At 61.1% G+C, this 98,119-nt stretch carries 75 protein-coding genes, 1 pseudogene and 1 riboswitch; of the genes and pseudogenes, 32 read left to right on the top strand and 44 right to left on the bottom strand.

Translation table 11 applies throughout. The features are described 5' to 3' along the window. Window positions 1–366, bottom strand: a pseudogene (locus KVT38_RS09625) (hypothetical protein); the annotation flags it as partial. Between the two features lie 283 nt (window positions 367–649). On the opposite strand from KVT38_RS09625, the gene KVT38_RS09620 reads away from it, so the two are divergent. Then, complete coding sequence (locus KVT38_RS09620) at window positions 650–1,285, top strand: hypothetical protein (RefSeq protein WP_217593484.1); 636 nt, start codon at window positions 650–652, stop codon at window positions 1,283–1,285. A gap of 46 nt (window positions 1,286–1,331) precedes the next feature. Here the strand turns inward: KVT38_RS09620 and KVT38_RS09615 are convergent, their stop codons facing one another. The 6 genes from KVT38_RS09615 to KVT38_RS09590 form a co-directional block, all read right to left on the bottom strand. Further along, window positions 1,332–3,806 (bottom strand): ATP-dependent DNA helicase, encoded by a 2,475-nt coding sequence (locus KVT38_RS09615; protein WP_217593483.1) that lies wholly within the window; start codon window positions 3,804–3,806, stop codon window positions 1,332–1,334. Window positions 3,807–3,966: 160 nt separating this feature from the next. Then, window positions 3,967–4,251, bottom strand: coding sequence for an alpha/beta-type small acid-soluble spore protein (locus KVT38_RS09610; protein ID WP_217593482.1), 285 nt, complete (start codon window positions 4,249–4,251; stop codon window positions 3,967–3,969). A 109-nt stretch (window positions 4,252–4,360) separates the two neighbouring features. Next, complete coding sequence (locus KVT38_RS09605; RefSeq protein ID WP_217593481.1) at window positions 4,361–5,374, bottom strand: ABC transporter substrate-binding protein; 1,014 nt, start codon at window positions 5,372–5,374, stop codon at window positions 4,361–4,363. 499 nt (window positions 5,375–5,873) lie between these two features. Further along, window positions 5,874–7,055, bottom strand: a complete 1,182-nt coding sequence (locus KVT38_RS09600) for an NAD(P)/FAD-dependent oxidoreductase (RefSeq protein ID WP_217593480.1) — start codon at window positions 7,053–7,055, stop codon at window positions 5,874–5,876. A 36-nt stretch (window positions 7,056–7,091) separates the two neighbouring features. After that, on the bottom strand, window positions 7,092–7,523 hold the full coding sequence (locus KVT38_RS09595) for a DUF1641 domain-containing protein (RefSeq protein WP_217593479.1): 432 nt from the start codon (window positions 7,521–7,523) through the stop codon (window positions 7,092–7,094). Window positions 7,524–7,756: 233 nt separating this feature from the next. Beyond that, complete coding sequence (locus KVT38_RS09590; protein ID WP_217593478.1) at window positions 7,757–9,109, bottom strand: CynX/NimT family MFS transporter; 1,353 nt, start codon at window positions 9,107–9,109, stop codon at window positions 7,757–7,759. Between the two features lie 213 nt (window positions 9,110–9,322). On the opposite strand from KVT38_RS09590, the gene KVT38_RS09585 reads away from it, so the two are divergent. Together KVT38_RS09585 and KVT38_RS09580 are read left to right on the top strand one after the other, a co-directional pair. Then, entirely contained in the window at window positions 9,323–9,481 is a 159-nt protein-coding gene (locus KVT38_RS09585) for a hypothetical protein (protein WP_217593477.1), read from the top strand. Window positions 9,482–9,495: 14 nt separating this feature from the next. Next, window positions 9,496–9,627 (top strand): DUF4023 family protein, encoded by a 132-nt coding sequence (locus KVT38_RS09580; protein ID WP_217593476.1) that lies wholly within the window; start codon window positions 9,496–9,498, stop codon window positions 9,625–9,627. Window positions 9,628–9,691: 64 nt separating this feature from the next. Here KVT38_RS09580 and KVT38_RS09575 read toward each other — a convergent pair whose 3' ends face one another. From KVT38_RS09575 to KVT38_RS09560, 4 genes are all read right to left on the bottom strand, one after another. Further along, complete coding sequence (locus KVT38_RS09575) at window positions 9,692–10,609, bottom strand: polysaccharide deacetylase family protein (RefSeq protein WP_217593475.1); 918 nt, start codon at window positions 10,607–10,609, stop codon at window positions 9,692–9,694. Continuing rightward, complete coding sequence (locus KVT38_RS09570; protein ID WP_217593474.1) at window positions 10,609–11,916, bottom strand: MFS transporter; 1,308 nt, start codon at window positions 11,914–11,916, stop codon at window positions 10,609–10,611. The genes KVT38_RS09575 and KVT38_RS09570 overlap by 1 nt, the downstream gene beginning before the upstream one ends. Window positions 11,917–12,078: 162 nt before the next feature. After that, window positions 12,079–12,546 (bottom strand): MarR family winged helix-turn-helix transcriptional regulator, encoded by a 468-nt coding sequence (locus KVT38_RS09565; RefSeq protein WP_217593473.1) that lies wholly within the window; start codon window positions 12,544–12,546, stop codon window positions 12,079–12,081. 203 nt (window positions 12,547–12,749) lie between these two features. Further along, window positions 12,750–13,253 carry an ester cyclase gene (locus KVT38_RS09560; RefSeq protein ID WP_217593472.1) on the bottom strand — a complete coding sequence of 168 codons (504 nt, stop codon included), beginning with the start codon at window positions 13,251–13,253 and terminating at the stop codon, window positions 12,750–12,752. Between the two features lie 190 nt (window positions 13,254–13,443). Between KVT38_RS09560 and KVT38_RS09555 the strand changes: the two genes are divergently transcribed. Continuing rightward, a complete protein-coding gene (locus KVT38_RS09555; RefSeq protein WP_217593471.1) occupies window positions 13,444–13,869 on the top strand; it encodes a DUF1284 domain-containing protein in 426 nt (141 codons plus the stop codon). A gap of 5 nt (window positions 13,870–13,874) precedes the next feature. Here KVT38_RS09555 and KVT38_RS09550 read toward each other — a convergent pair whose 3' ends face one another. Genes KVT38_RS09550 through KVT38_RS09540 form a run of 3 tightly spaced genes read right to left on the bottom strand, consistent with a single transcriptional unit; the run spans window position 13,875 to window position 15,834 of the window. Continuing rightward, on the bottom strand, window positions 13,875–14,573 hold the full coding sequence (locus tag KVT38_RS09550; protein ID WP_217593470.1) for a hypothetical protein: 699 nt from the start codon (window positions 14,571–14,573) through the stop codon (window positions 13,875–13,877). Further along, window positions 14,570–15,466 (bottom strand): ABC transporter ATP-binding protein, encoded by an 897-nt coding sequence (locus KVT38_RS09545; protein ID WP_217593469.1) that lies wholly within the window; start codon window positions 15,464–15,466, stop codon window positions 14,570–14,572. The genes KVT38_RS09550 and KVT38_RS09545 overlap by 4 nt, the downstream gene beginning before the upstream one ends. Next, on the bottom strand, window positions 15,463–15,834 hold the full coding sequence (locus KVT38_RS09540) for a GntR family transcriptional regulator (protein WP_217593468.1): 372 nt from the start codon (window positions 15,832–15,834) through the stop codon (window positions 15,463–15,465). Before KVT38_RS09540 ends, KVT38_RS09545 begins: the two co-directional genes overlap by 4 nt. A gap of 227 nt (window positions 15,835–16,061) precedes the next feature. Between KVT38_RS09540 and KVT38_RS09535 the strand changes: the two genes are divergently transcribed. The 3 genes from KVT38_RS09535 to KVT38_RS09525 all read left to right on the top strand — a co-directional run bounded on the left by KVT38_RS09535 (window position 16,062) and on the right by KVT38_RS09525 (window position 18,926). After that, window positions 16,062–16,478 carry a VOC family protein gene (locus KVT38_RS09535; protein ID WP_217593467.1) on the top strand — a complete coding sequence of 139 codons (417 nt, stop codon included), beginning with the start codon at window positions 16,062–16,064 and terminating at the stop codon, window positions 16,476–16,478. A gap of 176 nt (window positions 16,479–16,654) precedes the next feature. Beyond that, entirely contained in the window at window positions 16,655–17,893 is a 1,239-nt protein-coding gene (pepT, locus tag KVT38_RS09530; protein ID WP_217593466.1) for a peptidase T, read from the top strand. A gap of 175 nt (window positions 17,894–18,068) precedes the next feature. Next, the gene (locus KVT38_RS09525; protein WP_217593494.1) at window positions 18,069–18,926 is read left to right on the top strand and encodes a lipoate--protein ligase family protein; all 858 of its coding nucleotides are present in this window, start codon (window positions 18,069–18,071) and stop codon (window positions 18,924–18,926) included. 319 nt (window positions 18,927–19,245) lie between these two features. Here the strand turns inward: KVT38_RS09525 and KVT38_RS09520 are convergent, their stop codons facing one another. Together KVT38_RS09520 and KVT38_RS09515 are read right to left on the bottom strand one after the other, a co-directional pair. After that, a complete protein-coding gene (locus KVT38_RS09520; protein WP_217593465.1) occupies window positions 19,246–20,148 on the bottom strand; it encodes an NAD(P)/FAD-dependent oxidoreductase in 903 nt (300 codons plus the stop codon). Between the two features lie 141 nt (window positions 20,149–20,289). Then, window positions 20,290–21,330, bottom strand: coding sequence for an HD domain-containing phosphohydrolase (locus KVT38_RS09515; protein WP_217593464.1), 1,041 nt, complete (start codon window positions 21,328–21,330; stop codon window positions 20,290–20,292). Window positions 21,331–21,568: 238 nt separating this feature from the next. On the opposite strand from KVT38_RS09515, the gene KVT38_RS09510 reads away from it, so the two are divergent. Then, a complete protein-coding gene (locus KVT38_RS09510; RefSeq protein WP_217593463.1) occupies window positions 21,569–22,261 on the top strand; it encodes a class I SAM-dependent methyltransferase in 693 nt (230 codons plus the stop codon). 12 nt (window positions 22,262–22,273) lie between these two features. On the opposite strand, the gene KVT38_RS09505 is transcribed toward KVT38_RS09510, so the two are convergent. The 9 genes from KVT38_RS09505 to KVT38_RS09465 form a co-directional block, all read right to left on the bottom strand. Further along, on the bottom strand, window positions 22,274–22,693 hold the full coding sequence (locus tag KVT38_RS09505) for a GNAT family N-acetyltransferase (protein WP_368859074.1): 420 nt from the start codon (window positions 22,691–22,693) through the stop codon (window positions 22,274–22,276). Next, a complete protein-coding gene (locus tag KVT38_RS09500; RefSeq protein ID WP_217593462.1) occupies window positions 22,690–23,175 on the bottom strand; it encodes a 2-thiouracil desulfurase family protein in 486 nt (161 codons plus the stop codon). Before KVT38_RS09500 ends, KVT38_RS09505 begins: the two co-directional genes overlap by 4 nt. A 3-nt stretch (window positions 23,176–23,178) precedes the next feature. After that, window positions 23,179–23,505 (bottom strand): MGMT family protein, encoded by a 327-nt coding sequence (locus KVT38_RS09495; protein ID WP_217593461.1) that lies wholly within the window; start codon window positions 23,503–23,505, stop codon window positions 23,179–23,181. Between the two features lie 119 nt (window positions 23,506–23,624). Continuing rightward, window positions 23,625–28,472 carry a bifunctional 2',3'-cyclic-nucleotide 2'-phosphodiesterase/3'-nucleotidase gene (locus tag KVT38_RS09490; RefSeq protein WP_217593460.1) on the bottom strand — a complete coding sequence of 1,616 codons (4,848 nt, stop codon included), beginning with the start codon at window positions 28,470–28,472 and terminating at the stop codon, window positions 23,625–23,627. A gap of 445 nt (window positions 28,473–28,917) precedes the next feature. Further along, a complete protein-coding gene (locus KVT38_RS09485; RefSeq protein WP_217593459.1) occupies window positions 28,918–29,409 on the bottom strand; it encodes a hypothetical protein in 492 nt (163 codons plus the stop codon). 276 nt (window positions 29,410–29,685) lie between these two features. Next, the gene (locus KVT38_RS09480) at window positions 29,686–31,455 is read right to left on the bottom strand and encodes an O-antigen ligase family protein (protein WP_217593458.1); all 1,770 of its coding nucleotides are present in this window, start codon (window positions 31,453–31,455) and stop codon (window positions 29,686–29,688) included. Window positions 31,456–31,523: 68 nt separating this feature from the next. After that, a complete protein-coding gene (locus KVT38_RS09475) occupies window positions 31,524–36,428 on the bottom strand; it encodes an S-layer homology domain-containing protein (protein ID WP_217593457.1) in 4,905 nt (1,634 codons plus the stop codon). Between the two features lie 187 nt (window positions 36,429–36,615). Beyond that, complete coding sequence (locus KVT38_RS09470) at window positions 36,616–38,745, bottom strand: alpha-galactosidase (RefSeq protein WP_217593456.1); 2,130 nt, start codon at window positions 38,743–38,745, stop codon at window positions 36,616–36,618. A gap of 101 nt (window positions 38,746–38,846) precedes the next feature. Further along, entirely contained in the window at window positions 38,847–40,193 is a 1,347-nt protein-coding gene (locus KVT38_RS09465) for an extracellular solute-binding protein (protein WP_217593455.1), read from the bottom strand. Window positions 40,194–40,461: 268 nt separating this feature from the next. Here KVT38_RS09465 and KVT38_RS09460 point away from each other — a divergent pair, with 268 nt between their 5' ends. From KVT38_RS09460 to KVT38_RS09445, 4 genes are all read left to right on the top strand, one after another. Beyond that, entirely contained in the window at window positions 40,462–41,208 is a 747-nt protein-coding gene (locus KVT38_RS09460; RefSeq protein WP_306795307.1) for a response regulator transcription factor, read from the top strand. Beyond that, a complete protein-coding gene (locus tag KVT38_RS09455; protein WP_217593454.1) occupies window positions 41,209–42,186 on the top strand; it encodes a sensor histidine kinase in 978 nt (325 codons plus the stop codon). A gap of 86 nt (window positions 42,187–42,272) precedes the next feature. Further along, window positions 42,273–43,217, top strand: coding sequence for an ABC transporter ATP-binding protein (locus KVT38_RS09450; protein WP_217593453.1), 945 nt, complete (start codon window positions 42,273–42,275; stop codon window positions 43,215–43,217). Continuing rightward, window positions 43,189–43,884 carry an ABC transporter permease gene (locus tag KVT38_RS09445; RefSeq protein ID WP_217593452.1) on the top strand — a complete coding sequence of 232 codons (696 nt, stop codon included), beginning with the start codon at window positions 43,189–43,191 and terminating at the stop codon, window positions 43,882–43,884. Before KVT38_RS09450 ends, KVT38_RS09445 begins: the two co-directional genes overlap by 29 nt. Before the next feature lie 12 nt (window positions 43,885–43,896). Here the strand turns inward: KVT38_RS09445 and KVT38_RS09440 are convergent, their stop codons facing one another. Both KVT38_RS09440 and KVT38_RS09435 read right to left on the bottom strand, forming a co-directional pair. Beyond that, entirely contained in the window at window positions 43,897–45,588 is a 1,692-nt protein-coding gene (locus KVT38_RS09440) for a response regulator transcription factor (RefSeq protein ID WP_217593451.1), read from the bottom strand. After that, window positions 45,581–47,428, bottom strand: coding sequence for a sensor histidine kinase (locus KVT38_RS09435; RefSeq protein ID WP_217593450.1), 1,848 nt, complete (start codon window positions 47,426–47,428; stop codon window positions 45,581–45,583). The genes KVT38_RS09440 and KVT38_RS09435 overlap by 8 nt, the downstream gene beginning before the upstream one ends. A gap of 132 nt (window positions 47,429–47,560) precedes the next feature. On the opposite strand from KVT38_RS09435, the gene KVT38_RS09430 reads away from it, so the two are divergent. Then, complete coding sequence (locus KVT38_RS09430) at window positions 47,561–48,448, top strand: carbohydrate ABC transporter permease (RefSeq protein WP_217593449.1); 888 nt, start codon at window positions 47,561–47,563, stop codon at window positions 48,446–48,448. Further along, window positions 48,448–49,281: a carbohydrate ABC transporter permease gene (locus KVT38_RS09425; protein ID WP_217593448.1), complete on the top strand. Its 834-nt coding sequence runs from the start codon at window positions 48,448–48,450 to the stop codon at window positions 49,279–49,281. The genes KVT38_RS09430 and KVT38_RS09425 overlap by 1 nt, the downstream gene beginning before the upstream one ends. A 58-nt stretch (window positions 49,282–49,339) precedes the next feature. Here KVT38_RS09425 and KVT38_RS09420 read toward each other — a convergent pair whose 3' ends face one another. From KVT38_RS09420 to KVT38_RS09395, 6 genes are all read right to left on the bottom strand, one after another. Beyond that, the gene (locus tag KVT38_RS09420) at window positions 49,340–50,854 is read right to left on the bottom strand and encodes an ABC transporter substrate-binding protein (RefSeq protein WP_254639107.1); all 1,515 of its coding nucleotides are present in this window, start codon (window positions 50,852–50,854) and stop codon (window positions 49,340–49,342) included. 7 nt (window positions 50,855–50,861) lie between these two features. Next, window positions 50,862–51,623, bottom strand: coding sequence for a response regulator transcription factor (locus KVT38_RS09415; RefSeq protein WP_217593447.1), 762 nt, complete (start codon window positions 51,621–51,623; stop codon window positions 50,862–50,864). Window positions 51,624–51,626: 3 nt separating this feature from the next. Then, entirely contained in the window at window positions 51,627–53,357 is a 1,731-nt protein-coding gene (locus tag KVT38_RS09410; RefSeq protein WP_217593446.1) for a sensor histidine kinase, read from the bottom strand. A 152-nt stretch (window positions 53,358–53,509) separates the two neighbouring features. Beyond that, window positions 53,510–55,036, bottom strand: coding sequence for an ABC transporter substrate-binding protein (locus KVT38_RS09405; RefSeq protein ID WP_217593445.1), 1,527 nt, complete (start codon window positions 55,034–55,036; stop codon window positions 53,510–53,512). A gap of 80 nt (window positions 55,037–55,116) precedes the next feature. Then, complete coding sequence (locus tag KVT38_RS09400; protein ID WP_217593444.1) at window positions 55,117–56,046, bottom strand: carbohydrate ABC transporter permease; 930 nt, start codon at window positions 56,044–56,046, stop codon at window positions 55,117–55,119. Window positions 56,047–56,060: 14 nt separating this feature from the next. Next, window positions 56,061–57,005 (bottom strand): ABC transporter permease, encoded by a 945-nt coding sequence (locus KVT38_RS09395; protein WP_217593443.1) that lies wholly within the window; start codon window positions 57,003–57,005, stop codon window positions 56,061–56,063. 236 nt (window positions 57,006–57,241) lie between these two features. On the opposite strand from KVT38_RS09395, the gene KVT38_RS09390 reads away from it, so the two are divergent. The 4 genes from KVT38_RS09390 to KVT38_RS09375 are packed head-to-tail and all read left to right on the top strand — an operon-like array spanning window position 57,242 to window position 62,806. After that, complete coding sequence (locus KVT38_RS09390; RefSeq protein ID WP_483298169.1) at window positions 57,242–57,949, top strand: ABC transporter ATP-binding protein; 708 nt, start codon at window positions 57,242–57,244, stop codon at window positions 57,947–57,949. Beyond that, window positions 57,933–58,991, top strand: a complete 1,059-nt coding sequence (locus KVT38_RS09385) for an efflux RND transporter periplasmic adaptor subunit (protein ID WP_217593442.1) — start codon at window positions 57,933–57,935, stop codon at window positions 58,989–58,991. Before KVT38_RS09390 ends, KVT38_RS09385 begins: the two co-directional genes overlap by 17 nt. Before the next feature lie 26 nt (window positions 58,992–59,017). After that, window positions 59,018–61,921, top strand: coding sequence for an ABC transporter permease (locus KVT38_RS09380; RefSeq protein WP_217593441.1), 2,904 nt, complete (start codon window positions 59,018–59,020; stop codon window positions 61,919–61,921). Window positions 61,922–61,924: 3 nt separating this feature from the next. Then, on the top strand, window positions 61,925–62,806 hold the full coding sequence (locus KVT38_RS09375) for an ABC transporter ATP-binding protein (protein ID WP_217593440.1): 882 nt from the start codon (window positions 61,925–61,927) through the stop codon (window positions 62,804–62,806). A gap of 69 nt (window positions 62,807–62,875) precedes the next feature. Here the strand turns inward: KVT38_RS09375 and KVT38_RS09370 are convergent, their stop codons facing one another. The 3 genes from KVT38_RS09370 to KVT38_RS09360 all read right to left on the bottom strand — a co-directional run bounded on the left by KVT38_RS09370 (window position 62,876) and on the right by KVT38_RS09360 (window position 66,276). After that, window positions 62,876–63,778 carry a DMT family transporter gene (locus KVT38_RS09370; RefSeq protein WP_217593439.1) on the bottom strand — a complete coding sequence of 301 codons (903 nt, stop codon included), beginning with the start codon at window positions 63,776–63,778 and terminating at the stop codon, window positions 62,876–62,878. Between the two features lie 9 nt (window positions 63,779–63,787). Continuing rightward, the gene (locus KVT38_RS09365) at window positions 63,788–64,909 is read right to left on the bottom strand and encodes an MBL fold metallo-hydrolase (RefSeq protein ID WP_217593438.1); all 1,122 of its coding nucleotides are present in this window, start codon (window positions 64,907–64,909) and stop codon (window positions 63,788–63,790) included. A 101-nt stretch (window positions 64,910–65,010) separates the two neighbouring features. After that, a complete protein-coding gene (locus KVT38_RS09360) occupies window positions 65,011–66,276 on the bottom strand; it encodes a branched-chain amino acid aminotransferase (RefSeq protein ID WP_254639105.1) in 1,266 nt (421 codons plus the stop codon). Between the two features lie 130 nt (window positions 66,277–66,406). Here KVT38_RS09360 and KVT38_RS09355 point away from each other — a divergent pair, with 130 nt between their 5' ends. From KVT38_RS09355 to KVT38_RS09330, 6 genes are all read left to right on the top strand, one after another. Next, window positions 66,407–67,402, top strand: coding sequence for a LysR family transcriptional regulator (locus KVT38_RS09355; RefSeq protein ID WP_217593437.1), 996 nt, complete (start codon window positions 66,407–66,409; stop codon window positions 67,400–67,402). A 12-nt stretch (window positions 67,403–67,414) separates the two neighbouring features. Continuing rightward, window positions 67,415–67,609: riboswitch (cobalamin riboswitch) on the top strand. 756 nt (window positions 67,610–68,365) lie between these two features. Next, on the top strand, window positions 68,366–70,330 hold the full coding sequence (locus KVT38_RS09350) for an S-layer homology domain-containing protein (protein WP_217593436.1): 1,965 nt from the start codon (window positions 68,366–68,368) through the stop codon (window positions 70,328–70,330). Between the two features lie 38 nt (window positions 70,331–70,368). After that, window positions 70,369–71,268, top strand: a complete 900-nt coding sequence (locus tag KVT38_RS35165; RefSeq protein ID WP_217593435.1) for a DUF4430 domain-containing protein — start codon at window positions 70,369–70,371, stop codon at window positions 71,266–71,268. Beyond that, on the top strand, window positions 71,265–72,155 hold the full coding sequence (locus tag KVT38_RS09340) for an energy-coupling factor transporter transmembrane component T (RefSeq protein ID WP_217593434.1): 891 nt from the start codon (window positions 71,265–71,267) through the stop codon (window positions 72,153–72,155). Before KVT38_RS35165 ends, KVT38_RS09340 begins: the two co-directional genes overlap by 4 nt. Then, window positions 72,128–73,942 (top strand): ABC transporter ATP-binding protein, encoded by a 1,815-nt coding sequence (locus KVT38_RS09335; protein ID WP_217593433.1) that lies wholly within the window; start codon window positions 72,128–72,130, stop codon window positions 73,940–73,942. Before KVT38_RS09340 ends, KVT38_RS09335 begins: the two co-directional genes overlap by 28 nt. Beyond that, window positions 73,915–74,616, top strand: coding sequence for an ECF transporter S component (locus KVT38_RS09330; protein ID WP_217593432.1), 702 nt, complete (start codon window positions 73,915–73,917; stop codon window positions 74,614–74,616). Before KVT38_RS09335 ends, KVT38_RS09330 begins: the two co-directional genes overlap by 28 nt. Window positions 74,617–75,576: 960 nt before the next feature. Here KVT38_RS09330 and KVT38_RS09325 read toward each other — a convergent pair. The 3 genes from KVT38_RS09325 to KVT38_RS09315 all read right to left on the bottom strand — a co-directional run bounded on the left by KVT38_RS09325 (window position 75,577) and on the right by KVT38_RS09315 (window position 77,956). Beyond that, window positions 75,577–76,926 carry a hemolysin family protein gene (locus KVT38_RS09325; RefSeq protein WP_217593431.1) on the bottom strand — a complete coding sequence of 450 codons (1,350 nt, stop codon included), beginning with the start codon at window positions 76,924–76,926 and terminating at the stop codon, window positions 75,577–75,579. A gap of 129 nt (window positions 76,927–77,055) precedes the next feature. Beyond that, window positions 77,056–77,520, bottom strand: coding sequence for a MarR family winged helix-turn-helix transcriptional regulator (locus KVT38_RS09320; RefSeq protein WP_217593430.1), 465 nt, complete (start codon window positions 77,518–77,520; stop codon window positions 77,056–77,058). Then, on the bottom strand, window positions 77,504–77,956 hold the full coding sequence (locus KVT38_RS09315) for an EVE domain-containing protein (RefSeq protein ID WP_254639109.1): 453 nt from the start codon (window positions 77,954–77,956) through the stop codon (window positions 77,504–77,506). Before KVT38_RS09315 ends, KVT38_RS09320 begins: the two co-directional genes overlap by 17 nt. Before the next feature lie 325 nt (window positions 77,957–78,281). On the opposite strand from KVT38_RS09315, the gene KVT38_RS09310 reads away from it, so the two are divergent. From KVT38_RS09310 to KVT38_RS09295, 4 genes are all read left to right on the top strand, one after another. Continuing rightward, the gene (locus KVT38_RS09310) at window positions 78,282–79,049 is read left to right on the top strand and encodes an MBL fold metallo-hydrolase (protein ID WP_217593429.1); all 768 of its coding nucleotides are present in this window, start codon (window positions 78,282–78,284) and stop codon (window positions 79,047–79,049) included. A gap of 917 nt (window positions 79,050–79,966) precedes the next feature. Then, the gene (locus tag KVT38_RS09305; RefSeq protein WP_217593428.1) at window positions 79,967–80,920 is read left to right on the top strand and encodes an ABC transporter permease; all 954 of its coding nucleotides are present in this window, start codon (window positions 79,967–79,969) and stop codon (window positions 80,918–80,920) included. A gap of 24 nt (window positions 80,921–80,944) precedes the next feature. Next, window positions 80,945–81,820 carry a carbohydrate ABC transporter permease gene (locus KVT38_RS09300; protein ID WP_217593427.1) on the top strand — a complete coding sequence of 292 codons (876 nt, stop codon included), beginning with the start codon at window positions 80,945–80,947 and terminating at the stop codon, window positions 81,818–81,820. A 27-nt stretch (window positions 81,821–81,847) separates the two neighbouring features. Next, window positions 81,848–83,884, top strand: a complete 2,037-nt coding sequence (locus KVT38_RS09295; protein ID WP_217593426.1) for an alpha-amylase family protein — start codon at window positions 81,848–81,850, stop codon at window positions 83,882–83,884. A 132-nt stretch (window positions 83,885–84,016) separates the two neighbouring features. Here the strand turns inward: KVT38_RS09295 and KVT38_RS09290 are convergent, their stop codons facing one another. The 3 genes from KVT38_RS09290 to KVT38_RS09280 form a co-directional block, all read right to left on the bottom strand. Then, complete coding sequence (locus KVT38_RS09290; RefSeq protein WP_217593425.1) at window positions 84,017–86,347, bottom strand: helix-turn-helix domain-containing protein; 2,331 nt, start codon at window positions 86,345–86,347, stop codon at window positions 84,017–84,019. A gap of 101 nt (window positions 86,348–86,448) precedes the next feature. Next, entirely contained in the window at window positions 86,449–88,017 is a 1,569-nt protein-coding gene (locus KVT38_RS09285; protein ID WP_254639104.1) for a type 2 periplasmic-binding domain-containing protein, read from the bottom strand. Between the two features lie 221 nt (window positions 88,018–88,238). Then, window positions 88,239–89,153, bottom strand: coding sequence for a helix-turn-helix transcriptional regulator (locus KVT38_RS09280; protein ID WP_217593424.1), 915 nt, complete (start codon window positions 89,151–89,153; stop codon window positions 88,239–88,241). Between the two features lie 161 nt (window positions 89,154–89,314). Here KVT38_RS09280 and KVT38_RS09275 point away from each other — a divergent pair, with 161 nt between their 5' ends. The 4 genes from KVT38_RS09275 to KVT38_RS09260 are packed head-to-tail and all read left to right on the top strand — an operon-like array spanning window position 89,315 to window position 93,615. Continuing rightward, window positions 89,315–90,052 carry a ThuA domain-containing protein gene (locus KVT38_RS09275; protein WP_217593423.1) on the top strand — a complete coding sequence of 246 codons (738 nt, stop codon included), beginning with the start codon at window positions 89,315–89,317 and terminating at the stop codon, window positions 90,050–90,052. A 4-nt stretch (window positions 90,053–90,056) separates the two neighbouring features. Next, window positions 90,057–91,220 (top strand): Gfo/Idh/MocA family protein, encoded by a 1,164-nt coding sequence (locus KVT38_RS09270; RefSeq protein ID WP_306795305.1) that lies wholly within the window; start codon window positions 90,057–90,059, stop codon window positions 91,218–91,220. Between the two features lie 38 nt (window positions 91,221–91,258). Then, window positions 91,259–92,437: a glycerate kinase family protein gene (locus KVT38_RS09265; RefSeq protein WP_217593422.1), complete on the top strand. Its 1,179-nt coding sequence runs from the start codon at window positions 91,259–91,261 to the stop codon at window positions 92,435–92,437. Between the two features lie 20 nt (window positions 92,438–92,457). Next, a complete protein-coding gene (locus KVT38_RS09260; RefSeq protein ID WP_254639103.1) occupies window positions 92,458–93,615 on the top strand; it encodes an NAD(P)-binding domain-containing protein in 1,158 nt (385 codons plus the stop codon). 114 nt (window positions 93,616–93,729) lie between these two features. On the opposite strand, the gene KVT38_RS09255 is transcribed toward KVT38_RS09260, so the two are convergent. Both KVT38_RS09255 and KVT38_RS09250 read right to left on the bottom strand, forming a co-directional pair. After that, window positions 93,730–94,998 (bottom strand): family 43 glycosylhydrolase, encoded by a 1,269-nt coding sequence (locus tag KVT38_RS09255; protein WP_217593420.1) that lies wholly within the window; start codon window positions 94,996–94,998, stop codon window positions 93,730–93,732. 179 nt (window positions 94,999–95,177) lie between these two features. Beyond that, entirely contained in the window at window positions 95,178–97,268 is a 2,091-nt protein-coding gene (locus tag KVT38_RS09250; RefSeq protein WP_217593419.1) for a carbohydrate-binding protein, read from the bottom strand. Window positions 97,269–98,119 lie beyond the last annotated feature (851 nt).

The raw sequence follows: 98,119 nt of genomic DNA, 5'->3' as shown, positions 1-98,119 counted from the left end.
GGGCGCGACCCCGAGCGCAGCCGCTTCGTCGTGCGCCGCCTCGGGCGCCGCTGCAGGCAATCCGCGCCGCCGCCGGCCGCGCTTGCCGCCAGGCGCCGGGCCCTCGGCGAAGCCGCTGGCCGGCACGGCAACCTCGGACGCCGCGGCCTGGGCGACCGTCTCGCCTGACGCGCGATCCGCGTCAGATGCCGCCGCGGGCAGAGACGCCCTGCATTGCTTGCAGATGCCCCTGCGCGCATTCGCCCCCGCCCGCCTACCCGATCTGCGGCGGAACTCCGATATCGGTTTGAGCTCGAAGCAGCTCACGCATTGCTTCAATTCCGCGGATGCCGCCTGGCCCTCCGGTGTCGTCGTCGGCTTGCTCAACGCTGTCAGCTCCGTATCTCGTTCGTAGTGTTAGGTCCATTATACTTGATTTCCCAACGTTTGGCTCGGCCGCAGCCAAGCCTCCGCCAAGCCGCGCTCTTCCGCACGCCCCCTCCAGCCTCCCTTGGATCGCCGCTGCTCGCAGCTCCGCGTCATTTATCCGCATTACATTTCACATGACTGCGGTAACTTACCAATTACTGCGCCTCCGTGCCACAATATGCCATAGTCGAGCCCGCTCGCGCGGCGTTCGAAACGGAACGAACGAAGGAGAGATCGAATCATGAAGTTGAACAAAAACGCGCTGCGCCTGACCACGGCGGCGGCGCTGGCCGTCGCGCTCATCGCGCCCGGCGCGGCCCAGGCGGCCAGCACGGTCGTCAAAACCGACAGCGAAAAGGGGTTCGCCGCCCTGCAGGTCGGCAACCGCGTGTTCGTGCACGACAGCGAGAAGCAGCTGTTCCAGACGAACGGCAAATTCCACGACGGCAAGCTGATCGACCTGTTCACGCTGCCGTACGGTCCGGCGACGATCCCGTTGATCCTCGTCTACAATGACAAGGCTGGCTTGACGGTGTTCAGCGACCTGTGGCCCGAGTTCGCCAAAGGCAAGGAAAAGAACACGACCGAGGAATACATGAGCGGCCATATCTCCTTCAAGCCGATGAAGAAGGCGGCCAACCGGACGAACCACAATTACGCCGAGCAGGTCGGAGACACCGTACACGTATATACGGCCAACGACTTCGACGATCTGAAAAAAGGCTATCATGAATCCTACGCAGTCAAAGGCACGCTGCGCGGCCTGATCCTGTACGATTGCTGCCCGTACGCGGTGCTCGAAAGCCCCGACGGGGGTCTCGACGTCTATCATGCCGGCAAGGAAGGTCCGATGAAGGCGGGCCATATCAATCTCTAAAAATATGGATCCGCAGACCTGCGCGCCCGCGCTCCGCTGCGGATTTTTATCGTCCGTCGCGGCCGTCCGCCCCCCACTCCTCGGGCAGCAACTGCCGGTAAGGCGCGCGTCTGTAGCGGTCGTCGATCAGCACCAGCACGCCGCTGTCCGTCTCGGTCCGGATGAGCCGCCCGCCCGCCTGGAGCACCTTGTTCATCCCGGGATACACGTAGGCATAGTCGAATCCGGACAATCCGGCGGCGTCGTAATGCGACCGCATCAGGTCCCGCTCGAAGCTCGGCTGCGGCATGCCCACGCCGACGATGACGACGCCCTGCAGCCTGTCGCCTGCCAGATCGATGCCCTCCGAGAAGACGCCGCCCAGCACCGCGAAGCCGACGAGCGCCTCGCCGCCGTCCGCCTCGAACGCGGACAGATAGCCGGCCCGCTCTTCCTCGGTCATCTCCGGCCGCTGCAGGAGGGTGCGCAAGGCCTCTCCCCCCTGCTCTATGAAAGCTTCGTACACCGCGTTCATATACGCATACGACGGGAAAAAGAACAAATAACGCCCGGGACGCCCGCTTGCCAGCGCCACCATGGCGGCGGCGATTCGCTCGCGGCTCGTCTCCCGGTCCGCATACCGCGTGGACAACGGAACGATCTTCGTCTCCCATTGTTCGGCGCGGAAGGGGGAAGGCACCGACACGGAATAGTCGGTCTCCTCGGCGCCCAGCAGCTCCATATAGTAGCTCAGCGGGAACAGCGTCGCGGAAAAGCAGATTTGCGAGCGGTAGCCCTTGCGCATCTGTCGCAGCAGGCGAGACGGGTCCATGCAGAAAATCTTGATCCTCACGTCCGTGCGTTGACGCTCGGCATATACGATATGGCGCTCCGGGTCGAACAGCTTGACGGTCCGCATCCAATTGAGCGCCGCGAAATAAGCCTCGAGCAGCAGCTCGTTCGGGTTGGCCGGCACCTCGGCACCTTCATTGGACGCAGCGGGTCCGGCGCTAGACGTATTCTGACCGCCGCCACCATGAGGCGAGGACTCATCCTTCCATTCGATCGGCAAGACGTCGCGCTCGGCCGCTCGCCCGCCTTCTTCAAAGCCCCCGCCTCGCTCCGCCATCGCAAGCGCGCCCTCTGCCGCTGCCGCGAACGCCTCGACCGCTTCGGACAACGCCTCGGGCACCCCTTCGGACAGCACAAACGCGTCCTGCCCCTCCTCCCGCTTGCGCACGGCGAGCAGCGCGGCGTCGACCGCCTTGGCGGCCGTGTGCACGGCGGCGTCTTTACCCTTGAAGGCGCGGACCAGGTTCAGAAAGTCCCGCTTGAACAGCTCCGCCGAGTACATCTCCCTAGCCCGGTCCGGCAGGTTGTGCGCTTCATCGACGAGCAGCGCGCAGGCGGCCTTCCACTCCGCCGCGACGCGCTTCAGCGAGATGCGCGGATCGAATATGTAATTGTAGTCGCAAATGACGGCATCCGCGATGTAAGCGACCTCGAGCGACATCTCAAACGGACATACGCGGTGCTTGCCGGCATAACGAAGCAGCTCGTCCTTGCCCATCAGCGTCTCGTGCGATAGCAGGTCGAGCACGGCGCTGTTGATGCGGTCGTAAAAGCCCTCCGCGTACATGCAAACGCCTCCCGCACATCCCGGGCCGCCGGACTGCGCTGCCGCGGCTGCGCAAAGCTTGTCCTTGGCCGTGATCGTCACCGCGTGCAGCCGCAGCCCGCCGTCCTCCATGCGACGCAGCGCGTCCTCGGCCGAAGCCCGCGTCGTCGTGCGCGCCGTCAGGTAGAACAGCCGCGCCAGCTTCCCTTCGCCGATCGACTTCACGGCGGGATACAGCGTCGACATCGTCTTGCCGATGCCGGTCGGCGCGCGCGCGAACAGCTGGTGGCCCGCCTCGATGCTCCGGTACACCGCGCCCGCCAGCTTGCGCTGGCCCGCGCGGTACGCCGGATACGGGAAGGCGAGGCCGGCGATGCTCTCGTCCCGGGCTGCGCGATGCCGCAGCTGAAGTTCCGCGAACGGCGCATAGCGCTCGACGCAGTCCATGACGCGCCGCTCCAGCTCCGCGTAGTCGGCCGTCCGCTCGAACGACCTCCTGGCTCCTCCGTTCCCCCGCGTCTCCACGTAGGTCATTCTCACCCGGATCCGTTCGATGCCCTCCGCTTTGGCGTGCATGTAGGCATAGCAATAAGCCTGCGCCCAGTGCACCTCCGGCGTCTCCGCCTCGGAAGCCGGCAGGTCCCCGCCAGTCGACTTGATCTCCTCGATCGTCACGCTGCCGTCTTCGCCCGCCAGCAACCCGTCGCAGCGACCCTCGATGACGAACAACAGATTCCCGTGCTCGACCTCGGTGCGCAGCTGAACCTCCTTGCGATCCTGCTCCCCGTAAGCCTCCTGCACCTGCTGGTGCGCCTTGACCCCGTCGGCCAGCGCGGATGCCTGACGGAAGCCGCTCGCCAGATCGCCGCTTCGCAGCGCGTATTCGACCAGCGGCCTGACCGCGATCGTGACCGTTCCCCGCATATCGTCCGTCCCCCAAGCCGTACCGCCTTTTCCGCCGGAACATTTGTTCTCTCATTGTATCACGAAGCGGCCAGCATAGGAAAAGCACGGCAAAACAAAAACCCGTCCGGAACGCTTGCGCGCGCCGGCGGGCTTCGTTTATTTGCGGACGGCGGCCCGGTCAGGGCTGTCTTTGCGACAGCTTTTCCTGCGCCATTCTAATCATCTCACGCACCATGGAGCCGCCGATCTTGCCGCCCACATGGCCGGCGTCCTCGGTCGTCAGGTGCCCGTTGTCTCCCGGCGTCAACGGCACGCCAAGCGACTTGGCGACTTCGTATTTTACGTCGTCGGGATGCGCCGGATCTACCGTATAGCCTTCCTTGCGCATAACCTCCGCCTTGAACGCATTAACTCCCTGCTCGGCGCCGGGAACGGCGAGCCGCCTCGATCTTCTTCTGGACATGCCTTGCACCGCCTTTTTATCGGATGATGCTAGCTTGCGCGATCGAAGCTTCATTATTCCGAAAAAGAAAAGGAGCGGACAGCAGATGCTGCCAGCTCCTTGCTACGCATTATTTGCTTAACAGCTTGACGACATCGCGCAGCTGCCATTGCAGCGCCGCGGCGCTGAAGTCGTTCCAGTGGCCGCTGTTGACCAGGTACACCTGGTTTTTCTGAACCGCCGGGATGTTCTTCCAAGCCGATTCCTTCAGGGAATTGTAGGTGTCGATATCGGTTTGGCCGTCAACCATGATGAACAGGCGGTCGGCGTCGGCCACATTCGCCGGCACGGCCTCTTGCGTAACCTCGGTCGTAGCGGTAAGCGTCTTGACGTGCTCTGTCGGCAGGAAGCCGATATCCTCATAGAGCGGCGTGAACACCTTGGTCGGGTGCTCGTAGATCTTCTTGCTCCAGAATTGGAGAATGCCGACCTTCTCGCCTTCGCCGATCTTGCCCTTCAGCTTCTCCTTGGCGTCCGCCGCATCGGCCTTAAAGCTGTCCAGGAACGCCTGCTTCTGGTCTTCGACGTTTAGGAGCGCGGCCAGATCGTCAAGCTGCTCGTACGGCGTCTTGCCGAACGTCGTCGCATACGTCGGGGCGATCTTCTGCAGCGCGTCGACGACTTCGGGCTTGAAGTAGTTGCTCACGATGATCAGGTCGGGCGTCGCGCCCAGTACCTTCTCGTTGTCGGCTTCCTGGTCGCCTACGCTCTCGATGCCGGCGACGGCTTCCGGCTCGTCCTTGTACTTGTCGAGGTAGTAGTTGATCGTGCCGACCGGCTTGACGCCCAGCGCCAGCAGATCGCCGAAGTTGTTGAGCGCGACGACGCGCTGCGCCTTCACGGGCACTTCGATCTCGCGGCCCATGCCGTCAGTGACCTTTTTCGTCGTCGCGCCGGCGTCGGACGATGCGGGTGCGGATGATGATGCTGTTGGGCTCGCGCTGGCGGAAGCCGACGCGCTCTCGCTCGCGGACGGGGATGCACCCGACGATGCATTGTTGTTTTTGCTGCCGCAAGCGGTGACGACGCTGACCAGCAGCAGAATGAAGGTGAGGAGCAAGCTTGATTTGCGAAGCTTAGACATGTAGGTATTCTCTCCTTGGAGGGGTTAGTTTGTGCTAGGCGATATCAATATACTAGCTAACGATAACGATTCTCAATCTCACTTGGACTATATTACCGGATATCGGGCGAAATGGCAATGGGAAATTGTGCGGCAAGACGCGGTTTGTGAAAGGGGTCCTTTGTCAGCGAGCGGGAATAGCGATGTGCCGCATCCTTATTTAGCCTCTGGCTGGCTGCTCAAACCAAATAGCGATGTGCCACATCCTTATCTTGCCCCCGACTAGCCGCCCAAGCCAAATAGCGATGTGCCACATCCTTATCTAGCCCCCGACTGGCCGCCCAAGCCAAATAGCGATGTGCGACATTCTTATCTCGCTCCCGCTAGTTCACACGGACCAAATAGCTTTACTCCGCATTCTTAATATTGCAGCCATCGACGATTCGATCGAATCTAAGCAAAACAAAATAAGCTCCGCCCCGGCCAAAGCCGAAGCGGAGCTGCTAAAATTACGCTATTCCTACTCAAGCACCGCGAACAGACCCTTGATATGCGTCAGGTAGCGGATGTTGCTCATTTCCTTCATCAGCGTCGCAGGGAAGCCCTTGAAGCGCGTGTTGCTCGCGCCGACGGTGCCGACCGCGTCCTTGCGGCCGAGGCTGCCCAGCGTACCGGAGAATACCGGCTGGAACGTGTCCTGCACGCCGCCCTTGATCACGGCAGCCAGGTTGTGGCCGATGAGCTCGCCCATTTGCCAAGCCAGCTGTGCCGTCGGCGGGTACGGACGCGCGCCTTCGCCCGGGATGACGACTGCGCAGTCGCCTGCGAGATAGACGTCAGGATGCGAAGTCGATTGGAGCGTATCGGTGACCGATGCGCGGCCGCGGTTGACTTCGATGCCGCAGTTCGCGACGATCTCGTGGCCCTGGACGCCGCCGGTCCAGATGATCGTGTTGGACTTGAGCGTGCGGCCGTCCTTCAGGGAGACGGTGTCCTTGGACGCTTCGGTAATCGCTACGCCGACGATGAACTCGACGCCGCGCTTCTCGAGGCTCTCTTGGGCGCGGGCGATGAGCTCCGGCGGGAAGATCGGCAGTATCGCCGGGCCGGCTTCGACGACGTACAGCTTGATGTCGGCCGGGTTGATGCCCTTGGCGCGCGCAACTTCGGGCAGCTTGTCGGCGAATTCGCCGACGAGCTCGATGCCCGTCAGGCCGCCGCCGCCGACGACGATCGTCGCGTCGGCCGGATCCTTGGACGCTTTGTATGCGTCAAGACGCGCATGGACGTGCTCGCGAATCTTGTTGGCGTCGCTCACGGACTTCAGCACGAAGCTGTTTTCCTGCAGTCCCGGGATGCCGAAGTAAGCCGTCTCGGAGCCGAGGGCGATGACGAGGTTGTCGTATGTGTACGTGCCGCCGCCTGCGGTCGTTACCTTCTTGTCGTCAGGCTTGATCTCCTTGACCGTATCGATGATCAGGTTGATGCCTTGGTTCTTCAGCAGCTTGGCGAGCGGCAGCGCGACCGCCGGTTCGCTGATCGTGCCTGCAGCCAGACGGTGCAGCTCGGTGATGATCTGGTGGGTCGGATAACGGTTGATGACCGTAATCGCCGCTTCGTGGACGCTCAGGTGCTGACGAGCCGTCAGCGCGCTCAGCAATCCGCCGTAACCGCCGCCCAGGATCAAGATTTGTTTAGCCATGGTCCATCCTCCGTTCGTGAGTCAGTGGTTTGGGGATTAGCGTTGCTGCTGGCGCTCCGCCAGTACGTTCAGGAATGCTTGGGTGTAGCGCAGCGTCTTCTGCACTTGCGGATCCTTCAGCATCTTGAGCAGACCGAACAGGCCGACAGCCTGCGTGTCGGCTTCGGCGCGGTCGCCCGCTTCGATCGCCGCGGATGCGAGACCCTTGGCCTTGTCGACGACCGGCGTGAAGAACTCTACGAGCCCCGCCTTCGTGTCGTTGATGAAAACTTGGTCCTTCGCGAGGCCGGATGCAAAGTCGTACGCCGCGGTCAGCGTCGTCACCATCTCGGTCAGCTTGGGCAGGTTGTCCACCAGCGTGGTGAGCGATTGTTGAACTTCCGGCTTCATCAGTTGATCCAGCACATCCTGGGCCTTTTGCGCGTCGACGGCTTGATCGGCGCCTTGCGATTGCGGTGTGGTAGTCATGAGACAAAGTCCTCCTTTACAGTAAGGTCATGCGGTCTCTTGCGATTCTCCGTCTCGGCGGACGAAGGGGCTGGGGGAGGCGGGCGACATTTGTACCATTTTTCACATAAAAAGGCGTGCCGCTATTCCTTTGGCTTCTTCGTATCGATCCGGAAGGTCGAAATGAACCCTTGTTCCCCATTTTACACCCGTTTGCGTCCCAGATGTAAAAAAATTAAAAAGGTTAATTGTGTCTATTTTGTGTCGGCGCCTGTCGAATCCGGGGAGACTCGCTCGGATGCAGACGAGACGAAGGCGGCGCGGCTCGAACCCAGTCCGAACAGCGCGGCCAGCGCCACGACGACGACCATGACGACGAGCGGCGTCTGCCAACCGCCGGAGCTGTCATGCACGAAACCGATAAAAGCGGGACCGATAGCCGCCACTAGATAGCCTACGAACTGGGCCATGCCGGACAGCTCCGTCGCCTCGGTCGCGGTTCGGGCGCGCAGCGAAAAAAACACGAGGCAAAGGCTGAAGCTTGCGCCCGCGCCGACGCCAATAAGAAGTACCCATGCAACGGTCAAAGGCCCCGCGCCGGAATCGAAAAGCAAGCCGGCGTAGCCGACGAGCAGCATCGCCATGACGACCGCCATGATGCCCCGCTGGCTCGGCCGCCGAGCGGCGAGCACCGGCGCGAGGAAGTTCGCGGGCAGGCCGACGATCTGCATGAGCGACAGCATCCAGCCGGCGGTCCCCGGACTCATCCCCCTGTCCTGCAGAAGCTCCGGCAGCCAGGTGACGTTAACGTAAAAAATAATCGATTGAAAGCCCATGAAGAGCGATACCTGCCACGCCAGCGGCGACCGCCACGGGCGCGCGGACGCCAAAGCCGAGCTGCGGACGACGCGCTCCCGCCGGCCGCGGCTCACCTGCGGCAGCCAGGCGACCATCGCCAGCGCGGAGGCGAGTCCCCATACGCCTAGCGCACCGCGCCAGCCGAAGCCCGGCGCATCCGCGATCGGGATGCTGACGCCGGATGCGATGCCGGCGACGAGCGTCAGCGCGACCGAGTAGATGCCGGTCATAAGTCCGGCGCGGCTCGCGAAGTCCCGCTTGATGAGCGCAGGCACAAGCACGTTGCCCAAGCCGATGCCGACGCCGATCAGGACGGTGCCGGCGAACAGCAGCGCCGCGTTAGGCGCGGCCCGAACGATGTCGCCAACCGTGATCAAGGCCATGCCGGCGAGCAGCGTGTTCTCCGCGCCGAAGCGGCGCGACAGCTTGGGCGCGACGGGCGAGATCACCGCGAAGGCGAGCAAGCCGAGCGTCGTCAGCATGCCTGCGCCTGCGCCCGACAGGCTCAGGTCGTCCTTGATCCGGCCGACGACCGGACCGACCGCAGTCAGGGCGCCGCGCAGGTTGGCCGCGATGAGCACGATGCCGACGGCCAGCCAGATCAGCCGCCCGCGCTTCGCTTTTTCCGCGCGCTCGCGCTCCTGGGCTTGTTCGAGAGCAAGCTCCCGTTCGAATTCGGCGCGCGCATCCGGACGTTTTTCCTGCAGCCCGCCTGCCCTATCATTATGTTGATTCGTTTTGTTCTTCATGCTCATCCATCCTCCGGACATCACCTACAGCATACGCCAAACCCGCCGCGCAAATGCCGAGCCGGCGCTGTAACTTATCTCCGGCAATGCCCGAATTGTAACATACGGTGTCAAGTTCATCACAGGCGAACGCTCGCAATAACCGCATAATCCGGCCTGTCTTCAGGGAAACTACAGAGGCACTTGTATCGATGCCGAGGAGGAGATAATGAGATGTCCGGACGTAACAACAGACCCGAAAACGGCGGACCTGCGGGTCATCCCGGCAGGCTGGACCAGTTTGGCGACAAGTTGGGCTCGCGTAACGAGGAAGAGTTTCGCTCCGCGGCTGAGTCGGCCTGCAGTACCGGCGCAAAGGGCAAGAATAAATAAGGGGGGTCGCGGACATGAGCGATACGCATGCGTTCGTGGAGCAGGTGCATGACCGCCAGCGCAAGGACCAACGCAACAAGGCGCACCAGGGTCAAGGCACGCAAGGACAGAAGGTATCTTCACGCCAGCACAGCACTAATAAATAAAAAAGAGGCGCGTCTTTCGAACGGCAATCCGTTCGAAGGCGCGCTTTTTGCATCGGAACCGCCGTTAACCCCTGCCGAGCGCGAGCTTGGCCAGTCTCAGCGCGGACCCGAGCCGCGGCCGCCGCAGCTTTTCCGCTACATACCGGTAATCCGTCAGCTGCACCCCCGCCTCCTTCATCGCCGCCGCGAAGTCCGGATCGAGCATCAGCTTGTATTCCCACACCCGCTTCTCCCAGTTCGGAATGCGCGCGCCCAGATCGGCGTTCGGTACCGCCGGATGGATGTACGTCTCCACGACGCCTTCGGGCAGCGTATACAGCTTGGCGATCAGCATCGCCTTGAACGATTCGTACGTCTCCCCCGGCTCGATGCCGTAGGGATGGCTCAGCAGGTAGTCCGGCACCGCCACGCCGAGCGTGTCGCACAGCGCGACGGCTTTGGCCAGCGTGGCCTCGACGCCCGGCGCGTTCGCGGTCAACGCTTCCGCCGGATCGATGTGGCGGAACAGCCGGAAGGGAAGATCTCGGCGCGAGCACTGCCAAAAAACCTGAGGCAAATAGCTGCGCCCCGTCGCGATGCCGTACAGGCTGCCCATATGGTTGTCCGCATGCGTCACGGCGATGCCGGCGCGCTTGGCGGCGTCGAACTGCGCGTTCATCTCAGCGACGACGTCCGCCTTGACGGAGCCGCGCTCGAACGCTTCGACCGTCTTGTACATATAGCCGTCCCCGTCGTGAAGCGACGGGCGGCCCGTCAGGCTCGCGAAGCGCACGGCGTCGTACTCGCTCGTGAACGTCAGATGCAGGCCGACGCTCGCTTCGGGATGGCGCCTGCACCAGTCGGCGGCCTGCCCGAAGCCGGGAGCGGGGGTCATGATCGTGGCGGACGAGACGCGGCGCTCCTCGAGCAGATGCATGATGGCTTCGTTCGCGGGCGCGCTCTGGCCGAAGTCGTCGCAATTCAAAATCAACAGCTTGGCCATCAGGCGTCGATCCCTCCTTGCGCATGCGGGACGGAAGGGGCTGGCTGCGGCTTAAGGAACAACGAGATGACGAAAGAGACAACAAGCAGGGCGAGCGGTACGATACAGATCAAATAACGGAACGTCTGCTCCGGATGCGGCCCCGGCTCGTCGCCGCTCACGTAGCCGAACATCTGTCCGACGACAAAAAAGGCTAGCGCCGAGATCAGACCGCTCGAGCGCGTGAGAAAGCCGCCGACCGCGGTGTACATCCCTTCTCTGCGGCGGCCTGTCCGCAAAGCGTCCCTATCTATGATCTCGCTGCTGAGCAGCGCCGGGGAGACGAGGAAGCCCGCCAGGCCGAAGCCGAAGCAAATGCCGGCCGCGATGCCGGTGCCGAGATCATTCGCGTACCAGAGTGGGATGACGGACAGCCCGTAGACGACGAAGGCCAGGCGCCAGCTGCGGTAGCCGCCGAGCTTTTTCACAATATAAAACCACACCGCGACAAGCGGTATGACGGACACGAAGACGGACGCCATCAGCAGCGTAACGTCGCCCTCCCCGACCCCGAGCGCATACTTGGCATAGAAAGGAATCATTGAGCTCACGAGACCGTTCACCGTCTGCGCGAAGGAGCCGGCCACGTAGAACAGCCACAGCTCTTTGTTCTTCAGCGTCTCGCGGAACGCCTGGACGAGCGGCAGCGGCTCTTCTCTGGCGAACGATTCGTTCTCGCGCACGTTTAAGACGAATAGGGTCATAAACAGGCCGAACACGGCCGCGTATACGACGGACATCGTGCCGAAGCCAAGCGCCTCGTAAAGAATCGGCGTAAGCGCCGTACCGATGAGAATAGCGACGATCTGGTAGGCCTGCTGGACGGCGGAAGCCTTGGCTCTTAAGCCGACGCCCGTGAAGAGTTCGGGGAACAGCGCGCCGTAGTTCACCCACAAAATCGTGGCGATCGCCTCGAAGAGGATGAGCGCGATAAGGAACCAGGTAAATAAAGCGCTGTCATGAAGGCCTGGAGGAACGGCGAAAACCATGACGAAGGCCAGCATGAACAGCGGGATGGACGCGAAAATCCACGGTCTGCGGCGGCCGTGCCGCGAGCGCGTGCGGTCCGACAAGTAGCCGGCCATCGGCTGGTTGACGGCGTCCCAGATGAGATAGATCGTCCGCGCGAGCGTGGCCAGCCCGACGGCCAGCCCCAGCTTTTCGACGTAAAAATACGTGTAAAACGAACTGAAGGCCTGGCTGGGCACCATCATCGCGAACATCCCGAGTGCATAAGCGGTCGGGGAGTTCAGGAACTTCCTGCTCATCGGCATTCTCCCGTCGCATGTAGTCTCGCGCTGCCCGCTCCCTCGGCGGAGACGCCGTTCGGCGGCTTCCTGCGCGGCATCGCGTGCTACTACACCATTCTACGAGCGAGCGACAATTTCCTCCAATCCTGCAAATCGCCGGCATCCGGATCGCGCGACGGCTTACCAGACCGGTCTGAACTTCGCGGTTCCCTCGCCAAAAGACTGGACGATATCCCGCATGCTCCGCGTCAGCCGCTCCGCCTCCTGCTCCCCCAGCCGCTCTCGCCATCTTCGCTCCATGGCGACGAACTGCGCCTCGGTCGCCCGAATGCAGGCCCAGCCCCGCTCCGTAAGCACGACCAGCTTGCCGCGCCCGTCGCTCGGATGCGGACGCCGCTCGACATAACCCCGCCCCTCAAGGTAATCGATCATCTGCGTAGCCGCCTGCTTCGTAATGTCCAGATGCTCGGCCAACTCGATGCCCGTCGCCCCGCCGAACGAGAGCTTCTGGAACGCGTAGCCGTGCGACGGACGCACGTCGTCGAAGCCCTGCGCGGCCAGCTCCCGGTGAAGCTCGTCTACCGCCCCGCGAAAAGCCGTCGCGAACAAAAAAGTCAACTCGTAACCCCATGCGCCCGCCTCGTACATGGCATTTCCCTCCCGATCCCTGTGCTGCTTGTCGCTGTCCATTGTAACAGAAGGGCCCGGGGGCGGGGTAGCCGCGAGAGGGGGCGCGTCGCCAGTTCGGATGATGCACTTTTACAGGATCGCACTACCGAGGACAAACCGACTCACTCCAGATTTTCAAGCCTCCTCGTGTGCCCTTCATCTCCTCAGCTACTCGGCCTCGGCTACTTCTGCGCCGGCGCTCCATCGATGCGGCAGGCAGGCTGCTCGTTAAGCTCCGCGCCGATCTGCCGCAACAGCGTAGCGGTGTCGAACAGCGCCCAATGCTCGGCGATTCGGCCGTCGGCTACCCGGTACTCCCGGTACAGCTTGGCGTCGATCGGCAGTCCCGTAGCCGCCTTCCCCCGGAAGGTACCCAGGTGCGTGCCCTTCATCCGAAGACGAACGACGACGCGGTCCCCCTCCGTCGTGACGCTCTCGACCGTCGACCGCTGATCGGGAAATGCCGTCCGCAGCCTCTCCGCCATCGCAAGCAAGCCTTCCATATGACCCGGCTCGTACGCGTGGTCGACATAATCGTCCGTCAAATATAGCGAGATACTGGCGGTATCCCCTTCGTTCCAAAATCGCTCGATGAAATCCAACGCCACCTCCGCCGAATTCGCGGAACCTTGCCGGGTACTCTCATTTTCGCCGAACGAACTTAAAGCTTGCGATTGCTGTTTCATGAAAATTGCCTCCTCGAGATTATAGTCAATTTAATTGACTATTTTAGAGTAGCACAAAATAAACATTTTAGTAAAGTCAATTGACTAAATGGGCAAATTAGCTTGATTGAGACTAAGCTGCTAGCATGCATATTCGTTAACCAGATGCTATAATCTTGGTTAACGATCAAAACACAAGGAATGATGACGGATGACGATCAGATTGCGCGGGCATCATCTGCTCTGCCTGTTGGGCTACCGGGGAAAAGGGTACTCGGAAGGGTTTTGTGCGAACATGACGCGCGTATACGAGCGTCTCCGGACGGAACCGGGGACGGAGATCGAGCTGATCCTCGGGCCGGATGACATTTGCGCCGCGTTTCCCGAGGACCAGGAGCCGCATTGCGAAAATGCGAGCGTGTACCGCAAGGACGAGGAGATCGCGCGGCAGATCGGTATATCCGTAGGGGAGCGGCGCGCATGGGCGGATGTCGTGGCTGCCGTCGCCGAACGGGTGCGGCCGAACGACATCGGCTCCCTCTGCAGCGATTGCAGATGGGAGCCGTATGGGCTGTGCCGGGAAGGCGTGGCGCATATTCATTTGTCGCCCAGTCTGCGGAAGCTGCCTCCCGCCTGACGGCCTCAGACGGATGTGCGGCGCAGCAGCGCGTAGGAGATCGCCATGAACAGAAGCGTCAGCGGCGCGGTGCCGCCGGCGAGCTCGAGCATCGTGCGGCCCGCCAGCCAATGGCCGAAGTCGATCCACCACCCGCGCTCGGTCATGACGTAGCTCAAGACGGTGCCGATCGCGAGCACGGCGATGGAGAAGAGGAACATGCCGTTCTTGCCGAAGCGCTTCGCGAGACAGGCGATCGCGAAGCCGAGATAGAACAGGAACACGATGACCAGGAAGTAGTTCAGGAACTGAACAGGCGCGGAGCCCTCGCTATAATAGGGCAGATGGAAGAAGTAGAGTCCGACTCCCCAACCGTCGATCCACTCGCTCTCGACGTATGATAGGAAGGTCAGGCCGGCCGCACAGATCGCGCCCACCAGGCCGATCGCGCCTCCCGTGCCCCAGAAGTAGTCGGACCTGCGGACGCTGAAGCCGATCATGAAGGGCAGCGTGTTAGATACCGACATGATGCCGGCCGTGAGTATATAGATGTATAGCGACGCTACGCCGCCTGTCGTAATGACATCCTTGGCAAAGATACTTACGATCAGGTTGACGGCGAAGCTTGAGCCTGCGATGATCCAGGGCAGCAGGTACCAGCTGAATTTATCCTTCAGAATTGTAGACGTGACCGCTTTCGTTCTACCGCGTTGGGCGACATTCATGACGAGACCGCCTCCCTCTCCTCTTTTTGCCTGCCGGTCAGATGCACGATCAGCTGCTGCAATGATACCGGAGAGAACTCCAAGCCGCGTTCTGCGGCCTCTCTGCGTTCCTGCGGACTCGCCTCGCCCATGACCGTCGCCGAAGCGATCGCGCCCATGGCGTCCCGCGACAGCACTTTTTTCCCAGACACGAACGAATCGATCCTGGCGGCCGAACCCACGACGGTATAGGCCATCCCGGACAGACGCTCCACGTCCTGATCGAGCAGCAGCCTGCCTTGATCGATCAGCAGCACGTGCTCCAGCAAACGGCTTACTTCATCAATTAAGTGCGTCGACAGGATGACCGTGCGCGGATGTTCGGCATAGTCCTCCAGCAGCCGGTCGTAGAACAAGGCACGCGCGACCGCATCCAGCCCGAGATACGGCTCATCGAAGATCGTGAGCGGCGCCCGGCTCGCCAGCCCGACGACGACGCCGACGGCGGACAGCATGCCGCGCGACAGCTTATGCACCTTGCGCTTCGTCGGCAGCCCGAACGCCTCGGCCAGCTCGGCAGCATACGCCGCGTCCCAGTTCGGATGCAGCAAGGCGGATACGTCCAGCACGTCCTTCACGGTGAACATCTGCGGGTACTTCTGGCTCTCCTTGATGAAGCAGACCCGGCGGAGGACGGACTCATTCTCGTACGGCTCTTCGCCGAACACCTCGATATTCCCGCCCGACGCAAACTGCTGCGCCGTCAGCATGTGCATGATCGTCGTCTTGCCCGCGCCGTTGCGACCGAGCAGACCGTAGATTTTGTTTTCCTCCAGCTCGAAGCTCACGCCGCTCACCGCCGCCGTATCCCCGTAGGATTTGGTCAGGTTCGTTACCTTTACGACCGCGCTCATGACTTGTTCCCTCCCTTGCGGACCATGTCCGCGAGCTGATCCTGCGTAATGCCGAGCTTCTCCGCTTCCCGCATCATGGCCACGACATATTGCTCGTAGAACTGCTCTCTGCGTTTCTCGACCAGGCTCGCCTTCGCCCCTGCCGCCACGAACATGCCGATCCCTCTCTTCTTGTAAAGGATGCCTTGCTCCGTCAACAGGTTGACGCCTTTGGCCGCCGTGGCCGGATTGATCTGGTAAAACGCCGCGAACTGATTGGTCGACGGCACCTGGGATTCCTCGGGCAGCGCGCCCTCGATAATGTCGTTCTCGATGCGTTCGGCGATTTGCACGAATATCGGACGGCTGTCGTCGATCAGGAAGCTCATCGTTAACCTCACCACCACACTGGTTAATTACTCATGTAACTAACCATACAACCATATTGTTGTTGCGTCAAGCAGGCGGAAGCCTTTTTTTGAAATAAGGAACCGGATTTGAGCAATCGACGAGAAATCCTTGCGGAGGCGGCGTGCTACAATGGAGATCGAAACGAGGCTTCGGGTACGTAGACGAGCTTTGAGCGAACCGGCCAAGCGCCATGGAGGAGACAGCCATGACCAAGGAATTGTGGATCAACCTGCCCAGCAAGGATCTGGCCCGTACCAGACAGTTCTACCGCGATATCGGTTTTACGTTTAATTCGAATTTCCCCGGCGGCGATTCGGCCGTCAGCCTGCTCGTCGGCAACCCGGCGGTCGTCGTGATGCTGTTCCCCGAGGAGACGTTCGCGGGCTTCGCTTCGAGCGGCGCCTCGGATGCTCGCGCGGCGGCTGAAGTGCTGCTGTCGATCGGGGCGGACAGCCGCGAGGAAGTGGACACGCTGGCCGCCAAGGCTGCCGCCGCGGGCGGCGAGGTGTACGGTAAGCCCGGGGAGAGCCAGGGCTGGATGTACGGCTGCGGCTTCGCCGACCCGGACGGGCACCGTTGGAATGTGCTGTATATGGACACGGAGAAAATGCCGGGGAGATAACCGGCGGCTTAACGACAGACACCGTCCGGGGCGAACGCCCGGGCGGTCTTTGTCGTTTCCATTTGGGGGCCGGCGCCTGCCTTGCGCTTTGTTTTCCCATGCCCGCCATTTGGGTTATGATGAGAACATATGCAGTCGAGCGCCATCGCGAGCGCCAACTTGAGGAGGTGCCTGCCGTGAAGCAGGAATTAATCGATCGGTTCGTCAAGTACGTGCAAGTGGACACCCAGTCGGACGACAACAGCCCGTCGTGCCCGTCGACGCTGGGTCAATGGACCTTGCTCCGCATGCTGGAGGAGGAATTGAGGGGCATCGGCATGGAGGAAGTGTCGATCGACGACAATGGCTACCTGATGGCGACGCTGCCTTCGAATACCGATGCGGACGTGCCGACGATCGGCTTTCTGGCGCATGTCGACACCGCCACCGACTTCACCGGCGCGAACGTCAAGCCCCAGCTTGTATACAATTATGCGGGCGGAGACATCGTGCTGAATTCGGCGCTCAAGATCGTGCTGTCGCCGAATATGTTTCCCGATCTCGCAGGCTATGTCGGCCATACGCTCGTGACGACCGACGGCACGACGCTGCTCGGCGCGGACGACAAGGCCGGCATTGCCGAGATCGTGACCGCGATGGCCTATCTGATCCGCCACCCGGAGATCAAGCACGGCCGCATCCGCGTCGCGTTCACGCCCGACGAGGAGATCGGACGCGGCCCGCACAAGTTCGACGTCGCGGCGTTCGGCGCGAAGTACGCTTATACGATGGACGGCGGGCCGCTCGGCGAGCTGGAATACGAAAGCTTTAATGCCGCGGGAGCCGTCGTGACCGTCAAAGGAAACAACGTGCATCCCGGCACCGCGAAGGGCAAGATGGTCAATTCGGCCAAGATCGCGATGGCCTTTCACGCCCGGCTGCCGGAGGCGGAGGCGCCGGAGTTCACGGAGGGCTACGAGGGCTTCTACCACTTGCAGTCGATCGAAGGCGACGTGGAGCGGACGACGCTGCGCTACCTGGTGCGCGACCATGACAGGAACCTGTTCGAGCGGCGCAAGCACGTGCTGGAGAATATCGCGGAGGAGTTCCGCCAGACCTACGGCGAACACAGCATCGAGCTGACGATGAAGGATTCGTACTACAACATGCGGGAAAAGATCGAGCCCGTCATGCATATCGTCGACATCGCCCGAGAGGCGATGGAGAGCCTCGGCATCGCGCCGATCATCAAGCCGATCCGCGGCGGGACGGACGGGTCGCAGCTGTCGTATATGGGACTGCCGACGCCGAACATCTTCACGGGCGGCGAGAATTACCACGGTAAATACGAGTTTGCGTCGGTCGACAACATGACGCAGGCCGTGAAGGTCATCGTCGATATCGTCCAGCGCTATGAACAGCGGGCGCGTGGATAACGGGAGCGGCGGACGGGCGGAGTGGGAGGATTACGGAGACGGCGCGAGCGCGGATCATGCGGGTAGTGAGGTCGTTGAAAAAACAGCATGGGCAAGTAACAGGGCTGGCACAGGGCCGATAGATGCGGGTAACAATGACGCGCAGGACGGCGGCCCGGCTTCCGACCGCGCCTGGATGTCCGGATTGCTGATCCTCGACCGGACCGATTGGCTGCAAGCGGACGACCCGCTGTATGCATTCGCGCTGGACGAGCTGCTCTGCCGCGCCGCCGGTGCCGGCGGGCCGGCGATCTGCCATTTGTGGCGGCATCCCCGGGCATTCGTCATGGGCCTGCGGGACAGCCGGCTCCCGCGCGCGAAGGAAGCGGCCGGGCGACTCGCCGGTCTCGGCTACGGCGTAGCGGTCCGCAATTCCGGCGGCGCCGCCGTGCCGCTCGATCCGGGCGTCGTCAATCTGTCGCTTATCCTTCCGAAGGATCGGGCCGAGGACTTGGCGTTCCACGGCGACTTCGAACGGATGTACGATCTGATCCGGCTCGCCGTCAGGCAGCTCGGCGGCGAAGCCTCCAAGGGCGAGGTCATCGGCTCCTACTGCCCCGGAGACTTCGACCTGTCCATCGCAGGCCGCAAGTTCTGCGGCATCGCCCAGCGCAGGCAGGTGAAGTCCTATATCGTGCAGGCCTTCGTTAATGCCGAAGGCGAAGGCGCGAGACGGGCAGAGGTCGTGCGCGAGTTCTATAAGCTGGCGGCCGAAGGCGCCGATCCGTCCTCATATCCGGACGTCGGCACCGACCGGATGGCGAGCCTTGAGGAGCTGACTGGCGCGGGTGGCGGGATAGGCGGCGGCGCGAGCGATTCGGCGGAGAGGACCGGGCAGGGTCTTGCCGCGCGCTTCGCCGCCGCGGTGAAGGACGTGATCCGCGCGCATCAGACGCCGGCCGGCATCGCGAGCGCCGAAGCGAGGCTGCACTTGCCCGAGCCGGACGAGATCGAGGAGATGGCCGCTTCGCTGCGGACGCGCTACGGATTGTAGAGCGTGACCGGCGATTCGTCGGCTTTCAAAACAGCGGTTGCCATCCGCCCATCATGGGTGCGGATGGCAGCCGCTATTTCTCGCTTACAATTGCCGCGCTCTCACGCAACCGCGCTTTTCTCGCTTGCAGATCGACTAACCAGCTTTCTTTCCGCTGCAGCCGCGCTTTCCTCGCTTGCAACTGCCACGCTCCCACGCAGCCGCACTTTTCTCGCTTGCAGACCGACTAACCAGCTTTCTTTCCGCTGCAGCCGCGCTTTTCTCGCTTACAACGGGGTCCCTCTGCCCCTCTCATTGCATAGACCAGCAAAGCCTCTCATCAAGCGAACGCCTCGTCCGTCATATCCTCGTTGATGCCGATCGCGGCGCGCGAGCCTTCGGCGGCGGCTACGACGAGCTGCGCCGGCATGATGCACGCGGCGTCCCCCGCCGCGTACACGCCCGGCACGCTCGTCCGGCCGGCGCCGTCAATCTCGATGCCGCCGTACGGCGTCATCGCGCACCCGAGCCGCTCCGCAAAAGGCGCGGCCTGTCGCAGCCGCTCGGCGACGATGCCTCCCGCGCGCGCGATCTCCTCCCCGTCCGCGAATCGCACCGCGGACAGCTGCCCATCCTCGCCGACGAGACGCTCGATCGGGCGATGGTCGATGCGGATGCCGCGCTCCCGCAGCGCACGTTCTTGCTCCGGCTCGAGCGAATCGTAGCCGTTCGTGCAGATGAGCAGATCCTTGCTCCAATTGAACACCGTCTTGGCCAAATGGAACGTGTGATCGTTGCCCGCGACGAGCGCGAGCGGGCGGTCCCGCATCTCCCAGCCGTCGCAGTAGGCGCAGCAGAACAGGCTTCTGCCATAAAGCTCGCGCAGCCCCGGAATTTCCGGCAGCAGTTCTTTTAACCCCGTCGCCAGCAGCAGCCTGGCCGCCCGCCAGCTTTCTCCCGCCGCGTCCGTCAACCGGAAGCTGCCGTCAGCCTCCCGCACGACTTCCTCGACCCGGCTCTCCCGCACGCTGACGCTCGGATAGGCGGCCAGCTCGTCGTGCGCGATTTTGCGTATCTCAGCCGGCGAAGCCCCGTCCCGCGTCAAAAAGCCGTGCGAGGCCAGCGCCACCCGGTTCCGCGGCTTCCCTTCGTCGAACAGCGCGACCGATCGCCTCGCCCTGCCGAGCACGAGCGCGGCGCTGAGTCCGGCAGGGCCGCCGCCTATAATTGCGCAATCGAACAAGTTCGCATCCCCTCCGTCATCCGTCCTTTTCAAAACGCCCCCTGTACCTAATCAAGGTATTATACCCAAAGACGCCAAAAACCCCGCCGTACAGGCAGGGCAGCAGCAAATATTGTTAACGGGCAAGGCAGCCGCCCCGCTTCAGGACGAGACGGGCAACTGCAAAATGCCGAGAAAAGCGTCCACGACGACCGGATCGAAATGAACCCCGCGCTGCGCGCGGATCTCCTCGATTGCCTCCTCGTGCGTCCACGCCTTTTTGTAGGGCCGCTCGTGCGTGAGCGCATCGTAAAAGTCGGCGATCGCGACGATGCGTCCCGACAACGGAATTTCCGGTCCGCTAAGTCCTCTGGGGTAACCGCCGCCGTTCCATTTCTCATGATGCGTCAGCGCAATCTCTCCCGCGATCCGCAGCACCGGGAACGAGCTCGTCTCCAGAATCCACGCGCCGATCAGCGTATGCCGCTTCATCTGCTCAAACTCCTCGGCCGTAAAACGGCCCGGCTTCAGCAGAATCTCATCCGCGATGCCGATCTTGCCGATGTCGTGCAGCGGCGTCGCCTGCTCGATCAGCTCGACCTCTTGCTGCGGCAGTCCCAGCGCGACGGCGACGTCGCGCGCCATGCGCCCCACGCGCTGCGTATGCTGGCCGGTCTCGTCGTCACGATACTCCGCTGTGCGCGCGAGCAGATGCAAAATCTCAAGTTTGGCCTGCTCCAGCTCGGCCGTACGTTCCTGAACCCGCCGTTCGAGCGAGTGATTCTGCTCCTGCATCTGCAAATAAAAGTACCGCGTCTTCAGCAAGTTGTCGATGCGAAGCACGACCTCGGACGCGTCGAGCGGCTTCGTGATAAAGTCGTTGGCGCCCAGATGAAGCGCCTCTTTGCGCGCGCTTGGGGAGTCGTCGGCGGTAAGCACCACGACGGGCAGAAAGCTGCTCTCACCGATCAGCGGACGCAGTTGCCTCAACACCGCGAACCCGTCGACGACAGGCATGTGAAGATCGAGCAGCACCATATCGGGCGCCAGCTCGCAGAAGAGCCGTTCGACCTCCGCAGGGTCGGTCGTACTGTGCAGGTTCGCGAAGCCGGCCCTTCGCAGCACATGCTCCAGCAGCATGATATTCGTGGGCTGATCGTCTGCGATCAGAATTTTGGCATTTTGCGTCCACGCACGATTCATGGCCATCTCTCCTCGGCAAAAGTACCGTCACAGCCGTTTTTGAAAGTCTTCTTCAATTATAGGCGATCCGCGCCGCGAAAGGCAGGCAGGATTCGCCAATTTTCGCAGCATTCGTCGAATGTTAACTCCATTTTTTACCCCATAGTTTTCAACTATAAACACCGTATATTTTATATATTTCCTATCCTGAATAGACGGGACTATGATAAGAGCAGTCATCAAACGAGGAGGTCCAGCGATGAATCCGAACGTAAAAAAGCAATTCGACGCCGCTGCAAGCCGGTACGACGAGCAGAGAAAAGGGCTCATCCCGTGCTTTGACGATTTTTACGGCATGGCCGTCTCGCTCGCCGAAACCGCGGAGGCTTCGCCCCGCGTGCTTGATTTGGGCGCAGGCACCGGCCTGCTGGCCGCGATGGTGCGAAGCAAGCTGCCCGAGGCCCGGCTCTCCTTGATTGATCTGAGCGAGAGTATGCTGGACGTCGCCCGCGAGCGGTTCGACGGCGATCCCAACGCCGAATTCATCGTCGCCGACTACTCCGACTATGCGTTTGCGCCAGGCAGCTACGACCTCATCGTCTCGTCGCTCTCGATCCACCATCTGACCCACGCATCCAAACGGGATTTGTTCAAAAAGCTGTATGAAGCGTTGGCGCCCGGCGGCGCATTTGTCAACGCGGACCAGGTCGCCGGCACGACGCCCGCCGCGGACGCCTACTATCGGAAAAGATGGCTGGCCGAGATCGCTGCCAGCGGCTTGCCCCAATCGGCCATCGATGCCTCCGTGGAGCGGAGAGGCGTCGATATCAACGCCAAGCTCGGCGACCAGATCGCTTGGATGGCGGAGGCGGGGTTCCAGGACGCGGAATGCATGTACAAATATCTCGACTTTGCCGTGTTCTACGGCTCCAAGCCTGCCTCTGCGTCTTAATCGACGAGCTTGCTATACGTCCCGGGAGTACACGTAAAACCCGCTCCGGCGCTGCCAGCCGGTCGCAGCCCAAAAGGCGGCGCCCGCGTCGTTGTCCTCCAGCACGAAAAGGTGGCACTTGCCGATGCCGGCCTCTCGCAGCTTGTCCAGGCTAAAAGAGGCCAGTTGCCGGGCAATCCCCCGGCCGCGATAGGCCGGACCTACGGCGGCGTGATATACGTAACCGCGCCGTCCGTCATGACCGCACAAGATCGTGCCCGCCAGTTCGCCGTCCGCTTCGCATACGAAGCTCATCCCTTCGTTGCGGCGCAAATAGGCTGCGATCGCCTCTTTCTCGTCCGACTCGCTCAACGCCAAACCATCGATGCGCCGCCACAACGCGATCATCCGGTCATAATCGGCGATCTCCATCGTCCTGTACGCGACGTTCACCGTTCAGGCACCGTCCCTTCCAGCTCCAGCCGGGCCAGCTCGCGCTCGGCCTCCTCCAGCTGGTCCTCTCCGAAAACCTTGAAGCCGTGCTTGCGCAGCAGCGCAGCCGTCCTGCCTTCGCCCTGGCGTTTCGCGCCGCTGAACGTGCCGTCGTAGACGAACAGGCTGCCGCAGGAAGGGCTGCTCTGCTTCAGAATCGCCAGCGCTACGCCATGCGCTCGTGCCGCTTGCAGCGCGATCTCCGCGCCTCGGTCGAACGCCTCCGTAAAGTCCTCCCCCTGCTCGGTCACGACCCGGTCGCCCCGAATCTGCGCGGGTGGCCGCGGCGTCGGCAGCCCGCCGGCGACTTCGGGACATACCGGCACAAACCGGCCTTCGGCCTGCCAGCGCGCGAACCTCGGATCCTCGCACAGCTTGCCGCCCCCGTCGTAGCGTACCTGCTGCCCGAGCAGGCAAGAGCTGACCAATATTTTCGCCGTCATCCGCTATCCCTCCACTTCCGGGTTTGCCCCGTCCCATCTGCACTGCGCGAGGTCTACGCGGTAGTCCCCGTCGAACAGCACGCCCTCATCCTCGAGCAGCGCGCGCTGCGTATACCGCGCCTCGTCGCCCGGCAGGGCGATCTCGCCTTTGGCGTTGACGACCCGGTGCCACGGAAGACCATGCGCTTCGCTCAGCGAATGCAGCACCCAGACGACGCGCCTCGCGCCTCGCGGACTGCCCGCCGCGGCCGCCACTTGCCCGTACGTCATCACCGTACCTGGCGGTATTGCCTTAATGACTTCAACCACTCGCGCCGTATATGGCTGCATGCCGTCTCACCTCTACGTTACAGCTTATAATAGTTCGCATAAAGACGCCAAGCCCCCGGGGCCGAAGCGCCCGGGAGCTCGATGGTCCAGCTGTATTCAGTTCCCGTGAAGGACCGGCGTCAGAAGCCGCCGCCCGACTCCGCCGTGGCCAGCAGGCCGTGAACGACCTTCGCCGCTTCGGCGCGCGTTGTGAAGCCTTGCGGTGCGAAGACGCCGTTGCCGCGTCCTTGCATCAGACCTTCGTCCAAAATCCGGCCGACCGCCCCTTGCGCCCAGCCGCTGATCTTGCCGCCGTCCTTGAAGCCGGCGGTACCGGTCGTGCCGCCCGACTTCAGCGCCGGGATGCGCGCGAGCATGACCGCCATCTCCTCGCGGGTGATCGGCGCGTTCGGCGCGAAGCTGCCGTCGCCCTTGCCCGTGATGAGACCGTTCGCGGATGCGATGCTCACGACTTCGGCATACCAGCTGCCGGAAGCGACATCCGTAAACGAGGCGCCGGCGCCTCGCGTTTGCAGCCCGAACTCCTGTACCAGCAGCTTGGCGAATTCGGCGCGGGTGATCTGCCGCTGCGGCGCGAAGTTCGCCGCGTCCGTGCCGTCGATCAGCTGCTTGGCCGCGAGTTCGGCGATGACGTCCTTCGCCCAGTAGGACGCAGGCACGTCCGCGAAGCTGCGGTCGTACGTCAGCGCCGCATAGGTGCCGGGCTGCGTCACTTCAGCCGTCAGTACGCTGCCCTGCAGCTTCGCCTTCACATAGACCGGCTTGCCGCCGTCGATCCGGTACAGGTTCGTCAGCTTCGCGTTCGCGCTGCCGTCTACCTGGATTCCGATCGAGACCGGCTGGACGAAGCTGCTCAGCGTACCGGCCGTTGTGCCATCCTTCGCAACGGCCGAGAGACCCAGCTTCGTAACCGCACCCGCAGGCTTGATGCTCAAGTTGGCGTTCTGTGAACCGGCGAGCAGCGCGTTCGTCGCATCGGACGTCAACCGGCTGTAATTCAGCGACAACGTCGCGTCCTTCGCCGCATCGCCCGTGACGAGCTTTGCCGCGTCCTCCAGCACTTTGGCCGGAAGCGACAAGGTTACGCCGTTCAAAGCAAGCTTGACTTGGTTGCCCGCGCCCGCCAGCTCCGCGATGTTCAGCGGGAGCAAGATGCTCACGTCGGCTGCGCCGTCCGGAATCGTCACCGGCAAGGTCACGACGCCGTTCTCGGCCTTTGGCACGTCCTTCGCTTCGACGCTGACCTTCACCGGCGCGCCCGGCGTCGGGGTCGGCGTAGGCGTCGGCGCGGGGTTGCCTGGCGTCGTCACAGGCGGTACGTTCGAGTTGTTAATACGTCCCTCGATCTTTGCCGTGATGGCTCCGCCTTTGAACGTATCCACGATATACTTGTAGAAAATGTCCAGATCGTTCGGTCCGACGACCGACTCCTTCGCTTCCGTAAGCACTTTGTAGTTGTCGCCGCCCGCAGCCATGAAGTTGTTGACGACAGCCGTATATTCCTTGTTGTCCTCGATCGGCGTACCGTCCGTCTTCGTCAAGCTCGTGACGCGCTGCGGGATCGGAAGCGCCAGGTTGGCCGAATACTTCAGACCCGAGATTTGCAGCGTCTTCGTATCCGCGGTGCCGTCCGCCTTGACGCCCCACTGCTGCTGGAGCAGCGTGCGGATCTGGGCGCCTGTCAGCGTCAGTTTCACGAGCGTGTTGCCGAACGGCTGCACCTTGGCCAGGTCGCCGAACTTCACTTCGCCCTTCGGCAGGTCCGCGCGGATGCCGCCCGGATTCATGAACGCGAAGTCCGAGCCCGGGAACGCGCTGCGCATGGCGTCGGCGATCAGGTTGCCGAGCGGCGCCTCATTATTGTACGCATCGGTCCGGACGATCGATCCGTCTGTCGTGCCGACCGGATTTTTAAGCTCAGGGTGCTTGTCGAGATATTTGTTCACCAGCTTCTCGGTGTCCGCGTCCGGCGTCACGCCGTCCTGGAACGTCGTCGTGACCGTCGCCGACTTGCTCGTGATATCGCCCGTCGCCGGATCGATGACGAGCTTGACGTCCTCGAAAGCCGTGCCGTAAGAGTAGGCTTGAACGATCAGCTTGCCGTCTACGAGACCGTTAGCCAGCGCGTGGTTGTCGCCAGCCATAATAACGTCGACTTCGTCGTCGACACTGTTCGCCAGATCTGCGGCCTCGCCCGTCGTCACACCCGTCGTCGCATTCGTGGTCGCGGGATCGTGCGCCAGAATGACGATGCTCTTAATGCCTTGTTTTTTCAGCTCGTCTACCGCTTTATTGACAACGGGCGCCTGATCGACCAGCTTGACGCCCCTCAGCCCCTCGGGCGACACCTTGGTGACGGTCGCCATCGTGACGACGCCGATGAAGCCGATCTTGACCCCGCCGATCTCCTTCACCACATAAGGGGCAATGATCGGTTCGCCCGTCTTTTCGTCCACGACGTTGGCGTTGATATAGTCGAAGTTTACGCCTTTGTGCACGATCTTGCCGCCTACGGGATCGGTGCCCCCGTCCAGTTGCGCTTTTAATGCCGCCACGCCTTGGTCGAACTCGTGGTTGCCCAGCGTGCCGATATCGAACTGCATCAGGTTCATCCACTCCAGCGTCGGCTCGTCGCGCTCCAGCGAAGAGACCGGCGCGGTCGCGCCGACGGAATCGCCGTTGTGAACGAGCAGGCTATGCTCGTACTTGGCGCGCGCTTGCTTGATATACGTCGCCAGCGTCGCCGCCGTGCCCACCGGCTTGTTGCTCACGACAGAGGTCGTGTCAAGCTGGCCGTGCAGGTCGTTGATGCCGATCAGATGCACTTCGACCGGCTTGGTGGGCGTCGGCGCCTTCTCGCTCAACTGCAGATTGTAGATCTCAAAGTCTTTGTCGTTCGTCTTGCCGCTGTCCGTAATCTTGCCGTTCGTCTCCGCCGCGTACTTCACGGCCGCAGGCGAGCTCGTAAAAGTGACGTTCACCTTGCTCTTGATCGGCGCGATCGACCAGTTGCCGTCCGCGCTCGGACTGACCGTGCCCTTTTCCGAGATATAATCCATCAGCACCTGACGGTTCTCGTCCTGGGAATCGACGGCCAGCGGCGAGCCCTTGAGCCCCGGGAAGTTGCCGCCGCCGCTCGCGCGGTAATTGTTCGTGACGACGATAAATTCCTGCTCCGGATCGATCGGCTCGCCGTTATATTCGAGGTTCACGATCCGACTGGAAGATGCATCGTTGATGGTGCCGTCCGGCTTGTACTTGGCCGGCTTCGTCACGTCGATCTGATAAGTGACGCCGTCGATGACGTCAAAGTTATAGACCGCGAAGGACGGATTCAGCAGCGGCTGAGGCAGCGACTTCGTCGAATAGATCCGATTGAAGGCGCCCGCAGACATCTCCAGCCATTCCTTGACCGTCGCGCCCTTGATGACGACCGCCTTCAGCGTATTGTCGTACAAATACAGATCGCTCGCGCTGCGGATCGTCAGCGGACCCGTATCGATGTCCGTGTACTCCGACGGCCCGTTGCGTCCCGCCTTGAACGGCGCGCCTGCGCTCAGGATCGGCAGGTTCTCGTACACCGTGCCCGCCACCGACTTCTTCGCATACCACTTTTGCGCGTCCGTCACGATCTGGATCGACGGATCGTCCTGCACCATCGCGAAGTAGCTGTTGATCGGCGCGTCCGTCTGCCCGAGCTCCTGGCCGGTATAGGCGATGGTCGCTTTATGCTCGGCATCTACCGCCGCTGCGACCTTCGCATCAGGGTCCACATCGGCGTAATTAACTTTGTCTACCGTGTGGTAGATCGAACGCGTGGAAGACCGGGAGCCCTGCTTGTCCACCGTCCATTTGCCGCCCGCGTCCTTAACGAGCTTCAGGTCGATGAGGCCGAGATTCGCGCCGCCGAAGCCCGCTTGCACGGCGAACACGCCGTTGATCGTACCGCCGCCGGGGCCGTATACGTTGTTCACGACGCTGCTCGGCGAATTGTACGGGAGGTTCGTGGCCGGGTCCTTGAACAGGGCGTCCAGCGAAGCGTTGCTCGCCGTCGGGAAGATTTTATGCGTATGGGAAAACGTAATCGCGTCGATGCCCGGCACCTTGCTCAGCGCATTGACGTCGTTTTCCGAAAAATCGCCTTCGGTTGCGTTCGCGTCGAAGCCCGTGTGCGCGAGCGCTACGACGATATCCGCGCCTGCCGCCTTCATGAGCGGCACGAAGTGTCTGGCGGTCTCGGCGATGTCCCGCGTCACGACTTTGCCGAACAGATTGGCTTTGTCCCAATCCATAATCTGCGGCGCCACGAGGCCGATGACCCCGATCTTGACGGTCTGGTCGACGCCTTCGTCGTCCTTGAACGTGCGGGTCAGAATCTCGAAAGGCTTGTATTTGTTGGTGGTCTCGTTGTCGTCGGCAATGCCGTCCTGATCATCATCCTTGTAAATATTGGCGTTTACGTACGGCAGCGGATCGCCGGAGCCGTCCTTGGCGCCGGTGATGGCCTTGTCCAGAAAGTCCAAACCATAATTGAATTCATGATTGCCGAAAGTCGCTGCGTCGTACCCGAGCAGATTCATCGCCTTGTACATCGGATGGATGCTGCCCGGGCTCGACAGCTTGTCCACTTTAGCCATATAGGTGCCGAGCGGCGTGCCCTGGATCAAGTCGCCGTTGTCGAACAACAGCGCATTCGGCTGCTCGGCGCGCGCCTGCCTGATCAGTGTCGCGGTCCGGTCCAGTCCCACCGCTACCGTCTCTGCATTTTTAAAATAATCGAAGCCTCGAACGTTGGTATGCAGGTCCGTCGTCTCCATGATGCGCACGTGAAGCGGCGCGTCCGACGGCGCTGCAGCAGCCTTGTCCGCTCCCGACAGGCCGAATCCTCCGAGCACCTGAGAGACCAATACCGCCGCGGCCGTCACCGTCGACGATCTTTTGCTCCAGCCAGCCATCCTGTTCAACATGCTCGCTCTCCCTTCGGTTCGCATTCCCTGCAAGTATATTAAATGATATCGCTAAATGATAGCTTAATTTGTAAAAGATATGTAAAAGATCAATAACACGGTACTAGAGAAGGAGGTCATGTAACGCTGCAGTAGAAGGGAGCGTTATCCAAAGGATGCACGTGTGTGCACGTAGGTCGATAGTTGGCGCGTTCGTGAGGGGTTCGGTGCTCGATGTGTGCACGTAGATTGATAGTTGGCGCGTTCGCGAGGGGGCGGCGCTTGATGTGTGCACGGAGGTCGATAGTTGGCACGTTCGCGAGGGGGCGGTGCTCGATGTATGCACGTAGATCGATAGTTGGCACGTTGGCGGATGGTTGAAACGAAAAGGGCCATCTCCCAGGCCATAGAGAGACCTTGGAGATAGCCCGCGCCACGCAGCTCGAAACACGAGCCCATGACACTCCTACATATACTGAATACTCGACTGCGTCCCGAGCGGCAGCAGCTCGTAAAGATACAAACCGATCAGTTCCCGCTCGATCGGCGAGATCGGCATTGTCGAGCGGATCGTCAGATAAACGACGGCGTTCGCCCGATCGTAGCGCTCGAACGTGATGCGTCCGCCGGCCAGCATGCGGTCCACGACATCGATGATGTCGTGCAGGTCCGAACCGCGGTTCATCGCGGCTTCCCTCACTTCGTCCGGCACCTCCGGCGCGGCAGGCACATGCTCCTCTCTCGTCAGCCCGTACGGCTTGACTTTGAAGCAGACGAACGGCGTCAGGTAGGCGGAGGCGAACTTCAGCAGATTCGCCCGGTCTTCCTCGCGCAGCTCGAGCTGGTCGTCCCAGGCGTAGATCGTCGCCGTCTGCTTGCCGCTCGTATGGATCCTCACGTATCTTAAATGAGGAAACCGCTGCCGGACGATCGACTCGGACAACAATCGCGTACTCATCGTGGGCCGCCTCCTTCCAATCGTTTTTACTCCTTTGGCTTGGGTGCGCTTTCACTAAAAAATAATCCTATGCTTCCCGCATGGTCCCGCTTCCCCCGCGCTTCCCGCAGGCCGAATCAATCGAGACGGGAGATATTCCTTATTGTATTCCGCTTGTCGCGCGATGTATGTTCGCGAGCCTAAAGAGAAAGGAGTCAGGATACGAAAAGGCCGTCGCCCGCAAAGGGGGACGGCGATGCAATTTTGAAAGTGTAGCCTACCCGCTGATGCGACCCGTTAATCAGCTTCTCTGGCCTTTAACTCCTCGCGCCAGCGAGCCATAAACCGATTGTTGACTACCAGTTCCCCAAGGATCTCGTTTGATTGTTGTCGATCTCCCTGCTCCCAGAGGATGTCGCTCTTTAATTTTTCATACCAAATTTGCTCGGGGTGGAGTGCGAGTGCCCTTTCGTTCTCTGCTCGGGCGACTTCGAGATATCGGCCATCGCCTCCGCTCTCAAATTCGCTCAGGTAAAGTCTGGCTTTCCGATCGTGAATGCGGTCCGCAAAAATAGCCATCCTAGCGCTTCTATCGAGCAAGTTAACTGCATCCGCCTTTCTTTGCTCCGCGACAGCTCGCACGGCCGACTGCTGTAGTCGGTCCGAAATGAAAAGCATCGTCGCGACCGTCAGCATGCACGCCGCCGCAAGTGCTGCAATGGACTTGGTGGAGATGGACGCGGCTGAAAATGTTTTTGTCTCGTTTGTCTCCATAGCCGAAGCTTGAGCCGGTACTGTGCCGATAATGAACAGCAATCCTAACAAGTAGGGAAAAGACAATGTGAAATCCACTAAGCTATGCGCCAGCAGCATACAACAGGCTATTACTCGAATCAAGTCAAACTGGGCATCGGCCCGCTCTTTGCGCCTGGCTGAGTTCAGGCAGCGTCCGATTAGAGAAGCACATGCCGCTATGAAGAGCACCAGACCTAATCCTCCGGTTTCTGTCATCACCTGCAATGGTTGGCTATGAATGAACGCGGAGAAGTAAGCTGCCGACTGGTAATGGTATTGCATGTAAGTCCAAGCGCCCGCGCCAAATCCCCAGAGCGGCGAGTCCATGATCATCGTCCAGGCATCCCGGTAATAAACGAGCCGGGTAGCCCCTTCTCCCGTGCGGGAAGCGATCGTGCTCCACCGATCGGCCGTGCCGGAACCGAACCAAATGGCCCCGATAGCCAGGAAAGGCGATACCGTGAGCACAGATATCCGTACAGCCTTCTTAGATGCTGCCAAATCCAGTAACCAGTATAAAATCGTAAAAATCGCGACGACAGCGAATACAAGCCATGGCAACCAGCCGTACACTGCTCCGGCAATGAGTCCGAGCGCTACGCTTGAGCAGGAGCGTACCCACAGCAATCGATGTAAGCGGCCCGCAAGGACGTACAGGATGACAAAGGAGGCAAGAAGCAGGACCAATACGGTACGGGATTCCGTTAGATATGCCCCTGCCGCGCTAAGAAAGATCGGAATTTGCAGCAGACTTCTTCTGCTAGCGGGGAGCCCCGAGGCCGCTAAACCGTATGCGATCAAAAGGCCGACTAGCAGGAGGATGGCATAGCCGTTCGCATAATCGATAAAGCCCGCGAGTCTTCCGTCCACAAATCTATCGGCCGCGATCGAGATCGGCACGGATAGAGCTAGAAGCCATGTCCAAGCTTCCCAAATACGCGATATAGCGGTCCTCGAGGCAGAGCGAGCGAATATGTAGAGAGGCGCAAGCAGCGAGAATTTTAACAAACTCAACAGCGACTCGTACCGATCTGCGCTATATCCGACGCTCACCGCATATAGCACTGTCAGCGCCAGCAGCAGATACAGGACGATATCGCCCCTCAACTTCCTCCGCAGCAGGAACACGAGGAAACCAAGCAGAACGACGAACGCCGCTCCGGTGAGCTCGGATTCGAACATAAATCCATGGGCAAAAGAGCCCGTACATAAAAATAAAAACAATATAATCGTGCCCGAATCGATAGCTAGGGCGTTTGTCGGCTTAGACATCGCAGTTTCATCCGTTTCTGATCGAGAATAACGGAAGGGACCCGATCGCTCGGGTCCCCCTCGCTTCCTTATTGTGAAGTACGATTCAGCAAATTGACAAGCATTTGCGCGGCTTCGGCTCTAGTGGCCTTTCCTTTTGGGTTAAATCCGCCAGTGCCGTCGCCCTTGATCAGGCCATTGGCCGATGCGAGACTTACGGCTTCCTTCGCCCAACTGCTGATCTTGGCCGCATCCTTGAACGCCGGCGCCTGCGCCGAGGTAGAGGAAGGATCTACATACTTGAGCGCGTTAGCCATGATAACAGCCATCTCTTCGCGCGTAATCGAGCGGCCCGGCGCGAACGTATCCGCGCTGTTGCCCTTCACGAGCCCGCTCTCATAGGCGGCAGCTACAGCAGATGCGTACCAGGCCGTGCCCGGCACGTCCTTGAAGGCAGATGTCGTGTCCATCTTCAAGGCGAGTGCGTGGGCGAGCATCGAAGTAAACTCGGCGCGAGTTACCGTCCGATTCGGCTCGAACGTATCGGCGGTCGTGCCGCCAACGATCAGCTTCGCAGCCAACTCCCGAATCGCGGCATATGCCCAACTCGAGGAACTAACGTCCGTGAAGTCTTTTTTGATTTCAAGTACGCCGTATTTGCTGAAGTGAGTAACCTTGGCAACAAGCGAACCATTGACCCATTTGCCAGGTACAAACGTCAGGCTGCCGTCTTCTGCGATGTAGAATACGTTTGATAAGCTTTCTACAGCGTCCGCATTGGCCTCGAAGGTAAGCGTAATCGGCTCCGCGAAGGACGACAGCACGTTCGCTTGACCATCCTTAGCCTGGATCGACAGTTTGAAGTCAAAGACAGAGCCTGCAGCCTTCGCACTTGCGCCAGCTGGTGTCTTAACTCCTGCCAACGCCTCGCTTGCGCTAATAGGTACGATCGATAGTGAGACTTTCGCGTCTGTCAGTGCATCTTTTCCTATAAGTGCGACCAACTGTTGAAGCACAGCCGGCGGGATAGATATTTTACCGTGGCTGCCCACGAACTCCAATGCGTTTTTGGCGCCTTCGCCGCTTAAAATGTTTGCGGGCACCGTCACCGTGTGGCTTTCCTTGATCTGCAGCGTGACGACACCGTTGACGGCTGCCGGAATATCTTCAGCCTTGAATGTTACGGTCTTTGACGACTCGGTGTCTTCAGGAACATTAGCACCACCACTGCCGCCTCCACCACCGCCGGGTCCTCCGCTGCCTCCACCACCGCCGGATCCTCCACCGCCTCCGCCACCGTTAGCTGTGCTAGTTACAGTGAAGCTCTTGTTCAACACGGTCGACATCCCCGGTCCCGTCGGCATTTGATAAGTTAAGGTATAGTCGCCGGGATCGAGCTTCGTAGCCAGGGTGAGGTCATAATCGGCGCCATAAGCGACGCCTGCGTATACTTTTTTATTGCTGCTATCCCGGATGGTTATGATGCCCGGCGCATAATAAAGGTAGCTTCCCCATGTTACCGCTGCGTTCCTTAGCACCAATTCCCCGCTGACCAGCTCCGGTCTAACACTAAGGATCGAATTGCCAGCGCTTGAGATCTGAGCCACCGTCATCGACGACTTAGAGTCTTCTACCTTCCCCGTAAAGGAGAGTGTTTTTTTGCTGTCGATCGACACTTCACTCTGCGTTCTCCAGTCCAAGTACCAAGCCCTTTCGTCCTTACTGAAAACCGGCGTTGAGATTTGAAAGTCTTGACGTCCGGCAGGAACATAAACTTTATCAAGGACCGAAAAGACATTATCGTAACTCATCCTATATACAAATGAGCCTTTCGAAAAAGCCTGGACGCCATAAAACGGTTGTCCCTGCTCCAATTGAAGCTCATATGTCGGGTCGTTTGCGGCAGTCCATTTGCCATCCGGATTGACATGCACGGATTTTCTTAAGTCGTAACCGATAGAGCCGCCATTAACGCCATACAGGTTTACCTTGAAATCGGTTTGGGCAGTAATAAGCGTCGATAGCGACATGCTCGTTCCGTACCCTCCCGACCTGCGGTAAGGAATGTTAAACGTATTTTTCCCATCGGCGGTAGAAAAGGTTACGGTCGCGTTCGCATTGCGCAGATACGTAGGCAAATCATTAAATTGCAGTTCAAGCTTCTTGGGTTGGGCCGGAAAAGCGATCTGCTTCTTTTGGAGCAGTTCTGCACCTGTAATCTTTAACTGATGGTAATAGATCACATTGTTTCTAAAATAAGATTCGTAATTCGATAAGATCATGTGAAGTACATAGGTTTTATTCGCTTGCAGCTCCACATCTTTCGGAATCGACAATTTTCTATTCATAATCCCTAATGTAGATGGAATCTCAGCTCCGCCAGCCTCTTGAAGTACGGCATATCCTTGAGAGTAATCATCAAAGCCATAAACGTCCGGGTACTGAACCGGCACCTCAAGGGCATCTTCGTAATAATTGCCGCCTTCGACCGAGATCTTCTCTTCACCCGCTAATTTAACGATACTATCGGGGAAGTTTTGACGCATGAGACGCAGGGTGTACGCTCCTTTTGGAAGCGGCGCATCGAGCCAGAAGCTATCCACCCTCGCTGCGGATATCGGGTCTCCAACCGGCTGGTTGGCTGAATTATACAACTTATATTCCACCAAACCGCCTGACGTAAAGCCTGCAATCGATGCATCATTATATCCAATAGCAGTATACCCGTAACCTTCGGACGCAGGCTCGAGCGCGATCGTTCGAAGGGCGCCCCCGTCATTCAACTTAAAGGTGATATTGTCGCTCGTCAGTCCGGCCACGATATCGGCTGTCTCGATCGGAGATACCCCTGTAAGGAGGTTATCCTCAGAATCCCAATAGTCGGTATACACCTTCTGATTCACGGCGCCCGCCCAGTATACCTGTTGTTCGGGCGTTCGGTTCGTAAAGGAAGATCCGAAAGTCAGCGTCCGCTTCTCGTTGACGGGACCGAGATACTTGGCGAGCGAGTATCGGTAGCCTTCCTTATCAATATCGAAGTATGCGACGGCATCCAGACCTTTGGTTACGTAATAATGCTGCGCAGCAAATCGGTCTTCATACCAACTGTAATTAATATCCAGTTGACCGACGTAGCCGGAGGGAAGTGCAACTTCTACAAGATCGCCGTTCAGATCTATCTCGTTTTCGGCATTTTGCAGCTTGATCTGTTTATTCAGGAAGTATCCGTTGTCTCCGTCGATGAGCTTCGTAAAAAAGTCCACCGTATGCGACGATTGAATCCATGCCTCTGCAGTTTGGTCGATAAAAGGAATGGACCACGGATAACTCGATTCCGCGCCTTGCTCATCAAGCAGCCCCACAAGCAAGGGATCGCCGCTCTGGGCTTGGCTCGCATGCAATTTGACATGCTTCAACCCTGCCGCAGTAAGACGCAAGCGCTGATCGTCACGCGTAACGTTGACCGTATACAACACACCGGCTGTGCCGGCAGACGTATTTCCAGAGACAACAAGCTCGTAGTCGAGACCCTTCATGAGATCGCTATAAGGAATGATCACCGAACCGTCTTCAAGTCTCCAGCTGTCGACCTTGTAGGTTTTGTTGGCTTTAATTCCTTCATTAGCCTTGTCGACATAAGGAGGCTGTGTTCTGTACAACGTTGCGGTGCCTTCGGTAAGAGGCATGCCTTTTTCGTTTTCAGCAGTAACATAAAGTCCCTTGTCTGCATAGTCGTCCACATTTTCCACGCGATACGTATTCGACTCCGTAAGCGGCTGAGCAAGCCCGGGGTATGTGGCGAAAAACTCGACTTTGTAGATTCCAGATTTAAGTTTCTGACTAAAATTGCTGCTGATTAGATTTTCAGCAGGGTCATGAGGCGGTGTGCCTTCGTATACGATTTGATTCTTACTATTCGTAATTTTGAAGCTATATTTAATCAAATTCGTGCCCGTACCGTTCAGCTTGAAGACTCCATTGAGCCTGAAGTCACCACTTGGTATAGTCAGGGTAGCATAGATTCTGCTGTCTGATATAAAAAGCTGTTGACTTCTGAGAGAGGATAAAGCCAACTGAAAGACGCGGTCCGACTGTAAGTCCAAATAATCTGTTGACCAACTATAAGTGATGCCTTCTGTACTAACAGTTTGCAAGCTTACCTCATAGGTGCCTTTTGATACCTGAAGAGAACTTACTCTTTCGAAATAACCGCTTGCCTTCGAGCCATAAACGGAAACTTGTTCATTGTCCGCCGGTACGGTAAGTTTGATCGTCTGTGCGATATCTTCAGAAGTGAGAGCAATATTAACGTCTCCCGAAACTTGTACGGTCTTATTCACTAAGTATCCAACTTGTCCTGATCTGCCAGTAACGGACAGGTCGAGAGAACCAGGTTTCGTTATAATAGCAGTTGTTTCGTTAGTCGGACGAAACCCAAAACCATGTCCCTCATAAAAAACCTGATAGTTCAGGTCGATCCAACTGGCAGCAGGAGAACCGGCAAGCGGCGACCGGACAGCGTCATCGCTTATCTTCCAGACGGTCATGCCAGAAAGCTGGCTGCCAGTGATTATCGCGGAGTCTAGATAGATATCTAATTTCTCTGCATCGTGAACTTGCATCATTACAACAACCTTAAGTTGAGCCGACGGACTCCAATTGGACGAAGTAATATTAATCACTCCGTTTTGGATCGAGAAAAACTGATTATTTACAAATGCGGTGCCCCATCCGTTCAAAGGCAAGCCGTCGCTGCTTTGTACTTGTACGGACTGACTCGAAGTCGTAAGGGAATAAGTAGAAGAAGTGACGGAGTAGTTAGACGATGCGACGCTCGCTGGACCATCTATTCGGTCCGGCAGCGGTAGAGCTTGGGGAGTAGGCGCTTTTTCAATCGAAGTGTCCACTGATTCGATCTGTTCGGCATGCGCAGGAAAAGCAACTGCCAAGCACAGTACAATTGCGAGAAAGCTTGTCCAACCTCGTTTAATCATTTTTGGTCCCCCAAAATCAGCCTAATATAGCACTTTTGAATCATATCACGGCAACTCCACAGCATTTGTCGAACGGAGTCGAATAATTAAGATAATCTACAAAGTATTCTATAAAAATAAGCAATTCCAAATGACCCGTGGAACGGGAATCACTCGGAACTGCCCTTTAATTCCATATTCTTGTTTGCTAGAGGCGCAGCTCCACCAGCCTTGCCGTCCGCTCCCGCGGCAGCTTCACGCGCAGCGCGCCGGCTTCGGCGTCCCAGCGGACGGCGCTGCCCTCATGCGCGGCCGGGTAGGCGATGCGCGCTTGCACTTGCATTGTGGCAGCAGCGCCCGCGCCTCCGCCAGCCTCCGCCGCCAGCCACGGCAGCGGCAGCGCGATCTCGGCCGCCTCGCCGCCGAGGCGCCAGACCGCGACATAGGCGCGGCCTTCCGCGCGGATGCCGAAGCAGATCCAATCGTCCTGCTGCGTCGGCAGGCCGAGCGGCCAGAACGGCAGGCCCGCGGCGATATCTGCGCGCATCGTCTTGTAGTAGTCGAGCGCCTCCTTGACGAGCGCGCGGCGGCGCGGGCTCAGCTCGGCGACGTGGCCGCTCTGGTGGACGCGCAGCAGCAGCGCGTTGACCATGTTGAACACGACTTCCTCGTCGTCGCCCTCGCGAAGCGGATACGACCAGATCGCCGACTGCTCCGGCGTCAGCGCGGACGGCGAAGCCGCGGCGATGGCCGCGTACTTCACGTAGTTCTCCTGATCGCTGGTGGACTGGATGCTATGCCTGCTCAGCATGGCGTAATCCATGCGCATGCCGCCGCTGGAGCAGTTTTCGATGACCAGGTCCGGATATCGCGCGAAGACGCCGTCCAGCCAGGCGAGATACGCACGGTTGTGCTGAAGCAGGCCGTCGCCGAAGCTGTCCGCGTCCGTCTCGGTGCCGATGCCCGCGTTGATGTTGTAGTCCATCTTGATGTAACCGACGCCGTAGTCTTCGACGAGACGACGGATGACTTCGTCCGCGTGAGCGACGACGGCGGGATTGCGGTAGTCGAGCTGGTAGCGCGAGCGATCCTTGACCCGCTTGCCGTGACGCATAAAAAACCATCCGTCGTCGGTGTCAGCCAGCTTAGGGCTGTTGATGCCCATAACCTCGAGCTCCAGCCAGAGGCCGGGAATCATCCCTTTGCCGCGGATGTAGTCGAGCACGTACTTGATGCCCTCGGGGAACCGCGCCTTGGAAGGCAGCCACTCGCCGACCCCGTCCCACCAGTCGCCGTCCGCGTACCAGCCCGCGTCGATGCAGAAGTACTCGCTGCCGATGTCGGCGGCCGCGTCGATGAGCGGGAGCAGCTTCTCGGTCGTCGGCTGGCCCCAAAGGCAGTTCATGTAGTCGTTAAAAATGACGCGCAGCAGTCGGTTGTCTTCGTTCGGCCGGCGAATCGCGCGCCGGTAACGGGTCAGCTCGCCGATCGCCGCGTCGAAGCCGCCACGCGTGGCGCCGACCGCCGCAGGAATCGAGACGAACGACTCTCCGGGCGCGAGCTCAAGCCACCAATGGTTGTCGTGCTCGGTCGGCCCGCTCACGAGCAGCGTCAAATAATCGAACTGGTCGATGATCTCCCAGTGCCAGGACCCGTTGTGCTCGATCTGCCAGAACAGCTGCGTATTCGTCTCGAAGTTGTCCAGCACGGCCATCGGGATATGTTCGGCGGCCGCCCAGGAGCCCGTGTTGCTGCAAGTAATGCGCTTCGAGCTGCGGTCGGTCATATGCGAGAGGCCAAGCTCGGGCAGCGAGTACGTCCGCCACTGCAGCTCGCTTTGCCAGCCGCTATGCGGGATGGAGACGGACATCTTGTCGTCGCGGTTGAGCGCGCCTTCTTTGTCGAGCCCCGTCAGAGCAAACGTAGATACATACTCGACGCCCAGCGGCACGGAGCCGCCGTTACGAAGCGTCGTCCAGCAGCGGACCACCGCGATGCCATCGTAAAACTGAAAATGTGACACGGCTTCGAGCCCCGTCTCCGGGTCGACCAGCGTCACTTCGAGCTTGCGGCCCGGCCCGACGCGCGCGTCGCTATGCGACCGGTACTGCATGCGCAGGCCCGGATAGGTCGCGCGGTGCGTTCGGCCGTGGTGCTCGGCGCGGTCCTCGCCGGTCAGCTGCAGCTCCAGCAGGCGGAAGCCGGGGGCTTGCTTGTCCGACACCGTCCCCGGGCGGTACGGCCCGGGTCCGAAATGCATCAGCCGCGCGTCCCCTTGTTCCGTCACGTCTATATGCAGATGAAGGCCGCTTTCGGCAATATCGATCGTCTTGTTCATTTTTGGCACACTCCCTCAGGTGTTCATAAACGAGCAGAACCCAGTCCCCGGAGGGCTGGGTTCTGCTTCTGTCGGATGCCGTCCGTGCGGCGCCAAAACGATTATTGAGCGGAGCCCAGCTGGGTCCAAGCTTGCTGAATCTCGGTGATTGCCTGGTCCTTCGTCTTGCTCTTGCCCACATACGCCTGCATGATCTCGCCGAACTTCTGATGGAATGTATCGAGCGAGTAGTTGACGGACAGATCGCCGGATTTCTCCGTCTTGAGGATCTCGTCCATCGCCTTCGGCATTTGCAGATCCGGCAGCGGGGCATCCTTGATCGGCGGGATGACCTTCGCTACGTTGGAGAACCAGCTCTTGCCGTAGTCGGACGTGTAAAGCCAGTTGAAGAAGTCGATCGTCTCGCGAGCGACCTTGGAATCCTTGTTGATGCGCAGCGCCTGGTCGGCACCCGTGATGATGACCGATTGCTCCGGCTTGTCGCTGACCGGATAACCCATAATGCCGATCTGGATGTCCGGTGCGATCTTCTCGATCGCTTCTTCGTCCCATGCGCCCTTGCCGGTCATGATCGCAGCCTTGCCGGCGGCGAAGTCGCCGACTTCGGCGTTGCTGTCGCGCTCAAGCGGCTTGTCGGTACCGTGCGCGATCGTCGTATCGACGAACTTGAAGAAGTTGTCGGCCAGCACCGGATGATCCTTGAACGTCGTCTTGCCGGCGATGAAGTCGGCGACCAGCGTCTTGGCATCCGTGCCCGCATCCAGTGCAGCCGCGTCTACGAAGTGCTGGAACACGTGCTTCCACGTCCACCATTCCTTGTAGGCATTGGCGAACGGCGTGATTCCCTTGGCTTCGAGCTTGGCGATCGCGACGTCGAGCTGTGCAGTCGTCTTCGGCACCTCGGTGATGCCCGCTTCCTCGAACAGCTTTTTGTTGTAGATGAGCGTAAACAGGTTGCCCTTGACCGGCAAGCCCAGCACCTTGCCGTCGCTGGACGTCATGTTGCTGCGAACGGCGTCGGTCATGGCTGCCGCCAGCGGTTCGTTGGTCAGGTCGGCGCTGTACTCGGCAAAGGTGTCGATGTCTCCGCCCGCCGTCGTCTGGGACACGTCCGGCGTATTGCCGGAAGCGATGCGGGACTTCAGCACCGTGTTGTAGTCGGCCTGCATGATCTCGAGGTTGATCGTGACGTTCGGCTTGACCTTCTTGTATTCGGCGATATACGCGTTAAAAGCGTCCGTGTACTCCGGCGAAGCCGTGAACATGTTGATGGTGACCGGCTTGTCCGATGTGCCCGCCGAGGCGCTCGCCGACGAGCCTGCCGAAGCGCTTGCCGATGCCGACCCGCCGGATGCTGCATTGTTGTTGTCGCCGTTGCCGCCGCATGCGGCCAGCAGACCGGCCATCATCACTGCGCTGACGGATACGCCCGCAATCTTTTTGAGCATGTATGTTGCCCCCGATTCGTTTGTGATTTTGCGCTACGATGCTTATATTAAAGAACCGCGGCGGGTAACCCAATGTATTTAAGTAGCCTCTTGAGGGTAAAAAAGCGGACTCGTCGGGCGGTTCGCTTTTTTACCCTGGCGCAGCCTTATTATCTCCGCAGCCTTCCTTTCTAACCCTGCACCGTCCGGCTCCCCGTCGCCGCGCAGGATGGCGTTCCCCGGGCAGCCCCTCTATTCTATGTTATAATGAGTCCGCTCTTTTCTAAAAATGGAAGTCTTGCGAAGCATTAAAATAGAGGGAGGAATCGCCGTGGAGGGCAACCTGCTGATCATTGAAGACGATCCGGCGATCGGCGCGATGGTGGCGGACTATCTGGCCAAGGAGGGCTATACGTCGACCGTCGCGCATGACGGCGAGCTGGCGCTCGAGCGATTCCGCTCCGAGCGCTACGACCTTGTCCTGCTGGATCTCATGCTGCCCAAACTGAACGGCCTGGAGGTGCTGCGGCTGCTCCGGGAGCGCAGCCGGGTGCCTATTCTGATCCTGTCGGCCAAGGACGGCGAGGTCGACAAGGCGCTGGGCCTGCGGTTCGGCGCCGACGATTATATCGCCAAGCCGTTCTCGCTGATCGAGCTGGCGGCGCGCGTCGAGGCGTCGATCCGTAGAGCGACGCAATATTCCCATACGGAGCCCGAGCCCGATGAGGCGCCTGCGCTGCTGTCCGCCGGCGATCTCGTAATGGACCCGGACAACTTTCAGCTGTCCAAGCGGGGCCAGGAGATCAAGCTGACGGCCAAGGAATTCCAGATCCTGAGACTGTTCATCCAGCATCCGACGCGGGTCTATACGAAGGCGATGCTCTATCGGCTCGTCTGGGACGAGGAATATTGCCAGGACGACAATGTCATCAACGTCCACATGAGGCGCCTGCGGGAGAAGATCGAGGACGATCCGTCCGCCCCCCGCTATATCCGCACCCTCTGGGGCATCGGCTACCGTCTGGGGGAACTGTAAATGGCCGCGCTCGGATGGCTCTGCCTGATCACGGCCGCCGTCCTCCTCGCGCTGTATGTCCGCGAACGCATGAAGCAGCGTTCGGACCGCGCAGCCCTTGCTTATATCAACGCGAAGCTGGGCGAATTCGCCGACCCCGCCCAGCCCCTGACCCGGCAGCGCCTGCTCGTCATGACCCGCGATCCCGAGCTGCGGGAGCTGCTGCGCGGCATCAATGCGCTGCTCGACCGCGCGATGCAATCGGCCGCCGGCCACAAGCGTACCGAGCGTGCCATGCGCCTGATGCTCTCGAACGTTTCCCACGATCTGAAGACGCCGCTCACCGTGATCATGGGCTATGCCGAGATGCTGTCCCGGCAAGAAGGCCTCGCCGAGGACGAGCTGCGGAGAATGCTCGGCCAAGTACACAAGAAGACGGCCGAGGTGCATGAGCTGATCAACGCTTTCTTTGACCTGTCCCGGCTCGAAGCCGACGATTACGACATTCCGCTCGCCGTCGTGGACGCCTGCGAGGTATGCCGCCGCCGGGTGCTCGATTACTTCGACCTGCTCGCCGAGCAGGACTACCAAGTCGACATTCGCCTGCCCGAGGAGCCGGTATGGGTATACGCGAACGCAGAAGCCCTGTCACGAATCCTCGACAATCTCCTATCCAACGCCGTCCGGTACGGTGCGGCCGGGCGCTACCTTGGACTGTCGCTCTCGCAGGGCGAGGGCTGCGTCCGGATCGAGGTGGAGGACCGCGGACGCGGCATCGCCGGCATCGATCAGCCCCGGGTATTCGACCGAATGTATACGATGGAGGACTCTCGCAACCGCCACATGCAAGGGAGCGGGCTGGGCCTCGCCATCGCAAAGCGGCTGGCCGAGCGCTTGGGCGGCCGCATCGAGCTGGATAGCTTGCCGAACGTCCGCACCTCCTTCTCGTTAATCTTGCCTGCGTCCGAATACAAGCCGCCGCATGCTTCGCAAACTTAAGAAACAAGTAAGGTTTAAGACCGGAAAATGAGAGAGTCCCCTGTTAATCTAAGAACAGACGGAATACAGACGGGGAGTGAACAATCATGACGGATATTATCCGGACGCGGCTGCTGGGCAAGAGCTATGGAGCTGCGGATACGGTGTCGGGCGTCAATATGAGCGTCAAAAGAGGCGAGATCTACGGATTCCTCGGGCCTAACGGTACCGGCAAATCGACGGTGATGAAGATGCTGCTGGGGCTGGTCAGGCCGACGGGCGGCGAGATCGAGCTGTTCGGCGAGCGCCTGCACGACGGTTCGATCGAGCATCTCAAGCGAATCGGCCATATGATCGAGACGCCGGTCTTCTACGAGAAGCTGACCGCCGAGCAGAACCTGGAGCTTCATGCTGAATACATGGGCTACTACAACAAGCGGTCGATTCGGGAGGCGCTGGACCTGGTGCAGCTTCTGGGCGTGGAGGGCAAGCCCGTCAGGCAGTTCTCGCTGGGCATGATGCAGCGGCTCGGCATCGCGCGGGCGATCTCCACCCGGCCGGAGCTGCTCCTGCTGGACGAACCGATCAACGGCTTGGATCCCGAGGGCATCCAGGTCATGCGCAATCTGTTCCGCAGGCTGCGGGACGAATGGGGCGTCGCGCTGTTGATCTCCAGCCATCTGCTCTCGGAGATCGAGCAGGTCGCCGATACGATCGGGGTTATCCAAGGCGGCCGGCTGATCCGCGAGGTATCCATGGATGACGTTCGCGAATCGACGGCAGCCTACGTAGAGATCGTCACGACCGACTCGGTCCATGCAGCCTTCGTCTTGTCCGAACGGCTGGGCATCGCCAATTTCAAGCAGGTGGGCGAGCGAACCATCCGAATCTACGATTCGATGCTGACCCCGGAGCAATTGTCAAAGGCGCTCATCGTGAACGAAGTGCCGATCCACTCGATCAACCGCCGCCACCATACGCTGGAGGAGTATTTTTTCAACATGATCAAGGGAGGCGAGGGCCATGCTGCATCTCATCAAGCTGGAGCTTAAGAAGGGGCGCTTCTCGGCCTACGTATGGGGGGCGTTGATCGCCTACGCGCTCATCGCCGCCTTCATGGCGACACTGTACTTGACCGAAGGCACGGCATCCGAGGAGCCGGCCTTCCGGAACTATGAGGAGATGCTGCGCGGCATCGATACGATCGTGCGCGCGACCTTCATCGTGTATGCCGCGGTACTTCTGGCCAAGCTGGTCGTTAATGAGTTCAAGGACAAGACGATCTCGCTGCTGTTCGCCTATCCCGTGAGCCGCAAGAAAATCATACTGGCCAAGCTGTCGATGGTATTCGGCTGGACCTTCGCGAATGTCCTCCTGGCGAACGCGGTTGTCGGCGGCCTTCTCATTGCGATCAACGCTCGCCTCGGCCACATGTCCGATCCGCTGACGGCCCAAATTCTGTACGAGCACGGCATCTTCGTGCTGATGCAAGCGTTCGGCGCAGCCGGCACCTGCCTGCTGCCTCTCGTCATCGGCCTGCGCAAAAAGTCGGTGGCGACGACAGTCGTCTCCTCCATTCTGATCGTCATCATCGTGTGCTCCAATAACGGAGGCTTCAATCTGAGCAGTGTCGTCGCCGTCCCCGTGTCGCTCGGCCTGCTCGGAATCCTCGGCACCTTCATGAGCTTCCGCAACATCGACCGCGTAGACGTAGGCTGATGCGCGCTTGATTTACGACTCGTCCGGTCCCTGCGTCCGATACTCCGACGGCGACAGGCCGACGTAGTTGCGGAATGCCTTGGAAAAGTAGTTTTTGTCCTTGAAGCCGAGCATCTCGGATATCTCCTGAATCTTCAGCTCCGGCCGGTCGAGCAGCGCCTTGGCTTTGTCCATGCGCACCTTCTGCACGTACTCGTGAATGCCGAAGCCGTAGTGCTGCTTGAACAGCTTCATCAGGTACTCTCTGCTCAGGAAGTAACGCTCGGTGAACATCGAGATCTTGATATCCTCGAAGTAATGCTGCTCGATGTAGCGCTTGATCTCGCTCACGTCGAAGGCGCGCTCCGACGACAGCACGGCGCGCGCCAGCTCGGCGTACCGCTCGCAGATGCTGCAGAGCAAAGCCTCGTACTCGTCGAAGCCGGCGTAGTCGGCGGACAGGCCGAGCGCGCCCAGCGCGCCGTCGCCGCGGATGCCCGCAGCAGCCCCGCCGTCGCCGCCCGAGCCGCCTCGTCCCTCGGCCCCGGCCGCCGGCGGCAGTCCCAGCTCGAGCGCGAGCTCGCCCAGCAGGAAGAGCAGCTCCTCCAGCAGCCGGTCCGCCTGCTTGAAGCTGAAGCGGCCCTGCTCCCGCACGCCCGCCAGAAACTGCTGCACGACCGTCCGCGCCTGCGCGGCGCTGCCCGCCTCGATCGCCGCGCGCAGCTGAGGCATGCGCGCCGCAAAAGAAACGGCCGGCGCTCCCGCCTCCTTGCGCTCAGCCCCCGCCCCCGCCGGCTGCAGCGAGTCGCGGCGGAACAGATCGATGCCCTCCGCCGCCTCGGACGCGTCGCGGTAGGCGTCCGCCAGTCCGCCGACCGCGACGCCCGGTCCGCTCAGTCCCGCCGCCGTGCGGATGCCGAACAGATCGCTCAGCCCTTGCGCGATCTTGCGCGCGAAGTGCGCGGCGCGGAACGCGAGATCCTCGGGATAGCCGCCCGTCATCGAATGGATGACGATCAGCTCCCGGTCCCGCTTCGGATTCGCCAGGCCGAAGCTGTGGAACCCCGCTTCGGCGAACTCGCCGACCACGTTCGCCGCGGCGAAATGAAGCAACGCGGTCTCCCCTTTGAAGCGGCCGGCCGCTACCTCATCCAGATTCAGCACGCGCAGCACGGACACCCCGAACCGCATCGCCGGATCGTCGGCACCGATGAGCCGCAAGTACGCTTCGCTGCTCCCGGCCCGGAACGTGCGGGTCAGCAGCGACAGATAAATGTTCTCCTTCAGCTTCGGCAGCGACATGTTGAGCGCGATATCGCGGTCGATGTGGTCCCGCTTGCTGTCCCGCCGGGCGTCCAGGACGCCCGCGGCCTTGGCGAGCGCCTGATTGAGGTCGCCCCGGTTGACCGGCTTCAGCAGATAGTCTACGACCCGCGAGCGAATCGCCTGGCGCGTATAGTCGAAGTCGTTGTAGCCGCTGATGACGATCGTGAACAGGTCGGGATAATCCCGCTCCACCACCTGCAGGAATGCAAGCCCGTCCATGACCGGCATTTTCATGTCGACCAGCACCAGGTCCGGCCGCTCCCGCTCGAGCAGCGCCAGACCTTCCTGGCCGTTCGCGGCCTCCAGCACCTCGTCGATGCCGTGCCGCGGCCAGTCGCCCAGGATGCGGATCGCTTCGCGCGTCGGCTCCTCGTCGTCGATGATCAACGCTTTATACAAGACGTCCGCCTCCTCCCGCCGGGATCTTCATTCGCAGCTCCGTACCGCCGCTTCGGAGCGCTTCGATCTCGAGCCCCGCCTCCCCGCCGAACAGCAGCTTGAGCCGTGCGTCCAAATTGCGTAGGCCGATTCGCTCGCCGCTGTCGCTGCGGTCCCCCCACGCTTCCTCGAAGGAAGCCAGCACCTCGCGCAGCCGGTCCGGCGCGATGCCCGGGCCGTCGTCGCGCACGGCGATGACCGCCCGGTCCTCCTCCATATAGACGGATACCGCGATCGTCACCGGACGCTGCACCTTTTCGACCCCATGCTTGATCGCGTTCTCCACGAGCGACTGGATCGACAGCTTCGGGATCGACAGCTGGAGCAGCTCGTCCCCGATGTCGTACGACATGGCGACGCGGCTGCCGAATCTCGCCTTTTGCAGCATCATGTACCTTTCCACGTGCTTCAGCTCCTCATTCAAATAGACGACGTCCTTGCCGCTGATGCAGTAGCGCAGCGTCCCGGCGAGCGCATCGACCATGTCCGCCACGTCGTCGTTGCCGCTCTTGAGCGCCTTCGTCGATATCGCCTGCAGCGCATTGTACAGAAAATGCGGATTGATCTCCGCCTCCAGCGCCTTCAGAATCGCGCTCTGCTCCGTCAGCTTCATCTTGTACCGCTCGTTGATCAGCTCGTTCGTCCGCCGCGCCATGAGGTTGAAGTGCTTGGACAAATACGCGATCTCGTCGCGCCCGCGCACCTCGGTCACCGTCTCGAAGTCGCCCGCGCCGAACCGGCTCATCTCCTTGGACAGCCGCTTGAGCGGACGGGTGATCGCGTTCGAAGTCAGAATGACGAGCCCCACCGCAACGGCGAGGAAGCCCAATCCGATCCATAGACTGATGCGCCGCGCCTCCACCGCCGTCCGGTAGATCTCGCTGAACGGAATCGGCTTGACGAGACGCCAGCCGTCCTGCTCGTCGACGTTTTCGACGACCAGATAACGTCCGTCCGGTCCTTGCCAGTTGAATCTCTCCTTAGCCTCCTCCGCGTGAAGCGCGCTGACGAAGTCCTCGTCACCCGCAGCCGCCGAATAAAATTCCAGATCGTCGACGTGAAACGGCGTATCGTCCGCGTCCAGCAAGATGGCGTGCTCCCCTTCGGTCTTGGGGATGTCCGCCATGATCGCGTTTTTGGCCGAATCGTTCACGTAAAAGCTGAGGACGGCGCGCGCCTGCCGGTCCTTGAGCGAACGCAGCACCCGGTGATACGCCATGTACACGCCCTCCGGCGCCGTGCCGTACCCCGTCTCGCGCGACAGGACGAGCGACTGCACGCTGCGGTTGTGCGGATCCGCCATCGCCCGCTTGTACCAGGCCTGCTCGGGGATGCCGTCGTCCAGCGCGGCGCGCACCGTCACGTTGTACCGCTCGCGGGTCACGTACAAATATTTGCGTTCGTCCACCAGGTACAGGTAGATGCTCTGCAGATCGGACCTCGCGTAGAAAAGCGAACGCAAATAATCCTCCAGATATAGTCGGGAGGCATAGTCCTCGCCCTCGCGCTCGATAGCTCGCATGAGCGGATCGTAGTCGATCTGCGGCAGCGACAGCTGCTCGAGCTCGCCCATGTACTTGGCGTAGTTCTGATTGACCAGCTTCAGGTTGCTCCGATTGCTCGCGATGCTGTTCGCCACGGATTCCCGCTCGATGATCTTGTACGCGATGAACGTCAGGCTCGAGACGATCAGAATGATGATGGACGTGAACAGCAGAATCAGCTTGTTCACCAGCCTGCGGGAAGGGGCCTCTCGCAGCCGGCGCCCCGTCCGCCGCAGCCATTGCGGGAAAATATGCATAAGCGCCTCCGGTTCCAGTTCACCTTATTACCCTTAAGTGATTACTTAAATCCATTTAGGACGCATTCAGCGCCGTTTTATAATGCATTATAGCCTAAACCCGTCACACCACAAGAGAGAAGAGGTGCCGCTATGGCCTCGTTTTACCGCAAATGGCGCTCCAAGATGGAGTTCGGCCTGTTCACGCTGCCCGTTCTGATCTGCGTGGCCGTTGCCTTTTACATTCCGTTCGTCATGACCGTCCGCTATTCGCTGACCAAGTGGAACGGCATCTCCAAGCATCCGAAGTTTATCGGCCTGGACAACTTCAAGCAGATCTTCACCGGCGACGCCAACTTCACGAACGCGGCCTGGTTCACGGTCAAGTACGCCGTGCTGTATATCGTGCTCATCAACGTGCTGGCCATTCTGCTGGCGCTCGTCCTCGACGCCAAGCTGAAGACCAAGACATGGCTGCGGGCCGCCTTTTTTATCCCGTACATTCTCAGCCTCGTCATCGTCGGCTTCATCTGGAAGTTCATCTTCATGCAGGGCTTCGAGTCGCTCGGCGACAGCACGGGCTGGCATATTTTCAAAATGAGCTGGCTCGGGGAGCCGGGACTGGCCTTCATATCGGTCCTGTTCGTCTCGATCTGGCAGTCGATCGGCTTTTATCTCGTCATCTACATCGCGGGCCTGCAGTCCGTGCCGGGCGATCTGAAGGAAGCCGCCGTCGTGGACGGCGCCGGACCCGTTCGCCGCTTCTTCAGCGTGACGCTGCCGCTGCTCGCGCCGTCGATCACGATCGCCGTCTTCATGGCGCTGACCAACTCCATCAAGGTGTTCGACGTCATCCTGTCCCTCACCGGAGGCGGACCCGGCGGCACGACGTACAGCATCGCCTACGACATTTACCGCGACACCTTCACGAACAACCTGTACGGCTACGGCACCGCCAAGGCACTCATTTTGTTCGTCGCCGTCCTGATCATCACCGTCATCCAGCTCACCATCTTCAAGCGCAGGGAGGTTGAGGCCTAATGTCCGCTTCGAACAAAGCCGCTCGCTGGATCGGCGAGATCGTCATGGTCCTGCTCTCCCTCGTGTTCCTGTACCCGCTCTTCCTGGCGATCTTCAACTCGTTCAAGAGCTTCCAGGAGGTCATGTCCGACGTCATCGCGCTGCCGCATCACTGGACGTTCGCCAACTACTCGTACGTGTGGAAGTTCATCAACTACCCGCGCCTGTTCCTGAACAATACGATCATCACCGTATTGGGCCTGGCCGGCATCGTCCTCGTCTCTTCGATCGCCGCCTACAAGCTGGCGCGCACGAAGTCGAGGCTGAGCGGCATCGTCTACTTTATCTGCATCATGCCGATGCTGATCCCGTTCCAGTCGATCATGCTCACGGTGCTCAAGACCGCGCGGTTCCTACATCTGTCCGACAGCACCTGGGGACTCGGCCTGCTGTACTGGGGCTTCGGCGCGCCGCTGGCCGTCTTCATCTATCACGGGTTCGTAAAAGGCATTCCGAGAGAGCTCGACGAGAGCGCGATGATCGACGGGGCTTCCGGCTTCGGGCTGTTCTTCCGCATCATCTTCCCGCTGCTCAAGTCCGTCACGGCGACGATCGTCATCATCGACGTCATGTGGATCTGGAACGACTTCCTGCTCCCGCTCCTCATGGTCAACGGCTCGCCCACAACCAAGACGCTGACGCTCGCGGCCTACACGTTCGTCGGCCAGTACACGTCGGACTGGCAGTACGCGATGACCGCCATGGTGATGGCCGTCCTGCCGTCGATCGTCGTGTTCATGTTCCTGCAAAAGTACATCGTCAAAGGCGTCGTCGCCGGCGCGGTGAAAGGTTAAACGAAAAACGAAGACCGCTCGGCTTCATGCACCATGCCGGCGGTCTTCGCTGCGTTTCTTATGGCTTATGGCGCCCTCGCCAGGCATCCAACTGTCCTTGGACTTCCGCCCGCACCTCGTCGAGCCCCGCCTGCCGGAGCTCCGCGTTGAACTTGGGCAATACGGCGTCCACGTCCACGCTGCCGGTCATCAGGCCCGGATAGTACTTTTCCCACACCGTTCTGATATTGTCGAGCTGGACGGACATGCCGGCCAGATCCGGCGTGAAGCCGAACAGCCTGGATTTGACGTAGCCGGCGTTGGCCGCCCTATATTGGTCCCATTTGTCCAAGGGATCCGGGTACTCCCCGCCAAGCGTCTTGAGAATAAACCAGTTGCCCTGGGTGTACTGCACCCCCTCGTAGCCGACCGTCCCGTCCTGCTCGCCGCCGTCCCCCGATGACTTCGGCAGCACCTGCCCGTTGGCGTCCAGCGTGTAGTGCACGCCCTCGATGCCGTAGTTGAACAGATTGCGCACCTCGGGGTCCGTGTTGAGCAGATTCAGGAACTTGACGCTCTCGGCGGGATGCGCGGAGTTGGCGTTGACCGCCATGATCCCGCCGCGGACGGATTCGGTCGTGATCAGGGGCGGCGACACGGGGTGGGCGACGACCTCGTAGCCGCGATCCTTGCTCCAGCTGTTCTCCGCGAGCGGACCGCCGCCCGCGGGCTTCCAGAATACCCGGTCTCCCCGCTTCAGGTTCTGGCCCTCCCGCAGGGCTGCATCTTCATTGATGTAGCCCTTGAGATAATAGCCGCGGAGCGTGTCCAGCACACGTCTGGCTTCCTCCGTCTCGAAGATGCCAACCACCGGCGCCTGCGGGTCGAGCGATCGGACCATGAGCGGCAGCGGCTTGTCGGTCACGTACTCGTAGCCGTCCAGCGCGAAAAAATTTTGCGAATCCTTGTCCAGCTCCATCGGCTGATAGCCGGGCTCCTTGTCGCTGATCATCTCGAGCAGCGGCGCCAGGGATTCCAGCGTATCGTACTTGGCGATATCGATGCCGTATTTTCGCACGAGCGACTCAGGGTACATCCACTGCATCCGGACCGCGAGCTCCTTGTTCGTCGGCACGCCGTAGATCCCCCCATCCTCCATGCGGACGCCCTCCCACAGCACAGGGTCGATCGCTTCGTACATTTCCCGGCCGGGCCCGGCCAGCGCTTCATCCAGCTTGAGCCAGGCGCCCCGCTGCACGAAGGCCGCATAGTTGGTGGCGAACGCGATATCGAACGGCGAGCCCGTCGAGATCAGCGTTTGGAGCCGGTCGTTGTATTCCTGCCAGCCTACCTTGATATAAGTAATCGTAACCCCGATTTTTTTGGCCGTCACTTCATTAATCTTGTCGTTGACCTGCTTCAGGTCGGGATCGGGATTGCCGATCGTATAGTAGATCAAATTCACGGGGCGGCTCTCGCGCTCCGGCTGATCGCCCCCGGCCGACCGGGTCATGCAGCCCGACAGCGGCAGCGCCAGCAGCGCGGCCAGCATGGCCGTCTTGAAGAACGGTCCCCCGATTCGCCGATGTCGCATAGCCGCACTAATCCTTTCTCCGCAGGTCCGAAGGCGACTTGTGAAAGTAAGCGTTGAAATGCGTATAAAAGTAGTTCAGGTTGGCATACCCTACCGACTGGGCGATCGTCGCTATTTTCTCGTCCGTCGTCTGGATGCGTTCGCGCGCCCGGAACATCCGGTAAGCCATCAGGTACTCCGAAAATTTCATCTGCGTTTCCTTCAGGAAAAGCTGGCCGAGATAGGTTCCGTTCATGCGAAAGCGCTCGGCCACCGTCTTGAGGTTGAGATTGTGTCCGTACTCCGCCTTGACCATCTGTAGGATGCGGTTGGTCAGCTTGGACAGGCTGTCGTACCGCACGCCGAGAATCGGGTCCATGTCACGGTCGTCCGGCTCCGCCCCCTCGATCGTGCCGTTCAGATCCTCGACGATAATCCGCTCCACAAGCGCCTGCAGCTTGACGCGCTCGATGGGCTTGAGCAGATAATCCTTGGCGCCGCAGTGAATCGCCTGCACGGCGTATTCGAACTGCTCGTAGCCGCTCATCATTATATAGGTAGCGGGCAGCCGGATTTCTTTCAGCTTGCGGATGGCGTCGTATCCGCGCTCCTTGCCGATGCAGACGTCGAAGATCGCGAGGTCCGGACCGAACGCCACGGCTTTGGCGATGGCGCCGTCGTACGTCTCGCTCGTTTCGATATGCGCGAAGCCGAGCTTCTCCCAGTCCAGCGTGCGCTTCACGCCTTCCAGAATTTGCGGCTCGTCGTCCACGATCAGAAGCTTGTACATGCCTTACGCCCCCTTCGCAAAGGTTAAGGTGATCTTCACGCCCGCTTCCTCATTGTTATCGATCTGCATCGCGAAGCCTTTGCCATGAAAAAAGTGGAGCCGCGTGTACACGTTCCGCAGGCCGATGCTCTCAGCCGCGGAATCCTCGCTCAGCGACAGATGGCGGCGGATCTCGGCCAGCCGCTCCTTCGTGATCGTGGCTCCGTTGTCCACCATCTCCAGCACGTAGGCATCCGCGCGCTCCGTGCCGTTTACGACGAGCAGGTTGAACTCGTGGTCCGGATCGAAGCCGTGCACGAAAAAGTTCTCCGCCAGCGGCTGCATCCAGAACTTCACCGTAGGCAGCGACAGCAGCGCTTCGTCCACGTCCAGCTGGTAGAAAAAACGGTCCGGATATTTGAATTCCATAATCTTTAAATACTTTTGCAGCAAGGCAAGCTCGCTGCCCAGCGGGATGATATTTTCGTTTTTGACGATCTCGCGGTACAGCGCGCCAAGCGTCCCGATCGCCTCGGCCGTATCGTCCGAGCGGCCCGACAGGGCGGAGGAGCGAATGATTTCCAGCGTATTGTACAGGAAATGCGGATTGATCTGATGCTGAAGCGCCTTCATTTCCGTCTCCTGCTGCTTCAGCTTGAGCAGATATTCCGTCTGAATATGCTTGTTGAGCTGCAAGGTCATATCGTCGAGCTCCGCCGCGATCATCCCGTACTCCTTCTTGCGGTAGCGCGCGGGACTGACCGGCGTGAAGTTGGCGGATTTGACCCGTTCGATCGAATGGATGATGCGGCGCAGGAAGCCGGCGGCTTCGCGCAAATTGTAGGCGGCGAGCAGGAGGACGCTGCCCATGGCCGTCCATACCACTAACCATACGAGAAGCAGAATGCCCGCTTTCTGCCGCACGAGCACGGACAAGTCTACGACGCTGACGAATTGGTAGTCGAACGATTGGGAGCGGTAGGCGACGTAAAAGGCGCGGCCCAAGTCGCCGCGGCCAATGAAACCCTGGCTGCGTCCGTTCGCCGCGGCTTTGCGGAACAGCGCCTCCCCCGCGCGGTCTGCGCCGCCCGGGAGATAGACGTCGCCCGCAGGGCTGACGGCGGCGGATCCCATCCGCCGGTTGTTCTGCACGTTCGCGAACAGCGCATCGCTGCCGACGAGAAAACGGAATTCGCCGAGCTGCCGCGAGATCTGATTCGGATCGAGCAGCTGCTTGCGAATGACGAAGCCTCTTTGGATCGTCTCCTTGAATAGATCGTCCGTGTTCGGCACATTGAACTTGAAGCTCGTGCCCCCGCCGCTGCCGAAGCGCACGACGTTGCCTTGCTCCGCGGTATGGAGGCTGACTTGCACGATGCGATTTTGCCCGCTGTTGCCGAGAAATGCCTTCATGTCCTCGGGAAACGAGACGAGCGTCTGATCGAAGCGGCTGTTCTGAAGCCTGACCGTCAGATAGCCTTCCGCGCTGTTGCCGAGAAAATAGCGGACGTCGGCCACGAGGCCGGCGTTGGAGTATACCCGCTGCAGATAGGCATCGATTCGTTCGGAATCGTTCTGAAGCGCGCTCTCCACCCTCGAAAAGGAGTCCGCCGCCTGGCTCTTCGCGTTTTCCAGCCATTGCACCAGCAGCACGTAGGTGGCCAGCGCGCTTAAGCCAAGCCCGATGAGCAGCGCAATAACCGCGAAAGCGATAAATTTGCCGCGATAAATTTGAATTTGGAAAAAGGAAAACATGCGGCGCTCCCCTGCTGTCGGACTTATGTGGAGTTATGGTTTAACCATATACCGTATGCTTCGGTTAAATCAATCCTTGGCAGGCCGATGCAGACCGGAAAACCCGAACGTCCTGGAAGGCGCGTTCGGGCTCTTTTTATCCGGTTATCGTCTTAGGCTTTGAAGTAAGCGTCGATTTGCGCCTGCGCGGCTTGAATGATTTTATCCATGCCGGCCTTCCGCAGCTCGTCCGCGATTTTCGGCACCTGCTTCTCCGGATCGGATGCGCCGGTGACGAGCTCGTAGCTGTATTTGCTCCAGACGGACTTCACGTTGGCGACTTCCGTGGCGAGGTCGGTAATATCGAGCGCGAAGCCGAGGATCGTGGAGGAGGTCGCGGCTTCGTTCAGCTTGCGGACCTGCTCCCACTGGTCTTCCGGCGCGCCCTTGGTGACGGCCAGGTTAAAGAACGTGCCTTGCGTGTACGCGGGGAGCGGCCACGTATCGGTCTTGCGCTCGACGACGTTGTCGCTCACGTAATCGAAGTCGACGCCCTCTTCGCCGAACGCCAGCATGTTGCGCAGCTTGGAGTCGGTGTTGACCAGCTGCAAATACTTCAGCGCCTCTTCCTTGTACTTCGAGTTGGCGGAGATCGCATTCATGGAGCCCTGGATCGTGCTCGTCGTATAGATCGGGCCCGATACTTTCACCATGTCGTACTTCTCGATGCCCGCGTTGATCTGCCAGTTCACTTCGGCGCCCGGGAACGCCTGCGCGCTGAAGAACGGACGGTACGGATCCGCTTCGATCTTGGTCGGGGCGTCCGGATTGATGATGCCGTCCTTGTACCACTGGTGCATCAGCTTCAGGTTGGCCATCGTGTCCGGCTGCTCCAGCACGGAGACGACCTTGCGCGAGCCGTCGTCCGTCTTGACGCCGATCGGCGCGAAGCCGAGCGTCATATCGTCGTAGGCGTTAAAGAAGCCGTTGAACCCTTCGCCCTGCGTCAACGACAGCGGGTAGTAGCTCTTGCCTTCGCCGGCTTTGATGTCGCGGAACGGCTTATCCAGATCCTGCATCGTCTTGATGCCGGCGAGGTCGATGTTGTACTTCTTGACGAGCGCATCGTCGAATACCCAGTACTGGGTCGCGGACGAATCCTTATAGGTCGGCACCGCGTACACTTTGCCGCCGATTCTCGTTCCGTCCCACACCATCTTCGGCACGAGGTTGTACAGGTCCGGGGTCGCGCTCTGCACGAGATCGGTAATATCGGCGAACGCGCCCATGTTGACCTGCTGGCTGTACTTGCTGTTATTCGTGAACATGATGTCGAACGGTTCCCCGGAATTGACGATCGTGTTGATCTTCGTATCCCATTCGCCCCACCCGGCGACGCGGAGATCGATTTTAACGCCGATCTTTTCGGCCGTATATTCGTTGATCTTCTCGATGGCTTTGTCGTAGTTGGCCGGTATTTGCCCGCCGATCGTCCACCAGACGAGCGTCGGCACCTCGCCCGACTTTGTGGCCGGAGCGCTCGAAGACGCGGACGGCGCGGCAGACGAAGCCGCGGGGGAAGCTGCCGGCGAGCCGGAGGCCGAACCGTTATCGTTGTTCGAACCGGAGCACCCGGCCAGGCCGGTCATGGCCAGCGCGGCTGCGCCGATTAACAGCGGGGATTTCATGAATGCTTTCATCTTTTTTCCTCCCTCATGTCGTTTAAGCATGTACCTGAATGACACATATGATAAACCCGATCGATCCGGGCTTATTTCGGTTATCCTTTGACGGCGCCTACCGTCAGGCCGGAGATGAAGTATTTCTGGAAAAACGGGTAGGCCAGCGCTACCGGCAGGACGATGATGATTGCGACCGCCATGCGCGCCGATTCCTTGGGCATCGTGGCGACGAGCTGCGCGTAGCTGACGCCCATCGTCGAGGCGTTTCTCGCCAGGGCGTCGACGTTGCTCATCAGGCTGTTGAGCAGCGCCTGCAGCGAGTACAGGTTCTGGTCGTCGATGTACAGCAGCGACTGGAACCAGTCGTTCCAATAAGAGAAGCAGAGGAACAGTCCGATCGTCGCCAGCACGGGCAGGGAGATCGGCAGCACGATCGTGAAGTAGATGCGGAACTGTCCGGCGCCGTCGATCTCGGCCGACTCGATCAGTCCGTCCGGTATCGTCGACTTGAAGAACGTTCTGCAAATGATGACGTTAAAGGAGGACACGGCGAGCGGAAGGATAAGCGCCCAGATCGTGTTCTTCAGCCCCAGCAGCGACGAGTTGATATAGTAGCTCGACACCAGGCCGCCGTTAAAAATCATCGGAATGAACACGATCCACGTCAGCAGCCCGTTCAGCTTGTAGTTCGGACGCGACAGCACGTAGCCCATCGACGTGGTGAGCAGGACGCCGATCACGGTACCCGCCGCCGTGACGAGCACGGAGACGCCAAGCGCCCGCGTCATCATCGAGCCCTGCTTCACGATATAGCTGTACGCATCCCCGGATAAGGCCGTCGGCAGAATGCTGTAGCCGGTCTCGCGAATGGAAGATTCGTCCGACAGCGAGATGGAGAGCACGACCACGACGGGAATGAGGCACAGCAGCGCCAGCAGAATAAAGAGGAGATGAAAAAATAAGTTCGTTGTTTTACCGATTCGGTTGAACTTGTCGAGCCCCGATTCGTAGCTTGTCTGCGTGGACATAGGCAGCCTCCTCTCTAGATCATCGCGCTGTCCGGATCGACTCTGCGGACGACCCAGTTCGCGGTGAGTATCATCGCGCAGCCGAGCACAGATTGCAGGAACGACGAAGCGGAAGCCATGCCGACCGTCGCGGTCTTGAGCTGCTTAAACACGAGCACGTCTACCGTCGTGGTCACGTTATACAGAGAGTTGGAATCCCGCGGCACCTGAAAGAACAGGCCGAAGTCCGTGGAGAAAATGTGGCCGACCGCGAGGATGAACATCAGCACAATGACGAATTTCATCAAGGGGAGCGTAATATACCGGGTCTGCTGCCACTTGGTCGCACCGTCGATGACAGCCGCCTCGTAATAGGTCGAATCCATGCTCGTGATCGTCGCCAGATAGATGACCATCCCGTATCCGAGACCTTTCCACATATTCATGAACACGAGAAAGTAGGGCCAGTAGGAAGCTTCCATATACCAGTTTTTAGGGTCCCGGCCCACATCGGACAACAATTGGTTGAAGATGCCCTTGTCGTAGCTCAGGAACGCCCAGACGACGGCGGATACGACGACCCAGGAGAGGAAGTAAGGCAGGAACATCATCGTCTGGTACACCTTGGCCGCCTTGCGGCTGTGCAGCTGTCCGACCATCAGCGCGAGCGCGACGGGGACCGCGATGCCGAGGATAATAAAGACGATGTTGTAACCGATTGTATTGCGGACGACGATCCAGGCGTCGTTCGATTTGAACAGAAATTCGAAGTTTTTGAAGCCGACCCAATCGCTGTTGAACACATTGTTGATGAAGTTCCCGTGGATCTTGAAGTTTTTGAACGCGATAATGACGCCGAACATCGGCAAAAAGCAGAACAGAATGTACCAGATCGTGGTCGGGAGCGCGAGCAGCGTCAGCTCGGTGTCATGCTTGCGCCAGCGCGTTCGCTTCCTCTTGCGTGCGACCCTTGCATCCATGAACATCTCCCCTTCCTGTAAAACGCTTTCATTTGCCGGTTAGTTGTAATTTTAAAAAATCGGCCGTGCGCTTCCTAGACCATAAACAAAAGACCATAGTCAAAAAACGTTAGGTTTTTGCGCTTCTCCCTCCTAAACATAAAAAAACACCTCACAAGCGGAAGATCGATTATGGTGATCGACCGCCCAGGGATGTATAATCTTTCCATGCATAACGGTTTTATTAATGGAAAGGTGTGGAGCGTTCCTTGCAGCCAACGGATCCATCAATCATTGTAAGCGTTTCCGGATTGAGGCGTGCCTTCAACAACGGACAAGGGACAGTTGAGGTATTGAAGGGGATCGATCTCGCGATCCCTGCCGGCAAGCTTGTCGTGCTTAAGGGCCGTTCGGGCTCCGGCAAGACGACGCTGATCAACTTGCTAGGCGCGCTGGACCGGCCGACCGAGGGCAAGATCGAATTCGCCGGCCGGGACGTCACGGCGATGAGCGACGGCGAGCGGGATAGGTTGCGCCGCAAAGAGATCGGACTTATTTTCCAATCGTTCGCCTTGTTCCCGCTCATGTCCGCCTACGAGAACGTAGAGTTCGTGCTCCGGATCAGCGCCGGGGCCAAGGAGAACCGGCAGGAAGCGGCCGTTCAAGCGCTCGAGCAGGTCGGCCTGAAGCCGAGAATGCATCACCGTCCCTTCGAGCTCTCGGGCGGGGAGCAGCAGCGTACGGCGATCGCGCGGGCAATCGCCCACAAGCCGCGCCTGCTGCTGGCGGACGAGCCGACGGCCGAGCTCGATTCGAAGACCGGCCTGCATATCATCAAGCTGTTCAGGGATCTCGTCGAGCAAAAGGGCCTGTCGATCGTGATGACGACGCACGACCCGGCGATCATGGAGATCGTCGACCGCATTTACGAACTGGAGGATGGTCAAATTGTCTCACAGGTATAGACGCTTTGCCGCGGCGGGAATGGCCCTGGTGCTCGGCGGTTCGCTGGCGGGCTGCTCGCTGCTCCCCCGGGAAGAGGAGGCGCTCGCCCCGCCGCTGGTCAAGCCGGCCGCCGAAAACTACCAGACGGTCAAAGCGGTCAAGGGGCCGATCGATAACGCGCTTCAGCTGGGCGGAACGTTCGAATCCCTGATCTCCGACGTCGCGCAATTCACCGGTACGGGCGGGCGCATCTCCAAGATCGACGTCACGTCCGGTCAAATGGTCAAAAAGGGCGACCTGCTCGCCGAGCTCGTGCTGGACGACCTCGACCTGCGCGTGAAGGAGCAGGAAATCGCGCTCTTGCGGGCCAAGGCGGAACTAAAGTCGATAGACAAGCAATACGGGAACAAGAAGGACGAGGACAGCCAGTCCGCGCTTCGCGTGGCGACGCTGCAAAGAGATATCGAGCAGATGAAATACGACCGCCTGCGCGAGCAGCTGGGCAGCAAGCTGCTGTATTCGAAGATCGACGGCCAGGTCGTCTTCGTGGAGGATCTGCAGCCCGGCGATTATGTGGATGCCTATCAAACGATCGTGAAGGTCGCGAATCTGACGAAAATGCAGCTCGTGACGACGGGGGCCACCGCCGAACAAGCCGGCAAAGCCGAGATCGGCTTCAAAGCCGAAGTGACTTTTAACGGCGCGGACAACAAGGAGATCAAGTTCGAGGCGAAGGTGTCGCAGACCCCCGCGAGCGCACCGCAAACCCTGAACAAGCAGCTGGCCGAGAAATATGCGTCGACCTTGTATTTTACCGTTCCCAAAATGCCCGAAGGCGCCGAACTCGGCCAAAGCGTCAACATCCGGATCATCCTCCAGCACAAAGACGACGTCATCAAAATCCCCCGCAGCGGACTGCGCACCAGCATGGGCAGAAACTATGTGCGCGTGCTCCAAGACGGGAAACTTCGGGAGGTTGACGTCGAGCCCGGCATCTCCGCTCCAACGGAAGTCGAGATCGTCACCGGTCTGTCCGAAGGCGACAGCATTGTATTGCAGTAGAAATCGGGCACCGGGAGGACCGCACCATGGCTTTGTTGGTCATGATATTGCGCAAGATGGCGCAGAACCTATGGCTGGTGATCAGCCTTTTCCTCGGCATTCTCATCTCCGTAGCGCTGGTCAGCAGCATGCCGATCTACAAGGAAGCGACGCTCTCGCGAATGCTGGTCAAGGACCTGCAGACCGCGCAGCAAAAATCCGGCGTCTATTCGGGGGCCGTCTGGTCGCGCGTCTCGTTCGATTCGCAGACGACCGCGCAGCGAGGCCAGATCATAGCCGATCTCGATGCCTACGTGAAAAAGGAAGGCGCTCCCGCCTTCGGCCTGCCGGTCGTCGATATCGTTAGGGAATCGAATACGGAAGGATTTAACGTCTACCGCCAGGGACTCCCCGAAAAAGAACGCAAAAACGCGAGACGCAGCGGCCGGTTCACGAGTCTGGAGGGACTTCAGCAGCATATTCGCTTAAAGGACGGCGTCTTGCCTTCATCGGAAGCAAAAGACGGGATCTACGAAGCGCTCGTGACCGAGGCTGCGCTTAACAACTTCAGAAGCGTGCTCGGCGTCGTGCTCGAAGTCGACGACGCCAAGCTGAACCGCAACATTCTGATCAAGCCCGTCGGCATCATCGAACCGCTGCGCGAGGACGATCCGTACTATCGCGATCCTTCGTTCGCATCGCTCTCGCAGTCCTTTATCGTCGACGAGCGGCTGTTCGACCGCGAATTCGTGCAGGCGGGCGTCGTCCCGGTATTTACGGCGGGCTGGTATGTCGCGCTGGACTACGCCAAGCTGGAAGTGTCCGGCATCGGGCGGTTCCAAGCCGCAGCCAAGCAGATTCAGGCGACGGCCAACAGCAGGGTGGCGCTATTCCGCAACGAGTTCAGCTTCCCCGCGGAGAAGACGATCGAGCGTTACAAGGAGCGCGCGAAGCAGGTTCAGAAGCTGGTATGGTCGCTGAACATGCCCGTGTTGATCATGCTCGGCTTCTATATGTTCATGGTGTCCAATCTGATCGCCGGACGGCAGAAAAACGAGATCGCGGTGCTCCGCAGCCGGGGCGCGTCCCGCTGGCAGATTCTGCTCTCCTTCGCCGTTGAAGGCCTGCTGCTGAGCGGACTGGCGCTCGCCGCGGGACCGCCGATCGGCTTGCTGCTCACGAAGGTGCTCGGCGCCTCCAGCGGATTTCTATCCTTCGTGCAGCGTGCCAGCCTGCCCGTCCGCCTGACGGCCGAAGCATACCGGTACGGCGCGTACGCGGCCGCCGTCTCCTTCCTCATGCTGATGATAGCCGTCGGATTGGCGACGCGGGCGAACATCGTGGGCCACAAGCAGCAGCTGGCCCGCCAAGGCAAGACGCCGCTCTGGCACAAGCTTTGCCTGGATTTGATCGCGCTGGCGCTGGCCATCTACGGATTGTATACCTTCCGTTCAAGGCTGCAGGATCTTCAGCGCCTGGGACTGGGCACGGACGACCTGCGCATCGATCCGCTCCAATTCATCGTGCCGGCCTTGTTCATTCTCGGCGGCGGTCTCCTGCTGCTTCGGCTGTACCCTTATCTATTAAGGCTTATTTATATCGCCGGCCGCAAATGGTGGAGCCCGTCCGTCTACTACACGCTCATCCAGGTCGGCCGCTCGAACAGCCAATATCAATTTCTGATGGTGTTCCTCATCCTGACGATCGCCACGGGCTTGTTCGGTGCGAGCGCCGCCCGCACGATCAATGAAAATACGGCGGACCGCATCCGCTACTCGGCCGGTTCGGACATCGTCGTTACGTCTCAGTGGCCGAACGACAAGCCCCCGCCACCCGCGCCCGGCAGCCCGGCATCCGAGCAAGCGCCGGCGACGATGGGATCAAGCGTCGTACACTATCTCGAGCCGTCCTTCGATCCCTACACGAAGCTGCCGGGCGTGGAGCAAGCGGCCAAAGTGTTCCGCAAATCGGTCGGCTTCAGCGCCGCGAGCGACGGCGAGGCTTCGAGCAGTTCGGGCAAAGCGACGCTCATCGGCGTCGACACCGACGACTTCGGCCGCGCCGCCTGGTTCAAGAACAGCCTGCTCGCGCATCCTTTTTACGAATATCTCAACCTGATCGCCGGCGATTCGAAGGCGGTGCTCGTCTCGACCTCGCTCGCCAATCAGATGAAGGTGAAGCCCGGCGATACGATATGGATCGGCTGGGACAACGTCCAGCAGCGGCCGTTCACCGTATACGGCACGGTCGATTATTTCCCGACGTTTAATCCGCTGCCGCCTGCCGGGTCGGTGACCGCCGGCGAAGAAGCCGCGCAGGCGAACGCGCCGATGCTCATCGTCGGCCACTTGTCCCGTATCCAGTTCCAGCTCGGACTCGAGCCTTACGAGGTGTGGCTGAAGATGAAGCCCGGCTTTAAGACCTCCGACTTGTACCAGGCGCTGGAGGACAGTCCGATTGCGGTCACCTCCGTGCGCAACGCGCAGACGGAGCTGATCGAAGCGAAAAACGATCCGTTCCTGCTCGCGCTGAACGGCATCCTGACGCTGGGCTTCATCCTATCGATCCTCGTCAGCTTCGTCGGCTTCATGCTCTATTGGGTGCTGTCGCTCCGCAGCCGCGCGCTGCAGAACGGCGTCATGCGCGCGCTTGGCCTGTCCGTCCGGCAGATGGCCGGCATGCTGGCCGTGGAGCAGCTGCTGACGTCGGGCGTCGCCGTCTTGATCGGCGTCGTCGTCGGCAATCTGGCCGCGCGCCTGTACGTGCCTCATTTCCAGATCGCGTTCAATCCGAACACGCTGGTACCGCCCTTCGAGGTCATCTTCGCGCGGCTCGATTATATCAGGCTCTATTCAACGGTGTTCTTCATGCTGGCGTTCGGGCTCGGCATACTCGGGTTCATGCTGACGCGCATCCGCATCCATCAAGCGCTCAAGCTGGGGGAGGATTAACCGATGATCCAATGCGACGGCTTGGTGAAAATCTACAAAGCGTCGAATCTCGAGGTATTCGCCTTGCAAGGGCTCGACCTGTCGGTAGAGAGCGGGGAGCTGATGGCGATCATCGGCAACAGCGGCAGCGGCAAGTCCACGCTGCTGAACATGCTGGGCGGGCTGGATCGCCCGACGGCGGGCTCGCTCACTGTGGACGGCAAGGACATGCTGAAGATGAAGGAAGCGGAGCTCGTCCGCTACAAGCGCGAGAGCGTGGGGTTCGTCTGGCAGAACAACGCCCGCAACCTCATTCCCTACTTGACCGCGCTGGAAAACGTAGAGCTCCCGATCCTTCTGTCCGGCCGGCGCAAGCGGCTGCGCGCGCTGGAGCTGCTGGAGGCGGTCGGACTCCGCCATCGGGCGCGCAACAAGCTGCATCAGCTGTCCGGCGGCGAGCAGCAGCGCGTTGCCATCGCCATCGCGCTCGCCAATCAGCCGCGGTTGCTGTTGGCCGACGAGCCGACCGGCTCGGTCGACTCCCGCATGGCCGAGCAGATCCTCGATCTGTTCCGCGACCTCAACCGGCAGCTGAACCTGACGATCGTCATCGTCACGCACGATCCGCTGCTCGCGAAGAAGGTCGACCGCGTCGTCGCGATCCGGGACGGCAAGATCAGCTCGGAGATGCTGCGGCGCAAGTCGTACGACGAGGAGCTGAGAGAGCTCGAAGCGGGCGGCGCGCAGGAAGAGTCGCATGTCGAGTACGCGATCCTGGATAAGGCCGGACGGCTGCAGGTGCCCGCGGACTATTTGCAGGCGATCGGCATTAAGGATACGAACAAGGTCAAGCTGGAGCTTAACGAAGACAGGATTATTTTATCTCCGCCGGACGAGGGAGCCTGATCGATGTTCATAAGCGGAGCGGCCCCGCCCAGTCAATGACTGGCGGGGCCGCTCCGTTTTGTGTTCGTTTTAGGCCTTCGCGGCGGGCTGCGCGGGCAACGCTTGCCGCTTCCGCCCCGCCAGGTACACGCCGCCGAGGATGACGACGAGCCCCGCGAGCATGTTCCAGCCGATATGCTCGCCGAGCAGCGTGTACGCCCAGACGAGCGCCGTGCAGGGCACGAGGTAAGTGACCATCGTGGCGAATTCGGCGCTCGCGGCCAGGATGATGTAGTAGAACAGGATGTAGCCGACGCCGGAACCGAAGACGCCGAGTCCCAGCAGCATCAGCAGGTTCGTGCCGTCCGTGAGCCGCTCGATCGGGAAGGGCTCGGCGACGAGCGCCATGATACCGCTCGCGACCGTGCTGCACAGCAGCGTGCCGAAGGTCAGCTGGTACATGGAATAACCGGTCAGCACCCGCTTGGACAGCTGCGAGCCGAGCCCGTAGCACAGCGTGGCGGACAGCATGAGCAGCAGACCGGCGGCGTCGATCGACGAGACGGCGGACGGCGTGACGCCGAGCAGCAGCGCGACGCCCAGGAAGGCGACCGCAATGCCCAGCCACTGGTACCGGTTCGAGGATGCGCGGAAAGCAGCCACGCCGATGACGATCGTCCAGATCGGCGTCGTGGCGTTCAGGATCGAGGCGACGCCGCTGTCGAGCCGCGTCTCGCTATGCGCGATGAGGAACCAGGGCAAGGCCGTGTTCACGATCGCGACGAAGGCCATCGCGGGCCATCGGACGCCGCCCAGCCCGAACGGTTTGCGCATCGACAGCATGATCGCCGTCACGGCGACGAGCCCGAACGCCGACCGCAGGAAGGAGACGCCCCACGATCCGAAGTCCTCCACCAGCACTTTAACAAAGTAGAACGAGCCGCCCCAGATGAGACTGAGCAGGATTAGCGCGGCATAAACAACCTTGGGCATCGGCCGCTGTCACCTCCACCATTCCGCGGCTGCGTCGGCGTTCGCGCCGCCCAGCTCGCCGCCGATCTCGACGGTCTCCCCGATACGCGGTGAGATCATTCGAACGCCTCTGCGGACCGCCTCGGCCGATGCCCTGCGAACCGGATCGTTCCAGTCGTGCATCGCAAGCGTGAACGCGCCCCAGTGAATCGGCATCAGCGTTCCTCCTTTTACGTCGATATGGGCCTGAACGGTCTCCTCCGGCGACATATGGATGGCCGCCCAGCGCGGATCGTACTGCCCGCATTCCATCAGCGCGAGATCGAACGGACCGAACCGTTCGCCGATGTCCGCGAAGTGCGGACCGTAGCCGCTGTCGCCGCTGAAGAACACCTTTTGCCCGCCGCCTTCGATCGCCCAGGAGCACCACAGCGTCGCGTCCCGCCCAGTCAATCCCCTGCCGGAGAAATGCCGCGCAGGCAAGCACGACAGCCGCAGCCCTTCCCATTCGAACGTCTCGTGCCAATCATGTTCCTCGATGCGGCTTTCGTCCACGCCCCACCTGCGCAGATGCGCGCCTACGCCGAGCGGCACGAAGAAGCGGCCGACCTTGGCATGCAGCTTGCGTATGGTGCCGTAGTCCAGGTGGTCGTAGTGGTCGTGCGAAAAGACGACCGCGTCGATCGGCGGGAGCGCCTCGATCTCGAAGGGCATCGTATCGGCATAGCGTTTGCCGCCAAATCGGGGAAACGGCGACGGCGCGCGCCCCAGCATCGGATCGAGGAGAATCGTGCGGCCGCCGAGCTCGAGCAGAGCAGCGGAATGGCCGAACCAGGTGACGCGGAGCGGACCGGGGCGGCCGATCGCGGCCGTGTCGAGCTTCACGACGGGGAGACGGCCGGGCGCGGGACGCGCGTTCGGCCGCCGCTTCGCGAAATCGCGGAGCATGGACAGGTAGTCCGCCGCGGACGTCACCATCGCGGTCGGCAGCGGGTATCGGAATTTGCCGTCCCTGAATTGCGGAGACCGGTGAAGGCGATGTCCGCGGTCCCGGTAAGCCTGCCCGCCGAACACCGGATCCAAGGCAAGCACGGCGTAAACGGCTGCCGCCAGCAGCAACAAGACGGCGAGCACGACGATGAGCGTTATCATAGAAAAATAGACCTTCTCTCTGGCTGCAGCCGGACGATGGGCCCGAAGGCCCGTACACCGATGATATCATCGTCGGCCTTCATTCGCCACGCCGCGGCCGGCTATTCGGCTGCCGGAGGCACGGGCGCCATCCAGCGGTGCGGGTCCGGCAGCTCGCCGCGCTGAATGCCGGTCAGCGTCTCGTACAACCGCTTCGACAGCTCGCCGGGCTCCCCGTCGCCGACGATGCGCCGTTCCCCGCGCCAATGCAGGCTGCCGATCGAAGAGACGACCGCGGCGGTGCCCGTGCCGAACGCTTCGCGAAGCAGGCCGTCCCGCAAGCCCGCCGCCACCTCCCCGATCGGGATCGGACGCTCGCGGACCGAGACGCCCCAGTCTCGGAGCAGCCTCAGCGCGGAAGACCGGGTGACTCCGGCGAGGATGCTGCCGCCGAGCGGCGGCGTGGCGACCTCGTCCCCGAAGCGGAAAAACGCGTTCATGCTTCCGACCTCCTCGACGTATTGACGCTCCACGCCGTCAAGCCACAGTACCTGCGAGCACCCCAGCCGCGATGCCGCCTCCTGCGCCTTGAGCCCGGCCGCGTAGTTCCCCGCCGTCTTGGCGTCCCCCACGCCGCCCGGGACCGCGCGCACATGCTCCGTTTCCACGTAGATCGGGACCGGACGCACGCCCTCCGCATAATAATTGCCGACCGGCGAACAGATCGCGACGAGCCGGTACGAACAGGAAGGCGCCACGCCGAGCCGCGTCTCGGTCGCGACGACGAACGGACGAACGTACAGCGAGGTGCCCGGCGCATCCGGAACCCAATCCGCGTCCGCGGCAACGAGCCGCTGCAGCGCACTCAGCAAGCGCGCTTCGTCGATGTCCGGCACGCACATGCGCGCGCAGGAACGATTCAGCCGGCGGACATGGTCCAACGGTCTGAACAGCCGCACCCCGCCGTCCTTCCATTTGAACGCCTTCATGCCCTCGAATACCGTCTGTCCGTAGTGGAACACCTTCGCCGCCGGGTCCACCGTCAGCGGTCCGTAGGGTACGATTCGCGGCTCCCCCCAGCCGGCGTCTTCCTCGTAATCGATGAGCAGCATGTGATCGGTAAAATACCGTCCGAAGCCAAGCCCGCCCGGGCTCTCCAGCCGCTCGCGAAGCTTGCGGGCGGCTTGGGACGGAGGCGGCGGCGCGTCTGCAGCCGCGGCCGCGGTCGCAATGAAATTGTCGATTGCGCCGGCCGTCTCTCTGTTTCCACTCTCGCCGCCAACGTTCGCCGACGTCCTCCCCTTGCGTTTCTTCCTGGCCGGCGGCCTTTGGCGTTGAAGCCCCCTAATTCCGTTCATGGACATATCGTCCCGCGCGCTCCGATCCATCTCGTTCCCTCCCGCTAAGTGTTGCTTGTAGAATAGCGCGATCAGAAATATATTTAAAATATCTGTTTTATACGATCAACATACCTTTAAGGTATGAAAGAAACGAATCATGCGAGGAGGACCGCGGAGGATGGATGTCAGGCAGCTACGTTACTTTTTGACGGTGGCCGAGGAGGGCCAGATCACTTCCGCGGCCAAAAAGCTTCATATGGAGCAGCCGCCGCTTAGCCGGCAGATGCGGCTGATCGAGGAAGAGCTCGGCGTGGCGCTGTTCGACCGCTCCTGCAAGCGGCTGCGGTTGACACCGGCGGGCGAGCGTCTGCGCGAGCGCTCGGCCGCACTGCTCCGCCAGCTGGAGGAGACGGTGGCGGAGGTTCGGGAGCTGGACGAAGGCGTCGGCGGGGTGCTGTCCGTCGGCGCCGTCGTGTCCTGCACGTCGCTGCTGCCCGGCCCGCTCCGCCGGTTCAGGGAGCGTTATCCGAATGTCGGCTTCAAGCTGAGCGAAGGCGACCACCACTTTCTCGCGGAAGGGCTGGACCGCCGCGAGATCGAGCTCGCCGTCGCGCGGCTGCCGTTCGAAGCCCCCGGCAGCGCGGCGCGCTTCGAGATCCGGGCGCTCCCATCCGACCCGATCGTCGCGCTGCTGCCAGCTGGCTCACGGTTCGCGGCGGAGGATGGCACGCAGGAGCGTGTCGGGCCGGGACGCAGTTTGCCGGAGGATGGCGGAGCGGGGCGCGGCGCAGGCGCGGAGCCGCTGTCCCTTGCCGAGCTGGCGGCTTACCCGCTCGTCTCGCTGAAGACCGACCGCACGGTCGTCATGCACGAGACGATCATGCGCGCCTTCGCGGCCGCGGAGCTCCGCCCGCGCGTCCTGTGCGAATGCGCGAGCGTGGCGATCGCGCTCACGCTGGTCTCCCACGGCTTCGGCGCCGCGCTGCTGCCGAAGTCCGTCATGTCGACGTTTCCGCTGGCAGGAATCGAATACCGTCCGATCCGGGACGCCAACCTGCTGTCCGAGGTCGGTCTCGTCTGGCTCAAGGATCGCTATCTTACCCGGGCGGCGCGCCGCTTGATCGCCATGTTCGGCGCTTCCGATGGACAAAGCGGCGATGGGGGTCTATCATGAGAAGGAATCGAATAGCCGAATGACGGCAAGGCGCCCCGCCGCGAAGCGCGAACGGGCTTAATAGGGAAGCCGGTGCGAATCCGGCGCGGTCCCGCCACTGTAATTGCGGAGCGAAGCGGCTTGTTGCCACTGTCCAGGTCGGACGGGAAGGCGCCGCGTCAGCGATGAGGCAAGAGCCAGGAGACCTGCCTTGAACGTCGATTTCTCTTTCTTCGGGGGCTTAAGGAAGGGAATGCACCGCGGCGTGCTTGCGCGTCCAGCTCGCGCGGCGAACGCATGCGCGGCTCGACTTCGGCACGGCTTCGCATGTCAGCCCCTGTTAATGACAGGGGCTTTTTCGTTTGTCGGCGCGGGCGCAGGGCCGGGTCCGCAAAGGAGACGCGCGGCGGCGTTACGCTAAGTTATGCCTCTTTCAGACTAGCTGCCGCTCGTTATGTTGCATGCCCGGAATCCGGTACTGCTGCTTTAGAGTAACATTTTGCCCTTACAGCACCATCTGAACCATGCCGCGAGGACTGTAGAGTAACTTTTTGCTCCTACAGCACCGTTTAGATGATGCGTCAAGGCTGTAGAGTAACTTTTTGCCTTTACCGCAACCTCTAGACCGGTTCTAGAGTCTGTAGAGTAACTTTTTTCCTTTCCACCACCGTTATATCGTATCACGAGCCTATAATCGCACCTTCTTTGGGCCGCCGATCACACGCTTTCGTGCAAAAGTACACCATCCAAGGACGAGATAGCGGGTTTAGGCCACCTACCGCGCAAAACTGCGCGGTAGCTCGTTTCTTTAAGCGAGAGCCTGGGTGTTTCGGGTAAAAATCCTGCACTTTTGCGCGATAGGGATAAGCAGTGAACGGATGCGACTCTCCATCGTGTACTTTTGCACGATAGTCCCGAGCAAGCATGACTTTTTACTTTGCAACGATTGTTGCCCCCCATCCTACCGGAAACGAGGTTCGCTCCATGCCGAACGCCCGATCGTTATTTAGTAGCGCCTTATCCCTTTCGCTCAGAAAACATCGCGTTTGGCCGCCGGCACTCCTGCTGATCGTCGCGATGATCGCCTGTCTGACAGCGCCTGCCTCTGCTGCTGGAATCGCCGTTAATGGCACCACCGCCGGCACCGTTACGCTTTCCGTCATCGGAGACGCCCAGCGCGGCACATTGCTGCCGGCGGCGCAGGTCGTATTGCAGGACGGCGACACGGCTTATTCCGTGCTCGAACGGACGATGCCCGGCAAGGTCAAGTCCTCGGGATCGGGCGAAACGCTTTACGTGAGCGGCATCGACGGGCTGTCGGAGCTCGATCTCGGGCCGAAAAGCGGCTGGGTGTACGAGGTCGACGGCGTGTATCCCGCCGGGAGCGCCAGCATGTACCGGTTGAAAACGGGCGATGCGGTGGTCTGGCGCTATACGCTCGATCTTGGCGCGGATGTCGGTGCGCCGGCTCCGGAAGACGGCGGGACTGCGAATGCCGGGAACGGCGGAAATGCGGGCAGCGGCGGCACCTCGGGCAACGAGGCTGCGGTCGCCGCATACGGCGACGATATCGCAGCGCTCCGCAAGCTTCTGCTGGCCAAGCCGGCGGCTGAGCTGTCCGAGTGGGAAGCCTTTGCGCTCGGCCGCTCGGGCGGCGGCGTGCCGGACGCCTACCTGGCAGAGCTGGCTGCGCAGGTGAAGGCCGCCGGCGGTACGTATCGCAAGGCGACGGACCTGGAGCGTATCGTTCTCGCCGTGCGGGCGGCCGGAGCCGATCCTCGCGCGTTCGCGGGATACGATCTGGCAGCGGCGGTGTACGATCATGCCAAGCTGACGCTCCAGGGCGCCAACGGACCGATTTTCGCGCTGCTCGCGCTCGACAGCGGCGGCTTCGACTTGCCGGCCGACGCATTGTGGACACGCGCGAAGCTCGTCGATTGGCTGCTCGCGCTGCAAAACGCCGACGGCAGCTTCCCGCTGTCCGCCGGCGAAGCTGGCAACGCCGACATCACCGCAATGGCGCTTGCCGCGCTTGCGCCTTACGCGGAAGCCGCCTCTGCGGCTTCCGCGATCGACCATGCCGTCCAATACCTCTCGTCCGTCCAGTTGCCGAACGGCGGCTTCAAGCTCGAACGCGACGAGAACAGCGAGACGGCTGCGCAGGTCGTCATCGGTCTGACCGCGGCGGGACGCGATCCCGCCGGCGCGGCCTTCGTCAAGGCGGGCGGAAGCCTGCTCGATGCGCTGCTGGCGTACCGTACGGCGGATGGCCGCTTCGCGCACACGCCCGGCGGCGCAGCCGATCCGATCGCGACCGAGCAGGCGCTGCTGGCGCTAATCGCATACGACCGCTATGCGACTGGAGCTCCTGCGCTGTACCGGATCGCCGCGGAGCGGTTTGCGGACGAACGGCAAATCGCCGGCTGGGCCTCGGATGCCGTACACGAAGCCTATGCGGCCAAGCTGCTCTCCGGCACGAGCGCTTCCCCGCTCCGCTTCGAGCCGAAGCGAGGCATCACGCGCGCCGAGTTCGCCGCCTTGCTCGTCAGGCTGGCCGGCGACCGGCTGAACGCCTTGCCGGCCACCGATGCCGCCGCGTTCGCCGACGCCCCGACGTCCGCCTGGTATTATGCGGCGGTTATGCGCGCCGCCGGGGCCGGCATCGTGAACGGCGTATCGGCGTCGGCCTTCAAGCCCGGCGATCCGATCACGCGCGAGCAGATGGCCGTTATGATCGGCCGCGCGTTCGGCTTATCCGAATCCGCGAGCGGCATAGCTTGGCGGGACGCCTCCCGCATACGGGCGGCAGCGCTGCCCTATGTGAACGCGGTCGCCGACAAGGGCATCCTGCTCGGCGCCGCGGGCGCCTTCGATCCCGCCGGCCAAGTGACGCGCGAGATGGCCGCCGTGACCGCCCTTCGGCTTAAAAATCTCAATCCGGCTTCATAAAAATAAACATCATGCGCATACGCAAGGAGGGACAGAAAGTGAAGCAATTTCGCATAAGCCGGCTGGCGGCGATGTTCGCCCTGCTGGTCGCGATGCTCATCGCGGCCGGCTGCAGCGGGTCCGGCGTCGAAGACGGGTCGGCGTCCGGGACCGTCCAGGCGAGCGGAGCGGCGTCGTCCGCGCCTTCGGGACAGACGCAGACGGAGAGCGCCGAAGCCTCCGCAGGCTCAAACGCAAACCAACAGGCATCCGCCACAGAAACGGCTGCAAGCGGGCCGAGCGACGTGCCCGAAGGCGCTGGCGCCACGGCATCGCCCGGCGAAGCAACGGCCAAAGCCGGCACTGCCAAGCCGCCCGACGACAGCGAGCCGACAGGCGGCAAGGCGCCGACTTCGACCGCCGATGCCGGCACGGCTCCATCGTCCAAGCCGACGCCGTCTGCAAGCGCGACCGCCAAGCCGGCCGCGACGCCGCCTGCGCCGAGCGCAACGCCCGGCGGCAAGCCTTCGGCCGCTCCGCAGTCCGGCGAGGCGACGCCGAGTTCCTCTGCTGCCGCGACGCAAGCGCCGCAAAAGGCCGAGGTCACGCTCTCGGTCGTCGGCGACAGCGATACGGGCACGATCCTGTCCCCCGCGGCCGTCGAGCTCAAGTCCGGGGACAGCGTGCTCGATGTGCTGAAGCGCGCCACCCGCAGCCGCAAAATGCAGATGGAATACCAAGGCAGCGGCTCGGCCGCTTATGTAGAAGGCATCGATAACTTATACGAATTCGACAAGGGTGCGAAGAGCGGCTGGCTGTTCCGGGTGAACGGAGAATTCCCCGGCAAGAGCGCGGGCGCCGTCAAGCTGAAGGCCGGCGACGTCGTCGAATGGCTGTATACGCTCGACATGGGCAAGGACGTCGGAAAAGGCACGGACGGCGAGGAGAAGGAATCATGAACGCAGGCGGCTTCGCCGGCCTCCACCCGCTCGTCTGCTTCATCTATTATGCCGGCGTGATCCTGCTCGGGCTGATGCTGGCGCATCCCGTCTACCAGTTGGCGTCACTCGCGCTGCTGACAGCGCTGCTGCTCCTGCAGCGGCAGGGCAGGACGCTGGCGCGCTCGCTCCCCTACTACTTGCTGGTCGGCGGGCTGTTCGCCATCGTCAATCCGTTGCTGTCCCACCGCGGACGGCATATTCTTTTTTACATGATGGATCAGCCGATCACGCTCGAAGCCGTCCTCTACGGCGCGATGATGATGATGACCATTCTCGCCGTGCTGCTCATGTTCGTCTCCTATCGCGTCGTGATGACGACGGACAAGTTCATGTACTTGTTCTCCGCCGTCCTGCCCCAGACCGCGCTGCACGCGTGGATGACGCTGCGGTTTATCCCGCTGTTCGCTCGCAGATTCCGGCAGATCGAGCTCATCCAGCGCTCTCGCGGCATCGACATGCGGACCGGCAGTCCGGTTCGCAGGCTGAAAAACGGCGCGCTGCTGCTGCGCATCCTCATGACCTGGTCGCTCGAGGACGCGATGCGTACCGGCGATTCGATGAAAGCGAGAGGCTACGGCACGGCGAAACGGACCGCCTATTATCCGTACCGGATGGATCGGCGGGACCGGGCGACGCTTGCGGCGCTCTGCGCGCTGTTGCTGCTCTCGCTCGCCGGCTGGCGTGAAGGGTGGGGCCTGCTTACGCTGTTCCCGCGCATGGAGCCCATCCGGCTCGGGACCCTGGAGTGGATCCACTTCGCCTTAACGGCAACGTTCGTAGGCATGCCCATCTTATTCGAAACGAAGGAGAGATACCGATGGAAATCGTCGCGGCGCAGCGCCTGACCTTCCGCTATCCGGGCGCGGCGCGGCCCGCGCTTGCGGAAGTGGACTTGTCCGTGCGCAAGGGCGAGTTCGTCGTGCTGTGCGGCGCCCCCGGCTCGGGCAAAACGACGCTGCTCCGCCACTTCAAGCGCGAGCTCGCGCCCGTCGGCGAACTGTCGGGCTGCGTGCGCTACGACGGCTCTCCGCTCGCGGATCTGCCGGACGGCCGCGCGGCCGAAGAGATCGGCTTCGTCTTCCAGCATCCCGAGAGCCAGATCGTGATGGATACCGTATGGCACGAGCTGGCGTTCGCGATGGAAAACCGGGGCTACCCCCAGGTCGTCATGCGCCAACGGCTCGCCGAGCTGTCCAGCTTCTTCGGGCTGGAGCCGCTTATGCAGCGCTCCGTGCACGAGCTGTCCGGCGGCCAGACCCAGCTCGTTAATCTGGCTTCCGTCCTCCTGCTCCAGCCGCGGCTGCTGCTGCCCGACGAGCCGACGTCCCAGCTCGATCCCGTCGCCGCCCGCGAGTTCGTGTACCTGCTGCGCCGGCTGAACGAAGAGTTCGGCGTCACGGTCGTCGCGAGCGAGCACCGGCTGGACGATATTTTGCCGCTGGCGGACCGGCTTGTCGTCATGGCGGACGGACGCATCCGGCACGACGGCGCGCCCGGCGAGGTCTGTCGACGGATCTGGGCCGCCGGCGATGTGCGCGAGCGGCTGTACGTGCCGTCCGTCGCCAGGCTGCTGGCCGCGCTTGACGAAGAACGCCACGACGCCCCCGGAACTGCGGGCTCCGCAGCCGCTTCGAGCGCGCCGCTGCCGCTAACCGTCCGCGAGGCGGTCGCCTCAATCGACCGGCTGGCGAAGGATCGCACGCGGACTTCGGGAGAACGGTCGGAAGGCTTGCCCAAGACGACGGATGGCGGCACGAACGGCCAGTCGATCTTCGCCAGCCCCGAATCCCTTCGGCAACCCGCTTCAAACGGCGTCTCGCAGCTGCGCAGCCTGCTTCGCCTGAAGACCGGCCAGGATGCCGAAGCCCCGCGCGAGGTGCTGACCTGCCGCGAGCTATACTACCGCTTCGAACGCGACCTGCCCGACGTGCTGCGCAGGCTGAGCCTTCAGGTGCGCGAAGGCGAGCTGCTCGCCGTCCTTGGCGGCAACGGTGCCGGCAAATCCACGCTGCTGCAGCTCATGGCCGGCCTTCGCAAGCCGCAGCGCGGGAAGATCGCTGTCGCGCCTGGACGCAAGCTTGGATACCTTGCGCAAAATCCGATGCTCTACTTCAGCAGCGACACGGTGCGCGAGGAGTTCGCGCGGACGGCCGAGTACGCCGGGTACAGAGGCGGCGCGGCCGAGACGGAGATTGCCCACTGGTCGGACGCGTTCGGACTCGGCGAGCTCGCCGACCGTCATCCGCACGATCTCAGCGGCGGCCAGCAGCAGAAGCTGGCGCTCGCGCTCGCCCTTCTCCCGCGCCCGGACATCCTCTGCATCGACGAGCCGACCAAAGGGCTCGATCCCGATGCCAAGGAAGCGTTCGCTGCGCTGCTCCTGCAACTGCGCGAGGAAGGCATGACGATCGTCATGGTGACGCATGACGCGGAGTTCGCCGCCCGCCACGCCGATCGGTGCGCGCTGCTCTATGACGGGGAGATCGCAGCCGCGGCGGAGCCGCCCCTCTTCTTCGGCGGCAACTACTTCTACACGACGACCGTGAACCGGGCGGTCAGGCACCGCTACCCGAACGCCGTCACGGCGGAGGAGGTCTTGTGCAGATGGACAAACGACGCCGCGCGATCCTGATCGCTGTCATCATAATGGCGGCTGGCCTCGCCGTCGCGTCCGCGATCTGGGACGGCCACTACCTGCTGCTGTCCGCCGTCGCGATGACGTTGGCGATGACGCCGCTGTTCGTCCGTTTCGAGCGCCGCCGGCTCGAGCCGCGCGAGATCGCGATGCTGGCCGCGCTGGCTGCGGTCGCCGCGCTGGGGCGAATCGCTTTCGCGCCGCTGCCCAGCTTCAAGCCGACGTCCTTCGTCGTCATCGTGGCGGCGCTCGTCTTCGGCAGCGAAGCCGGCTTCATCGTGGGCGCGGTCGCCGCGCTTGCTTCAAACTTGTTCCTCGGCCAAGGCCCATGGACGCCCTGGCAGATGTTCGCTTGGGGCATGGTCGGCGCCTCGGCCGGATGGCTACGACATACGCGTTTCATGAAGTCGCGGATCGGCATGTGCGCCTTCGGCCTTGTCTGGGGGTTCCTTTTCGGCTGGATCATGAACGTATGGTCGCTGCTCAGCCTCCCCGACGCCTTTGGCTGGGAGCTCGTCCTGCTCACTTACGCCCAGAGCTTCTACTTCGATCTCGCGCATGCAGTCGCTAACGTGCTGTTCCTCGGCTTCTTCGGCCTCAGCTGGGTACGGCTGCTCGATCGCATCCGCAAAAAATACGGACTCCTCGAAAGCCGGAGCGTCCGCCGCTGAACGTCCGTATCGTCTACGCGCACACGACAAACAGAACACCCGGTTAACAGCTGATAACCGGGTGTTCTACTTTTCTGGTTTACTATTCAATTGTCTCAAGACGCTCCCATCTTAAGTTTCCGAAGATTTATCCAGATTCGCTTGCGCATGATCTTTATCTTCTTAGACTTCATTTTAAATGTGACCTCCAAAAGGTCGTACGCGCATTCGTGCGGTTAAAGGGTCTTGCCGGCGCCCTTGGCGCTCCGTTTGCCGCGACACCTCTCACTTCGATCATTTTGCTTTCTTGTCCTGCTTTCCGTTTTCTTTTTCCGAAGAGTCGTCCTTTTTTGCTCGCATACGTTGGATTCCCGCATATCCGGACCGCCACGCTACGTCAAATGCCGGGCGGTTGCGCTTGCCGCATTTCCGTTCGCTGCGGATATGCTTCGCTTACCTGGCCCAATGGACTATCCCCTTTCGTTTAGGTTGACCTCATTATAAGACAGCGGATTCAATTATTCAAATTTTCTGATTATTGATAAACGAGCCTCATCGCCCGGGAGTGGGCGCCAATCCGGCCTATACGCTTATATTCGTTAAAATCCTCGCTTTTTCGTTTATTTTTACGCAAATCGTATTTAAATTTTACAATCCACTCGCGGCACGATGTTGCAGTAACGTTGCTTTCCTCGCTTGCAGCCCACTCCAGCGCCGTCGTCGTTCCTCTAACGTTGCTTTTATCGGTTGCAGCAGCTCGCCTGCTCCTGCAACCGCGCTTTCCTCGCTTGCAGCACGCTCTAGCGCCACCATCGTTCCTCTAACGTTGCTTTTATCGCTTGTAGCAGCACGCCTGCTCCTGTAGCCGCTCTTTTTCCCCACGTCGGATCATTTCCGCCATACGCGAAAAAACCGCACGTTGGCCGTGCGGTTCCTGAACTACAAGCATGCATCAAGCGGCGCGAGACGGCTCAAGCTGCCTCAAGAAGGCGGATGCTCCGCGGAGGCGGAAGCCTCCTGCGCTTCGTTTGCGGGCGTCGGCACGCGCCGCACGCTGACTCGCTTGATCTGGCGATTTTCCATCTCCGCGACGACGAACGTATAGTTGTCCGCGGACACTTCGGCGCCCACAACCGCCTCTTCCAGCTCGGACATGAGCCAGCCGCCGAGCGTGTACACGCCTTCGTCGTCTTCGATGTCCGTCTTGAGCAGACGGTTGGTCTCCTCGATCATAAGCGTACCGCTTAGCTCAAAGCGGTCGTCCGCCAGTTGCTGGATCAGCGGACGGCCGTCTTCGTCGCGCTGTTGCCTCCGTTCGCCGACGATGCGCGCGATAATGTCGCGAATGGTGACAATGCCCGAAGTTCCGCCATACTCGTCAAGCAGCACCGCCATGTGAATGTCCCTTTTTTGCATCAGCAACAGAATCTCCTGCACCGATACGGTATCCAGCAGTTGCAGTACGGGCTCGATATAAGGCTTGACCGGCATATCCGGCTCTCCCGGATGGCGAATGTACGCCGTGAGCAGCTCCTTGTAATCGATTAGTCCCACGATCGAATCCTTGTCGCCGTCTTTCGTGACCGGGTACAGATCATAGGCATCCAGTGACGTACGAGCCACGACCTCCTGCACCGTCTCGGTCTCGTCGATAAACGCCACGTCCCGCCGCGGGATCATGATCCCTTTGGCGACCATGTCGTCCAGCTCGAAAATGTTCGTGACATAGCGGAATTCAGAAGAGTTGATAATCCCGCTCTTGTAGCCCTCGGACAGGATCAGGCGCAGCTCAGCCTCGGTGCGGGTGTTGTCCGTCTCGGAGAGCGGCTTCATCCCGAACAGTCCCGTGAGCAGCCGCGCCGACCGGTTGAGCAACCAGCTGAACGGATAGGTGATTTTGAAAAAAATCATGAGTGGCCGCGCAAGCGTCAATGCCAGCGACTCGGCTTTCTGAATCGCCACAATCTTGGGCAGCAGCTCACCGACCACGACCTCGAGGAAGGTGAGGATGAGGAACGCGATAACAAACGACACGACCGTTTCCACCGACTCCGGCAGCGAGAAGAGACCGAACACGGGGCTCAGCAAATGCTCGACAGTCGACTCGCCCAGCCAGCCGAGCGCCAGATTGGTGAGCGTATTGCCCAGCTGGCACGCCGACAGGTACTCGTCCAGCCTCGCCACGATTTGCTTGACCGCCGACGCCTTCTTGTTGCCTTCGGCGACCAGCTGCTCGATCCGGCTCATCCTCGCCCGAATGACCGCATACTCCGCAGCCACGAAGAAAGCCGTGCACCCGATGAGCGCCAACACGATTATCGTATTGATCATCCGCTCGTCTCTCCCCTTCCGTCTGTCGTCCCGACGTTTCAGATGGTATATTGTACCCGGAACGCAGGGAATCGAAAGAAAGGGAGAACTTTGCGCGATCGCCCGGTTGAAGTCTCACGAAGGCGGGCGTTAGACGCCGGCCTGGCCCTGATGCCCCGCCAGCTTGGTCAGCATCCCTAGTAGCTCCCTCGTCTCCGTCCCCAAAACGGAGAAAAAAGCGCGGTCGGCGGCTTCGACCGCCTGAACGGCGCGGTTCGCCAGCTCGCTGCCGGTCGGCGTCGGCGCGATCGCGTGCGCGCGCGTGTCGGCGGGATGGGGGCCCCGCCGAACGTATCCCTGTTGCTCCAGCTTGCGCAGCACCTGCGACGTCACGTTGACGTCCATGCGGACGTTTTGGGCGAGCTGCACCTGGGTCAGCCTGTCCCTCCACTCCGCTTGCTCGTTCATAAAGTGGCAGGAGAACAGCAGCACGAACTGCGGATGCGTAAGCCCGAAGGGCTCCAGCGCCTTTCGCATCTCCCGCTGCCACATGTTCGTCGTCTGCCACATCAAAAATCCCGGGCTGTCACCCGCGTCTTCAAAAGCCGTGCTCATCGATGTCCTTGGCCTCCATGGCGCCCGCGATCGTCAGGAAGTCCTCTCTCCCGATCTCGAAGTGTCCCGTCCGGAAGAGATAACCCCAATGGCGGTTGCCCCGCGTGAAGCTCAGACGCTCCAGCAGACCGCCGATCTCGGTTGATTTGCATTCAGTATAGCGAATGTTCCTTCGAAACGGTACAAAGGTCTCGCTCATCGCAAAAGGGTACGTAACGTCGTCAGCCACACGGCCGATCGCGGTAAAAGCGCGCAAAGGCGCGCCTCCGTCCATGTCGGTGCGGGGTGAGTAATAGATGAACCAGTCTCCCGCCTTCATTCGACGCAGCGGTCCCGCCTTGCCATGGCATACTTGGGCAAAGCCGCCCTGCACGCCGCGCTGTACGTGCGAAGCGGAAACGACGCCGATCCAATAGCGTTGCCCTGATCCTGCCAAGGATCGCTCGGCACGTGCGGCCACGAGAGCGCCTTCGCCAGGCGCACCCTCAGAGAAAAGCGCAAGCTGTTCAGGTACGGCTCTCATAGGCGTTTCATTCGATATCGTTGCCCTCTCCGCCGGCGTCGCCAAGCTCAGTTCGAATGTCCGCATAGGAAGAACCTCCATTCATATCATATGTGTACATACTATATTTACGCATATTATTTGTCAATAATGTGCCACATCGCTCCTTCGGCATTCGATCCGGTCCGGTTTGCGAATAAATCCATTCCCATTGTACAGTCTATGGTTCACGAAGGATGCCTAAGGGGGATACGGTAAAATGCAAAAAGAAAACGGGCTCCCCGAAGATGTGCACGCCGTGCGAACGCTGATCGCGAACGTCGTGATGATCGGCGAGCCTGGCACAAGCGAATGGACGCTGATCGACGCCGGCGTCGTCGGGTGTGCGGACGTCATCGCCGAGGCCGCGTCATCCCTTTACGGAGAGATGCCTCCTCGCGCGATCGTGCTGACGCACGGCCACTTCGACCATGTCGGTTCGCTGCGCCCGCTGCTGGCGCGTTGGCGCGTGCCCGTGTACGCGCATGCGATGGAGCTGCCGTACCTGACCGGCCAAGCCGACTACCCCGAGGCGGATCCGGATGTCGGGGGCGGACTCATGGCCCGCATCTCCCCGCTGTATCCGCACAAAGGGATCGACATCTCGGGCGACGTACGCCCGCTGCCCGAGGATGGCACGGTGCCGACCTTGCCTGATTGGCGCTGGGTGCATACGCCCGGCCACACCGAGGGACATATCTCGCTCTTCCGCGAGCGCGACCGGACGGTGGTGGCAGGCGACGCCTTCATCACCGTGAAGCAGACGTCCGCGTTCGCAGTGCTCTTGCAGGAAGAGGAGATCCACGGCCCACCGCCGTACTTCACCTTCGACTGGCGCCATGCCGCCGAGTCCGTCCGCAAGCTCGAAGCGCTGAAGCCTGCGGCGGCGATCACCGGCCATGGCAAGCCGATGGCGGGCGAGGCGCTGACGGAGGGGCTGGCGGAGCTGGCTCGGTCGTTCGAGGAGCTGGCGGTTCCGCATCGCTGAGCGGAGAGTGCGCGCTACTTCTGGGCGGGCGAGAGGTAGCGATGTGGTGCGGACCGTGATCGCATCTCAGAATAGCGCAATTTTGAGCTATAGCGAGGCTTATGCGAGGCGGCAGGCGCGGTGCTGACCGCGGGCGTTGCAGAATAGCGCAATTTTGAGCTATAGCGAGGCTTATGCGAGGCGGCGGGCGAGGTGCTGACCGCGGGCGTTGCAGAATAGCGCAATTTTGAGCTATAGCGAAGCTTATGCGAGGCGGCGGGCGAGGTGCTGACCGCGGGCGTTGCGGAATAGCGCAATTTTGAGCTATAGCGAGGCTTATGCGAGGCGGCGAGCGAGGCGCTGAATTCGGGCGTTGCGGAATAGCGCAATTTTGAGCTGTAGCGGAGCTTATGTGGGGCGGAGGGCAAGGCGCTGACCGCGGGCGTTGCGGAATAGCGCAAATTTAAGCTATAGCGAAGCTTATGTGAGGCGGCGGGAGAGGCGCTGACCGCGGGCGTTGCAGAATAGCGCAATTTTGAGCTATAGCGAAGCTTATGCGAGGCGGCGGGCGAGGTGCTGACCGCGAGCGTTGCAGAATAGCGCAATTTTGAGCTATAGCGAAGCTTATGCGAGGCGGCGGGCGAGGCGCTGACCGCGAGCGTTGCGGATTAGCGCATTTCTACGCCCCTGCAAACCGGACATTTCTTTCCCGCCATCCTCCCGACCGCGCCGCCACCATCCATCAACCCGCGCCATGCCGGGCTTCCTCCGCCCTTCCTCCTTTCGCGGCACGCGGACATCAATTGCATCGACGAAGGACCGGCTGACCAGCCGGTCCTTTTCAATTTATGTCCGTATTCCGCTGATCGTCGCGCACCTACAATGGAGGCAGATCCAGATTAGGTCCGCCAGCGGACGGAAACGAGGTGCTTCGGATCATGGAGAAGGCATTGGCCGCTTTGCCGGTCCGAAAGGAAAAAGGCTATTGGTCCCGGCTCGGCGCGCGGATCGTCAAGCATCGGGCGATGTATGTGCTCGCGCTGCCGGGCGTGCTGTTTTTTATTTTGTTCAAGCTCACCCCGCTGTGGGGCCTATTGCTCGCGTTCAAGGACTATAATCCTTATTCGGGCTTCGCCGGCAGCGAGTGGGTGGGCTTCAAGCATTTTGCCGACCTGTTCGCCGACCGCAACTTCTATATCATGCTCCGCAACACGTTTGCCATCAACGTCTTCGGGCTCGTGTTCATGTTCCCGCTGCCCATTCTGCTCGCGCTCATGCTGAACGAAGTCCGGCACGGCGCCTTCAAGCGCTTCAACCAATCCATCGTCTACCTGCCGCACTTCCTGTCCTGGGTCGTCGTGGCGAGCATGACCTTTTTCGTCCTTTCCACCGACGTCGGTATCGTCAACAAACTCATCGGCGAAGCCGGACACGAACCGATCAGCTTCCTGTCCGAATCGAAGTACTTCTGGGGCCTCATCACGGCGCAGACGATGTGGAAGGAAGCGGGCTGGGGCACGATCATCTTCCTCGCCGCCATGGCGGGCGTCGACCCGCAGCGGTACGAAGCGGCGGTCGTGGATGGCGCAAGCCGGTTTCGCCAGATTTGGCATATCACGCTCCCCGCCATTCGACCGACGATCCTCATCCTGCTCATCCTGCGCCTCGGCCAGATGGCCGACGTCGGCTTTGAGCAGATGCTGCTCATGATGAACCCGCTGGTCATGCAGGTGGCCGAGGTGTTCGACACGTACTCGTACACGCAGGGCATCCTGCGCGGTCAGATCAGCACGGGCGTGACGGTCGGCATGTTCAAGGGCGTCGTCGGCTTCGTGCTCGTGATGGCATCCAACTATATCGTCAAAAAATCCGGCCAGGAAGGCATCTACTGACCCGCCGGGAGGAGGCATACCGCCATGAGCTTCGTTTCGCGCAAAAAAATGACCGCATTCGATTGGATCAACTATGCGCTGCTTGCCGTCATCTCCCTCGTCTGCGTATTCCCGTTCCTGTACGTGTTCAGCGTATCCTTTACGGACCCTGAAGTGTACGTGCCGCTTCGTTTCTATCTGTTCCCGGAGAAATGGTCGCTGGCCGCCTACTCCTACATTTTGTCGACGGACAGCTTCGTCAATGCGCTGAAAAGCACGGTCTTCATCACCGCCGTCGGCACGGTACTGAATCTAATCGTCACCTTCTCGCTCGCTTACGTGCTGACGAAGAAGGACGTGCCGGGGCGGGGCCCGATGATGGGTTTCGTCATCTTCACGCTCGTCTTCAGCGCGGGCATCGTGCCGAACTACCTGCTGGTGCAAAACCTCGGGCTGCTGAACTCGTACTGGGCGCTCATCTGGCCGGTGTTGACCAACGCCTGGAGCCTCATCATTATCAAAAGCTTCCTCGAGTCGCTGCCCTCCGAGCTCGAGGATGCGGCACGCATCGACGGCTGCTCGGACATCGGCGTCTTCTTGCGCGTTGTCCTGCCGCTATCCATGCCGGCGGTCGCGGCGTTCACGCTGTTTTTCGCCGTCTCTCACTGGAACACGTACTTCAACGCCCTCATCTATCTCTCCGACGCCAAAAAGTGGACGCTGCAGGTGCTGGTTAAAACGCTGGTCATCGACTCGGACAACGCCGGGATGGCGGGAGCCGGAGGGGATGAACGCTCGGTCCCGCAGGAGACGATCCGTATGGCCTCCATCATGCTGGCGATGGCGCCGATCCTGCTCGTTTACCCGTTCCTGCAAAAGCACTTCGCGAAGGGCGTCATGCTCGGCTCGGTCAAAGGTTAATCGCAACGAACAAGGGAGGTTAATTTCTTGGAAAACAACGAACGCGGCTGGTGGCACAAACCCCAGCGCATCATTCAGACGAATCTGCAGGTGAAGGACACGCATCTGATCGAGCCCCGCCGACTGGCGCGCCAGATGAAAGAACTCGGGGCTACCGCGCTTGTCTTCAACGTCGGAGGCATTTATGCCTGGTACCCTTCCGAGGTCGAGGGCCATCATGTCAACGAATATTTGCCGCAGGACTTCGACCTGCTGAAGGGCGTCGTAGACGCCTGCCATGACGAGGGCATCCGCTTCATCGCCCGGCTTGACTTCAGCAAGACGGACGACATCGTCTTCCTGAAGCGGCCCCAGTGGTTCGTACGCAAGCAGGACGGACAGCCGGAGATCATCGGTGCGCATCGCCCCGGGGCGTGGTCGCTGCTCATGAGCACTTGTCTCAACGCGGGCTACCGCAACGAAGACGTCGCCGTTCCCGTGCTGGACGAGGTGTTGTCGCGCTACGACGTGGACGCCGTCTTTTTTAACGCGCCGCACTTCCTCCCGTGCTGGTGCGGCATCTGCAAGCGCAAGTACGAGCGGCTGTACGGCGTGCCGCTGCCGGCGGACTCGGCTGCCTTCGCGGCGGACTGGCCGTCGACGTGCATTCGGGACAACATGGACAAAATGTACCGCTTCATCAAGGGCAGACGACCGGAAGTTCAGATGATTCTGTACTACAACCTGTACAAAGACAATCTGTACGACAGGCTGGAGACGACCGATCTGTTGTGTACGGAGCCGCAGGATGTGCTGTCCGAGGGTCACCGGCGGATTCCCGAGTTCTGGAAGCCTGCGCTCAGCATCAAGCTCGGCCGCTCCGCGCACGGCGTCCCCGCGCCGCTCGGCATCGTCCACTCCAGCCCGGGGATGGAGTGGCGGCATACCGGCCTGCCGCCGGCGGAATACCGGTTTTGGCTGTCACAGATCCCGGCGCACGGGGGCAGCATCTGGCATTCGCTCACCGGCATTCCCGAGACGATCGGCGACAAGCGGATTCTGGAGACGGTCGCGGCGCTCAACCGCGACGTCGCCAAGGTAGAGGCCTACATGGACGGCGCCGGGACGCTGGCGCAGGTCGCGCTGATCTGGACTGCGAATGCGGCCGCAGAAGGCTGGGCGGACGGCCTCATCAACCGCCAGATCCCGTTCGACGTGCTGCTGGAAGAGCAGGCGACACCGGAGCGGCTGTCGCGCTACAAAGCGCTGATAGCGCCGGAGGGCCTGACGCTGACCGAAGGCATGTCTGCCACATTGGCCGGCTATGCCGCCGCGGGCGGGCATGTCATCGCCGAGGGCGATGCCGCCGACAAGCCCGAATGGCGGGACCTGCTCGGCGTTCGCGACCAGGGCGCCGCCGGTGAATTGCTGTCGGCCGCCTACCTGCGGTTCGAGGGCGCGGACAATCCGCTTCAGCTCGGCCTGGAGCAGACCGAGCTGGTCGCGCTGCGGGGCGCCGTCTATTATGCACAGCCGACGGCGGAGACCGCGGTGCTGGCGACGCTCGTCCCGCCGTTCGCCCCGCTCGAGTGCGTGGGCGCGCCGCCCGAACGCGCGTCGCTGCCCGTGATCCGCACCGACCTGCCGCTGGCGCTGCATCGCCGGAGCGGGCTCGGCGGCTTCCTTTACTTCCCGTTCTCGCTCAGCGGCATGCTCAATGAATTCAAGCTCGGCGAGCACTATCAGCTGCTCGCGAACGCGATCGACCTGACACTGGGCGAGGATAAGCTCGTCGAAGTCACCAACTACCAGGGCCTGCAGCTCACGCTGTTCGAGCGGGACGACTATGTCTTGGTCCACCTGGTCAACGGCGCCGGCAGAAGGCCGCTCGCCACGAATCTCCCGCTGCACGATATCTCTCTGAAGCTGCGACTCCCCGGCCGGCGCGTCGCCGGCGTGCGCAGACTGATCACGGAGGACGCGCTGCCGTACAGCGAAGAGGAAGGTGCGGCGGTTATCGATATTCCGAGGCTGGAGGTATGGGAGTGCCTGCTCGTCCGGACGGAGGCTGGCGATACCATTTAGGGGGCGGGGGGAGCGTCGGAGTTACACGGTTTTTCCGGCTAACTACGGCCGGCCCCACCGCCCCCTACACTCCTCCCCGTCGCAGACGGCAAAGAAGCCTGCCCCGCGGGCAGGCTTCAACGCGTCCGCGCCTCAGCGCAGCGACATGCGGTACTGCTTCGGCGACATCGACAGATGCCGCTGGAATGCGCGGTTCAGGTTGCGCTCCGAGTAACCGATCAGCTCGGCGATCTCGGCTACGCTGTGGTTCGTCTCCTCCAGCAGCTTTTTTGCGCGGTCGACCTTGTACTTCATCAGGTACTCGATAAACGTCATCCCCGCCTCCTGTTTGAACAGCCGGCTCAGGTACGACGGGCTCATGCTCACGTATTCGGCACACTCGATCAGCGAAGGCATGCCCTGATGCGTTTCGATATAGGCGCACACCCGCTGCACAGCGATCCGCGTGGCGTTCGCCCGGCTCTCCTCGGTGATCTGCCGGTGCATCGGGAACAGAAACTCCACGAACCACTCCTGCACCTCGCGATACGTCTGCCTCGCCTTGAGCTGCTCGAACAGATTGTCCCCGAGATTGTCCAGCACGCCGTAGCCCATCTCCTCAAGCGACTGGATGATGGACGACAGCAGAATGTGATAGCAATGCATCGCCGTGTTGTACGATTCGGACTGCCGGATTCGCTCGTAAAAACGTCCCAGGGACGCCTCCGCCAGACCAAGCTCTCCCTGAAGCAGATGCTCCGTAATCTCCAGCTCCAGCTCCTTCGGATAATTGAACGTCGCCAGCTTGCCCGACGGGGCAGGCAGCGCGTCGTAGCGGAAGATGCGGCGATGCTCGTCTAAAAGACGCTGCTGGAGCGCGGCTTCGGCCTCCCTGTACGACTCGGCCAGCAGATGAAGGCCTTGGCGCACGCCGCCGATGCCGACCGATACCGTAAACGACAGATGCGTCTTCAGCGCTTCGCACACGCGCTCGGCGTAGGCGTCCAACAGGCACGCGGTCTCCTCCTCGCGAACGGGCGCTTCCCAGCGAAGCACGGCGACGGCCTCCTTATCTTCCTTGCCCACCACATAGCCGCTCGCGAAGGGAGCGCTTTGCAGCAGCTCCTGCATGACGTTTTTCACCGCAAACACGATGACCGGTCCCTCGCTGGGCAGAAACCGCTTCTCCTTGAACAAATTCTCGGGCCGCACGACCAGCACTGCGAATCCGCCCGCCGCGGGCATCCCGTACGCCTGCGCCTCCGTCTCGACCTTCTGCGGCCTTAGCGGCGCTGACGCAGTCAGCAGCTTCAGCACGAAACGGTCGCGCAGATCCGGCTGGATCCGCTCGATATACGCTCGCAGCGACTCGGCCTGGTCGTTCAGATAGGCGAGGCTCGACCGGATGTAGCCAATCTCGTTGCTCCCGCCCGCCGTGCCCGGACCGTGCCGCAGCTGCCGGCCGTACAGGATGAGCTTGTCGATCGGACTGTAAGCGAACTTGGACGAAGCGACGGTGAGCACGATGCCGAACAACAAAATGACGAGCACCGAGCCAAGGACGAACAGCCGCATCCAGTTCAGCTGGCCGGCGATCGCACTCTCCGGCAGCATCGAGATATAAGTCCGCCCCAGCGCCGTCTTGTAGGTCGCCGTCAGTACCTTCCCGTCGTCCGCTTCCCCCATGACGAACTGCCCCTCGCCGCCGCTGCCGGGCAGCAAGCTCCGGAACAGCTCGACCGAGTCGGCCCGCTTGCCTAAAAGAGTCTCGTCCGAGGAGTGCAGTAGAATCGTGCCGTCCGCATCCACGACGGCATAAGACTCCTCGCCCGCAGGCACGCCGGACTGGAAGAGCTGCCGGCCGAGATCCGCCGCCTTCAGCTCGTAGATCAGCGCGCCTATCGGCTGCCCGTTTCGCATGACCGGCAGCTGGCGAACGTACGAGATGTAGCCGTTGCTCGCGTACGCCGGCAGGTAGGTCCAGCCCTCGCTGCGCGTTCCCTTCAGGACTGCCGCTATATTTTCGCGCTCGGGCGAGTCCGCGAGCGTCGTTTTCCCGTACGCGTTGGACAGCACCGTATCCGACGCGCTGGCATAGTAGACGATATCCTGCAAGAGGCTGCTCGCGTTTTTTTGCACGGTCATCAGGTCGAGGAGATTTTGTTGGATGACGTATTGCTCGGCGAAGCCCGGTCTGCCCAGCCAGGAGCGGATCGTCGCGTTCGCGGCAAGCTGCATTGACTGATACTCGATGTCCGTCATCAGGTTTTCCGTCCGCTCCTGAAGCAGCGTCAAAGAGGTGCGGCTGTCCGCCTGGAACTGCTCCTCGATCTTATTCACGGAGTACCGATAATACGCCAGGCCCAGGATCAGGATCGGGACCGTCACAGAGACGCATCCCAGCCAGACGAGCCTTCTGAAATAATTCGACCGCGGAAACGCCCGGTTGGCGGCTTGTTGGACCTTGTTCAGCAGCGGCTTCATGAGGACCTCCCTCGGAACGGCGGATGGGGCGCGATAGACAAGGAAGGCAACCGGCTCCGGGCCGATCACCTTCCGCTTTCATGCGAGCTGCCTTGCTGCGTTTACGGGTTCATCGCTTTGTAGTTCTCGGCGAATTCTTTATACGCTTTTTTGGCTTCCGGCAGGTTGTTGATCTTGTCGACGAACTGCTTGTATTGGTCCATCGTAATCTGGCCGACGATCGCCTGCGTCACCATGGACTTCCATTCGTTCTGATACTTCGCCCAGACGTCGTTCCAGGTGTCGGAGATCAGGTAGGCAAATGGATCGATGCTGCCGATCTCGCCGAAGTTTTGCACTTCCGCGATCTTGGCGTCGTTGTAGGCTTTATCGCCCGATGCGCTGATGACCTTGCCCCATTTTTGTGTGGCCAGGACGCCCGCGTTTTTGCTCGTCGTGTTGACTTCCTTCACGCCCTGCTCGGTCAGCACCTTCTGGCCGCCCTCGGCCGTGTGGTGCACGCCTTCAATGCCGTAGTACGCCAGGTCGGTCATCTCCGTCGAAGCCGACTTCTCGAAGTAGTCGAGCAGCTTCCATACCTTCTCCTCGGGCACCTTCTTGGAGATCAGGAAGCTGCCGGTGCCGCCGAGCGTCAGATTGACCGCGTACGCTTTGGGCCCTTTGAGCGTCAGGTTGAGAATCTTCGCGTCGGGCTGGCCGTTTTTCTTGATCAGATCCTCCCATTCCTTGTCCCACCAGATGCTGCGGGTGTAGGAGGCGGCGCGGCCGGTCGTGAACAGGTCCTGGGCCTGCGTACGCTTCATGACGGAAAATTCCTTGGACAGCGCGCCCATCTCGTACATTTTGCGGAAGTAGGCGATGGCGTCCGTATAGCCCGGGTTCAGGTTCGTGTAAATGAGCCCGCCCTCATCGTTGTACGTCGGCTCCATCGCGCCGAACGCCGATGCGAAGGACGCGTCGCCGTCGCTGATGATGACGCCGCCGCCGATCAAGCCGAGCGTGTCCGCGCGCCCGTTGCCGTCCGGGTCGCCCTTCGTGATCTTGACCAACGCATCCGCGTACTCGTCGAGCGTCGTCGGGACCGGGATGTTCAGCTTATCCAGCCAATCCTTGCGAATCTTGATGCCCGGGTCGATCTGCGAGCGGGAGCCGGGCAGCGAATAAATCTTGCCGTCGATCGTCCGGTACTTATAAGCGTTCTCCGGCACGTTGTCCTTCAAGTTCGGGTACTTGCTGAAATCGCCGAGGAACGGCGTCAGATCCCAGAACGCACCGCCCTTGATCGCGTTGATCAGCGTCGGACGCTTGAAGTCGGGCGCCGCCAGCACCTCCGGCAGCTGCGCCGACGCGAGCAGCAGGTCCAGCTTCGTGTCGAGATCGCCGGACGGCACCCACTCGACGTTCAGCTTCGTGTTGGTCCGCTTCTGCCATTCGGTCCAGAAGGCGTCGTTCATGTCGGGCACTTCATTGTACAGTCCGGCGAACATCTGGATGGAGAGCGGCTCGCCGCTATCCCCCGTCTTGTCCGCTCCCTGTGAACTTGCCTGCGTCGCGCCGCCGCTGGCGGTCGGCGCCGCATTGTTTTCCCCGTTGCCCCCGCACGCCGCCGTCCCTGCAATCGCTGTCATTAATACCGTCGCCAGCCAAGCCCTTTTGATCATCGGCTTCATTCTACCAAGTCCTCCCCGGATTGAAATGATCGGCGCAGGCTCCCTGTTGCCTGCATCTGTCGCTGCCCTTCCATCGTAAGTCCGACGTCCGTGGCACGGTAGGGACATTACTTGAATCGGGACGATCGAAAGAAATGTCCGCCGAAAACCCAGGCAGGGCAAGGCTTGTAGGCCGCCGCCGCGGCGCTCGGGTAAGAAAAGTCCGGTCGGAAAGCAGGCCGCTAGCCGTCCTCGCGACCGCTCATGCGGGTGACGAATTCCTTCGGCGAGCACCGGTTGAAGCGCTTGAACAGCTTGTAAAACTGGGCGATGCTCGGCACGCCGGCTTGAAGCGCGGCTTCCGCGATGCTGATGTCCCGCGTCAGCAGCAGCCGCTCCGCAGCCTTGATCCGCTTGCGGTTGACATAATCGACGAACGAACAGCCCATCGCCGAACGGAAGTAGCGGATGAAATAATGATAGCTGAAATTGAGAAGCCTGCTGACCTCTTCGACGGTAATCCGATCCTGCAGATGCCGGTCGACATAGTCCAGCGCCGGCCGCAGCCTCAGCAGGTCCGGCTCCGCAGCGGCGGGCAGCAGCCCTTCGTCGTCGTGCCGGACGAACAGCCAGAGCAGCCGCTGGATCGCGGAGCCGAGCGCCAGCTCGTAGCCGCGTGCGCGTCCCCGGTACTCCTCGTACATATGCGCGATTAAGTCGTAGATCTCCAGGCGGAACCCGGGCTTTTCGCGAAACAGGCCGTTCAGTCGTTCGAGCGGCGCGGCGCCGTCCGCGAAGCCGTACGCATAGGGCAGCGCGGCGCTCTCCATATGCCGGCCGAGGTCGACCTGCAGCACGATGAACCGGACGGGTGCGGCGCCCGCGCGATGCGTGCGGTGCAGCTGGGAAGCGCCCAGCAGGACGACGTCGCCCGGCTCCAGGCGGAAGTAGCCGTCTTGCGTCTGCATGCCCATCTCGCCTTCGATCAGCGCCAGCAGCTCGACTTCCTTGTGAAAATGCCAGGGGCCGTACGCCTCCTGAGCGGGCGCCGGCGGGTTCATGCCGACCTCCCATATTTTCATGTACAGGAGCGGGTGGCCGTAGACCACGGCCTCCTCGCGGATCGGTTCGCGGAGATCGTCCGCCAACGTTGTCATCGCTTACACCTCGCTTGGCGCGTCCGAGTTTTTGGAGCCCTCAGTATAGCACACATGTCATTTTTGGAGAACAATCGGTCAGCTTTGAAGCTATTCTTGCCGGAACGGCGAAGCCTATAATGTGGGGGTCACGGTCGATCTCAAACGAGGAGGAATGCGGCATGAAGGACGAATTGCGCGTGCTGATCTGGAACGAATTCCGTCATGAGAAAAATAACGAGAAGGTGAAGGCCGTCTACCCGGACGGCATCCACCGCGCAATCGGAGAAGGGCTCGGGGACGATCTGGCGATCGGATACGCGACGCTCGACGAAGAAGAGCACGGCCTCTCCGAGCAGCGGCTGGAGGACACGGACGTCCTCGTATGGTGGGGCCACAAGGCCCATCGCGAAGTATCGGACGAGATCGTCGAGCGCGTGCACAAGCGCGTCCTCGCCGGCATGGGCCTGATCGTGCTGCACTCCGGCCATTTCTCTAAAATTTTTAAAAAGCTGATGGGCACGACCTGCAACCTCAAATGGCGGGAAGCCGACGAGAAGGAGCGGCTGTGGGTCGTGTCTCCGGGCCATCCGATCGCGGAGGGCATCGGCGAATATATCGAGCTGGAGCAGGAAGAGATGTACGGCGAGAGCTTCGAGATCCCGACGCCCGACGAGCTCGTATTCGTGAGCTGGTTCGAAGGCGGCGAAGTGTTCCGCAGCGGCTGCACCTACACACGCGGACAGGGCAAGATCTTCTATTTCCGCCCCGGGCACGAGACTTATCCGACCTATTACAACGAAGAGATCCGCAAGGTCATCCGCAACGCCGTGCACTGGGCCGCGCCGACGGGACGTCCTGCCCCGCTGTTCGGCAACCGCAAGCCGCTCGAGCCGCTGAAGTCGCGGCAGGAGGCGTAACGGCATGACCGCGATCAGAACGGACTTGCAAAATGCGGCCGATACGACGGGCACTGCGGATACGACTAAAGCGATGGGCAAAGCCAAGGCGACAGCTATGAGCGATTCGACCGACAAAGCGGCCCGCAAATTCCGCCTCGTTCAAGTCGGCTGCGGCAATATGGCCCGGCGCTGGGTCAAGTATGCGACCGGCCGTCCGGACATCGAGCTCGCCGCCCTCGTCGACATCCAGCTGCCCGCAGCCGAGGCGCTGGCCCGGGAATTCGGTCTCGACTGCCCCTGCTATACCGACCTCGGGACGGCGATCCGCGAGACCGGCGCCGACCTCGTGTTCGACGTCACCATTCCGCAGGTCCACAAAACCGTCGTGACGACGGCCGTCGAGCTCGGCTGCGACGTCATCGGCGAGAAGCCGATGGCCGTCACAATGGCGGATGCCTACGAGATCGAAGACATCGTGCGGCGGCACGGACGCCGCTATGCCGTCATGCAGAACCGGCGCTTCGCCCGACAGATCCGGGAAGCGCGCGGCCTCATCGCGCAGGGGACGATCGGCAAGCCGGCGCATGCGACGGCGAACTTCTTCCTCGGCCCGCATTTCGGCGGCTTCCGGGAAACGATGGACCATCCGCTGCTGCTGGACATGGCGATCCACACGTTCGACCAGGCCCGCTACCTGCTGCAGGCCGATCCCGTGTCGGTGTACTGCCATGAATTCAACCCGTCCCACTCCTGGTATGCGGGCAACGCTTCGGCGGCATGCATCTTCGAGATGAGCGACGGTTCGGTTTTCACGTACAACGGCTCTTGGTGCGCCGAAGGCGAACCGACCTCCTGGCAGGGCGATTGGCGCGTCGTCGGCTCCGAAGGCACCTTGATCTGGGACGGGACGAACGATTCGTACTGCAGCGTGGCGGAGGGCGAGCTGGGACCGGGCGCACGGATGCATGCGTTCAGGCGGATCGAGCCCTCCTCGCCCTGGACCGGACACGAGGGACACGAAGGCTGCTTCGACGAGATGCTGGCCGCGCTCGCGGAAGGCCGGCCGGCCGAAACGGACTGCTCGGACAATCTGAAAAGCATGGCGATGGTGTTCGCGGCGATCGAGAGCGCGCGAAGCGGAGAAAAGGTACGCATCGGGCCCGGACAGGCGTATGATAGGGGTTAGCATCTTATATTGATCGCCCATTGGGAGGAGAACCCGCCATGCGCTTTGTCATTGCCCCGGATTCGTACAAAGGCAGCCTGTCCTCGCGGGAGGTCGGCGCCGTTATGGCGGCGGCTATCCGCCGTGAAATACCGCACGCCGAGATCGACGTCTTTCCAATGGCCGACGGCGGCGAGGGTACCGTCGAGGCGCTCGTCGGCGCTTGCCACGGCCGCAGCGAGGAAGTCGCCGTGCACGGCCCGCTTGAGCCGGGAGCGACGGCGCTTATCGGCCTGATCGAGCAAGACGGCGAGCCGGTCTACGTCATCGAGACGGCGAATATATGCGGCCTGCCGATGATTCCCGCGGATCGCCGCGATCCGTACGCCGCGACCTCGCGCGGGCTCGGCGAAGCGATCGCGCACGCGCTGGACCGCGGCGCCCGGCGCCTGATCGTCGGACTCGGCGGCAGCGCCGTGAACGACGGCGGCATGGGCATGCTCGCTGCGCTCGGCGTGCGCTTTGCGGATCGGGACGGCCGCCTGCTGGAAGGCCGGGGCGGCGATCTGCTGCGCGTGGCCGCGGTCGACTGGAGCGGCCTGGATGCGCGGCTCGCGGCGTGCGCGATCACGGCGGCCAGCGACGTGACGAGCCCGCTGACGGGGCCGTCCGGCGCCTCGCGCGTGTTCGGGCCGCAGAAGGGCGCGACTCCGGCGCAAGCGGCGGAGCTGGACGCGGCCATGGACGCCTATGCAGCGCTGCTGGAGCGGCCGATCGGGCCGAGTGCGGGCGCAGCCGAGGCGGGCAAAGCCGGCGCGAACGGAGCGCGCCTGTCGGAGCGGCCCGGCGCGGGCGCTGCCGGCGGGCTCGGCTTCGCGCTGCTGCGGCTCGGCGCCCGGATCGAATCCGGCGCGGAAGTAGCCGCCCGGGCGACCGGGCTGAAGGCGCGGATCGCGGGCGCCGACTGGGTGCTGACCGGCGAGGGGCGCACCGACGCGCAGACGCTGAGCGGCAAGCTGCCCTTCCGCGTGGCGGAATGGGCGGCGGCCGAAGGCGTCCCCGCCATCCTCGTGTCCGGCGGTCTGGGCCCGGATATCGAGCCGCTCTACGAGACGTTCGCCGCCGTCTTCCCGATCGTCGGCCGGCCGTCGACGCTGGACGAATGCCTGGCGGAGGCCGAGGACAATCTGGCCCGGACCGCACGCAATATCGCAAGGCTGATCAAGACGAAAACATAACGCCGAGGAGCGTGATCGACTTGAAAAAAATCGGATTCATCGGGCTAGGGAACATGGGCTTGCCGATGGCGGACAACCTCATCATGGCAGGCTATGAGTTATACGGCTTGAATCGCAGCAAAGCGGCCGAGGAACGTCTGGCCGCGTTGGGCGGCAGGGTCGGCTTTGATCGCACGCAACTGGCGGCGGAGATGGATCTCATCGTCACCTGCCTGCCGATGCCCGCCGACGTGGAGGAGGTCTATCTCGGAACCGACGGGCTCGTCCCGGGCGGCAGGGAAGGCCTGGTGCTGGTCGACTGCAGCACGGTTGGCCCTGCCTTGTCGCGCAAGATCGGCGCGGCCGCGGCCGAGCGCGGCATCCGCTTCCTTGATGCGCCGGTCAGCGGCGGAACGACCGGCGCCGCCGCTGGGACGCTCAGCATTATGGTCGGCGGCGACGAAGAGACATTTCGCATTGCGAAGCCGGTGCTGTCCGCGATGGGCAAGCAGATCGACCTCGTCGGTCCCGTCGGTAGCGGCTCCGTCGTCAAGCTGGTCAACCAGCTCATGGTCGGCATCCACACGCAGGCCGTCAGCGAGGCACTGGCACTGGGCAGAAAAGCGGGCCTGGACGAGGAGCAGTTGGTGAACGTGCTGCTGGCCAGCTTCGCCAGCAGCCGCATCCTCGATCGGCATTACCGCACCCATATCGGTCCGGGACGCTTTGAGGCCGGCTTCGCCATCAAGCTGCTCGCCAAGGATCTGACGCTCGCGACCGAACTTGCCGCGCAGTCCGGCGTCGGCCTGTCCGCAGGACGCCGGGTTAAAGGCCTGCTTGACGGCGCCGTTCGCGACGGCTTCGCCGAGCAGGACATGGCGGCGATGCTGAATTACCAGCTCCGGCGCGACGAACCGGGGGAGCCGATCAAGCACTTCGCTGTCTTCCTGCCGATGAAGGATCCCGAGCTCAGCGTGAAGCATCGCGAGGAGCACCTGCAATTTCTGGCGGATCGCCGTGCCGAAGGCAAGCTTCATGCCAATGGCCGGTTTGTCGACGGCGCCGGCGGCCTCGTCATCTACAAGGCGCGCTCCCTGGAGGAAGCCGAATCCTGGGTGAAGCAAGATCCGTATGTCGTCCTCAGCGCCCGGGGTTACGAGATCCACGAGTGGGATATCGTGCTGGCTGAAGAAGCATAGTGCCATTCGTCAAGCTATGAGTTCCCTTTTTGGCGGTTCGAGCACTTCCGCCTGAGGGGGGACTCTTCCTTTTTAGCTTCGCCGCCTTGGATGATTCACTTATGCAGGATAGCGCTAATCCAGCCATTCGACGGACAAGCCTTCGATCCGCACGTCTCCGTGACCGCCTTCGAGCTTGACCGTATTAACCGCTCCAGGCTTCAGGCGCACGGTGAGCGAAGTATGTCCGCCCTCCGCCTGCAGCGCGTTCAATAACGAGCAGTCGGCGTCATTAACGACAAGCCGCAGCTTCGCCAGCCGCTCGTCCGTCGTGTAGCGCACGGCGAGAGCAGCCCGGCCGCCGCGGCCGCCGTCGATCTCGCGGAATTCGCAGGCAGACGAAGCCTCCTGCATGCCGACGACGGCGTAGGCGCCGTGCTCCGTGACGACGATCGCCGCCTCGCCGCCAGTCTCGCATCCGTCGGCCGGGTAAAAGACGCGCGCATTTTCCCGGGAAGCATCCCCCTGGACGGCCCGCACGCCTTCTTCCGTCTGCCGCACCGTGCGAATGGCGCCGTTCTCGTCAAAGTGCAGCTCGTCGATGCATACGCAACGTAAGTTGCCGTGGCCGGAGATCGCCTGGTTATGATAAAACAAATACCATCGTCCTTTGTACTCGGCAACCGATCCGTGTGTCGTCGAGCAGCCGGTCGGCTCCAGGAAGATGCCCCGGTAGGTCCACGGACCGAGCGGGTGATCGCTCGTCGCGTAGCGCATCCGGTTGTTGTCGTGCAGATTGTCCGCGTAGGTTAAATAGTAGACGCCTTCGCGCTTGAACGTCCATGCCGCCTCGTGAAAATCTTCTAGGCCGACCATGTCGGCCATCTCGTCCTTGACGGACATCATGTCGTCGTTCAGCTCGCCGCCATGGCAGACGCCGCCCCCGCCGTAGTACATATATGCGCGCCCGTCGTCGTCCTGGAAGACGCACGGATCGATCATCGCAAACCCGCCGAGTCCTTCGATATAGCCGCGATCGACGAACCCTTCGGCAGGCTTGTCGCTTGTGGCGACGCCGATTTTCCACGTGTCGTTCCAGTCCGAGCCGCTCGGATGCGGATAATAGAAATAGTAGGTGCCGTTCCGATAAGCGCAGTCGGGCGCCCACATGAAGCCGCCTTCCGGTCGTCCCCACGACACGTCGTCAGAACGCAGAATTTCCCCTTCGTCCACCCAATTCACCATATCGTCCGACGAAAAGACATGGTAACGGTCCATCAGATCGCAGCCTCTCGGCGGGTCCATGTCGTGCGAGGCGTAAATATAGATTCTGCCGTCTTCCCATACATGGGCCGACGGGTCGGCCGTGAATATCGAGGTAATAATCGGATTTTTACCGTTCATGGTGCACTCTCCTTCACCGCTTGGCGCGTGCGTTTCTCCCTCATTGTAAAGCACGCGTCCGGACGCTCCCATGAGGCGATCGAAAACGAAATCTGCCGATCTTGTCTTCTTTTTGCCGCCCGAATCGATCGCAAAAAAGCGGCTCCGGAAGACGCATCTTCCGGAAGCCGCCGCAAGCTTTATTGATGGGTGGTTGGATGCGAGGCCGTGACCGGAATTTGCCCCTTGAACATCCGGTTGATGTCGCCTGCCAGACGGAGATAAAAGTCGGAGGATACCGCTACGCCGTCCGCATTGAGTGTCAGGAAGTACTGGTTCGTCGGGATCATCGCGCTGTTCTCCGCTGCCTTGGCAATTGCCGTTCCTTCGTCGTACTCGTCGAACATCGCGATATAGCCGGTGCTAATGCCGAGCTGCTTTAAACGATAGGCTTGCTGCCACATGAAGTCGCCATGCTGCCGGGGAATTTGATTCGTCGGCCCCCCGTTCAGGTTGGACCAGGCGAAGCCGGGCCAGATGACGGGCTGATAGGCGATGTTGCGCTGCTGCGTATACGCGAGATCGGGCCCGTATTGGTTCGTACTGTAGCTGTCGACATCGGCATTGCCGAAGCGTCCTACGAACCACGGCGAGAGCATATCGAGCGATTCGTACACGCTCATAAAATCGGGCTTCGAATCGTTGTTGCCCGTCCGCCAGTAAGTCGGCACGCCGCCGATCACATAGACGTTCTGCGCCTTGAACCAGTTGATCAGATTCTGGTGCTCGGCAGCCGTACCAGGCCGATCGGTGAACCCGATTCCCCAGATGCAGACAACGAGTTTGCCGTTCTGCTTCGCGTAGGCGCCTGAAGAGGTCAGATGCATATTGTTCACGACGTTCGTCGTCCAATCGTGCTTCACCGCGTTCAGCCAGTTGCTCGCATTCATCCCTGTAATATCGTACATGACATAAAACTTGCGGTTGTAAGTCTCCGCAGCGTTTTTTACTTTTACGGCCACGCTGTCGCGGTTCGTCTTCCAGTTGTTCGGCGTATCGCTCTCGTCGGCCCCGAAGCGCTGAAGCGCCGCGCCGTCGATGTTGTACGTCTGCATCCATTCGAAATGTTTGTTGACCGTCTCCTGATCGTAGGAGGAGAAAAGCTTCGCCTGCGTGCCGTTGCCGAGGTTCGCCAGATTCGTCTGATACAGCTTCGAATACTCGCGAAGGTCAGGATATAGCTCGAAGTTCACGTTCGAGCCGGCGGTCGGCGCGCTGCTGTTTTTGGACCAGTGGACCCATCCACCGTTCGGCGAGCCGTCGCCCTGCGCATTGAACCAGCCTTGGTAGCCGGCGAACAGCTTGCCGACGACGTCGCCGCCGGAAGACGGCGCTCCCGTGCCAAACTTGAACCAGTTGAGGTTAAAAAGGTTGCCCGCGCCGCCCGTGAACTTGACGTACAGGTTGTGGACGCCCGTCGCACCCGATATTTGCCCGCTTGCCGTCGTCCAGCTCTGCCAGCCGCCCGTGCCGCTCACCGCGACGGTTCCGATCAACGTACCCGTCAAGCTGTCCAGCCTGAATTCGATCGAACCGCCTCCGGCCGCGCTTGCGACGCGTGCCTGAACGCTGGAAGCACCGCTGCCGAAGTCGACGCCGTTAAACAGCAGATAATCGCCGTTGTCGATGAAGCCCACATTCGACCCGCCGCCTACATCCGATGTCGTCTCCGTTTGAATGCCGGATTGACCGTTGTAGGCTTCCGCCTCGATCTGGTTAAAAGCCGACAGCCCCGACGCGAATTTGAACCAGAGCAGGTTGAACAAATTGCCGCTGCCGCCGGTAAACTTCAAATACAGCGTGTGAACGCCGCTCGCGCCAGATGCGTTCGCCGTCACCGTCGTCCAATTTTGCCACCCCCCGGTGCCGGGGACCTGCGTCGTCGCGATCAACGTTCCGTTCACGCCGTCTAGTCTCGCCTCGATCGCGCCGCCGCTCGCGTTGCTGGCGACGCGGACCTGGAACGTGCTCGCGCCGCTGCCGAAATCGACGCTCGGGAAAGCAATATAGTCGCCGTTGTCGATAAAGGCGACGTTCTGTCCGCCTTCGCTCGACGTCTCCAGCTGAATGCCGGACTGGCTGCCGTACCCCGACGCCGCCGTCTGAACGAAGGCGGATGCGGCGGATGCGATCGACGGAGACCAGGCCCATTGGCTGAGCAGCAGTGCCGCCGCCAGCAGCGCCGCGAAGAAACGCGGCCAAGTCAAACGAAATCGGTTGTTGACGTTCATTAATGCATGCCTCCTCGTTTGTTTAAACATCGCCAAACTAATCCAACTCTGCGCGGTTCTCCGCGCCACACGGTACCTTCATGTCCGCATCATAAAACTCGCTTTGACGTTTGGACGACCTTGACTCTTGGGACGCACACACGCATTTTTTTTGCGCTGCGTATGCTTTCAGGAAGCTGTTTTCCCACCTCCTTCGAGATCGGCAGCTTGGGTATTGTAAGTGCTTTCATCTAATGAGGGACCGATCTGACAAAAGCTTACATCCGGGAAAGGTTATTGATAAGGAGGCAATATTGAACTTAAGCGGACGATCCAAGCCTCTCCAGGGGAGTTTGGCAGTTAGATGAGAGGACAAGTTTGTTCCTAACCGAGACTTCCTGACGCCATCACGCATTCGAGAGCACCAGTTTGTTCCTGACCGAGACTTCCCGACACAACCCCGCATACGCGAGCACAAGTTTGTTCCTAACCGAGACTTCTTGACGCACCCCCGCATACGCGAGCACCAGTTTGTTCCTGACCGAGACTTCCTGACGCAGTCCCGCATACGCGAGCACAAGTTTGTTCCTGACCGAGACTTCTTGACGCAACCCTGCATACGAGAGCACAAGTTTGTTCCTAACCGAGACTTCCTGACGCAACCCCGCGTACGAGAGCACCAGTTTGTTCCTGACCGAGACTTCCTGACGCAGTCCCGCATACGAGAGCGCAAGTTTGTTCCTGACCGAGACTTTCTGGCGCCATCACGCATACGAGAGCGCAAGTTTGTTCCTGACCGAGACTTCCTGACGCAACCCCGCGTACGAGAGCACCAGTTTGTTCCTGACCGAGACTTCCTGACGCAGTCCCGC

It is taken from the genome of Cohnella sp. GbtcB17 (assembly GCF_019091135.1).
GTDB lineage: Bacteria > Bacillota > Bacilli > Paenibacillales > Paenibacillaceae > Cohnella.
The sequence above is the reverse complement of the archived record's forward strand: the minus strand, read 5'-3'. Positions and strand labels throughout refer to the sequence as shown.

Bases quoted from the DNA above. Each gene is read 5' to 3' on its own strand.
- KVT38_RS09570 (WP_217593474.1), bottom strand. From the start codon at position 11,916: ATGAGCAGGAAGTTCCTGAACTCCCCGACCGCTTATGCACTCGGGATG.
- KVT38_RS09510 (WP_217593463.1), top strand. From the start codon at position 21,569: ATGAATCCGAACGTAAAAAAGCAATTCGACGCCGCTGCAAGCCGGTAC.
- KVT38_RS09560 (WP_217593472.1), bottom strand. From the start codon at position 13,253: ATGAAACAGCAATCGCAAGCTTTAAGTTCGTTCGGCGAAAATGAGAGT.
- KVT38_RS09525 (WP_217593494.1), top strand. From the start codon at position 18,069: ATGTCCGGATTGCTGATCCTCGACCGGACCGATTGGCTGCAAGCGGAC.
- KVT38_RS09585 (WP_217593477.1), top strand. From the start codon at position 9,323: ATGTCCGGACGTAACAACAGACCCGAAAACGGCGGACCTGCGGGTCAT.
- KVT38_RS09480 (WP_217593458.1), bottom strand. From the start codon at position 31,455: ATGTCTAAGCCGACAAACGCCCTAGCTATCGATTCGGGCACGATTATA.
- KVT38_RS09370 (WP_217593439.1), bottom strand. From the start codon at position 63,778: ATGCCCAAGGTTGTTTATGCCGCGCTAATCCTGCTCAGTCTCATCTGG.
- KVT38_RS09355 (WP_217593437.1), top strand. From the start codon at position 66,407: ATGGATGTCAGGCAGCTACGTTACTTTTTGACGGTGGCCGAGGAGGGC.
- KVT38_RS09575 (WP_217593475.1), bottom strand. From the start codon at position 10,609: ATGGCCAAGCTGTTGATTTTGAATTGCGACGACTTCGGCCAGAGCGCG.
- KVT38_RS09555 (WP_217593471.1), top strand. From the start codon at position 13,444: ATGACGATCAGATTGCGCGGGCATCATCTGCTCTGCCTGTTGGGCTAC.
- KVT38_RS09475 (WP_217593457.1), bottom strand. From the start codon at position 36,428: ATGATTAAACGAGGTTGGACAAGCTTTCTCGCAATTGTACTGTGCTTG.
- KVT38_RS09350 (WP_217593436.1), top strand. From the start codon at position 68,366: ATGCCGAACGCCCGATCGTTATTTAGTAGCGCCTTATCCCTTTCGCTC.
- KVT38_RS09615 (WP_217593483.1), bottom strand. From the start codon at position 3,806: ATGCGGGGAACGGTCACGATCGCGGTCAGGCCGCTGGTCGAATACGCG.
- KVT38_RS09305 (WP_217593428.1), top strand. From the start codon at position 79,967: ATGGAGAAGGCATTGGCCGCTTTGCCGGTCCGAAAGGAAAAAGGCTAT.
- KVT38_RS09620 (WP_217593484.1), top strand. From the start codon at position 650: ATGAAGTTGAACAAAAACGCGCTGCGCCTGACCACGGCGGCGGCGCTG.
- KVT38_RS09310 (WP_217593429.1), top strand. From the start codon at position 78,282: ATGCAAAAAGAAAACGGGCTCCCCGAAGATGTGCACGCCGTGCGAACG.
- KVT38_RS09275 (WP_217593423.1), top strand. From the start codon at position 89,315: ATGAAGGACGAATTGCGCGTGCTGATCTGGAACGAATTCCGTCATGAG.
- KVT38_RS09605 (WP_217593481.1), bottom strand. From the start codon at position 5,374: ATGTCTAAGCTTCGCAAATCAAGCTTGCTCCTCACCTTCATTCTGCTG.
- KVT38_RS09490 (WP_217593460.1), bottom strand. From the start codon at position 28,472: ATGTTGAACAGGATGGCTGGCTGGAGCAAAAGATCGTCGACGGTGACG.
- KVT38_RS09265 (WP_217593422.1), top strand. From the start codon at position 91,259: ATGCGCTTTGTCATTGCCCCGGATTCGTACAAAGGCAGCCTGTCCTCG.
- KVT38_RS09300 (WP_217593427.1), top strand. From the start codon at position 80,945: ATGAGCTTCGTTTCGCGCAAAAAAATGACCGCATTCGATTGGATCAAC.
- KVT38_RS09325 (WP_217593431.1), bottom strand. From the start codon at position 76,926: ATGATCAATACGATAATCGTGTTGGCGCTCATCGGGTGCACGGCTTTC.
- KVT38_RS09380 (WP_217593441.1), top strand. From the start codon at position 59,018: ATGGCTTTGTTGGTCATGATATTGCGCAAGATGGCGCAGAACCTATGG.
- KVT38_RS09600 (WP_217593480.1), bottom strand. From the start codon at position 7,055: ATGGCTAAACAAATCTTGATCCTGGGCGGCGGTTACGGCGGATTGCTG.
- KVT38_RS09280 (WP_217593424.1), bottom strand. From the start codon at position 89,153: ATGACAACGTTGGCGGACGATCTCCGCGAACCGATCCGCGAGGAGGCC.
- KVT38_RS09430 (WP_217593449.1), top strand. From the start codon at position 47,561: ATGGCCTCGTTTTACCGCAAATGGCGCTCCAAGATGGAGTTCGGCCTG.
- KVT38_RS09485 (WP_217593459.1), bottom strand. From the start codon at position 29,409: ATGAGTACGCGATTGTTGTCCGAGTCGATCGTCCGGCAGCGGTTTCCT.
- KVT38_RS09250 (WP_217593419.1), bottom strand. From the start codon at position 97,268: ATGAACGTCAACAACCGATTTCGTTTGACTTGGCCGCGTTTCTTCGCG.
- KVT38_RS09495 (WP_217593461.1), bottom strand. From the start codon at position 23,505: ATGCAGCCATATACGGCGCGAGTGGTTGAAGTCATTAAGGCAATACCG.
- KVT38_RS09425 (WP_217593448.1), top strand. From the start codon at position 48,448: ATGTCCGCTTCGAACAAAGCCGCTCGCTGGATCGGCGAGATCGTCATG.
- KVT38_RS09255 (WP_217593420.1), bottom strand. From the start codon at position 94,998: ATGAACGGTAAAAATCCGATTATTACCTCGATATTCACGGCCGACCCG.
- KVT38_RS09610 (WP_217593482.1), bottom strand. From the start codon at position 4,251: ATGTCCAGAAGAAGATCGAGGCGGCTCGCCGTTCCCGGCGCCGAGCAG.
- KVT38_RS09290 (WP_217593425.1), bottom strand. From the start codon at position 86,347: ATGAAGCCGCTGCTGAACAAGGTCCAACAAGCCGCCAACCGGGCGTTT.
- KVT38_RS09335 (WP_217593433.1), top strand. From the start codon at position 72,128: ATGGAAATCGTCGCGGCGCAGCGCCTGACCTTCCGCTATCCGGGCGCG.
- KVT38_RS09415 (WP_217593447.1), bottom strand. From the start codon at position 51,623: ATGTACAAGCTTCTGATCGTGGACGACGAGCCGCAAATTCTGGAAGGC.
- KVT38_RS09590 (WP_217593478.1), bottom strand. From the start codon at position 9,109: ATGAAGAACAAAACGAATCAACATAATGATAGGGCAGGCGGGCTGCAG.
- KVT38_RS09580 (WP_217593476.1), top strand. From the start codon at position 9,496: ATGAGCGATACGCATGCGTTCGTGGAGCAGGTGCATGACCGCCAGCGC.
- KVT38_RS09330 (WP_217593432.1), top strand. From the start codon at position 73,915: ATGGACAAACGACGCCGCGCGATCCTGATCGCTGTCATCATAATGGCG.
- KVT38_RS09565 (WP_217593473.1), bottom strand. From the start codon at position 12,546: ATGTACGAGGCGGGCGCATGGGGTTACGAGTTGACTTTTTTGTTCGCG.
- KVT38_RS09405 (WP_217593445.1), bottom strand. From the start codon at position 55,036: ATGAAAGCATTCATGAAATCCCCGCTGTTAATCGGCGCAGCCGCGCTG.
- KVT38_RS09410 (WP_217593446.1), bottom strand. From the start codon at position 53,357: ATGTTTTCCTTTTTCCAAATTCAAATTTATCGCGGCAAATTTATCGCT.
- KVT38_RS09500 (WP_217593462.1), bottom strand. From the start codon at position 23,175: ATGACGGCGAAAATATTGGTCAGCTCTTGCCTGCTCGGGCAGCAGGTA.
- KVT38_RS09540 (WP_217593468.1), bottom strand. From the start codon at position 15,834: ATGAGCTTCCTGATCGACGACAGCCGTCCGATATTCGTGCAAATCGCC.
- KVT38_RS09535 (WP_217593467.1), top strand. From the start codon at position 16,062: ATGACCAAGGAATTGTGGATCAACCTGCCCAGCAAGGATCTGGCCCGT.
- KVT38_RS09435 (WP_217593450.1), bottom strand. From the start codon at position 47,428: ATGCATATTTTCCCGCAATGGCTGCGGCGGACGGGGCGCCGGCTGCGA.
- KVT38_RS09465 (WP_217593455.1), bottom strand. From the start codon at position 40,193: ATGCTCAAAAAGATTGCGGGCGTATCCGTCAGCGCAGTGATGATGGCC.
- KVT38_RS09460 (WP_306795307.1), top strand. From the start codon at position 40,462: ATGGAAGTCTTGCGAAGCATTAAAATAGAGGGAGGAATCGCCGTGGAG.
- KVT38_RS09550 (WP_217593470.1), bottom strand. From the start codon at position 14,573: ATGAATGTCGCCCAACGCGGTAGAACGAAAGCGGTCACGTCTACAATT.
- KVT38_RS09375 (WP_217593440.1), top strand. From the start codon at position 61,925: ATGATCCAATGCGACGGCTTGGTGAAAATCTACAAAGCGTCGAATCTC.
- KVT38_RS09470 (WP_217593456.1), bottom strand. From the start codon at position 38,745: ATGAACAAGACGATCGATATTGCCGAAAGCGGCCTTCATCTGCATATA.
- KVT38_RS09360 (WP_254639105.1), bottom strand. From the start codon at position 66,276: ATGGATCGGAGCGCGCGGGACGATATGTCCATGAACGGAATTAGGGGG.
- KVT38_RS09455 (WP_217593454.1), top strand. From the start codon at position 41,209: ATGGCCGCGCTCGGATGGCTCTGCCTGATCACGGCCGCCGTCCTCCTC.
- KVT38_RS09320 (WP_217593430.1), bottom strand. From the start codon at position 77,520: ATGAGCACGGCTTTTGAAGACGCGGGTGACAGCCCGGGATTTTTGATG.
- KVT38_RS09515 (WP_217593464.1), bottom strand. From the start codon at position 21,330: ATGAATCGTGCGTGGACGCAAAATGCCAAAATTCTGATCGCAGACGAT.
- KVT38_RS09285 (WP_254639104.1), bottom strand. From the start codon at position 88,017: ATGAAGCCGATGATCAAAAGGGCTTGGCTGGCGACGGTATTAATGACA.
- KVT38_RS09395 (WP_217593443.1), bottom strand. From the start codon at position 57,005: ATGGATGCAAGGGTCGCACGCAAGAGGAAGCGAACGCGCTGGCGCAAG.
- KVT38_RS09400 (WP_217593444.1), bottom strand. From the start codon at position 56,046: ATGTCCACGCAGACAAGCTACGAATCGGGGCTCGACAAGTTCAACCGA.
- KVT38_RS09545 (WP_217593469.1), bottom strand. From the start codon at position 15,466: ATGAGCGCGGTCGTAAAGGTAACGAACCTGACCAAATCCTACGGGGAT.
- KVT38_RS09445 (WP_217593452.1), top strand. From the start codon at position 43,189: ATGCTGCATCTCATCAAGCTGGAGCTTAAGAAGGGGCGCTTCTCGGCC.
- KVT38_RS09340 (WP_217593434.1), top strand. From the start codon at position 71,265: ATGAACGCAGGCGGCTTCGCCGGCCTCCACCCGCTCGTCTGCTTCATC.
- KVT38_RS09365 (WP_217593438.1), bottom strand. From the start codon at position 64,909: ATGATAACGCTCATCGTCGTGCTCGCCGTCTTGTTGCTGCTGGCGGCA.
- KVT38_RS09595 (WP_217593479.1), bottom strand. From the start codon at position 7,523: ATGACTACCACACCGCAATCGCAAGGCGCCGATCAAGCCGTCGACGCG.
- KVT38_RS09270 (WP_306795305.1), top strand. From the start codon at position 90,057: ATGACCGCGATCAGAACGGACTTGCAAAATGCGGCCGATACGACGGGC.
- KVT38_RS09420 (WP_254639107.1), bottom strand. From the start codon at position 50,854: ATGCGACATCGGCGAATCGGGGGACCGTTCTTCAAGACGGCCATGCTG.
- KVT38_RS09450 (WP_217593453.1), top strand. From the start codon at position 42,273: ATGACGGATATTATCCGGACGCGGCTGCTGGGCAAGAGCTATGGAGCT.